This is a genomic window from Buchnera aphidicola (Aphis helianthi) (assembly GCF_005083845.1).
In the GTDB taxonomy this organism is placed as follows: domain Bacteria; phylum Pseudomonadota; class Gammaproteobacteria; order Enterobacterales; family Enterobacteriaceae; genus Buchnera; species Buchnera aphidicola_AW.
In genome coordinates, this window is record NZ_CP034894.1 from 519,044 (window position 1) to 634,211 (window position 115,168).

Sequence of the window (115,168 nt, forward strand, 5' to 3'; positions counted from 1 at the left end):
TAGTGATTTTTTAGGAATAAAACGATTTGACTATGGTAAAACAAACAAATCCAATCAAATTGGACAAGTAGTTGGATTAGCATGGACAGAAGTTGGTGGAGAGTTATTAACAATTGAAACAGCATGTGTTTCAGGCAAAGGAAAACTTACTTATACTGGTTCTTTAGGTGAGGTAATGCAAGAATCAATTCAAGCTGCAGTAACAGTAGTTCGATCTCAAGCTAAAAAATTGGGAATTAAAAAAGATTTTTACGAAAAACATGATATTCATGTACATGTTCCAGAAGGTGCTACTCCGAAAGATGGTCCGAGTGCAGGTATTGCAATGTGTACTGCTATAGTTTCTTCTTTAACAAAAAATCCAGTTAAATCTAATGTTGCTATGACAGGTGAAATTACATTACAAGGAAAAGTATTAACTATTGGAGGTTTAAAAGAAAAACTACTAGCAGCACATCGTGGAGGTATTAAAACAGTCTTAATCCCATATGAAAACCAATGTCATTTAGAAGAAATACCAAAGAATATTATTGATGGATTAATAATACATCCAGTTAAAAACATTGAAGAAGTATTAAAATTGGCATTAGAAAATATACCTTATGTATGATAATAAAATATATTTATATCAAAGTAAATTTGGCTGGCAAAAAGTTGTCAGCCTTTATAGTACAAATTAAAAAATTATAAAATTTCAATATAAAATTAAAAATATTTAGGATTTGTGTATTATGATTAAATTTTTTAATCTACGATTAAAACATATTGTAGTCAAATGTATTCTAGGAATAATTATTTTATCAATAATTTTTAGCACTCTAAATAATTACATTCATAAAGATACAACAAAATATATAGCACAAGTTAATGAAGAAAAGATTAGTATTGAAACATTTCAAAATATATTTAACATTGAACTAAACAAACAAAAAAAAATATTAGACAAAAATTTAAATATAATTAAAAATTATAAAAAATTTAAAAAAAATATATATGATTATGTATTATCTCAATTAATAAATAATATTTTATTAGAGCAATATACAAAAAATATAAAATTTGATTTAGATAATAGTGAAATTAAAAAAATAATATTCAACTCTAATATGTTTCAAGAAAATAATAAATTTAATAACGAAAAATATTTAAATTATTTAAAATCAGTTAATTTAACGAATTATGAATATATAGAGTTAATTAAAAAAAAATTAAATACAATAAGTTTAATTAATACTATTGCAGAAACAGATTTTATGTTAGATAGTGAAAAAAAACATATAATAAATTTATTATCTCAAAAAAGAATAATTAAAAAAACAATTTTTAAAATTAATTCTATAAAAAATCAAAACATAAATAATATAGAAATATTAAATTATTTTAATAAAAATAAAAATAAATTTTATAATCCAGAACAATTTAAAGTGAGCTATATTTACATCAAACCAAATGAATTAAATATAAAATGCAACGATCAAGAAGTTAAAAATTGGTATCAAAAAAACATAAATAAATACTCAACTCAAGAAAAAAGAAATTATAGTATTATTCAAATTAAAACTAAAAAAGAAGCTTTATTAATATTGTCAAAGTTAAGAAACGGGGAAGATTTTTCAAAAATAGCAAAACAAAATTCAATTGAACCAATTTCTTCTAAAAAAGGAGGAAATATTGGATGGATACCAACTAATTTAATACCTGAAGAAATAAAAAAATTAAATTTAGATCAAAATAATCAAATTTCTGATATTGTTCCATTCAACGGTGAATTTGTAATTGTTAAATTAAACAAAATTTTATTTAAAAAAATCAAAAAAATTTCTGAAGTATATAATATAATTAAATCTGAAATAAAACATAAAAAATCTTTAGATGAATATTATAGATTAAAAAATAAAATTTTATTTTTATCTAAAAAATATAAAAATCGATTTGATTTAATTGAAAAGAAATCTAATATTAGATTTGTAGAAACTCAATGGTTTGATAAAAATTCTATTCCTAAAATATTGCAAAATCCTACTTTAAAAAAAATGATCTTTAAACAAGGCTTATTAAATAAAGAACAGATAGTTAAATTAAATCCATGGTTAATTGAGTTAAAAAATAACCAATTATTTTTATTAACGATAAAAAATATTAAACTAAAAAAATTAAAAGAATTTAAAAATGTTAAAAATAATATTATAAACATTTTAAAAAACATTAAAGCAATTAAAGAAACAAAAGAAAAAACAAAAAAAATTTTATTTGAGTTAAATAATGGAAATAAAAAAATATTACTTAAAGAACATTTGCTATTTAATCATTCAGAAACACTATCTCGATATGATCACAATCCTATTGTATCTAAAATTTTTTCAATGCCATATAATATTCATGAAAAAAAAATTTACACTATGTATCAAGATAAAAACAAAAATTTTGTAATTGCATTTATATCAAAAATTTATAATGAAAAATTTTCAAAAAACGAAGAAAAAATGATTATTAAATATTTAGAGAAAAATAATATAGAAAAAATATTTAACTCTATTATTAAAAATCTTCATAAACATTCTAAAATTATATATAACGCAACAGAACAGATATAAATATATTTCAATATTTCTTTAAATAAAATATTTTTATATTTACATCATTTACAACATATATAAAAAATTATTCATAAAAATTAAATTTATCTTTTAATTTTTTCATATAATATGAAGGATTAGTTTTCCATTTATAAAATCCTTCATAACGAATAATACATGCTTGACATTGGCCACATCCATTACCTATAACACCTTTATAACAAGTTACTGTATGATTAAGAATAAATTTACTTGAGTTCCAATAATGCGATAAAGACCAGATTTCTGCTTTACTTAAATTCATTAAAGGAACTTTAAAACTAATTTGACAATCCATTCCGATTTGAATAACACGATTCATAGTTTCAATAAATTCATTTCTACAATCTGGATAACCAGAAAAATCAACTGTATTAACACCTAAAACAACAGAATCAATTTTATTATTAAAAGCATATATAGAAGATAAAGTTAAAAACAAAATATTACGACCAGGAACAAAAGTACTAGGTAAAAATGAGTGTAATGGATGATTATTACAAATAGAAATATTTTTATTTGTTAAACTACTTCGAGAAAGATTTTTTAAAAATTTAATATCTATAAATATATGTTTTTTTACTTTAAAATATTTTGAGATAAAACGAGAAGAATAAATTTCAGATTTATGTAATTGATCATAATCAAAGGTAATACAATAAATGTCTTTATACAAATTAGCATAATGTATTAAACAAGTTGTTGAGTCTTGTCCGCCGCTAAAAACTATTAGTACTTTTTTTTTCTTCTTATTCATAATTTTATTTTTTATATAACGATTTTTAAAAATATTATAATTAATATTATATATCAAGAATAAAAAAATATTTTTAATTTTAAAAAATAAAATTAATTAAAAAAATATATAATATTAAAATATATATTTTTAATATTTACATTTTAGGATTATTTTGTGAGATTGTTTAACCAATTAAAATGGTATTTTATACAAGAATGGAAACGATATTTAGGGTCTTTTATTTTATTAATAACTATAGCGTTTTTACAATTAATACCACCTAAGATAATCGGAATTTTAATAGACCTAATTATCAAAGAAAAAATGAATGGTATAAAAATATTACCATGGATTTCAATTATTTTTTTAATTGCAATTATTGTATATATATTAAGATATTTATGGAGAATTCTTTTGTTTGGGGCATCTTATAATCTTGCAACCGAATTACGAGTTAAATTTTATTCACATCTAAGTAAGCAAAGTCAAATATTTTTTTTAAAAAACAGAACTGGAGATTTAATTGCTAGAGCTACAAATGATGTTGATCGCATTGTATTCGCAGCAGGAGAAGGTGTTTTAACACTTATAGATTCATCTATTATGGGTTTATCTGTACTAATTGTAATGATTTCGCAAATTAGCTGGTTATTAACAATAATTTCTCTTATACCAATGCCTATTATGGGTATTTTAATCAAAAAATACGGAAAAGAACTACATGATAAATTTAGAAACGCACAACATTCATTTTCTTTATTAAATAATCAAACACAGGAAATATTAACTAGTATTCGAATGATTAGATCATTCGGGTTGGAAAATAATCAATTAAAAAAATTTAATAATATTGTTAATGAAGCTGGAAAAAAGAATATGGAAGTAGCTAAGATAGATGCTCGTTTTGATCCGGTAATTTATTTATCAGTAGCATTTTCTAACTTATTAGCAATCACTGTAGGTGGATATTTAGTATCAAATGAAATAATTACGATAGGTCAATTAACAAGTTTTATTATGTATTTAGGTTTAATGATTTGGCCAATGTTAGCATTAGCATGGATGTTTAATATAGTTGAAAGAGGCAGTGCAGCATGGGAAAGAATTTATTCAATTATTAATAAAAAACTATATATTAAAGATGGTGAAAAAATATCATCTAATACTGAAAAGTTAATAAATGTAAATATTAATACTTTTTTTTATCCCAAAAGAAATATTCCATCTTTAAAAGAAATTAATTTTACTCTTGTACCAGGTAAAACTTTAGGTATTTGCGGACCTACTGGTTCTGGAAAAAGTACTTTATTAAAATTACTACAAAGACAATTTGAAATTACTGACGGAAAAATAACTTATGATTCGATTTCATTATTAGAATTAAAAATCAATTATTGGAGAAGTAAAATTTCTGTCGTTAATCAAACTGCATTCTTATTTTCAGATAATATATATAATAATATTTCTTTAGGAAAGCCTAATGCATCTAAAAATGAAATTGAAACAGCAGCATATTTAGCAGATGTACATAAAGATATTATATGCTTACCTAAAGGATATCAAACACAAGTAGGTGAACGAGGTGTGATGTTATCTGGCGGACAAAAGCAACGTATTTGTATAGCTCGAGCATTGTTATTAAATGCAGAAATATTAATCTTAGATGATGCTTTATCTGCAGTAGATGGAAATACTGAAAATAATATTTTAAATAACTTAAAAAAATGGAAAACCAAAAGACATTCTTTAATTATTGTCGCTCATCGTTTATCTGGATTAATTAATTCAGATGAAATTATTGTTATTAAAAAAGGTATAATTATTCAAAAAGGAAGTCATAAAGAATTGATAAAAGAAAAAAATTGGTATCAATCTATGTATTACCACCAACAATCAAAAAAAATTGAGGATAATTTAAAATAGATGAGAAATTTATAATATGGATCATTTAATAGAATTTTGGCCAATTTTAAAACGTTTAATAAAATATGCGATACCTTGGAAAAAAAAAATTATATTAGCGTTTTGTTTACTTATAAGTGGCGCAACTTCAGAAGTTTTAGGGCCTATTTTAATTAGTTATTTTATTAATAACATTTTATCTAAACATAAATTTTATTTTCAATCAACACTAATTATTATAGCGATATTCATTATATTACAAATATTAGCAGTTTTTTTTAATTATTTTCAAAGTATTTATTTTAATAAAATAGCTGTACGAGTCATTAATAAATTACGCAATGATGTTATGAATTCAGCAATAAAACAACCTATTTATCAATTTGATTCACAACCTATTGGTCAAATAATTTCCAAAGTTACTAATGATACTGAAGTAATTAAAGAATTATATGATACTGTTGCACCCACTTTATTTAGAAGTATAACATTAATTATTATTATACTATTTGCTATGTTTACTCTTGAGTGGCACATGGCGATAATTGCAATTTTTATTATACCATTAGTAATTGTTATTATGTCAATTTATCAGTACTATAGTACTCCCTTACTTAGAAATGTTAGGTATTACTTAGCAAACATTAATAATAAATTTAATGAAACTATTAATGGAATGAATGTTATTCAACAATTTAGACAACAAAATAGATTTAAAAAAAGTATTCAAAATAGCAGTCAATTACATTACTTAGCACGTATGAGAATATTAAAATTAGATGGTTTTTTACTACGACCATTATTAAGTTTAATATCAGCATTAGTATTATGTAGTTTTATTTTTTCATTTAGTTATTTCAAAAATGAAGTATTTGAAGTCGGAATATTATATGCTTTTATTACATATCTTGGACGTCTTAATGAACCTTTAATTTCTATAACTATTCAACAATCTATATTACAACAAGCAATCGTAGCAGGAGAAAGAATATTCTCTCTTATAGATTCAAAAAAACAAGAATATGGAAGAAATAAAAAAAGATTTAAAACCGGAAAAATAAATATTAAAAATCTAAGCTTTAGTTATTCAGAAAATCAAAAGAATATACTTAATAATATTAATATAGATATTCCATCTAAAAGTTTTGTTGCATTTGTAGGTCATACAGGTAGCGGTAAAAGTACTTTAGCTAATTTATTAATGGGATACTATCCAATAAAACACGGAGAAATATATCTTGATGATAAACCTATTAATTCTATAAGCCATTGTGTTTTAAGAAAAAATATATTAATAGTACAACAAGATCCGATAATTTTAGCAGATACTTTTTTTTCTAATATTGCATTAGGAAGAAAAATATCAGAAGATGAAATATGGAAAATATTAAAAATTGTTAATCTTTTTTCTTTAGTAAAATCAATGCCAAAAGGTTTATATTCTATTTTAGGAGAAGAAGGAAATACTTTATCTGTTGGTCAAAAACAATTACTATCTATTGCTAGAATACTTGTAAAAAATCCGAAAATACTTATATTAGATGAAGCAACTGCCAATATTGATTCTGGAACCGAAAAATTAATTCAAAAAACTTTATCTTTTATAAAAAAAAATACCACATTAATTGTTATCGCACATAGATTGTCTACAATAGTTGATGCTGATCTTATTATAGTATTAGATAAAGGGAACATTGTAGAATTTGGAAAACATGAAAAATTACTAAAAATAAAAGGTTGTTATTCAAAAATGTATAATTTTCAATTATCTAAATATTAATATCAAAATATTTAATTTAGAAGATCCTGTTAGTTATAACAAAACACCTGCATTCATTGATGTAGCTGCTTCTTTCCAGATCTGACTCGTTTTTCAACTTAACAGTGTTGAGGACTAACAGAATCTTCTTTAATTTTATATAAAAAAATTGAATTTCATATTCTATACACTAAATATATAATTTACAACTAATATTGTAAAAATTTTTTATTTTTAAATGAAAATAATATTATAATAATATTTAAAAAAACATGAACTATCAAATATTAGCAAGAAAATATCGTCCTCAATCTTTTCAAGAAATTGTTGGTCAGAAATATATCATAACTGCTATATGCAATGCAATTGATATGGGGAAAATTCATCATGCATGGTTATTATCTGGAACTAGAGGAGTAGGTAAAACTACTATTGGTAGATTACTAGCTAAAAGCTTAAATTGTCATACAAAAATTACTTCTACACCTTGTAGAAAATGTATGACTTGCAAAGAAATAGAAAAAGGCACTTGTCTTGATTTTATTGAAATAGATGCAGCTTCAAGAACAAAAATAGAAGATATGAGAGAAATCTTAGATAATATTTATTATTCTCCAATTAAAAGTAGATTTAAAATATATTTAATTGACGAAGTACATATGCTTTCTCGACATAGTTTTAATGCACTTTTAAAAACTCTTGAAGAACCACCTAAACATATTAAATTTATTTTAGCAACAACAGATATAGAAAAAATACCTAAAACTATTATATCTCGTTGTTTATATTTTAAACTAAATATATTATCTGAAAAAAATATTTTTGATTATTTAACATTTGTTTTAAACAATGAAAATATTAATTTTGATGTAAATGCCTTAAAAACAATATCTGAATATGCTAAAGGTAGTATGCGAGATTCATTGAATTTATTAGAACATGCTATAAGTTTTAGTAAAAATAACATTAATTTAAAAAATATCAACAAAATATTAGGTATACCTAATAAAAAAAATATTTACTTGTTAACTAAATTTTTGCTAGATAAAGATTTTAACAAAATCATATTTTTATTAGATAAAATGAACAAGATTAATATAGAGTGGGAAAATATTTTAATCGAAATGTTACGTATGTTACATCATATTGCCATGATTAAGTTATATTCATTAGAATGGAGTAAAAATATTTCTGAAAATGACCAATACGATATAAAAAATATAGCATATAAAAAAAATAAAAAAGATATTCAAACATGTTATAAAATTTTGTTAAATGGAAGAAAAGAATTAGTTTTTTCACCGAATCATCAAATAGGTGTAAAAATGACTTTACTACGAGCGATTGAAGAAATAAAAAAATAAACGTTATAAAAAATAAGTAACAAATTTATTTTTTATTAAAATATTTTCAAAAATTTTAAAAGTGAGAAAATTATGTTTAGTAAAGGTGGTTTAGGAAATCTAATGAAACAAGCTCAACAAATGCAAGAAAAAATGGCACAAATACAAGAAGAAATGGCTAAAATGGAAGTTACAGGAGAAGCAGGAGCAGGATTAGTAAAAGTAACTATTAATGGATCTCATAACTGTAGACGTATAGAAATAGATCCAAGTTTATTAAAAGATGATGATAAAGATATGTTAGAAGATTTAGCAGCTGCGGCATTTAATGATGCAACTAGAAGAATATCTGAAGTCCAGAAGAAAAAAATGTCTGCTATATCTACTGGAATGCAATTACCTCCAGGATTTAATATGCCAATATAAACTTTAAAAATGTTAATTTTTTAAATAAATTTTTAAAAATATTTTATATGCTAATTTAATAAAGGATTATCTATGAATATACAAAAGAAAGAAACATATAGTTTTCAATCTGAAGTTAAACAACTGTTACATTTAATGATTCATTCTTTATATTCAAATAAAGAGATTTTTTTAAGAGAATTAATATCTAATGCATCAGACGCAATAGACAAACTGCGATTTGAGTCTATATCATCACCAAATTTATACAACAACAATAAACCGAAAATTCAAATTTCTATTAATAAATCACAAAGAACGCTGATTATTAATGATAATGGAATTGGAATGACACGAAAAGATATAATTGAAAATTTAGGAACCATTGCTAAATCAGGTACTAAATCATTTTTAAAATCTTTAGAAGATAAAAAAAACAATATTAAAAACGAATTAATTGGTGAATTTGGAGTTGGTTTTTATTCGTCTTTTATAGTTTCAGAAAAAGTATTAGTAAGAACAAAATTTGCTGGAAATCAATCTAATGAAGGAATATTATGGGAATCTTCAGGAGAAGGTGAATACAACATAACCAATGTTATAAAAAAAACACAAGGTACTGAAATTACATTATTTTTAAAAAAAGAAGAAGATGAATTTTTAGAAACATGGAAAATTAAAAATATAGTTAATAAATATTCAGATCATATTACTGTACCAGTCGAAATACAAATCTATGATGAAAAAAACAAAACATATTTTTGGGAACAAATAAATAAAGCTCAAGCATTATGGATCAGAAATAAATCTTCTATTAGTGATAAAGAATATCAAGAATTTTATAAATATCTTACTAATGATCAAAATAATCCTATTACTTGGAGCCATAATCATGTAGAAGGTACTCATGAATATATTAGTTTATTATATATTCCAGAAAAAGCAGCTTGGGACATTTGGAATAGAGATAATAAGCATGGTTTAAAATTATATGTAAAACGTGTTTATATTATGGATAACTCACAAGAATTTCTACCAAACTATCTTAGATTTATTAGAGGAATAATAGACTCAAGTAATTTACCTTTAAATGTTTCTAGAGAAATATTGCAAAATAACTCTATTACTCAAAATTTGAAAAAAGCATTAGTAAAAAGATCACTAAAAATGTTAGATAAGTTATCTAATAATGATAACGAAAAATATCAATCTTTTTGGAATCAGTTTGGATTAGTTTTAAAAGAAGGACCGGCAGAAGATAGTGAAAATTTAAATTTGATTGCTAATCTTTTACGATTTACATCAATGAAAAATAATAGTTCAGAACAGAAAATTTCATTGAAACAATATATATCTGATATGTGTGACAAACAAGAAAAGATATATTATATTACTGCTGATAGTTATATGTCTGCTAAAAATAGTCCTCATCTTGAATTATTTAACAAAAAAGGTATTGATGTTTTATTGTTATCAGATAGAATTGATGAATGGATGATGAATTATCTCGTTGAATTTGAAGGCAAGAAATTTCAATCTATTAGCAAAGAAGATTTATCCTTAAATAAACTTGTAGAAGAAAAAATAACCAACAAAGAAGAAACATCGAAAGAAATAGTGGATTTTTTAATCAAAGTTAAAAAAATACTTGGTGATAAAGTAAAATCTGTAAGATTAACAAATAGATTAACAGAAACTCCATGTATTGTATTAAGTGACTCAAATGAAATGAGCACACAAATGGCCAAACTTTTTACAGCTGCAGGACAACCTGTTCCAGAATTAAAATATATATTTGAAATTAACCCAAAACATGAATTAATTAAAAAAATATGTACAATGAGCAACGATGAAATATTTGAAGAATGGATTAAATTATTATTAGATCAAGCATTATTTGCTGAAAAAGGAAATTTAGATAATCCACATGAATTTATTGCTAGAATGAATAAATTATTTATACAATTATAAAAATATGATTACTACTTATTTATAGTAGTAATCTGAATCTTAAAACTATTTTAAAATAACATAAAAAATAATTATGCATATTATTTTATTAGGCGCACCAGGTACTGGCAAAGGCACTCAATCTAAATTTATTGTAAAAAAATACAATATTCCACAAATCTCTACAGGAGATATACTAAGAGAACATATTCAATTAAAAAATAAAATTGGAAAAAGAATATTTAATATTTTAAAAAATGGTGAATTAGTTTCAGATAATATTGTTTGTGATCTTGTTTATCAAAGAATACAAAAAAAAGATTGTATTCAAGGATTTTTATTAGATGGATTTCCTAGAACAATTAAACAAGCAAAATATATATCACATTTAGGAATTAAAATTAATTTTGTATTTGAATTTATTGTGCCAGACCAATTAATACTACAAAGAATATCAGGAAGAAGAATACATATACAATCAGGTAGAACATATCATATCCAATTCAATCCACCTCAAGAAGATGGAAAAGACGATATTACTAAAGAAAATCTTATTATTAGAGAAGATGATAAAATAAAAAGTATTCAAAATAGACTTGAAAACTACAAAAAAAATAATTCTATATTAACTAAATTTTATTTAAAAGAAGATAAATTAAAAAAATTAAAATTTTTTAAAATTAATGGAACAGAAAAACCAGATACTATTCAAAAAAAAATACAAATAATTCTAGAAGAAAATAAAAATTAATTTATTTTTGCGTTCTACAGGATTCGAACCTGTGACCTACGGCTTAGAAGGCCGTTGCTCTATCCATCTGAGCTAAGAACGCATTAAAAAATATAATATAAAATTTAACATTAAAATAATATATATGCAACTAAATTAATATTATGTTTAAAAAATTTATTAAATACTAAATAATTTTCAATTAAATTGCAAAATTAATCGAGTTAAATAATGTCAGCAATAATTATAGACGGTAAAAAAATAGCAAGAAGTTTAGAAATAAAAATTTTAAAAAAAATAAAAAAAAGAAAAAAACATGGAAAAAGAATCCCAGGATTAGCAGTAGTTTTAATAGGAAATAATTCTGCTTCTAAAATATATGTAAATAGAAAAATATTAGCTTGTAAACATGTTGGATTAATGTCTAAATATTGGAATTTTCCTAATACTGTTAGTGAAGAAAAAGTATTGCATCTTATTAATGAATTAAATAACGATATTAATATAGATGGTATTTTAATACAATTACCAATTCCTAAAAAAATAAATCATTTTAAGATTTTTACAAGTATTAGACCAGATAAAGACGTAGATGGATTTCATCCATATAATACTGGATTATTATGCCAAAGAAATCCTACTTTAAGAGCTTGTACTCCGAAAGGAATTATTACTATGCTAAATTATATGAAAATCAAAACACATGGGCTTAATGCAGTTGTAATAGGAGCTTCTAATATAGTAGGAAGACCCATGAGTATGGAATTATTGTTAGCAGGTTGTACAACAACTATTACACATAGATTCACTAAAAATTTAAAAAGTCACGTAAATAACGCTGATTTATTAGTTGTAGCTGTTGGAAAACCAAAATTTTTATCAGGAAATTGGATAAAAAAAGACACTATTGTTGTTGATGTAGGAATTAATCGATTACCAAATGGTTCCATAGTTGGAGATGTTGATTTTAAGTCGGCATATTTAAAAGCTTCTTATATCACTCCAGTACCAGGAGGAGTGGGACCTATGACTGTTGTGACATTACTCCAAAATACACTAGAAGCCTGCGAAAAATATCATGATATTTAATAAAAAAAGTAAAGTTTAAATCAATTATTTATTATATCGCCAAAATGTTTTATTAGGGGAATCTTCTAAAATAACATCTAATTTCATTATTTCTTCGCGTAATTTATCAGCTTCTTTCCACAATTTTAAACTTCTAGAAATGTTTCTTTTCTCAATTAACATTTCAATTTTTTTTACTTTTTCTTGACTAAAAAAAGATTTTTTTTGTAAAAAATCTTCAGGTTTTTCTAATAAAAAATTTAAACTACTAGCTAGTTTTTTTAACCTAAAAGCAAATAAATTAGATTTATATAAATCACAACTTTTTAAATAATTAATTTTTCGAGCTAATTTTATTAAAATAAAAAATGCTTCTGGTGTATTAAAATCATCATTTATAGCATTAAAAAACAACGATTCAAAATTTATACCTTCTGTGGAATTAGCAATAGGATGTGTATTATATAATGTATTATATAAATATTTTAATGATAATTCTGCTGCATGTAAATTTTTTTCAGAATAATAAATAGGATGTCGATAATGTGTAGATAAGAAAAAATAACGTAACACTTCAGATTGATATTGTAGTAAAATATCTTTTAAAAAATATGCATTACCTAAAGATTTAGACATTTTTTGATCATGTATTATCACCATTCCAGAATGCATCCAATAATTTATTTTAAAATTATTATTAAAACATCTTGATTGAGATATTTCATTTTCATGATGAGGAAATAATAAATCTGAACCACCTCCATGAATATCTATATAATTTTCAAATATAAAATTAGTAATAGCTGAGCATTCAATATGCCATCCAGGTCGACCTTTTCCCCAAGGTGATTCCCAAAAAAATCTATCTTTTTCTTTCGATTTTTTCCATAGTACAAAATCTAATGGATTTTTTTTATTTATATGTGAATTTATATATCTATTAGAAATTAATTTTTGTAAAGATTGACGAGATAAAGATCCATAAAATATATCACTATCTATCGAAAAAATTACATCACCTTGACTATTTATATATGCATTTTTATTTTCAATTAATTTTTCAATAATTTTAATTATATCGTGAATATGTTCTGTAACTCTTGGTTCTGAATCAGGAGCATCAATTCCTAAACGAAGAAAATCTTGATTCATTGCATCTATCATTTTGTTTGAAAAATATTTAATATCTACATTTTTTTCTAAAGATTTCAAAATAATTTTATCGTCAACATCTGTAATATTTCTAATATATTTTACTTGATACCCTAAAAATTTTAAATAACGTACAATCATATCAAAAACAACAAAAGTACGCGCATGACCGATATGACAAAAATCATAAACAGTAACACCACAAACATATAAATTAACTTTTTTATCTTTAGTAGATATAAACTTTTCTTTTTTTCCAGTCAATGTATTAAAAATTTTTAACATAATTTTCCTATAAAAAATTTTTAAAAAAAATAATATAAAATATATTATTTTCTATATTGTCAATATGATAAACTAATTATATTATTTATAATTTTAATATTTTAAAAAAATTTATAATAAATTAAGTTTTAAAATATATAAAAATATTGCAATATACATTAATTGTTAAAGTAATTATATATTCTGTTAATATAGAATATTTTATAAGATTCATTATAAAAGTAAATATTTTAAAAAAATAAAACCAGGATTAATTAATGAAGACAAAATTACGAGAAATGTTAAAATTCCCTTGTTTTTTTACTTATAAGATCATTGGTTTAGCACAACCTGAACTTATTGATCAGATAATAAAAGTCATTCAAATTCAGATTCCTGGAGATTACACACCTCAAGTTAAATCAAGTAACAGGGGAAACTATATTTCTATTTCAATTACAATATGTGCTAAAAATTTTAAACAAATTGAAAGACTATATCATGATATTAGTCAAATAAATATGGTAAGAATGGTTTTATAAAAATGTATTTTTCATATAGTACAGCTCGATAAAGAGCCGTACTAAAAAGAATATTTATTATTTTATATATATTTATTTTCATTTATAATACATGATAAATCAATATCCTATAAACTAATAACATTAGCAGCAGACGGTCCCTTTGCTCCCTCAGTAATCTCAAACTCGACACTTTGACCTTCTGATAAAGTTTTAAATCCATTACTTTGTATAGCTGAAAAGTGAACAAATACATCTTTACTTCCATCTTCTGGAGTAATGAAACCAAAACCTTTAGATTCATTAAACCACTTAACATTACCTTTAATCTTGGACATCTATATTACCTTCACATAAAAATATACTAAATTAAAAAACGAACTAAAATAATTATAAACGATTTTTATCAAAAAAAAATAAAAAATCAAAAATAATAGAAAATTTTTAATAGATTAACATGTAAATCTATTGTTAGCTAGAATGTAATGTATTAAAAAAGAATTTTAATATTTATTCTTATAAAAAATTAAATTATTTTTATAAAATATTAAATATTCTTATAATCATTTATTTTTAAAAAATATTTTTTTTTGAATATAAAAAAACCCGAAAAAATTTTTCGGGTTTTTTATTACCTGGAATTTACCTACTCTCGCACGGGGAGACCCCGTACTACCATTGGCGATGAAGCGTTTCACTTCTGAGTTCGGAATGGATTCAGGTGGTACCACTACACTATTTTTACCAGGTATTAATTTTATAATGCTATTATAATATATATATATATTAATACAACAATAAATTCAGTAAAACAAGCTTTCTATTAAATTTATTTAAAAACACCTCTGGTGTTGTAAGGTTAAGCCTCTCGGGTCATTAGTACTAGTTAGCTCAACATATTACTATGCTTACACACCTAGCCTATCAACGTTGTAGTCTTCAACGTCCCTTCAGTAAACATTTCTGTTTCAGGGAAGATTCATCTTGGGGCAAGTTTCGTGCTTATATGCGTTCAGCACTTATCTTTTCCGCATGTAGCTACCGGGCAATGCCATTGGCATGACAACCCGAATACCAGTGATGCGTCCACTTCGGTCCTCTCGTACTAGAAGCAGCCCCCCTCAATCTTCCAACGCCCACGGCAGATAGGGACCGAACTGTCTCACGACGTTCTAAACCCAGCTCGCGTACCACTTTAAATGGCGAACAGCCATACCCTTGGGACCTGCTTCAGCCCCAGGATGTGATGAGCCGACATCGAGGTGCCAAACACCGCCGTCGATATGAACTCTTGGGCGGTATCAGCCTGTTATCCCCGGAGTACCTTTTATCCGTTGAGCGATGGCCCTTCCATACAGAACCACCGGATCACTAAGACCTGCTTTCGCACCTGCTCGCATTATCATGCTCACAGTCAAACTGGCTTATGCCTTTGCACTAAACTCACGATGTCCGACCGTGATTAGCCAATCTTCGTACTCCTCCGTTACTCTTTGGGAGGAGACCGCCCCAGTCAAACTACCCACCAGACACTGTCTCTACACCGGATAACGGCGTTAGGTTAGAATACCAAATTTTAAAGGGTGGTATTTCAAGATTGGCTCCATCAAAACTAGCGTTTCAACTTCTCAGCCTCCCACCTATCCTACACATTAAAATTCAGAATTCAGTGTCAAGCTATAGTAAAGGTTCACGGGGTCTTTCCGTCTTGCCGCGGGTATACTGCATCTTCACAGCAATTTCAATTTCACTGAGTCCCAGGTGGAGACAGCCTGGCCATCATTACGCCATTCGTGCAGGTCGGAACTTACCCGACAAGGAATTTCGCTACCTTAGGACCGTTATAGTTACGGCCGCCGTTTACCGGGGCTTCAGTCCAGAGCTTCAAGTTACCTTTAACTCCTTCGATTAACCTTCCGGCACCGGGCAGGCGTCACACCGTATACTTCCACTTTCGTGTTTGCACAGTGCTGTGTTTTTAATAAACAGTTGCAGCCAGCTGGTATCTTCGACTAGCTTTAGCTCTAGGAGAAAATCCTTTCACTTAAACTAGCGTGCCTTCTCCCGAAGTTACGGCACTATTTTGCCTAGTTCCTTCACCTGGGTTCTCTCAAGCGCCTTAGTATTCTCTACCTAACCACCTGTGTCGGTTTTGGGTACGATTTAATTTTATCTGAAGCTTAGAGGCTTTTCTTGGAAGCGTGGTATTAGTTACTTCATCACCTTAGTGATTCGTCGTCATGCCTCAGATTAAAGATAGCCGGATTTGCCTAGCTATCATACCTACACACTTAAACCAGGATAACCGTCACCTGGATAACCTAACCTTCTTCGTCCCCCCTTCGCAATAAAACTAAGCACAGGAATATTAACCTGTTGTCCATCGACTACGCTTCTCAGCCTCGCCTTAGGTGTCGGCTTACCCTGCCCCGATTAACGTTGGACAGGAAACCTTGGTTTTTCGGCGAGCAGGTTTTTCACCTGCTTTATCGTTACTCATGTCAGCATTCGCACTTCTGATACCTCCAACATACTTTACAATATATCTTCAACGGCTTACAGAACGCTCCCCTACCCAGCAAAAAAAATTAATTTTAGCTGCCGCAGCTTCGGTGCATAGTTTGAGCCCCGTTACATCTTCCGCGCAGGCCGACTTGACCAGTGAGCTATTACGCTTTCTTTAAATGATGGCTGCTTCTAAGCCAACATCCTGGCTGTTTATGCCTTCCCACATCGTTTCCCACTTAACTATGACTTTGGGACCTTAGCTGGCGGTCTGGGTTGTTTCCCTTTCCACAACGAACGTTAGCACCCGCTGTGTGTCTCCCGTGATAGCATTCTACGGTATTCGGAGTTTGCATCGGATTGGTAAGCCGGGATGGCCCCCTAACCGAAACAGTGCTCTACCCCCGTAGATGAGTTCACGAGGCGCTACCTAAATAGCTTTCGGGGAGAACCAGCTATCTCCCGGTTTGATTGGCCTTTCACCCCTAGCCATAGGTCATCCGCTGATTTTTCAACATCAGTCGGTTCGGTCCTCCAGTTGGTTTTACCCAACCTTCAACCTGCCCGTGGCTAGATCACCGGGTTTCGGGTCTGTATCCTGCAACTAAACGCCTATTTAGGACTCGGTTTCCCTTCGGCTCCCCTATTCGGTTAACCTTGCTACAGAATACAAGTCGCTGACCCATTATACAAAAGGTACGCAGTTACATTTCATAATTCCAAATGCTCCCACTGCTTGTACGTACACGGTTTCAGGTTCTATTTCACTCCCCTAGCCGGGGTTCTTTTCGCCTTTCCCTTACGGTACTAGTTCACTATCGGTCAGTCAGGAGTATTTAGCCTTGGAGGATGGTCCCCCCATATTCAAACAGGATTTCTCGTGTCCCGCTCTACTTATCGAACCCACAATATAATCTATTTCGTGTACTGGGCTATCACCATGTATCGCTGAATTTTCCAAATCATTCCACTATAAAATATATTGATTTTAGTTCTGGGCTTTTCCCTTTTCGCTCGCCACTACTATGGGAATCTCGGTTGATTTCTTTTCCTCAAGGTACTTAGATGTTTCAGTTCCCTTGGTTTGCTTTATTAATCTATTTGATTTAATTAATAATGACACATAAATGTGTCGGGTTTCCCCATTCGGACACCGACGGTTATATCGCTTCATATCAGCTTACCGACGCTTTTCGCAGATTAGCACGTCCTTCATCGCCTCTGACTGCCAAGGCATTCACCATGTACGCTTATTTGCTTAACCTTACAACCCACAGGTGTTTTATAAAATAAAAATATGCTTGTTTTCCGAATTTTTAAAGAGCTTTATTTGTATGTATTTTTAACATTTTTTAAAGAATAACACAATAATTTAAATTAGTATATAATTAATTTTAAAAAATTATTTTTATTTCGTCCCCTAGGGGATTTGAACCCCTGTTGCCGCCGTGAAAGGGCGATGTCCTAACCTCTAGACGAAGGGGACTTGTGTAGAAATTTTTTTAAAAATTATTATATAAATAATACAGATCGAAAAAAAAGAGTCAAGTAATTTCTTTAAAATATCAATAAATATTTATTTATAAATTTTAAACGTTTTTAAAACTAATTTATATAAAAAATTAATTTTTACTTAATACATCAATAATATAATCTGTTTTTGGTAAAATACCATGCCATTCTAAAAAAGAATAAGCAGCTTGAAAGACTAACATTCCTATTCCGTCTGAAATGTGATTTGCACCTATTTTTATACACCAATCAAGAAAAGTCGTATTTTTAAAACTATAATTCATATCATAAAAAAAAGTATGAGAAGAAAATAAATGCAATGGAATAAAACTAGTATTATATTGAATATTTCTAGATATACCATTGATTACTAAATCAAAAGATTTATTTTTCATCATATTGTCTTTTTCAAAAATTTTAATGTTTCCGTATTGTTTAAATTGATTGACTAAATTTATAGATTTTAAAGTTGTTCTATTTAAAATATAAACTGAACATCCTAATGATAAAATTGATAAAAGAATACCTTGAACCGCACCTCCTGCTCCTAATATTAATACAGAAGAATTTTTTTTTATAAATTTTAGCCTATTAAGATCAGATAATAATCCGATACCATCAGTATTATCTCCTAAAATATATTTATTGTTTATTTTTTTTAGTGTATTTACAGACTTAGCAATTCGAGCTCTTTCACTTAATTTATCGGCAAAAAGATAAGCTTCTTTTTTAAAAGGAGATGTTATATTAGCACCTTGAATATTGTTTTTAAAAAAATCAGAAATCAATGAAGAAAATTGATCTAAAGGAATGTTAATAGCTTTATAAATATGTAAAATTTTTGTTTGTTCAGAAAATAAATTATGAATTTGAGGGGATTTACTATGATCAATAGGATTTCCAAACAAAGCATAATTAAAATTTTCATTTTGAGATTTACGCATAACGAATTAACTTTCCATTAATAATATTAATTATTTTAGAAGGATTTTTTTCTTCTCCTATATCACCATGTAATAATGGAAAATTTTTTCCAAAATTTTCTAGAACACTTTCTCTAGTACGACATGGAGACATATTTGTAAAATTAGCACTTGTTGATATTATTGGTTTTCCAAAAATAGTACACAATTTAATTATACTTAAATGATTACTAATACGTACTGCTATAGTATTAAATTTTCCAGTTAACCAATAAGGAACTGAAGAACTTGATGGAACTAAAAATGTAAAAGGTCCTGGCCAATGATTTAACATATTTTTTTTTTGTTGTACTGAAATTTGAGTTTCGTCAATATATTTTTTTATTTGATTAAAATGAGCAGCTACTAATATAAAACCTTTATCTACAGTTCTTTTTTTTAAATTTAATAAATTTTCAACAGCTATTTTACTATCAGGATTACATCCTAATCCAAACATAGATTCAGTAGGATATGCAATAATTTTTTTAAGATATAACTTTTGTATACAATATACTAACGAATCGAAATGAATATTTTTACTCATTGAAAAATTCTCATATAAAAAATATTATTTATATAAAAAAATTTAATGTATTATTTCTATCGAAAAATTAAATAGTAAATTTTCAAGTTTTTTATAAACCATCTCACAACCTGGTACATTAAATAAAACAATTAAAATAATCCATTTTAAATCTTCTAGATTTATCTCATTAATTTCTAAAGCCATAATTCTTTCAATAACCATTTCACGTGTATCTAAAGTTAATATTTCTAATTGCTCTAAAAAAAGTATAAAACCACGACAATCAGCATTTAACTTAAACAATTCTTCTTGATTGTAAATTCGTGTTGAAATTTGATTTGAAGTTAAACTAATAGATGAAAAATTATTTTTTTTGTAACAAGATAAATTTTTCAGCCAACGTAATGCATCATAAATATCTTTTTGTTGAAAACCTATATCTGATAAATCATTTGTAAGACTTTCATAATCAATAGATATTTCTGACTCACTATGAATATAATTTTCAAATAAATATATTAATATTTCAAACATTATATCCTCAATTATATATTGAAAAATTTAAACATTTAATAACATGTTTTACGTATTAATTTTCTATAAATATTTAAACTATATATAAAATTTTATAATATACTGAAAATTAGTAAATTAACTGAATAATAAATTTTTCTTATATAAGAATTAAAAAATATTTAAAATATTAAAAGTTAACTTTTAATTATAATAAAAGAGTTTATACTATAAAATTAAATAATTTTACAACTAATATAACTAAATATATGTCTGTTTTAAAAATATTACAATATCCAGATAAAAGATTAAGACTTATTGCAAAACCTATTAATATAATTACACAAGAAATACAAAAACTAGCTGATAATATGTTAGAAACTATGCATGTAAAAGAAGGAATTGGTTTGGCAGCCACACAGGTTAATATTCCATTGCAAATCATAGTTGTAAGCAAAAATAATATTAAACAAGAAAATTTAATACTTATTAATCCTGAAATTATAGATCAAAAAGGAAATATTAGTATTGAAGAAGGATGTTTATCTATTCCAGAATACCGTGCTTTTATACCACGTTCAGATTATATCAAGGTGAAAGCTATAAACTTATTTGGAAAAAAGATAGAAATAGAAGCAAAATCCATACTATCTATTTGCATACAACATGAAATCGATCATTTAAAAGGCAAACTATTTATAGATTACTTATCATCATTAAAACAAGAAAGAATTGAAAAAAAAATAAAAAAAACAAATAAAAAAAATAAGATATTTTAAAAGGATATAAATTAATTTGAAAAAACTAAAAATTATTTTTGCTGGAACATCACATTTTTCTGAAAAACATTTATCTGCTTTAATAAAATATCAATTCAATGTAAAAGCTATAATTACTCAACCAGATCGTCCATCTGGAAGAGGACAAAAAATAATTTTCTCGCCTGTAAAAAAAATAGCTATTAACAATAATATTCCTATTCTACAACCATTGAAATTAGATGATGAGCAATTTCAAAAAATAATATCAAATTTTTCTGCAGAAATCATGATAGTAGTTGCATACGGTCAAATAATACCAAAAAAAATATTATCTATGTTTCCAAAAGGATGCATTAATGTTCATGCTTCATTATTACCTAGATGGAGAGGAGCATCTCCAATTCAATCAGCAATTTTATTTGGAGATAAAAAAACAGGCGTAAGTATTATTAAAATGAATAATAAAGTTGATTCTGGAAATATAATACTCTCAAAAGAATGTAAAATATCTTCTCAAGAAACTTCGAAAACGTTATCTTTAAAACTTATTAAAATTGGAGTTGAAATATTACTAAAAGCATTATATCAAATAAAAAACAATATTGTTTTAGAAATACAACAAAATGAAAAATATGCAACTTTTTCAAAAAAAATTATCAAAACAGATGCTTTATTAAATTGGAATAAAAATGCTGATTTTTTAGAACGACTTATACGCGCTTTTAATCCATGGCCAATATGTTATTTTGTTATGAATCAAATATATGTTAAAGTATGGCAAGCAAAAGTCATAAACAATACTGTTTATAATAATTCAATAGGAGAAATTATTTCTATTGATATAAATGGAATTCAAATAACTACAAAAAATAAAATTTTGAACATTGAAAAAATACAATTACCTGGGAAAAATATTTTAAATATACAAGAAATAATAATTTCAAAAAAACATAATTTTAAACTTGGCAAAATATTATCATAAAATATTTTTATAATTTCATATTTAAAATAAGAACGAGCAAACGGTATATTTCCGTTTGCTTAAACATAATATAATAATGTTTATTTCATATTAATATCAATTTTTAATATTTAATTTTTTAACATTTTTAATCTTTTTAATATCATTCTCTTTTATATTAACTTTAACACGATCAACTAGTTCAATATAAGCCATAGGAGCTTTATCTCCAGATCGAAAACCACATTTTAAAATACGAGTATAACCACCACATCTATTAGAAAAAATAGGACCTAAATTTTTAAATAATTTAGCGACCACTTCATTATTTCTAATTCTTGAAAAGACTAATCTTCTACGAGCAACATTGTCTATTTTTGATAAAGTAATTATAGGCTCAACAATTCGACGAAGTTCTTTGGCTTTAGCTAATGTAGTTTTTATGATTTCATGAAGTAATAATGAACATGCCATATTTTTAAATATGGCATTACGATGACTACTATTACAATTTAATTGACGACCAATTTTACGATGTCTCATAATTTTACACCTTAATAAAAATCATTAATAATATATAAATTTACAAAATTTTTACATGATAAAAATTATTCTTCTAATATATTTAATGGAGGCCATTTTTCTAACTTCATTCCAAGAGATAAATTGCGAGAAGCCAATATATCTTTGATTTCAGTTAATGATTTTTTACCTAAATTAGGTGTTTTTAAAAGTTCAACTTCAGTTTTCTGTACTAAATCACCTATATAATGTATAGATTCTGCTTTAAGACAATTCGCAGATCTTACAGTTAATTCTAAATCATCTACAGGACGTAATAAAATAGGTTCAAACTCAGGTTTTTCTTCTTTTATTTCAGGTTCTTTAACATCTCTCAAATCAACAAATGCTTCTAATTGCTCTGATAAAATAGTAGCTGCACGTCTTATAGCTTCTTCAGGATCAATTGTTCCATTTGTTTTCATTTCAATAATTAATTTATCTAAATCTGTTCTTTGTTCAACTCGAGCAGCTTCAACATTATAAACAATGCGATTTATAGGACTATAACATGCATCTACTAATAAACAACCTATCGGTCTTAAATCATCTTCTATATGTACTCTAGAAGAAGCTGGAATATAACCTCTACCACGTTGTACTTTAATTCTCATTTGAATAGAAGCATTTTGATCTGTTAAATGACAAATAATATGATCTGGTTTTATAATTTCAACATCACTATCATGTATAATATCCGAAGCAGTAACACAGCAAACACCTGATTTTTTAAGAGAGATAAAAACTTCATCTTTTCCATATAACTTAATTGCTAATCCCTTTAAATTTAATAAAATTTCTAAAATATCTTCTTGAATTCCTTCTTTAGTACTATACTCATGAAGAACACCATCAATTTCTACTTCTGTTACAGCACAACCTGGCATAGAGGACAATAAAATCCTTCGTAATGCATTTCCCAGTGTATGACCAAAACCTCTTTCTAACGGCTCCAAGGTAACTTTAGTATGAGTTGGTGTGATTTGTTCAATATCAACTAAACGTGGTTTTAAAAATCCTATAATAGAACTCTGCATAATAAACCTCTATATCTAATAGTAAACTTATTACTTAGAATAAAGTTCGACAATCAAATGTTCGTTGATTTCTGCAGATAAATCTGAACGTTCAGGAAAACGTTTAAAAATTCCTTCCATTTTGATGAAATCTACTTCAATCCAAATTGGCTTTTCACGTTGTTCGGTAATTTCTAAAGCAGCTTTTATTCGAGATTGACTTTTTGACTTTTCTCTAATAGATATGCGATCATCAGGAGAAACTTGATATGAACCTATATTAACAATATGATTATTTACTTGAATAGATTTATGACTAATTAACTGTCTTGATTCAGCACGTGTACATCCAAATCCCATACGATATACTACGTTATCAAGTCTTCTTTCTAAAATTCGCAATAAATTTTCTCCAGTATTACCTTTTAAACGTGAAGCTTTTTTATAATATATTCTAAATTGTCGTTCTAAAACACCATAAAGACGACGAACTTTCTGTTTTTCACGAAGTTGAATTGCGTAATCAGACAATCTTGGTTTACGAATTCCATGTTGTCCAGGTGGGTGTTCTAATTTACATTTTGATTCTATTGAACGAAATCCAGATTTTAAAAATAGATCAGTTCCTTCACGTCGACTTAATTTTAATTTAGGACCTAAGTATTTTGCCATTTGATTCTCCAATAATTCCTAAAATTTAAACACGACGTTTTTTAGGAGGACGGCAACCATTATGAGGAATAGGTGTAACATCAGTAATATTTGTAATACGAAATCCAGCCGCGTTCAAAGCTCTAATAGTAGATTCTCTTCCTGGACCCGGACCTTTTACCATAACTTCTAAATTTTTTATACCATAATCTTTAACTATTTCTGCACAACGTTCAGCTGCAATTTGTGCTGCAAAAGGAGTTGACTTTCGAGAACCCCTAAAACCAGAACCTCCAGAAGTTGCCCAACCTAAAGAGTTACCTTGTCTATCAGTGATAGTAACAATAGTATTGTTAAATGAAGCATGAATATGCGCTATACCATCTGTTATTTGTTTTTTGACACGCTTACGTGTTCGAACAACTGAATTTTTCACCATCATTTAAATTACCTAAATTATTTTTTTATTACTTTTCTAGGACCTTTACAAGTACGAGCATTTGTTTTAGTTCTTTGACCACGAACAGGAAGACTTTTACGATGACGTACACCACGGTAACAATTAAGATCAATTAAACGTTTAATACTTAAAGTTTTTTCTCTTCTTAAATCACCTTCTACAATATATTTAGCAACATGTTCTCTTAATAATTCAATATCTGATTCTTTCAAATCTATAATTTTAACAGTTTCTGGAATATTTGCATGCATGCAAATTATTTTAGAACGTTTTTTTCCAATCCCATATATTGCTCTTAACGCAATTATAGTATGTTTGTTTTCGGGAATATTAATACCTGCAATACGAGCCATTTTACTTAATCCTTAAAATTTATTAAGATAGACCAAAATAATAAATTTATCAATATACATTAATATTGATAAAATTTAATAAAATACTTAATTTTGTTCTAATTTAACCTTGACGTTGTTTATGTTTAGGATCATTACTACAAATAACTCTTACTACATTATTACGTCGTATAATTTTACAACTTCGACAAAGTGTTTTAACAGAAGCTTTAACTTTCATGAAGAAAACCCTTAATTATTAATATAAAATTTTGTATTTAATTTAACTTAGCTTTTTTTAATATAGATTCATATTGACTAGACATGATTAAAGTTTGAATTTGAGCAATAAAATCCATAATAACTACAACTACAATTAATAACGACGTACCACCAAAATAAAATGGAACATTCATAGCACTTCTCATAAATTCTGGTATTAAACAAATAAATGTAATATATAAAGAACCAAATAATGTTAATCGAAGCATAATTTTATTAATATATTTTGCTGTTTGTTCACCTGGTCTAATACCAGAAATAAAAGCACCAGATTTTTTTAAATTATCTGCTGTTTCACGAGGATTAAAAACTAATCCAGTATAAAAAAAACAAAAGAAAATAATAGAAGTTATATACAAAATTAAATATAAAGGCTGATTGGGTTGAAAATAAAGTGAAATAGTTTTGAAAAAACTATATTTTTTATCGATTCCAAACCAAGAGATAATAGTAGCCGGAAACAAAACAATACTAGAAGCAAATATAGCAGGTATAACACCAGACATATTTACTTTCAATGGCAAATGAGTGCTTTGTGCTGAATAAATACGACGACCTTGTTGACGTTGAGCATAATGTACAATAATTTTTCTTTGACTACGTTCAATAAAAACAACTAAAAAAACAACTAAAAAAATTAATATTAAAATAGATAAAAATAGTAATAAATGCAAATGTCCTTGTCTAGTTTGTTCTATTGTATGTATAATAGCAGAAGGAAGTCCAGCTATTATACCTGTAAAAATTATAATAGAAATACCATTTCCAATACCGCATTCTGTAATTAACTCTCCTAACCACATTAAAAACATAGTACCAGTTACTAATATTAAAATAGCAGTAAAATAAAAATAAAAATCTGCATGAATTATAATAGGACGTATACTAGATATATTGGATAAACCTGTAACCACACCAACTGATTGAAAAAAAGCTAGTATTAAAGTAGCATATCTCGTGTATTGATTAATTTTATGACGACCAGTCTCTCCTTCTTTTTTTATTTCAGATAGAAACGGAACTACTAAAGTTAGTAACTGAATGATAATAGAAGCTGATATATATGGCATAATACCTAATGCAAAAATAGAAGCACGATTAAGAGCTCCACCGGAAAACATATTAAACATTTCAAATATCGTGCCTTTTTGATTGTTTAATATTCTAGATAAGATTGTAGTATCAATTCCAGGTATAGGAATAAAAGAACCAATACGAAAAATAATTAATGAAATTATTACAAAAATAACTCTATTCTTCAGTTCATTAATACTTTTTTGAGAATTTTTAAAATTCATTCCTAATGTATTCATCATTATTTACTAATTATCCTTCAACTTTACCGCCATAATTTTCAATTGCCAAACGAACACCTCGAGTCACACGTAAGCCACGCAATGTTAATGGTACTTTTAATTTTCCTGAAAGAATAACTTTTACATGTTGAATATTTTTATTAATAATATTTTGTTCTTTTAAAGTCTTTAAATCAATTATATGAGTTGATAATCTTGAGATTTCAGATAATCTTATTTCCGCAGTAATATTCTTTTTTCTAGATTTAAATCCAAATTTTGGCAGTCTTCTATATAAAGGCATTTGTCCGCCTTCAAAACCACGATTTATATTACCACCAGATCTAGATTTTTGACCTTTATGTCCTCTACCAGAGGTTTTTCCAAATCCAGATCCAATACCCCTACCTAATCGTTTCCTATTTTTTTTAGAACCACATGACGGAGATAAAGTATTTAAATACATAAATTATTCCTCTTGTATTTTTAAAATATATGATACTTTTTTAATCATACCTCGAATCGAAGCAGTATCTTGAAGAACGACAGTATGTCCAATATAACGCAAACCTAAACCAGATAGTGTTTTTTTATGTTTAGGAATTCTTCCTATTGAACTTTTAACTTGAGTAATTTTAATAGTTTTCATTGATTAAAATTTATCTTCCTAATATATACGCAATAGACTTATTTCGTTTAGCTGCTATCATTTCTGGAGATTTCATATGAATTAAACCATTTATAGTAGCTCGAACTACATTAATAGGATTAGTTGATCCATATGTTTTAGCTAATACATTATGTATACCAGCAACTTCTAAGACTGCTCGCATAGCACCCCCTGCAATAATTCCAGTACCATCTGAAGCTGGTTTCATGAAAATATTAGATCCCGTATGTGATCCCTTAAGAGCATGTTGTAAAGTTTTATTAACTAATGGTATATTAATCATATTACGTCTTGCTTTTTCCATTGCTTTTTGAATAGCTGCTGGAACTTCACGAGCTTTTCCATATCCAAAACCAACACGTCCATTGCCATTACCTACTACTGTTAAAGCTGTGAAAGAAAAAATACGGCCGCCTTTAACTGTTTTTGAAACACGGTTAACAGTAATGAGTTTTTCTTGTAATTCATTATTATTCTTTTTATCAACGTTAGCCATTCTATATTTCACCTTAAAACTTTAATCCAAAATTTCGAGCCGAATCTGCCAATATTTTTATACGACCATGATATTTAAAACCAGAACGATCTAATGAAACATTAGATATACCTTTTAATAAGGCTCTCTCAGCAATAATTTTACCGATAACTTCTGCTGCTTCTTTATTTCCAGTATATTTTAAATCGCATTTAATCTGATTTTCTAAAGTCGATGCATAAACTAAAACTTTTGATTCAGAAGATATTATTTGAGCATACATATGACGAGAAGTACGATGTACAACTAAACGAGTAACACCTAATGATTTCATTTTACAACGTGATTTTTTTAATCGACGCATACGAGAGTTTACTTTAGAATTTTTAAAAACAATCATTTTACTTTTTTTTAGCCTCTTTTACACGTACAATTTCATCTGAATATCTAATACCTTTTCCTTTATAAGGTTCCGGTTTACGATAAGATCTTAAATTAGCCGCCACTTGACCAACTAATTGTTTATCTACTCCCTTAATAATAATTTCTGTAGGAGATAAATATTCTACTTCAATATGAGGAGGCAAAGAATATAAAATAGGATGAGAATATCCTAGTGACATATTAATTGTATTATTTTGAGTAATTGAAACACGATAACCTACTCCAGAAAATTGTAACTTTTTACTAAATTTTTCTGAAACCCCTATAATCATGGAATAAACAAGAGCTCTTAATGTACCAGCATGCGCCCAACCATTAGAAAATCCCAAACGTGCTTTAAAAGTAATTATATTATTTAAATGTTTTACTTCAACTGCACTATGAATAGTACGCGAAAGACAACCATATTTCCCTTGAACAGATATTAATTGTGAATCTAATTTAATTTTAATATCTTTAGGAATAGAAATTGGACGTTTAGCAACACGAGACATTTTCCCTCCTTTAAGCTACGTAACATATAACTTCGCCACCAAGGCCAAGTTTACGGGCCATATGATCTGTCATGATACCACGAGAGGTAGAAATAATAGCTATTCCTAATCCAGCCATAACTTTTGGTAAATCATTCTTTTTTTTATATATTCTTAAACTTGGACGGCTTACTCGTTGAATTTTTTCTATTACAGATCTTCCTTTAAAATATTTTAAAATAACTTCTAATTCTAATTTATTTGTACCTGATATATTATAATTGTTAATATAACCTTCGTTTTTTAATAATTTTATTATAGAATTTTTTAATTTAGAAGCAGGTATTTTAACAGAATATTTATTAGCTGATTGACCATTTCTAATACGTGTTAACATATCAGCTACTGGATCTTGCATACTCATTTTTAAACTCCTAAAAAAATTACCAACTAGCTTTTTTTAAACCAGGGATTTCACCTTTCATAGCTGCCTCTCTCACTTTAATACGACTAAGACCAAACTTTCGCAAAAAAGCATGTGGGCGACCTGTTTGACGGCATCTATTTCTTTGTCGAGATGGACTAGAATCACGAGGAAAAACTTGTAACTTCAGTACAGCATCCCAACGCTCTTCTTCCGATAACTTAATATTATTAATAATACCTTTTAATGCCATACGTTGAACATAAAATTTATTAGCTAATTTTGTACGTTTTAGTTCACGTGCTTTCATGGATTGTTTAGCCATTATATAACCTTAAATTACATTAATTTATATTATTTACGAAAAGGAAAATTAAATTCAGATAATAATAAATAACCTTCATTATTTGATCTTGCAGTTGTAGTAATAGTTATATCTAAACCACGAACACGATCAATTTTATCATAATCAATTTCAGGAAAAATAATTTGTTCTCGTATTCCTAAACTATAATTTCCTTGACCATCAAAAGAATTAATTGATAAACCTCTAAAATCTCTAATACGAGGAATGGCAATACTAATTAAACGCTCAAAAAAATCCCATTTTCTTTTACCACGTAATGTTACTTTACAACCAATAGGATACCCTTTTCGGATTTTAAAACCAGCTACAGATTTTCTTGCTTTAGTAATTATTGGTTTTTGTCCAGATATTGCAGTTAAGTCTAATACAGCATTATCTAAAACTTTTTTGTCAGAAGCCGCAGATCCTACACCCATATTTAAAACAATCTTATCAATTCTAGGTACTTGCATAGTAGAACTATAATTTAATGCTATCATAAGTTTTTTAACTACTTTACTCTTATAATAACTATATAATTTACTCATTAATTACTCCAAAATATCGTAACTATTTTTTAATTACTTTTCCATTTGATTTAAAAAAACGAACTTTTTTACCTTCTTTAAACTTAAAACCAACACGATCTGATTTTTTAGATTCCGGGTTAAAAATAGCAATATTTGAAATGTGTATAGGAGCTTCTTTTTCAAGAATACCACCATTTTTATTTTGAGAAGGATTAGGTTTTTGATGTTTTTTAACTAAATTTAAACCTTGAATAATTACTTTATTAGGAGATAAAATACTTTTGATAGTACCTTTTTTTCCTTTTTCTTTACCTGTTAAAATAATAACTTCATCATTTTGATGTAACTTTAATGCCATTTTATATTCCTTTAATTTTAACTATAAAACTTCAGGAGCTAATGAAATAATTTTCATAAATTTTTCGTTTCTTAATTCTCGAGTGACAGGACCAAAAATTCGTGTACCTATAGGTTGTTCATTATTATTTAAAATAACACAAGCATTATTATCAAAACGAATAGTAGAACCGTCAGATCTTCTAACTCCTTTTTTTGTTCTAACAACTACAGCTTTTAATACTTCCCCTTTTTTTACCTTTCCTCTAGGTATTGCTTCTTTTACTGTAATTTTAATTACATCACCGATTCTAGCATAGCGACGACGAGAACCACCTAATACTTTGATACACATGGCTGAGCGCGCACCAGAATTATCGGCTACATTTAAAATAGTTTGTTCTTGAATCATGTTTTATTATTCCAAACAAAATAATATTATTTAATATTTGTTAAATAGAAATAATGGGTTATCTAATAGAAAACATGAACAGACCTAAGTTTGATCATGTTTTAACATGTTTTTTAAAAAACAGATTTTTCAACAATACGAACTAAAACCCAAGATTTAGTTTTAGAAATTGGTCTAGATTCTCGAATTTCAATTAAATCACCTGTAGAACATTCATTTTTTTCGTCATGAATATGAAGTTTTGTAGTTTTTTTAACAAATTTTTTATAAATTGTATGTTTAACAAAACGTTCAATTGAAACAACAGCTGATTTATGCATTTTATTGCTTATAACACGACCTTGTAAAGTACGAATTTTTTCCATTATTTAAAACGCTCTTTTTCAGTTAATATCGTTTTTAATTGTGCAATATTTCGTTTAACTTTTCGTAATAAATGTGATTGTTTTAATTTACCGGATGCACATTGCATGCGCAGATTAAATTTTTCCCTTAATAATTCTAGAAGCTCTCTATTAAGTTCTTGGAAATTTTTTTTACGAAATTTTAATAATTCTTTCATTTAAACCACCATTTTAGTTACAAAGGTAGTCTTAATAGGTAATTTTGATGCGGCTAATCTAAATGCTATACGAGACTCTTCTTCAGAAACTCCATCTAACTCATAAAGAATCTTGCCAGGTTGTACTAAAGCAACCCAATATTCAACATTACCTTTACCTTTCCCCATTCTAACTTCTAATGGTTTTTGTGTTATAGGTTTATCTGGGAAAATACGTATCCAAATTTTACCTTGTCTTTTAATACAACGTGTTATAGCTCTTCGAGCAGATTCAATTTGACGAGCTGTAATGCGCCCTCTATCAACAGCTTTTAATCCAAAAGTACCAAAATCAACATTAGTACTAATTGCAAGCCCACGATTTCGACCTTTGTGCATTTTACGAAATTTAGTACGTTTTGGTTGCAACATTAGAAAATTCTCCTACTTTCGATTTTTACGATGTTGCTTTTTCGATTGAATAGATGGTTTTTGTTCTAATTTTTCAATAGCTGACATACCACCTAGTATTTCACCTTTAAAAATCCAAACTTTTACACCTATTACACCATATGTTGTATGAGCTTCTGAAATACTATAATCAATATTTGCACGCAGAGTATGTAGTGGTACTCTTCCTTCTCTATACCATTCTCTACGAGCTATTTCAGCACCACCTAATCTACCACTAACTTCTACTTTAATACCTTTTGCTCCCTGTCTCATTGCATTTTGAACAGATCTTTTCATAGCTCTTCTAAACATAACTCTTCGTTCTAATTGAGAAGTAATGCTTTCTGAAACTAATTTCGCATCTAATTCAGGTTTTCTAACTTCAGAAATATTTATCTGAGCTGGTACACCAGTTATTTTTGCAACAACAACTCTTAATTTTTCAACATCCTCGCCTTTTTTACCTATTACAATACCTGGTCTAGCCGTATAGATAGTAACACGAATACTTTTAGCAGGTCTTTCAATGATAATACGGGATACTGAAGCTTTTATTAATTCTTTCATTAAAAATTGACGAACTTTGTAATCACTATCTAAATGATCTGCAAACTCTTTAGTATTCGAAAACCATACAGAGTTCCATTTTTTGATTATACCCAATCGCATACCATTAGGATGGACTTTTTGACCCATTACTCATTCTCCAACAAATTAACAATCAGCAACAATCACAGTAATATGACTAGTACGTTTTAAAATACGATCTGCTCGTCCTTTAGCACGAGGCATCATTCTTTTCATTGTAGAACCTTCATCAACAAATATATTTTTAATTCTTAATTTATCTATATCAACACCATCATTGTGTTCTGCATTTGCTATAGCTGATTCTAATACTTTTTTAACTAAAATTGCTGCTTTTTTATTATTAAAATTTAATATGTTTAATGCTTTTGGTACTTTTTTACCACGAATTAAATCTGCTATTAATCGAATTTTTTGAGCAGAAGATCGAGCTTTTCGATATTGAGCTAAAGTTTCCATTTATCCCTCTTTTTTCTAACGTTTTTTTACTTTTTTATCTGCAGTATGTCCTCTATAGGTACGAGTCAAAGAAAATTCGCCTAATTTATGTCCAACCATTTCTTCAGTAATAAAAATTGGAATATGATTGCGACCATTATGAACAGATATTGTCAAACCAACCATATTTGGAAATACTGTTGAACGTCTAGACCAAGTTTTTAAAGGTTTTTTATCATTTAATTTTACAGCTTTTTCTACTTTTTTTAACAAACTAACATCAATAAAAGGACCTTTTTTCAAGGAACGTGGCATAAAATGATTCTCTAAAGTTATTTATGACGATGACGTAAAATAAATTTCTCAGTACGTTTATTTTTCCGGGTTTTTTTGCCCTTTGTTTGAACGCCCCAAGGAGTTACTGGATGCTTTCCAAAATTTCTTCCTTCACCTCCACCATGAGGGTGATCTACTGGATTCATAGCAGTGCCTCGAACAGTTGGTCGAATTCCAATCCATCTCGAAGCACCTGCTTTACCTAAAACTTTTAACATATGTTCAGCATTTCCAACTTCACCAATTGTACCTCGACAATTAGACTCAGTTTTTCTCATTTCACCAGATCGTAATCGTAAAGTTGCATAATCTTTATCACGTGCTACTAGTTGAACGTAACTTCCTGCAGATCGTGCAATTTGACCTCCTTTTCCTGGTTTCATTTCTACATTATGGATAAGTGAACCAATAGGAATATTTTTAATCGGCAAAGTGTTACCTATCTTAATAGGAACGTTTAGTCCTGATATAATAATATCACCTATTTTTAAACCTTTAGGAGCTAAAATATAACTTCGTGTTCCATCTTTATATAATATTAAAGCAATATGAGAAGAACGATTTGGATCATATTCAAATCTTTCTATGACAGCATCTATATTATCTTTATTTCTTTTAAAATCTATAATACGATATGCTCGTTTATGTCCTCCTCCAATATGTCGAGTCGTAATTCTTCCATTGTTATTACGTCCTCCAGTTTTGCTTTTTTTTGCAATAAGTGAAGAATATGGACTCCCCTTATACAAACTCTTATTGACAACTTTAATAACATGACGTCGACCGGGGGATGTCGGCTTACATTTAACAATTGCCATTTTTATTTCCTCTGACTACTCTATGTTACCCATAAAATCTAAATTTTGACCTTTTTTAACTGTAACGTATGCTTTTTTCCAATTGCTTCGGAAAACAATACGATTAGATTGACGCTTTTTTTTTCCTTTAATACATACTGTTTTTACACTATCTACTTGTATATTAAATAATTTTTGTATCGCAAATTTAATTTCATATTTAGTAGAGCTTTTTAAAACTTTAAAAACAACAGTATTAAACTTTTCCATCAGTATAGATGATTTCTCGGACACATGTGGAGAGAGTAGTATTTGTAACAAACGCTCTTCAGAAATCATGAAAGTATTTCCTCTATTTTTTTTAAAGCTTCAACAGTAATTAAAATATTCTCGAAAGCAATTAAACTAACTGGATCTATAGAATATACATCTTTTACATCAACTGAATATAAATTTCTCGAAGCAAGAAATAAATTATTATCTAACTTATTAGTTATAATAAGAACATTTTTCAGATTTATTTTATTTAATTTTTCAACTAATAGTTTTGTTTTAGGTAAAATTAATGAAAAATCTTTAAAAATAATTAATCTTTTTTGGCGTATTAATTCAGAAAAAATACTTTTTAACGCGCCACGATACATTTTCTTATTAATTTTTTGAGAATGTTCTTGCGGTTTTGCAGCGAACGTGATTCCTCCAGAACGCCAAATAGGGCTTCTAAAAGAACCTGCTCGAGCACGTCCGGTTCCTTTTTGACGCCATGGTTTTCTACCTGAACCAGAAACATCAGCACGACTTTTTTGTGCTCTCGTACCTTGACGAGTAGACGCTGAATAAGCAACAACCACTTGATGAATTAGAGCTTCATTAAAATCTCGAGCAAAAATAATTTCAGAAACACTAAGAAGGTTCTGCACGTCTTTAACTACTAATTCCATGCTTAATTCCTTATTCCTCAAATCTTAATAGCTGGTTTAACAATAAGATCACTACCTGTAGGTCCTGGGACAGAACCCTTTACTAAAAGTAAATTATGATTTTCATCAATACGTATTACATTTAAATTTTGTACTGTAACGCGTTTATTTCCTAATTGTCCTGCCATTTTTTTTCCTTTAAATACTCTACCAGGAGTTTGATTTTGACCAATAGATCCTGGAACTCTATGAGATAAAGAGTTTCCATGTGTGGCATCTTGAGTACGAAAATTCCAGCGTTTGACAGTACCAGAAAAACCTTTTCCTTTAGAAATACCTGTAATATCTACTTTTTTAATATTATTAAAAATATTAATTTTAAGACTTTGACCTAATTGAAAGTTTTCGTTAATATTTATTTTAAATTCCCATAAATTACGACCAGGAACTACACCTGCTTTTAAAAAATGACCTGATTGTGGTTTTTTAAGTCTATTTATTTTTTTTACACCTGTTGTAATTTGAATAGCAAGATATCCATCAGTTTTTATATCTTTTATTTGTGTTATTCGATTTTCTTTTAACTCAATTACAGTAACAGGAAGTGAGTTTCCTTCCTTAGTAAAAATACGAGTCATACCAAGTTTTTTACCAATTAAACCAATCATTTTAAAAACCTTATATTTCTATCTAATTAACCTAAACTGATTTGAACATCTACACCAGCAGCAAGATCAAGTCGCATTAGTGCGTCAACAGTTTTTTCAGTAGGCTCTACTATATCGATTAATCGTTTATGAGTACGAATTTCATATTGATCACGTGCATCTTTATTTACATGTGGAGAAATTAAAATAGTAAAACGTTCTTTACGAGTAGGAAGTGGAATAGGACCACGAACTTGTGCACCAGTTCTTTTTGCGGTTTCAACGATTTCTGTAGTTGATTGATCAATTAATCTATGATCAAATGCTTTTAAACGAATACGAATTCTTTGGTTCTGCATTATACCAGAACTCCAATTTTATTAAAAAATAAAAATTTTACCCTCTCTCTATTTTTAGAGATTAGATGTATAATAACTTCTATATAACCCCTATATTAGGAGTATTTTAAAATATTTAAAGTATAAAATATTTTTAATCTTATAAAATTACTTTATTTAAAACAAATTAACCTACAATATAAATTACAATACCAAGAAAAGAGCATTGTATACTCTTTTCTTAATAAATTCAACTAAGTATAGTATAAAATATTAGAATATAAAATATTAAACTAATACTTTAGAGACTACTCCAGCGCCAACAGTTCTACCGCCTTCGCGTATCGCAAATCGTAATCCGTCTGCCATAGCAATAGGATGAATTAAAGTAACAATCATTTTTATATTATCTCCTGGCATTACCATTTCTACACCTTCAGGTAATTCAATAGATCCTGTCACATCAGTAGTTCGAAAATAAAACTGAGGACGATATCCTTTAAAAAATGGAGTATGTCGACCGCCTTCTTCTTTTGATAAAACATATACTTCAGACTCAAATGTTGTATGGGGATGAATACTACCAGGTTTTGCTAAAACTTGACCTCTTTCAATTTCATCACGTTTTGTACCTCGAAGTAAAACACCTACGTTTTCTCCAGCACGACCTTCATCTAATAATTTCCTAAACATTTCAACACCAGTGCAAGTAGTTTTAGTTGTTTTTTTAATACCAACAATTTCCACTTCTTCACCAACTTTAATAATTCCTTTTTCAACTCGACCAGTAACAACTGTACCTCTTCCTGATATCGAAAAAACATCTTCTATAGGCAATAAAAAAGGTTGATCAATTGCTCTTTTTGGTTCAGGAATATAACTGTCTAAAAATTTAGATAATTCTAATATTTTAGATTCCCACTCAGGATCACCTTCTAATGCTTTTAATGCGGATCCACGAACAATAGGAGTATCATCGCCTGGAAAGTCATATTGAGTTAATAAATCACGAACTTCCATTTCTACTAGTTCTAATAACTCTTCGTCGTCCACCATATCACATTTATTTAAAAATACAACAATATAGGGAACACCAACTTGTCTACCAAGCAAAATATGTTCACGTGTTTGAGGCATTGGCCCATCGGTAGCTGCAACCACTAAAATGGCTCCATCCATTTGAGCAGCTCCAGTAATCATATTTTTAATGTAATCTGCATGGCCAGGACAATCAACATGTGCATAATGTCTTAAGTCCGTATCATATTCTACATGAGAAGTATTTATCGTAATACCTCTTGCTTTTTCTTCTGGAGCATTATCTATTTGATCAAAAGCACGAGCAGAACCGCCATATTTTTTTGATAATACAGTAGTAATAGCTGCTGTTAATGTTGTTTTACCATGATCTACATGACCAATAGTTCCTACATTAATATGAGGCTTTAAACGTTGAAACTTTTCTTTTGACATTATTTCATCCTTTATAGTTTTAATTATCTAGATATTTTATAAATAATTATTTATTTTTTTTTTGAATAATAAGATCGGAAACGCTAGACGGTGCTTCTACATATTTTAAAAACTCCATAGAATAAGAAGCTCTGCCTTGAGTTTGAGATCGTAAATCAGTAGCATAACCAAACATTTCAGATAAAGGAACACAAGCCTGGATAATTTTTCCTATAGATAAATCTTTCATACCGTCAATGATACCCCTACGACGATTTAAATCACCAATAACATCACCCATATAGTCATCTGGTGTTTCTACTTCAACTTTCATAATAGGTTCCAATAAAATTGGTCTTGCTTGTTTAAAACCATTTTTAAATGCTAAAGAAGCTGCAATCTTAAATGCCAATTCTGAAGAATCAACATCATGATAAGAACCAAAATAAAGACGAACTCCTATATCTACCACTGGATATCCTGCTAAAGGTCCATATTTTAGTTGCTCTTGAATACCTTTATCAATTGCTGAAATATATTCATTAGGTATTACACCACCTTTAATATCATTAATAAATGAGTATCCAATACCTCCCGGTTCTAATGGAAATAGTTCAATGACAACATGACCATACTGTCCTCTACCACCAGACTGTTTAATATGTTTCCCTTCAATATCAGTAACTTTATTTAAAATAGTTTCACGATATGCTACTTGTGGTTTTCCAATATTAGCATCAACGCTAAATTCTCGTTTCATTCGATCGACAATAATTTCTAAATGCAACTCACCCATACCAGAAATAATTGTTTGATTAGATTCTTGATCAGTATGAACTCTAAAAGAAGGATCTTCTTTAGCTAATCTACTTAATGCTAAACCCATTTTTTCTTGATCAGCTTTTGTTTTAGGTTCTACTGAAATAGATATTACTGGTTCTGGAAATTCCATGCGTTCTAATATAATAGGTTGATTTAAATCGCATAATGTATCTCCAGTCGTGACATCTTTTAAACCAATAGCTGCCGCTATATCACCTGCATATACTTCTTTAATTTCTTCTCTTTTATTTGCATGCATTTGCACAATTCTTCCAAATCTTTCACGTTGAGATTTGACAGAATTAAAAACAGTATCTCCTGACTTTACTATTCCAGAATATACTCGGAAAAATGTTAAATTTCCTACGAATGGATCAGTCGCAATTTTAAATGCTAAAGCTGAAAATGGAGCATTATCATCTGAAGATCTCAAAGCTGGGATATTCGTTCGGATATTTTCAATACCTTTTATATCTTGAATATCATTAGGAGCAGGCAGATATTCAACTATTGCATCTAATAATGCTTGTACTCCCTTATTTTTAAAGGCAGAACCACAAGTAATAAGCGTAATTTCATTATTTAAAGAACGTTTTCTTAATTCTGATTTTATTTCTTTTTCAGATAATTCTATTCCATTTAAATATTTTTCCATAAGACTTTCATTAGATTCAACAGCTGATTCAATTAAATTTTGACGCCATTTTTCAGATAATTCAATCATATCTGAAGGAATATCTTTATAATTGAAAGTAATACCCTGGTCAAAATCTTGCCATTCAATTGCTTTCATTTTAATTAAATCTATTACACCTGTAAAATATTCTTCCGAGCCAATAGGTAATTGTAAAGGTACAGGATTCCCTCCTAATCGTGTTTTAATTTGTTTTACAGATTTTAAAAAATTTGCACCCATACGATCCATTTTGTTTATAAAAGCTATACGAGGTACGTTATACTTATTAGCTTGTCTCCATACAGTTTCAGATTGAGGTTGAACACCACCAACTGCACAGTAAACCATTACTGCACCATCTAATACACGCATAGAACGTTCTACTTCTATAGTGAAATCTACGTGCCCAGGAGTATCAATAATATTAATTCTATGAGATTTAAATTGTTTACCCATACCACTCCAAAAAGCTGTGGTAGCAGCAGATGTAATCGTAATACCTCTTTCTTGTTCTTGCTCCATCCAGTCCATTGTAGCTGCTCCGTCATGTACTTCACCAATTTTATGATTGATTCCAGTATAAAAAAGAATTCTTTCCGTAGTAGTAGTTTTACCAGCATCTATGTGAGCACTAATTCCAATGTTTCGATATCGAGAAATAGGTGTTGTACGAGACATAATAAATTTTTACTTTTAGTTTTTTGAAAGTGATTATTATCAAGTAAAATTAAAATACTTGCTAAAATATAAATTTTAAAAAATTTTTAAAACATTACCAACGATAGTGAGCAAATGCTTTATTTGCTTCAGCCATACGATGAACTTCTTCCCTTTTTTTAACAGAAGCTCCTTTATTATCAAGTGCATCATATAATTCATGTGATAAACGCAAAGCCATAGATTTATCTGATCTTTTACGTGCTGAATCTATAATCCACCTCATAGCTAATGCATTTCGACGTATTGGACGTACTTCAACAGGAACTTGATATGTAGATCCACCAACACGACGTGATTTAACTTCTACAGTAGGACGAACATTTTCCAAAGCAATTTCAAATGCTTCTAATTCTTTTTTTTCTGTTCGTTTTGATAGATTTTTAAGAGCTGTATAAACAATTACTTCAGCAATAGATTTTTTTCCATCTACCATTAAAATATTAATAAATTTAGCTAACAATTCTGAAGAAAATTTTGGATCCGGTAGAATTTTACGAGTAGTAATAATACGACGACGTGGCATAAAAACTCCTTAATGTTTATATAATTCATGATATCAAGCAATTAAACTTTTACTTTTTTTACGCCATATTTAGATCGGCTTTTTTTTCGATCTTTAACACCAGCACAGTCTAAAGAACCCCTAATAACATGATATCGAACCCCCGGTAAATCTTTAACTCTTCCACCACGTATTAAGATTACAGAATGCTCTTGTAAATTATGACCTTCTCCACCTATATATGCTGTTACCTCAAATCCATTAGTTAACCTGACTCGACATACCTTACGTAATGCTGAGTTAGGTTTTTTAGGAGTAGTTGTATAAACACGAGTACATACTCCTCTTTTTTGAGGGCTATTCGATAAAGCAGGTACATTAGTTTTAATTGCTTTTCGTAAACGAGGTTTTCGAACCAATTGATTAACTGTGGCCATATAATTTCCTATTTATAATTAATTTTGTGATTAATTTCAATATAATAAAATTGAAATTATATTATAATGTAGAATTTTAAGACTGGATATATAAATCAAAGTAACTAAGTATATTTTACCAAGTCATCTGTGTTTTATTTTTAAGTGTTAATGAAACGAAATGAATATAACTAATTAATATAAAATTAGTAGATATATTATTTATAATGCCTCGAGCATAAACGTCTTCTTTTATTACATATAAGTTTGCTGATGAAAAAATAATAACATCTAAAAAAACACTATTAGTCAAAGCAATTAAAACACCATCTTGTAAAGCTAAAAAATCATCTTTTTTTCTTAGCATGCTGGTAAGAAGAGACATATTAGTTTTATAAGGAGATTGTATTAAAGTATGTAACATAAAAAAATTTACCTTAAAAATTAATAATTACATCATGATCATCTAATTTTAAACGTAAAAAATATGAATTTAATATATTTACTTGTAATACAAATTTAGTATTAAAGTTTAAACCTCTTTCAAATAAAGATAGTTTACAACAATAAAAATTTTTAATATCATATAAAGATAATATAGAAAACAACGAAGTATAATTGCGAGTTAAAATTTTTTCTGATTTATGAGTTTTAAATAATTGAAAAACACCATCTCCAATAAAAAATAAACTAATTTTTTTTAAAATAGCAGAAGTTCCTAAAACAGCATCTAATCCTTCTTTTCCGAAAGTTGTGCCATGTGGGCAACTAGAAAAAACAAAAGCAATTTTTTTCATAAAATTATTATATTTAATTAAAATTGTATTAAACGATCCGAAATGTTTATAGCATTACCTAATTCTAATAATCCGCTGAATTGAAAAAAAGATGCTAAATTTCCTTGTTTAAATCTAGATATAGTATTATCTTCTACTACACCTCTTCTTAAAGCAGCGCTTGTACATACATGTAATGGAACATGATGTCTTTGGTGCAATTTTTGCCAACCTTGAATTAAATTAAATTCATCAACAGGCGCTTCATTGATAATATTAGCATTAAGAACACCATCACAATAAAAAAAAACACTATTTAATATATGATTCATTTTTATTAATGATTTACAGAATAAAAAAGCTGTACTTGCATTTTGTGTTCCATAAGCAGCACCTGTAACTAAAACTGTATAATTCATTGTTTATCTTTAATCTTTAATATTTTAATTTCTATTCATATTTTAATCGTTTTTTACATCAACTAATTCTATATCAAAAATTAAGGTAGAATTTCCTGGAATTCCATTTAATCCGGTATTTCCATATCCTAATGAAGGAGGTATAACTAATTTAATTTTTCCATTTTTTTTGATATATTTTAATCCTTCTTGCCATCCTAATATTACATCTTTTAACATAAATGTGACAGGTTTTCCTCTAATGTATGAATTATCAAATTCTATTCCATTAATTAAAGATCCCTTATAGTGTACAGTGATTTCTGTATTTTCTGTAATTTTTTCACCTTTGCCTGGTTTTTCTATAAGATACATTAGACCACTTTCAGTTTGACGTACACCTTTAATTTTAGAAAATTCTTTCATATACAATTGTCCTTGAATCAAATTTTCTTTTTCATCTTTTTTAATTTGAATTTTAGTTGCATTTTTAAGTTTTTTTTCTAATTTTTCAAGAATTTCAGAAATTTCTTGATTAGATAGCTGTAAATTATTTGAAATTGCATCTTGTATACCTAATAAAAGACTATATTTATCTAATTTAATTCCTAATTTTTTTTGTTTTTCAAAAGATTGATTAACATAATTACCTAAAGATACTCCTAGTGCATACCCTATTTTTTCAGTTTCACTTTTAAAAATTTTTTTATTTTTTGAATCTGATTGCATTGGAAGAGTGGGCTGCGTTTCTGCATATAAAATGGGCATATAAAATAATAAAAATAACAACATAATTCTTTTTATTCGGAAAAAAATCATTTATTACTCCATTCAATAAATTTCTGTTCGTTATAAATTTTATATTAAATAATCTTTCTTAAAATGAAATTATTTTATATAATATATTCTTAAAATGAAAAATAAAAAATTTTACAAATAAGAATAAAAATGAAAAAAAAATTCTTTAAAAATATTGAAAATGACAATAAAAAAATTAATATTCAAGAAAAGTATATTAATGAGCTTAAAAATAAAATTTCATTAAATCAAATAGAAATAAAAAATATTCAAGAAACTATAAAAAACTTATCAAAAAAAATAAATGATATAAAATTATATATTGATCGATTATTAAAAGTACGACAACCTCCGCATTATTAATCACCATATTAACTTTTATATTACTTTTAAAAAAATATTTTTATAAAGTTTTTTTTAAAGCACAATAAAAACGATTCATACCTTCAACAATGTCAGATTCAGTAATAATTAATGAAGGAGCCATTCTAATTACATTATTTCCTGCAGTTAAAAAAATTACTCCTTCTAAAAACGAAGCATGTAAAATATCATTAATTTTTTTAATAAATTTTGATTCTACTACAATACCAATAAGTAAACCCATTCCTCGTATTTCTGTAAATAATTGAAAACGTTTATTAATAATATTTAATTCGAATATAATTCTTTTCAATTTTTTTTTAATACCAGATAAAACATCTTTTGTATTAATAATATCAATTGTTGCTTCAGCAACAGCGCAAGCTAGAGGATTACCTCCATATGTTGTTCCATGAATGCCAGGTGTAATTACAGATTTAATCTTAGTCGTTGTTAACATCGCGCTAATTGGAAAACCGCCGCCTAAAGATTTAGCAATTGTTAAGATATCAGGTTTTACTTCATAATGTTCGTATGCAAATAATTTCCCAGTTCTACCTATACCTGTTTGAACTTCATCGAAAATTAATAATGCATTATATTTATCACATAATATCCGAAGCTCTTTCACAAAAGATTTTGAAGCTGGAACAATTCCACCCTCACCTTGAATTAATTCTAGAACTATTGCACAAGTATTTTGATCAATTATATTTCTTACAGTTTCAATTTTATTAAATTCAGCATGTTGAATTCCTAAGGGTTTAGGTCCAAAAAAATCAGAATATTTTGATTGTCCACCAACAGATACTGTAAAAAATGTTCTACCATGAAATGAATTATAAAAAGAAATAATTTTATTTTTTTTTAAATGATACTTTTTAGTAGCATAATAACGTGATAATTTAAATGCTGCTTCGTTTGCTTCAGCTCCTGAATTCGCAAAAAAAACATAAGACGCAAAACTTGATAAAACTAATTTTTCAGCTAATCTTAAGGCCGGTTCATTTGTAAAAATATTACTAGTATGCCATATTTTTTTACTTTGATAATTTAAAACTTGATTTAATATAGGATGACAGTGACCTAATGATGTAACTGCAATTCCACCAGAAAAATCAATATATTCTTTTCCTTTTTGATCCCAAACACGACTACCTTGACCTTTTACTGGGATAAAATAAGAAGGATTATAAAAAGGTAAAATTAAATTATTAAAACTATTTCTTGTAACCAATGTATTTTTTAATATCATTAAATTTCCTAAAATATATATTTACTAAATTAATCAATTTTCCAAAAAAAAATTAAAAACTATATTTTTAAAGTATTTACAAATTTGAAAAAAATGAAAATTTATTAAATAATAAAATTAAAATATACATTATATTTTATTAAATTTAAACTTATTTTATTAATAAATAATAACTGAACAACTTCTTTATATATCTAGTTTTAAAAAACATTTGCAATATTTAAAATCTTGATACAGTTATATTTCTAATAAATAATATATTAAAATATAAAATAATTTTTAATACTTTAAAAATTTTGGATTTTATAAAAAACAGGTGAAAAAAGTGAAAAACATTAACCAAATAGGACTTACATGGATTAGTTTTTTTTCATACGCTTTCACAGGTGCATTAATAGTTGTTACTGGAATGATAATGGGAGATATTGCTAATTATTTTAATTTATCTATATCTCAAATGAGTAATATTTTTACTTGTTTAAATGCAGGTATATTAATATCAATTTTATTGAATTCTTGGCTTATTAATATTATTTCATTAAAAAAACAATTAATATACGGATTCATACTTTCAATAATTTCTATTTTAGGAATAATTTTTTCTAAAAATATACTATTATTTTCTATTAATATTTTTATACTAGGATTAGTAAGTGGAATTACTATGTCAATTGGTACTTTTATTATTACTACATTATATTCTGGATCTAAAAGAGGATCACAACTATTACTAACTGATTCTTTTTTTAGTATGTCTGGAATGATATTTCCTATTATTACAGCATATTTATTAGAAAGTAAATTTTTATGGTATTGGATATATGTATGCATAGGTATTATTTATCTAATAATTTTTATTTTATCAATTAACTTAGACTTTCCAGAATCAATAGATACATTAAATCATACAACTGAAGTTAAAAAATGGAATTTTAATATAATTTTATTATCTATATCTGCATTGCTATATATTTTAGGCCAGTTAAGTTTTATTTCTTGGGTACCTCAATACGCAACAGAAATAATAAATATTGACATAAAAAAAACAGGAAATTTAGTAAGCGAGTTTTGGATGGCATATATGATTGGTATGTGGTGTTTTAGTTTTATAATAAAATTTTTTAATTTAAAAAGTGTATTTATTTTTTTAACTGGAATTTCTTCAATACTTATGTACGTCTATATACATAATTCTAATTATTTAATCATGAAATATATTATTATTAGTTTAGGATTTTTTTCGAGTGCTATCTATACAATAATTATAACTTTAGCTTCTTTGCAAACTAAAAAACCATCTGCAAAATTAATAAATATAATTCTATTTTTTGGAACTATTGGAACATTGTTAACATTTATCGTTACTAGTCCTATCGTAGAAAAAAAAGGACTTTATGCAACTTTAATATGCTCTAATATACTATATGGAATAGTATTTTTTCTATCTTTAGTTATTTTAATAAACAGTAAAAATAAAATCTATTCTAAAAAATGAAAATTTTTCTATAACCAAAAAAATAATATTTATGTAATAAATAAACTAGAACTTAATCATTTCTGGTTTATTTATCTTATTAATTCAATAAAAATTAAGTTATTCCTATAACAGAGTAAACTTTTTGCAAAGTTTCTTGAGATTTTAAACGAGCTTTAATTGCTCCGTTTTGAATAATTTTTTGTAAAAAAATCTCATCATTACGGTAACTAATATAAGATCTTTGTAACTTAAATAAAAATTTCGATATACTATCAGAAACAATATTTTTAAATTCACTATATAAAACTCCATTTAACTCTTTTTCTAAAATATTAATTTCTTTATTAGTTATAGCAGAAAGAATTTCTAATAAATTTGAAATTCCTAATTTTTTATTACTATCATAATATATTTTTGGAGGATTTTCTGAATCTGTTACACAATTTTTTATTTTTAAAAAAATAGAAGAAATATCTTCTAATAGAAAAATAACATTATTTCTATTAATGTCAGATTTAGACATTTTTTTTGTAGGATCTAACAAAGACATAATCTTCGAACCATTTTGACTAATAATTGGTTTTGGTATAGCAAAAATATTACCATATAATAAATTAAAACGATTAGCTATATTACACGTTAATTCTAAATGTTGCTTTTGATCTTTTCCTACTGGAACAAAATTAGTCTGATATAATAAAATATCTGAAGCCATTAAAATAGGATAATTAAATAAGCCAATATTACTATTTTTAATACGATTTTGATTTCTTTTAATTTTAAATTGTGTCATTCTAGATAATTCGCTAAATTGACTAAAACAACTTAAAATCCAATTTAGTTGACTATGTTGATAAACTTGTGATTGAATAAAAATAGTACTCTTATTAGGATCAACACCACAAGCTAAATATAACGCTAAGGTATCTAATATTTCATTTTTTATATTTTTTTTTTATTAATTGTAGTTAAAGCATGTAAATCTGCAATACAATATAAACATTCATATTGATCTTGCATATTTGACCAATGACGCATGGTACCAATATAATTTCCAATAGTTAATTGACCAGACGGTTGTATTGCACTAAACAATATTGGTTTAGAATTAATTAGCATAAATTCAAGATCCTAAATAAAAACGCATTAATGAATTGACTTAAAATAAGAAAATTTTAATTCTTGACGAATACTTTTAATAATTTTATGATAGTCGGAATAATCAAAAATTCCAGAACCAATTACAAAAACATTTGCTCCAGAAAAAGCTATTTCAGAAATATTTTCTAACTTTACTCCTCCATCTACTTCTAAAAAAATATCTAATGAATTTAAATCAATTAGTTTGCGAACTTCACGCAATTTATGAAATGTAGACGGTAAAAATGATTGATTTCCAAACCCAGGATTTACTGCCATTAATAAAATTAAATCTAATTTGTCTATTATATAATCTAAAAAATTAAGAGAAGTAGATGGATTAAATGCTAAACCAGCTTTACATCCATGATCTTTAATTAAACTTAATGTGCGATCAATATGATCAGTTGACTCTGGATGAAACGTAATAAAATTAGCGCCTGCTTGAGCAAATTGAGGAATTAAATTATCTACAGGTTTTGTCATTAAATGAACATCAATAGGAACATTAATATTATAATTTCTAAGTGATTTTAAAATCATAGGACCCATTGTCAAATTAGGAACATAATGATTATCCATAACATCAAAATGAATCCAATCACTACCTGCATCAACTACTTTTTTCACATCTTTTCCTAAACGTGAAAAATCAGCAGATAAAATTGATGGAGCTAATAAAAATTTTTTCATATTAATTTCCTTTTTATAGACAATTAATAAAAGCTTAAATTTTAAAATACAAAATATATCTAAGGATAATGTTAAAACTTTTTATTTACTTATTTTTACATATATTAAAAGTTATTTATTTATAGTTTTAAAAATATATTTCAATTTAACTAATACTTAAAATTAATTAAACAAACATTATTCAAAAAAAATGATTACTTTTTAAGAAAAAATTTTATTTAACCTCGATAAATTATTTAAAAATATTTTATAATATAAGGTTTTATTGAGAATCTTTGATAGCACTTAAAATAATATTTTTATCTATTCCAGAAAAAACTTTTGCTTTTCCTATAGAAATAGGAAGAACTAATCTCATTTCTCCTGATACCACTTTTTTATCACGCATCATATATGGTAAATATGAAACTGCAGACATATTTTTTGGTCCCTTTGTAGGTAATCCAACTTTTTTTAGTAAAGAAATTATTCTGTTATAATCTAATTTTTTTAAATGTCCAAGCAACTCTGAAGTACGCGATGCCATAACCATACCCACTGATATTGCTTCGCCATGCAACCAGCTACCATATCCAGCATGTGCTTCAATAGCATGACCATATGTATGACCAAAATTTAATAATGCTCTAAAATTTTTTTCTCGTTCATCAAGAGAAATAATTTTAGATTTTAATTCACAACATTTCTTAATACAAAAGCACATAGAGTTATGATCTAATAATAATATTTTTTCGATGTTTTCTTCTAACCAATTAAAAAATATTTCATCAAAAATAATAGCATATTTAATAATTTCAGATATTCCTGAAATTAATTCATTATGTGGTAATGTTTTTAAAAAATTAATATCTATAATAACTGAAGATGGCTGCCAAAAAGAGCCCACCATATTTTTACCTAATAAGTGATTTACTCCTGTTTTACCTCCAACAGAAGCATCTACTTGTGCTAAAAGAGTAGTGGGGATTTGGATGAAACGAACTCCTCTTTGATAAATAGATGCTGAGAAACCAGTTAAATCACCTACTACACCTCCACCTAATGCAATTAGTGTAGTATCCCTAGAATGTTTTTTTTCAAGCAATGCAGAAATAACCATTTCTATTTCATTTAATGTTTTAAATTGTTCACCATCTGAAATAATTACTTGATCTACTTTTATCCCAGATTTTCTCAATTGAAAAAATACTTTATCTTTTAACAAATTAGCTAATGTTTTATTTGTTACTAACATAGCTTGATTTCCTGGTTTTAAAGGAAAAAAAATATTATCTTCTTCAATAATGCCAGAACCAATAGTAATCGGATAACTACGTTCTCCTAAAATAACTTTTAATTGTTCCATAATTATTATACTCTAATAATGTATTATAAATATTTATTAATACTATAATTTTTCTAATAAACGAATTATATTATTTGCAACAGATTTAGCACTTTGAATATCAGTTTGAATTTTAAAATCGGCTATTTCTTCATATAGTGGATTTCTTTCTAAAGCTAAATTTTCTAAAATAGTTTTATTGGATACATTTGTTTGTAGTAATGGTCTTTTTTTATCTCTTTTTGTTCGTGATAACTGTTTTTCAATAGTTGTTTCTAAGTATACAACAATACCTCGAGCAGATAATATATTTCTATTTTCCTTAAATTGTATTGATCCTCCACCGGTCGCAAGAACAATTCCTTGTTTTTGTGTAATTTCATTAATAACTTTAACTTCTCTTTCTCGAAAACCATTTTCACCTTCAACGTCAAATACCCAGCTTATGTTAGCTCCAGTACGTCTTTCGATTTCTTCATCGGAATCAAAAAATTCCATATTAAGTTGTTGCGACAATTGACGACCAATAGTACTTTTACCAGCACCCATAGGTCCAATTAAAAAGATATTTCGTTTTTCTGTCATATTTTTATTACTAAAATAATTTATTAAACATATTAATGTTAATAAGATATAAAACGTTAAAAATAGAATAATTAAATTTAAATTATATTACTCTTTAATTTTTTAAATAAAAAATATTTAATAAATATTCTAAATTTAAACACCTAGAACATTTGCAAAAAAAATTAAAATCTTCTTAGATATTTCATAAATTAATTTAATCCTTATATTTAATTAAGTATTTTAAAAAAAAATTATATTTAAATAATTTTAATATAATTTACAACTAAAAAGTATATTCTATCAGAGTAAAGATTATTTTTTCTATATTTCTTTATAATTTTATAACAAATATTTTTATACATTTGACAAATTAAAAACTTGACGTAATTTATTTTTTCAGATTAAATATAACAAATATTTTTTAAGTTTTTTAAAGGTGAGGTGTCCGAGAGGCTTAAGGAACACGCCTGGAAAGCGTGTATATGGAAACGTATCAAGGGTTCGAATCCCTTTCTCACCAAAAAAATAATTAAATTAATAAAGCAGTTTCTAAAGATAAAAGAATCATATTATCAAAACTAGATTCTCTATCTTTTGATGAAACAGATTCTTTTTTTAAAATATGATCAGAAACTGTGCAAATAGATAATGCTTGTGCTTTAAATTCAGCTGCAACAGAATATATTCCTGCTGTCTCCATATCTATTCCTACAATATTATAATGTTTTAAAATATTTAACATATCTTGATCAGTATAAAATGAATCAGTAGTAAAAAAATTTCCAATATGAAGTTTAAAGTTCATTTTTTTTGCAGCTAAGAACACATTATAAGTAATATTAAAATCTGCAATAGCTGCATAATCATGATTATGAAATCGTATTCTATTAAATTTTGAATCTGTAGAAGCACCTAATCCAATAACAATATCACGTAATTTTATATCATCTCGTATAGCACCACAAGTTCCTATACGAATAATTTTTTTGATATTGTACTCTGTTATTAACTCTCTTACATAAAGAGCAGCAGAAGGTATTCCTATTCCATGACTCATAACAGAAATTTTTTTATTTTTATAATATCCTGTATAAGCTAACATTAATCGTGTTTTATTAATTTGTTTAAAATCATTTAAATAATTTTCAGCAATATATTTTGCTCGGATAGGATCTCCAGGCATTAAAATAATATCTGAAAAGTCACTTTTTTTACTATTAATATGAAAAGTAGACACTTATTTTTTCCTTATTTTGAAAACGAATATTTTTAAAACATATGTTTACCATATTTCATTTCTGATAATGCAAAATATTTTGAAATTGTTTGGCCTATGTCAGCAAAGGTTTTCCGATGACCTAAAAAATTTATTTTTTTACCAGGAGAATACATTAGTATAGGAATATTTTCTCTAGTATGATCTGTTCCTATCCATGTGGGATCGCATCCATGATCTGCAGTAATAATAAGTAAATCTTTTTCTTTAACTAAATTAATCATATTTAATAACTGACTATCAAAAAACTCTAAACCCTTTGCATATCCAGCAACATCACGACGATGCCCCCAAATAGAATCAAAATCAACAAAATTAGTAAATATAATAGTATTATTTTTAGCACATTTCATTTCATTTATAGTTGTATTACATAATTCTTCTAATCCAAAGGATTTTATACTTTTACTAATACCTATACCTGCATAAATATCTGAAACTTTTCCTATTGCAATGACTTTGCCTTGCTTCTCAAGTATTAATTTTTCCATAACAGTCATAGAAGGAGGTTTGATAGATAAATCTAATCTATTTCCTGTTCTTTCGAAATTAAATTTATTAGTTCCAATAAACGGACGAGCAATAACTCGTGCTATTTTATATTTATTCTTATTTAATAAAGTACGAATAACTTGACATAATTTATAGAGATTAGATAAACCAAATATATCTTCATGACACGCTATTTGAACAACAGAATCTGATGATGTATATAAAATTGGTTTTCCTGTTTTTATATGTTTTTCGCCTAATCTTTTAATTATTTCTGTTCCCGATGCATGACAGTTACCAAGAAAACCAGGTAATTCAAAATGTTTTATAATTTCATTTATTAAAATATTTGGAAATGTATTATTAACTTTTTTGAAATAATACCAATTATCTAAAACTGGAACTCCTGCTATTTCCCAATGCCCAGAAGTAGTATCTTTCCCTGAAGAAATTTCACTAGCAAAACCATAACTAGCAATAATTTCAGATTGGTTTATCAAATCATGATAACCTAATGGATATTTTCCTGTTGAAGCTTTATACGCTTGTACTATCCCTAATTTTTTTAAATTAGGTATCTTTAAACAACCCTCTCGTTCTTTATTAGCTTCTCCTAAAAAACATTTCTCCACTATATGCCCGAATGTATCAGCACCATAATCGTTAAATTTACTAGCATCAATACTTGATCCTATTCCAAAAGAATCTAAAACCATCAAAAAAACACGTTTCATTTTTTTAAATACCTAAAAAATAAATTAAAATATATTTATATTTACTGCTCTCTTATTTGATTGAAATTAATATCAATATATCTGGATATGATAATATTTAAGTTTGCTCTATTAGGTGCTAAATATGTTAAATTATTAAAATTGTCTAATGCTAAATGAGATTTGTTGTCATTTACAAATATATCAATACTTTTTTTATTATCTGATGTAATCCATCTAGCCATTGTAATATTAACTTTCTCATATATTGCATCTATTTTATACTCAATTTTTAATCTTTGAATTACTATATCAAATTGTAGTATACCAATGGCCCCTAAAATTAAATGATTATTATTAAAAGGATAAAAAACCTGTATTGCACCTTCTTCTGATAATTGCATTAAACCTTTTTTTAACTGCTTTTGTTGCAATGGATTTTTTAAAAAAATCCGACGAAATATTTCTGGAGCAAAACTAGGAATACCAATAAAATTAATTTCTTCGCCTTCTGTAAAAGAATCTCCAATTTTGATTGTTCCATGATTATGTATACCAATCACATCTCCAGGATATGCTACTTTTATAGAGAATCTATCTCCTGCTATAAAATAAAAAGCATCAGAAATAATAATATTTTTTTTTATTCTTACATGCCTTAATTTAATTCCTTTTCTATATGTACCAGATACAATTCTAATAAAAGCTATACGATCATGATGTTTTAAATCCATATTCGCCTGAATTTTAAATACAAAACCTGTGAAATATTTTTCTTCAGGTTGTATTTTTCGTATATTGCTTTTACGATATATAGGTGCAGGGGCCCACTTTATTAAACCTTCTAATATATGATCAATACCAAAATTAGTTAATGCACTACCAAAAAAAACAGGTGTAACAATACTTTTTAAAAAATCTTTTTTATTAAATTTTGAATATACATGACTAATTAATTTTAATTCTTCATAAACTTGTACAGTTAAATCTGAACTAATATATTTCTCTAATAAATATTTTTCTGAATAACTAAAATTCGTTTTGAAAATATTAGATTGTTTTAATTTATTATATAAATAAATTAATTTTTCATCTAGATGAAAAACACCTTTAAAATTTCTTCCACAGCTAATAGGCCAAGTTATAGGAATACAGGATAGTTTTAACTCTTTTTCAATTTGATCTAAAATTTCTATTGGTTCAAGACTATCTCGATCTAATTTATTGATAAATGTAATAATAGGAGTATTATGTAATCGACTTACATCCATTAATTTTTTTGTTCGCTCTTCTATTCCCTTTGCAGCATCAATAACTAATAAACAACAATCTACTGCCGTAAGAATACGATATGTATCTTCTGAAAAATCCTGGTGACCAGGAGTATCTAATAAATTAATTAAAATATTCTTATAATTAAATTGCATAACAGATGTTGTAATAGAAATTCCACGATCTTTCTCGATTTTCATCCAATCTGATTTAGCATATTTTCCACTTCCTCTAGCTTTTACTGTGCCAGAACTATGAAGTACTTTCCCTAAAAGTAACATTTTTTCTGTAATAGTTGTTTTACCAGCATCAGGATGGGAAATAATAGCAAAAGTACGTCTTTTTTTTATTTCTAATTGATGATTTAAATTACACATATATACTCTATTAAAATAATTTATTTTTATAAAATTTCATATAAAAGTTTGTATGAAAGATAATTTATTTATTAATTAAAATTATTAAATTTAGTTTCATTTTTAAAAATATTTTTTAAATAAATAAATGGGTGTAAATTAAATTATATGTAATAATAAAAATATTTATAATTAAATTGTAAATAAACAAAGAGTTACTTTAATGAAAAAAAAAACATCTATATTGCATATACAGGTGGAACTATTGGAATGCAAAAATCAAATAATGGATATATTCCCGTTGCAGGTTACTTGCAAAAACAATTAATTAAAATGCCAGAATTTCATAATCCAGAAATTCCAAATTTTATTATTAAAGAATACAGTCCGCTCATTGATTCTGCTAACATGAACCCAATAGAATGGCAAAAAATTGCGGATGATATTAAAAAAAATTATTATAATTATGACGGATTTGTTATTCTTCATGGAACAGATACTATGGCGTATACTGCTTCAGCATTATCTTTTATCTTAGAAAATTTAGAAAAACCAATCATTATAACTGGATCTCAAGTTCCTATATCAGAAATACAATCGGATGGACGACAAAACTTATTAAATTCGTTACTAATAATTGTAAATTATCCTATTAATGAAGTAACTTTATTTTTTAATTATAAATTATATAGAGGTAACAGAGTTACTAAATCAAATGCTAATGGTTTTAATGCATTTTCATCTCCTAATATAGATCCTTTATTAGAAGTAGGAATTAATATTCGTCATAATAAAAGTATTTTTTTTAAAAAACATAAAAAGTTGAAGGTATATAAAATTAAAGCACAACCTATTAGTATTATTACTATATATCCAGGGATATCTAGTGCAATTTTAAAAAATTTTTTATTACATCCAGTAAAAGCATTGATTTTACGTACATATGGAATTGGAAATGCACCTCAAAATAAAGATTTTTTAAAAGAGTTATATATAGCTAATAAAAAAAACATTATTATAATCAATCTAACACAATGTGCATCTGGGAATGTTAATATGAACGGATATGCCACGGGCAATTCACTAAAAAAATCTGGAGTGATTAGTGGTTATGATTTAACAATCGAAGCTGCTTTAACTAAATTGCATTTTTTACTAAGCCAAAACATTTCAATAAAAAATATTCGTATTGAAATGCAAAATAATTTAAGAGGTGAACTGACAAATTATTCGCATATTTTATAAAAATTTAAAATTATTTTAATAAAAAGAATGATGACCATGCAAATGATGAGTTTGATCAATTACTTTTTTTATTTCAGGAAAAAAAGATAGTATTTTTTTTTCAATCATTTCCTTTAAAGTAACTCCTATCATTGAGCAGCCATTACATCCTCCTGTAAATTCTATAACAGCTATACCACTGTCAGAAATATTTATTAAATTTACTTTTCCACCGTGTAATGATAACTGAGGGTTAATTTCTACATTTAAAAAATTTTTTATTTTTTCTTGTAAAGACAATTGTGTATTTAAAATATTCTTTGTTGCATATGGAGCTTTAAAAGTAAGTTGTGAATTTAATTTATCAACTATAAGATCAATTTCAGAATTTTTTAAAAAACACATAATGGATTTGTTAATATAAATATAAAAATTATTATACTTTAATTTAACATCAGATTCTTCTATTTCATCTATAGCACAATAAGCTACTCTACATTCTGCATTTGACATACCTGGATTAATAATAAACACTCGGATTTGAGTTCCTACTGGTTCTTTAGATAAAAGTGACAAAAAATAATTTTGAGCTGCATTAGAAATTTTAATCATAGTAATTAATTTAATATTTTTATTGATTTTACTTGTTAGTTTTATATAATAATTTTACTAATTAATTAGTTTAAATACAAGATAATTGTAGTTTAATTTTTTAAAAATTTATAGCCATTTAACATGAAAAACTTTACTTGGGAAACTAGAGGAACTGGAAATATTAATCTTGTTATATTAAATGGATGGGGTGTTAACACAAAAATATGGTTTTTTATCGTTCAAAAACTCAGTATTTATTTTAAATTACATTTAATTGATTTGCCTGGAATAGGCATTAATAATAATTTGAATCCTATTAAAATTCAAAAAATAGTTGAAATACTAAATTATTATATGCCTAATAATTCTATTTATTTAGGATGGTCACTTGGAGGGTTAATTGTAACTAATTTTGCTTTATTATATCCTGAAAAAACTTTAGGACTTATTAATGTAGCCTCTTCTCCTTATTTTATAAAACAAAAAAACTGGCCAGGAATAGAAAAAAAGAAAATCTGTTATATATATCGTGATTTATTAAAAAAATATAATGAAACAATAAATAATTTTTTATCTTTACAAATATCAAAAGAAAAACAATATTTCGAAGATTTAGAGATATTAAAAAAAATATTATTTCAGCAAAATAATCAACCAAACCAGAAAACATTAAAAACAGGATTAGAAATACTTTTATCAGTTGATTTAAGATCTAAAATATCTATGATTAAAGTTCCATTTTTACGTATATATGGTTCTTTAGATCATTTAGTACCTAAAAAAATTTCAAATTTAATTGATTTAATATGTCCTAATAGCCATTCTATTATCATAGAAAATGCAGGACACATACCGTTTATTTCACATAAAGATAAATTTTGTTCTATTTTATTAAAATATTTTTTAAAAAAAATATAAAATTATTTTTAAATGTATCGGCCCCAAAAAATGGGGCTAAAATAAAAAATATTAAACTTATTTTAAAATGGAATTTCATCATCAAAATCCATTTCTTCAGAATCTATGTCTTCTTTTTTTAGTTTATATTTTTCTTTGTTTTTAGATGTAGCAATAGTTTCTATTTTTTTTGTTTTTAAAATAGTGTTGTTTTCACTTGCAGAAAGATTATGAGAATTAGAATTTCGATTTCCTAGCATTTGCATTGTTCCACCGATATTTACTATTACTTCTGTTGTATATCGTTCAAAACCATTTTGGTCTTGCCACTTTCTTGTTTGAAGTGATCCTTCAATATATATTTGAGAGCCTTTTCGCAAATATTCTCCAGCTATTTCTGCTAATTTTCCAAATAAAACTACTCTATGCCATTCCGTTTTTTCTTTATTTTCACCTGTATTTTTATCTTTCCAATTTTCTGAAGTTGCAAGCGTCATATTTACTACTGCATTACCATTTGGCATGTATCGTACTTCTGGATCTTGACCTAAATGACCAATTAAAATTACTTTATTTACACCTCTACTTGCCATAATAAAAACTCCATTTCTAAACTAATTAATATAAATATATTTTTAAATAGAATTTTTAATTATTCAAAATAAGTAATAAACATTTAATTTATTATATTAATATTTAATTTGTAATTAAATAAAGAAGATATATATAAATTAAAAATTTATATATTAAGATTAATTTTTTCGGTGTTAAATTATATAAATTAAAATTATTTATTTACTTTTATTAAATTCACTTATTATTTAATAATAAAATTATTACATATTTTTAAAAATATATTTAAAATATTTATTCTAATTCTATCTTAAATAAGAAAAAAACTTATACAAGTTTTTTTAATAAAAAAAAATAAAATTTTATATATTTAAAAAAATCTAAATATTTATAAACACATAAAATATGATAAAATTATTTAAATAAAAAAATTTAGTATTCAATTAATAATACTTTGTAATTGTAATACTTTGTAATATAAATGAATTTTATATTACTATATTAAATTAATATTTATTTTTAAATTTATTTAAAAAAATAAATTTTAATATTATTCATATTTAAAAAAAATATTCCCCTAGAAATATATTCCCATTATGTTATCAGTAACAGTGTAACTTAAAAATAATTTCATTATAAAGAATATATAAAATATATATCTTCTAAAAAATAAATAAAAATTATAAAAATAGTATTTAAAATAATTAAAAAGATACAAAGTAAATTTATTAGCAAATAGTTTATTATTCTAATATTAGAATATAATTTCAAAGTGATTTACTAAATAATGGTATATGTAACATATATGGGTAAAAATAAATTATATTTAAATCAAATTAATAGATTAAAAATTCCTCCACATTCGATAGAAGCAGAACAATCAGTACTAGGTGGTTTAATGTTAGATAATGAACAATGGGATACTGTTTCAGAACATGTAGTTGCTGATGATTTTTTTAGTAAACCACATCGTTTAATATTTCAAGAAATGCAACAATTATTAAATTCAGGGCATCCAATTGACTTAATTACATTATCTGAATCTTTAGAACAAAAAGGAAAACTAGAAAGTGTTGGTAGATTTTCTTATTTAGCTGAGTTATCAAAAAATACTCCTAGTACAGCAAACATAATTGCTTATGCTGACATAGTAAGAGAACGTGCAATTGTAAGAGAAATGATATTAGTTGCTAATAAAATAGCAAATGCAGGGTATGACACACAAGGAAGAAAAAGTGAAGAACTTTTAGATTATGCTGAATCCAGTGTTTTTAAAATAGCAGAAAAACGTTTTAAAAAAGATTCAGGACCTAAAAATATTGAACAAATACTTGATGAAACGATTAATAATATTGAAAAATTATTTTTATCTCCTAATGACGGAGTAACAGGAATTAACACAGGATATCAAGATTTAAACAAAAAAACATCAGGCTTACAACGTTCTGAATTAATTATTATTGCAGCACGACCTTCTATGGGAAAAACAACTTTCGCAATGAATTTATGTGAAAATGCTGCTATGTTATATGATAAACCAGTTTTAATTTTTAGTTTAGAAATGCCTGGGGAACAAATTATGATGCGTATGTTAGCGTCTTTATCTAGAGTTAATCAAGCTCGAATTAGAACGGGAAAACTAAACGATGAAGATTGGTCTAGAATGTCAGGTACAATAAATGTTTTACTTAAAAAAAAGAATATTTATATAGATGATTCTTCAGCTCTAACACCCAGTGAAGTTCGCTCTAGAGCACGTCGTATTTATCGTGAAAATAATGGTTTAACTTTAATTATGGTAGATTATTTACAATTAATGAGAGTTCCAGCACTTTCAGATAATCGAACTCTTGAAATTGCCGAAATTTCAAGAACATTAAAAGCACTTGCAAAAGAACTACAAGTACCAGTAATTGCGTTATCACAATTAAATCGTTCTTTAGAACAAAGATCAGATAAAAGACCGGTAAATTCAGATTTACGAGAATCTGGTTCTTTAGAACAAGATGCAGATTTAATTATGTTTATATATCGCGATGAAATATATCATGAAAATAGTGATTTTAAAGGAATAGCCGAAATTATCATTGGAAAACAGAGAAATGGACCAATTGGTACAATAAGTTTAACTTTTAATGGGCACTGGTCTAGATTTGATAATTATTGTAATCCTAAATATGATTAACCTGATAAGTACAGATTATTTTTTTTAAAAAAATAAAATATCTTGATGAAAATTTTTACACTATATAAAACTATAATTTTTTATAAACATTAATTTAATATAAAACTCAAATATATGAATAAAAAAAAGATATTAAAAATCGGAATAGTAATGGATCCAATTCAAAATATTAAAATTAAGAAAGACTCAAGTTTTGCTATTTTACTTGAAGCACAAAAAAGAAATCATCAAATCTATTATATGGAAATGAATGATCTATATTTAAAAAAAGGTCATGCATATGCAAAAACACGTTTTATAAGAATACAAAAAGAAATAAATAATTATTTCACTTTTACTCAAGAACAAAATATTTCATTAAACGAATTAGATGTTATATTAATGCGTAAAGACCCACCATTTAATATGGAATTTATATATGCGACATATATTCTTGAACGTGCAGAAAAATCAGGTGTATTAGTTATTAACAAACCAAAAAGTTTAAGAGATTGCAATGAAAAAATATTTGCTTCAATATTTGAAAAATTTATACCGGATACATTAGTTACTAGAAATATATCTCAAATACATGATTTTTGGAAAAAAAATCAAGATATAATTATTAAACCTTTAGATAATATGGGAGGATCAAGTATTTTCCGAATTAAAGAAAATGATGTAAATTTTTTAGTTATTTCAGAAACAATGACTAATTACGAAAAAAAATATTGTATGGTGCAAACTTATTTGCCATCAGTAAAATATGGTGATAAAAGAATATTAATGATCAATGGAAAAGCAATACCATGGTGTGTAGCAAGAATTCCTAAAAAAGGAGAAACAAGAGCTAATATAGCAGCTGGAGGAACAGCTGAAATCAAAAAACTTGATAAAAAAGATTGGGAAATAGCAAATTATTTATCTCCTGTTTTAAAAGAAAAAGGACTTATTTTTGTTGGATTAGATGTTATAGGTGATAAATTAACAGAAATAAATATTACTAGTCCGACATGTATTTGTGAAATTGAACTAAGCACAAATATTTCTATTAGTAGTATGTTAATAGATTATATTGAAGATAAAATATATTTATAGAGATGATAAAATAATGGTAATTGCATTTGATTTTGGAATTAAAAACATTGGAGTGGCTGTAGGAGAAAAAATCCTTAAAAAAGGGAAAGCTTTAAGTAAATTAACCGCATATAATGGACATCCAAATTGGAATGATATTAAATGTTTATTAAATATATGGAAACCTAACTATATAGTTGTCGGACTACCATTAAACATGGATGGTACAAGACAAAAAATAACAAAAAAAGCAGAAAAATTTGCTAATTTATTAAAATATAAATTTAACACTTCTGTGCAGTTACACGACGAACGTTTAAGCACAAAAGAAGCTAGATCTTTAATATTTAATCAACATGGTTTTAAAGCATTAAAAAAAGATAAAATCCATTCTACTGCAGCTGTTGTTATATTAGAAAGCTGGTTTAATCAAACTTATTGTAATTAATTAGATATAATTAAAAAATATGAAAAATATCGAAGAAAATATAAAAATTCTTAAAAAAAAAATACAAAATTTATTAAAAAATAATAATACTTTTTTAAAAAAAATCAAAATTGTTGCAGCAAGCAAAAACCAATCATCTCAAAAAATTCAAATGGCTTTATTATCTGGAATACATGAATTTGGAGAAAACTATGTTCAAGAAGGTATTAATAAAATTCGACAACTAAAACAATATAATAATATTATTTGGCATTTTATAGGAAAATTACAATCGAAAAAAACTAAATTAGTTGCTCAAAATTTTGATTGGTGTCAAACTATTGATCGAGAAAAAATCGCATTTTTATTAAATCAAAATAGAACAAATACACAATGTCCAATGAATGTTTTAATACAAATTAATATTTCTAAAGAAAAAAATAAAAATGGTATTGATATAAAACAATATCAAAAATTAGCAAAAGTTGTTTCTGAAATGCCTAATCTTAATTTTCGTGGGATTATGGCTATGCCTAAAAAAGAAAAAACATCAATAAAATATTCTGATTATGAAAATATCCATAATATATTTAATATTTTAAAAGATAAATATAAATCAGTTGATACATTATCATTAGGTACAAGTTTTGATATTACAACAGCGCTAATGTATAATAGTAATATGATTAGAATTGGAAGAGATATATTTGATTGTTAAATTATCTTAAAAATATGATTTTTTTAAAATATAAAACATTATGATAAAATTGCCCCCAATTAGTTTATACGTTCATATTCCGTGGTGTATAAAAAAATGTGGATATTGTGATTTTTATTCATATGTCAGTAAAAAAAATATTCCAGAATTAGAATACGTTAAAAATTTACTAAAAGATTTAGAAAAAGATTTAAAATTAATACATAAAAGAAAAATAAGTAGTGTTTTTATCGGTGGAGGAACACCTAGTTTATTAAATAGTGAATCTATTAAAAATTTAATAAAAGGAATAAAAAAAAGAACAAAACTTTCTAAATTTTCTGAAATTACTATAGAATCTAATCCAAAGTTAATAGAATATAAACGTTTTAGAAATTATAAAAAATCAGGAATTAATCGATTTTCTTTAGGCGTTCAAACATTTAATTCTCGTTTATTAAAAGTAATAGAACGTACATATGATAGAAAAGAAGCTATTAGAGCAATAAAAGAAATTAAGAAAATTAATAATAATTTTAATCTAGATATTATGTATGGATTGCCAGGTCAATCATTAAAAAATGTTTTATCAGATTTGAAATACGCTGTTAAATACAATCCAACACATATATCATGGTATCAATTAACAATAGAACCCAATACTTCTTTTTATGTAAAAAATTTAAATTTACCTCATGAAAATATTATATTTAAAATGTTTAATCAAGGCGAAAAATTTTTAAAAAAGTCAGGTTATATAAAATATGAAATATCTTCATATATGAAATTAAACTATACATGTCAACATAACCTTAATTATTGGAATTTTGGAGATTATATTGGCATCGGATGTGGTGCTCATGGTAAAATAACTAAAACAAATGGAGAAATTATTAGAACTATTAAAAATAAAAATATTAATGATTTTATAAACGGCAAATATATAGATATCAAAAAATTAATTTTAGATCAAGATAAACCTTTTGAATATTTTATGAATGCTTTTAGATTATATAAACCTATCTACAAAAAACATTTTCAAGAGCGTACTAATATCAGTATTAATGATATAAAAAAAAATATTAAAAAAGCATTGCAAAAAAAATATATAATAGAAAAATCAGATTCTTGGGAAACAACAACAAAAGGAAAAATGTTTCTTAATTCATTACTAAAAATTTTTTTAAATTAACAATATTTAAAATTGAGACTGAAACATCAAATTAAAAATTTTATTTCCTAATACATATGCTTTCTTTTCAAATCTTGTTTTTACATGAGATATAGAATCTTCAACAAAAGTATTTGTCTGAGATAAATTTAAATATTCATTAATGTTTTTAATTATATTTAATATGTAATAAGCATATTCTTTTGAATCCGTTACAATATGCAAAATACCGCCAAAAATTAATTTTTTTAAAATTTTTTTTAAAAAAACATATTGTATCATTCTTCTTTTATGATGTCTTTTTTTAGGCCATGGATCAGGAAAAAAAATTTGTATTTTTGATAGTGTATGATTTGAAATCATATTTTCAATTACTTCAACTGCATTGTAATGAATAACTTTTATGTTTTCTAAATTAGCTACATAAGCAAGACGCAAGCATGAACCTATTCCTGGTGGATACACCTCTACACCTAAAAAATTTCTGTTATAAGAATTAATTGCTGTTTGTACTAAAGAATTTCCTGATCCAAAACCAATATCCAAAATAACAGGATAATTATATTTAAAAACTGATGAAAAGTTTAAAGGTGTTAATTGATAATCAATACCAAAAAAAGGCCAATATTCTTTAATTGATTTAAACTGTGATTTAGTTATACGACCTTTTCGAGATACAAAACTTTGATTTTCCCTCAAAAATATCCCGTTTTTGTATTTAGGTGTTATAATATTATTTTTCATATTTTAGTAAATTATTCATTATAAAATATTTGATATATATTTATTAATTAAAAGATTTATATTTTAACGTTTTTTTAAATAAAAATATATCTATATTATTTTTTTAACTAACAAATAGTTTTATAATAAAATGACATTTTATGTTTTTTCTCAATTAATTCTTAATTGGTATCATTTAAATGGGAGAAAAAATCTTCCTTGGCAAAAAAATAAAACATTATATAAAGTTTGGATATCTGAAATAATGTTACAACAAACTCAAGTAAAAACTGTTATTCCATATTTTAAAAAATTTATATTAAAATTTCCTAATTTAAATTATTTAAATAATGGTAATTTAAATGATATTTTATACTTATGGAGTGGTCTTGGATATTATAAAAGAGCTAAAAATATTTACGAAACTGCTAAAATTATAAAAACTAAATTTAGTGGGAAATTTCCAAAAAATATTTTAGATTTAGTTAAATTACCCGGCATTGGAAAATCTACTGCAGGAGCTATTTTATCTTTTACATTAAATTATTTTCATTCTATTTTAGACGGTAATATAAAAAGAATTTTAATACGATATTATGGAATTATTGGATGTGAACACAATACTAAAACTGAAAAAAAACTATGGAATTTAATAGAAACTATAACTCCAATTCATAATACTGGTAGTTTTAATCAAGGAATAATTGATATAGGTGCATTAATATGTAAACCAAAATTACCTAAATGTAATATCTGTCCATTAAATATCACATGTATTGCACATAAAGAAAAAGAATGGATCAAATATTCTTTAAAAAAAAATCAAAAGGTTAAAGTAATAAAAGATTATTGGTTTATAATAATTCGTTTTGAAAATAAAATTTGGATGCAAAAAAACACTACAAAAAATATTTGGAATAATTTATTTTGTTTTCCAAATTTCGAAAAAAAAAATCAATCTATAGAATGGCTCAAAACAAATAAAATCAACATTAAAAAATATAAAAAACTTAATTCAATTAATCATGATTTTAGTCATTTTAAAATAAAAGCTCATTCAATTTTAATAGAATTATTTTTTAAACAAAATTTTTTCGATATTAAGGATAAAGGTGTTTGGTATAATTTAGAAAAACCTCAAAAAATAGGATTACCTAAATTAGTAGAAAAAATATTAAAATTATTAATATAAATCTTTAATAGGAAAAATTAAAACTAATGTATCGTAAAATTTTTTGCATATTTTTACAAAGAGAATCCGAAGGTCATGCATTTCCACCATATCCAGGAGAATTAGGGAAAAAAATATATAATAACATTTCAAAAAAAGCTTGGAAAAAATGGACAATAGAACAAACTAAATTAATAAATGAAGAAAAACTAAATATGATTAAAGAAAAAGATAGAAAAAAATTAGAAAAATATATGAAATTATTTTTATTTAAAAAAACTATTTTAAAATAATAATATATTAACAAAATTGGAATTTAATTTAACTTTACATATTATATTTTACTAAAAAGTGCTTATATTCGATTCTGGTATAGGTGGAATTTCTATATTAGAAAACATTAAAAAAAATATTCCTAATATAAATTATATATATTTACTAGATAATGAAGGATTTCCTTATGGAGAAAAAAAAGAATCTTTTATTATACAAAGATGTATTAAAATAATTAATACCATTATTAAAATTTATCCAATTAAAATAGTTATTGTTGCTTGTAATACCGCAAGTACTATATCTTTATCTATATTAAAAAAAATTTTTAATATTCCTATTATTGGAGTTTTACCTTTATTAGATCAAGCAATCAAAAAAACTAAAAATAATAAAATTGGTCTTATTGCTACTACAGCAACGATAAATAGCTCATATATCAAAAATATTATGTCTGAATGTATCTATGCTAAAAGTATAAAAGTCATAGCTACAAATGAATTAGCAAAACTTGCTGAAAAAAAAATTAGAAAACTATCAATTTCTAATATAAAACTAAAAAATATCTTTAATTCCTGGATAATGCTTTCAGTAAAACCTGATACGATATATCTTGGATGCACTCATTTTTCATTTTTAAAAGACGAAATTCAAAATATTTTTTATCAACCCATTACTTTTTTAGACTCTCATATAACAGTTACTAAAATAGTTAAACAGTATTTTTTAAATAATCAAACCAATCAAATTATAAAAAAAAATGTTTTTTTATATTCAGAATATAATCAAGAGATTAATAAATTATTATGGTTTTTAAAAAAATATCAGTTTAATACTATTAAAAAAATTAATTTAAATTAATTTTTTGGTAAAATAAAGTTTTATATTTTTGAAAGATATATTTTAACAATTTATTTAATAAATGTACTTTTTCTATATCGCAAGAAAATTGTTCTAAAAGATTTTCAATTTTATTTATATACTCTTTTAAAATAGATCGATGAAAAATTTTAAAGCAATGATTTAACCAAACTTTTTTTTCATTAGTATTTAATATAAAAATAAAATTTCGAGCTTTATATCGAAAAAAAAGTTCTTTTAAACGAGAATCTTTAAAATTTAATTTAATATCTTTTAAATTAATTGGTTGAGTGTTACTAATTTTTTTAATTAATTGCTTATCACGTAAATCAAAAAAACTATTGTAAATTTGTAAATCTACATTCGCATATTCTTGAAAAATATTATTTTGAGAAATAATATTTTTTATATAATTTTTTATAAAATAATTTGATTTAATTAAATTTATTTTTATATCAGTATAAAAATCTTTTAACTTTAATCTTTTAGCATCTTCTATTTGAATTAACTGAATAGGAACTAATATAGGACAACGATTTAAATATACTAGTACTACCCCTAAATTAAATAAAGTTTTCATACTAATATCTTGATAATTATTTTTTTTAAAATAACTAATCAATTTTTTGATATCTTGAAATAAATCTATTGCAACTAATATATTATTATTATATTGATCGAAAAATAAAGGTAATATAAAACTCATATTATTACGAATAGAACCAAAACAACTAGAAACGTAAAGAATAGGTTGAAAATTTTCTAAATTAATTAACTTATATAATTCATTCTTTTTTCGGTATTTAAAAAAAAAGCTAAACAATTTTGGTTGTTGTTTTTTTATTAATTTTGCAAGTTTAATAGTAGCATAAACGTCAGACGTTGCATCATGTGCATTATTATGTAATATATTGTTTTCTTCAGTTAGATTAGATAACTTAAAAATAGGTAAACCAATATCATTTTTAGGCCATTTAATACCATTGGGTCTTAAAAGGTAACATACTCGTATGATATTTAATAAATCCCAACGTGAGTTATTATTTTTCCAGCTCCATTCATATGGATCTAAAAAATTACGATAAAATATATTTCTTGTGATTTCATCATCAAAATTAATATTGTTATAACCTACTATACAAGTATTAGGATAAGTTAAAATATTATAGATTTTTCTAGAAAATTCATATTCATTAGTACCATTTTTAAGTGTATATTGTGGAGTAAGTTTAGTTATTAAAATAGAATAGGGTTCTGGTAAATAATCGTCTGGTGGGAAACAATAAAAACATTCTGGTTCTTTAATAATATTCAAATCTTTATCTGTTCTAATAGATGCAAATTGAGCTGGTTTATCTAATGATGTGTGTGTTCCAAAGGTTTCATAATCATAAAATAAAAAAGTAAATTGGTTTTTTTGAAAAAAAGACTTATTATATTTATTCATTATATAATCTTAATAATTTAAATAATTAAATTTTTAATATGTTTCTTTTCAATCTTAAAATATAAAGCATATATTAAGAAAACTAAAAAATGATATTATTACTTTAAAAAAAGTAAACCAAAAAAAAATAGATTATATATGAATTAAAAAGACATTAAAAAATAATTTTATAATAAAATATTTGTTATTTGTTAGAATAAATGACTATATTGAAAAAATTATGAAGAAAGAAATTAAATAAAATTAATATTAAATATCAATATTATATGAAATTTTTCTCCCCTGACTGGGCTCGAACCAGTGACATACGGATTAACAGTCCGCCGTTCTACCAACTGAACTACAGAGGAATATTCATATTTATATCAAAAATTTATATATCTGTCAAATATATATATAAAATTAAAAATTAACTAAAAAATTTTAAAAGAAGTCTAGATTATTCGAAGAAATTCATTTATAGTACAAGATATAAAAATATTAAGGCCCTTTAGCTCAGTGGTTAGAGCAGGCGACTCATAATCGCTTGGTCGCTGGTTCAAATCCAGCAAGGGCCACAAAAATAAAAAATATCACTTAAATTTTCACCATTAATTAGGATTGGATTTGATGGAATGGAAAAAAGAATTTATTGAATTTCTTTTAAAAAAAAAGTTTTAAATTTCGGAGAATTTATACTGAAATCTGGACGAAAAAGTCCTTATTTTTTTAATTCAGGATTATTATCTACAGGTCAAGATACTTATAAAATTGGATCGTTTTATGCACGCGCGATAATGAATTTAAATATTAAATTCGATATACTTTTTGGGCCTGCATATAAAGGTATACCCATTGTAGTATCTACTTCCATTGCATTAAAAAATCAATATAATTTAAATATTCCATATTCTTTTAATCGAAAAGAAGAAAAAAAATATGGAGAAAAGGGACAATTAATAGGTGAAAATATAAAAAATAAAAAAATTATTATTTTAGATGATGTTGTTACATCAGGAACTTCTATAAATAATTCAATTAATATAATTGAAAAAGAAAATTCTAAAATATCTTCAATTTTTGTACTACTTGATCGAAAAGAAAAAACAGCAAATAACTTGCATAAATTAAATATTTTAAAAAAACAAAAAAATCATAGAATTAATTCTATTATTACAATAAATGATTTAATTATCTATATTTCCAAACAAAGAAAATTCAAAAAATATGCTTCTAAATTAATAGACTACCATATGGAATATGGTATTTTTTAAAAAAATTTAATATTTACACGCCAGAATGACCAAATCCATTTTCACAACGAATAGTTTTATTAAATTTTTTCACTATATAAAACTCTGGACGAATAATTGGAACAAATACTATTTGAGCAACTCTATCATTTGGGTTAATATAAAAATCTTTTGTACTTCTATTCCAAAGAGAAACCATCAATTCACCCTGATAATCCGAATCAATCAAACCTACTAAATTACCTAAAACAATACCATTTTTATGACCTAATCCAGATCGAGGTAGAATTAAAGCAGTAATATAAGGATTTTCAATGTATATTGAAATTCCAGTAGGAATTAACATAACATCTTTAGCAGGTAAAATAATTTGTTTATTTATACATGCTTTAAGATCTAAAGCAGAAGAACCGGAAGTAGCATAATTAGGTAAAAAATTATCATCTTTTTTAATTTTAGAATGTAAAATTTTAATTTGAATTTTATTTGTATTCATAATCATTTATAATTTATTAAATATTTTAAAATTATGATAAAACTAAAAAATCTGGGTTTATTAAAGATAATTGAGAAAATAAAGAATAATTTAAATTTTTTCTTTCATTATATGTTATTACTTTACCTCCTGCAGCTGTAACAATTGCATGCCCGGCTGCAGTATCCCAAATATATGTCTTCCCAAATCTCGGATAAAATTGTGCCTTACCTTCTGCTACATAACAAAATTTTAAAGATGAACCTAATTTTTCAATCGTGTACTTTTTTATTGTATTTAATAAATTATATACTTTTTTATTTGAATGTGATCGACTAATAACAAATTTTGGTATACTAGAATAAGCTATAGAAATTTTATTTTTGTACCCTTTTTCATTAATTTTCCAAGCTTGTTGTTTATCAGCGCAATATAAAAGATTAAAATAAGGAGCATATATAACGCCTAAAATAGGAATACCATATTTAATTAAACTAATATTAACTGTAAATTCACCATTTTTTTTTAAAAACTCTTTAGTTCCATCTAATGGATCAACTAACCAATAAATGTTCCAATTTTTATCATATTTGATATTATTTGAGTCTTCTTCGGATAATATAGGAATATTAGGAAAAAGATGAACTAGTCCATTTTTAATAATTGTATTGGCAATTTTATCTGCATTAGTTACAGGACTTTGATCAGATTTATAAGAAATATTTATTAATTTATCAGAATAATATACTTCCATGAGAGCAGATCCTGCATTTCGTGCTAATTCACAAATTTCTGTTAACATTTAACACCATTTTAAAATAAATTATTTTTTTTCAATTACATTAACTATAAAATATTCGATTATTTCACTATGTGGTTGAAAAATAACTTGATGCTCTCCTATATGACGTAGTACACCGTTAGGTAATTTTATTTCTTTTTTATTAATTTTTATACCTATTTTAGATAATTCTTTAATAATATCTCTAATACCTACAGAACCAAATATTTTATTTTCTTTTCCAACTTTTGAAGGAATGGTTATAAATTTTACTTGTTTTAATTTTTCAGCACGAGATTTAGCAATGAGTAATTTACTAATGTTTTCTTCTTTTAATTTCACTTGCTGAGCTTTAAAAGATTCAATATTTTTTTGATTAGCTAAAATAGCTTTTCCTTGAGGAATTAAATAATTTCTAGCATAACCTGATTTAACTTTTACAATTTTACCAGAATCACCTAGTTTATTAACTTTTAATAAAAGAATTACTTCCATTATTGATTCGTCTCTTTTTAATTTAAAAATATCATTCGCCTAGTATTAGCGATGTTGGTCAGTGTATGGAAGCAAAGCAAGATATCTTGCTTTTTTAATAGCTCTTGATAGCTGACGTTGATATTTAGCTCGAGTTCCAGTAATACGACTTGGAACAATTTTACCATTTTCTGTAATATAATTTTTTAACATAGAAATATCTTTATAGTCTATTTCTTGAATACCTTCTGCTGTAAAACGACAAAATTTTCGACGACGAAAATAACGTGCCATATAAAATATCCTTTAAAATTAAAATAAAATAATTTTAAAATTTATGTATATTTTTAAAAAATTATATTGAAATATTTTAAATATACACAAATTACTGTTATATAATTATTTCTTTTCTTTTTTCTCTTCTTTTAATTTAATTATAGGAGATGCTTCATTAATTGCTTTTTTAACTAAAATAATCATATTTCTAATAATTGCTACATTAAAACGAAAATCTGTTTCTAACAAATTAATAACTTTAGGATAAGTTTCTATATTCATAAGAACATAATGTGCTTTATGTAATTTATTGATCGAATATGATAGTTGTCTTCTACCCCAATCTTCTAAACGATGTATAATACCTACATTATCTAAAACAATTTTTTTATATTTTTCGATTATTATACTAATTTTATCACTATAATCAGGATGAACCATAAAAATTATTTCATAATGACGCATAAGACGCTCCTTTTGGATTTTTTAGTTTCCTAGATAATAAAAATAATAGCTATTCCGAGGAAACAAGGAACATAGAATTATAGCTATTTTAAATATATGGTATTTTAATTTAATCAAAAAATCAATTAAATTTAGTTTGATTAAAAATATAAAAAATAAAAATTAATTTTATTAAGGATATAAAGATAATTCTATTTTTCTTTGATGTAAATTAACAGATACTACTTTTACTTTTAAAGTATCACCAAGACGAAAAATATTTTTAGTAGATTTTCCAATAAATTTTAATCGAACAGGATCAAAATAATAATAGTCATCATGCAAACTATCTATACGAACTAATCCATCTATAAAATATTTATTTAAACGAACGAAAAAACCAAACGAAACGACATTTGAAACTACACCAGTAAATATATTACCAATTTTTTTTTCCATAAAATCACATTTTAACCAATCCATGACATCTCTATTAGCTTCATCTGCACGTCTTTCAGTCATAGAACAATGTATTCCGATGTTTTTTATATCATTAATATGATATAAATTACACTTAAAAGATTTATTTTTTTTAAAATCTTTTTTATAATTATTTAATTCAAATAATATATTTTTAATTACTCGATGTAATAAAAGATCAGGATATCTTCTAATAGGAGAGGTAAAATGAACATAACTAGATAGAGACAAACCAAAATGTCCTCGATTTTCTGGAGAATATACAGCCTGCTTCATAGATCTTAATAATATAGTTTGAATCATTTCATAATCTGGACGATTTTTAATTTTCTTTAATAAATTAGAATAATTAACAGATTCTGGAACTTCACCCCCTGATAAAGATAAACCTAGCTCTTTTAAAGTCATTCGAAAATTTTTAACACTATCTTCAGTAGGACGATCATGATTTCGAAATAAAATTGGATATTGATATTTTTTTATAAATCTAGCCGAAGCTATATTTGCTAAAATCATACATGATTCGATAAATTTATGTGCATCATTTCTAATATGTTTATAAATATGTTTAATCTTAAAATTAGAATCTAAAATAAATTTAGTTTCAAGATTTTCAAAATAAATACCTTTTTTAGAAATATTATATTTTTTGAACACTTTTTGTAATAATAATAGATTTTTAATATACTTTAACAATTTATTGTATTTTGTACAAAGTTTAATATCACCATTCCAAATTTTAAATATTTCATCGTATGTAAAACGACCCTTCGAACATATAACTGCTTCATAATGTTTATATTTAATCAACTCGCCTTGATTTGATAAACTCATTTCACATATTACACATAAACGTTCTACATAGGGATTTAAAGAACATAAATCTATAGATATTTTTTCTGGCAGCATAGGTACTACTAATGAAGGGAAATATACGGAGTTACCTCTTTTTATAGCTTCTTTATCTAAAGGAGAATCGGATTTAATATAATAACTAACATCTGAAATAGCCACCCATAAATCCCACCCTTCTTCATTATTTTTTTTTTTACAAAATATAGCATCATCAAAATCGCAAGCATCTTTTTCATCAATGGTGAAAAATGGGATATGTCTTAAATCTATACGATTTTTTAACTCTTTTTGATCAATTTTATCATTTATTTCATATATTTGATTTTTTACTTCTTTAGGCCACAAATAAGGGATAGAATGTGTTCGTATAGCAATATCTATAGCGAGAGTCGTCCTCATTTCTTTTCCACCAAGAATCTCTACTATTATTCCTTTAATTTTATTTTTCTTCTTTAAAAAATTTTTATTTAATTTAACAACAACTATAGATCCTATAGCAAGTTTTTTTGTTAAAGTTGATGAAAAAACAAATATTTTAAAATTAAATCGATTATCATCTGGAATAACAAATTTTATCTTTTTTTCAACATAATATCGACCGACAATTAAAACATTATTTGGTTTTAATACTTTTAATACTTTTGCTGAATTTCTTCCTTTTTTTTCAGATTTTATAACACGTGCTAAAATAATATCACCATGAATACATAGTTTCATTTGTTTAATAGAAAGCCAAAGATCTTCTTTTAATGTTTCAGTTCTAAGAAAACCATAACCATCTCTATGACCTATTACTTTTCCTGTAACTATATTAAGATTTTCTGAAATAATATAATAACGATTACATGTATATATAATTTGATTATCTCGTTCCATTGCTTTTAATCTAAAATGTAATGCTTTTTTATCTTCTTGATTATTAATACTAAATTTATTTTCTATTTTTTTTTGATTTATTAAATTTTTATGTTCTTTTAAAAAAGATAAAATAGATTCTCGACTTGGAATACGATTTATATATTTTTTATAATCGTTTTTTTGGTAGGTATCTACTACCATATTTACTTCTCCAATAGCATTATTTAATTAAAAATATTTATTAAATATTTTTATATTTAACACTTAATTTAAAATTATAAAAAAATATTTTTTATTAAAATAGTATCATTTCGATCTGGACCTGTAGAAATTATATGCACCGGAACCTTTGCAATTTTTTCAATACATTTTATATAATGCCTTGCAGCATTAGGTAAGTCTTCTATGTTCTGCACACCTGAAGTATTTTCCATCCAACCTGGATACGTTTCATATATTGGTTTTATATTTGTTAAATTAAAAAAAGATAAACTAGAATAAATTTTTAACGTATTTATGTCTTGATAAGCTGTACAAATTTTAATTTCTTTTAAACCATCTAAAACATCTAATTTTGTTATACATAATGCAGACAAAGAGTTTAATTTAACAGAGTAACGTAAAGCCACACCATCTAGCCAACCAGTACGTCTTTTCCTACCAGTAGTAGATCCGAATTCGTTTCCTTTTTTAGTAAGATAATCATCTATACTATTAAAAACCTCGGTAGGAAATGGACCATTACCTACTCGCGTAGAATAAGATTTCGTTACTCCTAAAATATAATTTAAATTTTTTGGACCAACTCCTGTTCCTGTAATAACTCCACCTATAGTACTATTAGAGGATGTAACATAAGGATATGTTCCATGATCAATATCTAATAAACTTCCCTGAGCACCTTCAAAAATAATAGTTTTTTGATTTTTAATTGCATTATGTAGCATAATAGTAGTATCTGCTATCATATCATCAATGATATTTTTAGCTTTTAATAAATCTTTTAAAATAACTTTATAATTAAATGGTTCATGTTTATAAATATATACTAATTGATCATTATAATAATTAACTATTTTTTTTAATTTTATAGATAATTGTTTTTCGTTTTTTAAATCGCCTATTCGTAAAGAACGACGCGCAATTTTATCTTCATAAGCTGGTCCAATACCTCTTCCTGTTGTACCAATAGCATTAATTCCTAGTTTTTTTTCACGTGCTACATCCATTGCAATATGAAACGGTAAAATTAAAGCAGCAGACTGAGAAATAAAAAGACGTTTGTTAATAATAAAACTATTTTTTTTAAGCATTTCTATTTCTTTTATTAATTCAGAAATAGAAATAACAACTCCATTAGAAATTATCCCAATAACATTTGTATGTAATAAACCTGATGGAATTAAATGAAGAATAATTTTTTTTGTATTTACTACTAAGGTATGACCTGCGTTATGCCCTCCATGATATCTTACTACATAAGAACTTTTTTTAGATAAATAATCAACTATCTTACCTTTACCTTCATCACCCCATTGAGTACCTAATATTACAATATTTTTTTTCATTTATCTTACATACCTATTTTTTAAAATATTTTTAATTTGTAATAATTTGATTCATATATTGAAAAAATTTATTATTAGAACTAATTAGCATAATATTATCTTTATTTTTAAAACTATTTTCATAAGCATGTAAACTTCGCACAAAAAAATAAAAAGAAGAATCTTGTTGAAAGTTATCTGAAAATAATTTAGCTACTTCAGCTTCTCCTTGTCCTTTTAATATTAATGCTTGTTTTCTTGCTTTTGCTAATATCATTGATACTTTATAGTCAGCCATTGCACGTAATTTTTCTGCTTTTTCTTGTCCTTGAGAACGTTGACTTCTAGCAACTGCTTCTCGTTCTGCTCGCATTCGATTATATATAGCTTCAGAGACTTCAGCAGGTAAATTAATTTGCTTAATACGAACATCTACTATTTCAATTCCCAAGGCATTCATACTATTAACATTAATTTCAGATAAATTTGTTGAATTTACTGTTCCTTTATTTAAAGATTTCAATACATCTATTGTTAATCTTCCTCTAGAATCAGTTACAATTTCTTTTACATTTAAACATCCTATTTCAGAACGTAATCGATCACTAAATTTTCTTTTTAATAACACTTCAGCTTGAAAAATATCACCATTTCCCGTAGCTAAATAATAACGACTAAAATCACTAATACGCCATTTTATATAAGAATCAACAATAAGATCTTTTTTTTCTTTTGTAACAAAACGATCTGCTTGATTATCCATCGTATGAATACGAGCATCTAACATTTTAACAGTTTCTAAAAACGGAATTTTAAAATGCAATCCAGGCTCATAAACTAAAGTTTTTTGATTATTATTTCTTAAAACTTTGCCGAATTGTAAAACAATGCCACGTTCTCCTTCTTTAACAATAAATAATGATGAAGAAATAAAAAAAAGAAAAATACTTGATAAACAAATTAATAATTTATTCATATATTCATTTTCTCTCTAGATTTTTAATATCATTTCGTATTGAATTTATACGTCTTTGTTTAAAAAAATTATTAGGAGATAATGAAGATAAATAATTAATCTCTCGATTTTTTTTTAAAAAATTAGACTCATTTTTTATTGGTTTATTTAAACTTAATAAAGAATTCTTATTTTTTTGTATACTATTAATAAAATTATTTAAGGACAAAAATAACATTGAATTATTATTTTTATCAATAAATACTTTTTTAGTATGACTTAATAATCGCTCCATAGATTCTATGTAAATTCTTTTGAGAGTAATTTCTTTTGCTTTTTTATACTCTGGTAAAATTTTTAAAAATCGAACAACTTCTCCTTCCGCTTCTAAAATTATACGAGAAGAATATGCTTTAGCTTCTTCTAAAATACGTTGAGCTTTTCCATTCGCTTTAGGTTGAACTTCATTTGCATATGCCTCGGCTTCACGTACATATTGTTCTCGATTTTCACGAGCTGCAATTGCGTCATCAAAAGCCGCTTTTACTTCCTCAGGTGGTCTAGCTGTTTGAAAATTAACATCTAAAATAGTTATTCCCATATTGTATGGTTTAATAGTTTCTTCAATTTCTTTCTGAGTATCATGCCTAACAAGAGTTCTTCCTTCCGTTAATATACGATCCATAGTAGAACGACCAATCACCCCACGTAAAGCACTGTCAGTTGCCTGCCTTAAGCTATCATCAGGATATGCAACAGAAAAAAGATAACTAGAGGGATCAGTAATTTTATATTGTACATTCATTTCTACACGTACTACATTTTCATCAGAAGTTAACATTACGCCTGAAGTTGCTAGTTCTCGGACTGTTTCTACATTAACAGGTTCCACATCACTAATAAAAACTGGCCTCCAATTTAATCCTGGTTCAACTAAATGACTAAATTTACCAAAATTAGTAACTACTCCACGTTCAGCTTCTTTAATAGTATAAAATCCACTAGCACACCAGATAAAAAAAATTATAAAAATAATGATTAAAAAAGGATGAATTTTTTTATTTAATGCATTTGAAGAATTAGCTGTATTTTGAATTATATTATTAATATTATGTAAAAACTTTTTAAAATCTATTGGAATATTTTTTTCTTTACTTTTTCGTTCTTTTTTATCAGAATAATCTTTTTTTGAACCATTCTTTTTCCCCCAAGGATCTAATTCTGGTTCACGATTATTTTTTTTATCCCAGGCCATTTGATGCCTCATTTATTAGTTTTAATACCATCATATACTTTTAAAAAAAATTTAAAATAATATATCTTATATTATATGAAAACTATATTTTTTTACAATTTTTTAAAAATTAATTAATACAAAATATTTGAATAATATAAAGAATAAAATTTTATTTTATTGAAAATATAATATTTTATATAATTTAAAAATTAAATGTTAAATTTATGTTTTGTTTTAAGAATATCTAACATTTCTTTTAAAATAATACTTGGAGTAGAACTAATTAACGAATAAACATTACTCCATTTTTTCAACCATGTTAATTGATGTTTAGCTAATTTTCTTGTTGCAAAAATAATTTTTGATACCATTTCTTCATAATTAATTTGATTTTCAAGATATTCCCACATTTGTCGGTATCCTATACATCGTATAGATGGTAATTGCTTATTTAAATCTCCTCTAAAAAATAAATTTTCTACTTCTTTTTGAAAACCTAACGTTAACATTTTTTTTACACGGAATTCAATTTTATTGTATAACCATTCTTTACTTTGAGGTAAAATAGAAAATTGAATAATATTATATGGTAATTCAATAAATGTATTATTTTTAAAAGATGTTAATGTTTTTCCAGAAATATAAAATACTTCTAATGCTCTTAATAATCTTTGAAAATCATTTTTATGAATACTACTGGCAGATAATGGGTCTATTAAATTTAATTTTTCATGTAAAAAAAATTTATTATATTTGACTTTATCTAATAAATATTTTCGAATTTCATAATTAGAAGGAGGTAAATTAGATAAACCATGTAATAATACATGGTAATAAAACATTGTACCCCCAACAAGTAATGGTATTTTTCCTAACTTTAAAATGCTTTTAATTTCTTTATAAGCATCTTTTCTAAATTCAGCAGCCGAATAAGTTTCACTAGGATCTTTAATATTTAATAAACGATGAGGATGGATTTTTAAATCTAAATGGTTTGGTTTATCTGTACCAATATCCATATCACGATAAATTAAAGCTGAATCTACGCTAATTATTTCTATCGGTAAATATTTTCTAAGATATATAGCAATTTTACTTTTTCCACATCCAGTAGGACCTATTAAAAAAAAAATAATTGGTTTTTTTGATTGAAAAAATTTTATATTTTTAGTGTACATAACGCTTCATTAATATTTATTTTGTATAATAACTGTGAAGGAGGTTTTTTAAATACAAACGGGCAAAAATATTCCATTTCTAATAATAATAGAACTCCATCTAAATAATTCCAAGGTTTTTTTTGTATTAATATATTATCATTAAACCATTTTAAAATTTTTTTAATATTTAATATATCCTTTAAAAAAATAAACGAAAAAAAATCTAACATTAATAAATTAATATCTTGCGTTTTTAAAATACAAGGTATTTTGTTAAAGTTAATATATTTTTCTGATAAAATAAAGGAAAATCCAAACTTATAAAGTATTGATTGATTGTTAAATAAAATTTTATATTGTATCGGATTAATAATAATTTGAAAATTAACTATATAAGATTCAGGTGTAATATTATTTTTAATGTAGTATTCTAATTTGTATTGGTCAATAATTTTTCTTGCTACAGGAAATGAAATTAATACAAAATCGTTGAGATAATAAATTAAACCATAATATTTTTTGATAATTATTAATAATTTTAAAGAACAAAAAAATTGATTTTTTAAAAATTTTCTTGAATAAACATTAATCAGATTATTATTAATCATACTTTTTAAAAAAATATTTTTTTGTTTTTCTAAAAATTTTTTTCTAATTAACTGAACATAAAACATATCAAAATCTTTAATAAAATATTCATCATTGTTTTGTGGAAGAAAATTATATGTAAACGATTTAATTTGATTCTTTGTTAAAATACTTAAAATAGTATTATATATAAGAGAATAAATTTCATTAGGTTTATTAAACCTAACTTGACTTTTAGTAGGATGAATATTAACATCTATTTCATAAGTAGGAATATAAATATATAAAATAAATGATCGATTAATCTTAACTCCTGTTAATTTATAATAAGCATTTAAAATCGCCCTATTTACTATGCTACTAAAAATAAATCGATTATTAATATAACAATATTGAATATTTTTTAAAGAATTTAAAAAATATGAAGGACGTACTATCCATCCAAACAATTTAACATCACCAATGTTTTTTTTAACTGTTAATAAAGAATTAACATCAAGTTTTTCAAAAATTTGATTGAGTCGAAAAATTCTTTCATCAAAATTTTTTATTTTATTATAAAAAATAACTAATTCTTTATCTTTTTTAAATAAAATGTTTAATTCAAAATGAGATAAAGCTACTTTTTTAATAACATCATAAATTTTTAAAAATTCTGAATTTTTGTTTTTTAAAAATTTCAGACGAATAGGTATATTATAAAATAAATTTTCTACTATAATAGTAGTGCCAACAGGATGTGCTATAGGGTTTAATATAGTTTTTTGGTTAAATCCTTCAGAATATATTTTCCATCCAATATTATTATATTTACGACAAGAAACTAATGTTATTCTTGAAACTGATCTAATACTTGATAATGCTTCTCCACGAAATCCAAATGTATTAATCGTAGTTAAATCAGAAACAGAAGAAATTTTACTTGTAGCATGAGGCGAAAGTGCAAGTAATAGTTCATCTTTGTGAATTCCAAAACCATCATCTTTAATAGTAATTGATTTAAAACCATTTTGTTCGATATTAATAATAATATTTTTAGATTTTGCATCAATACTATTTTCTAAGAGTTCTTTAACAACAGAAGCAGGTCTTTCAATTATTTCTCCAGCTGTAATTTGACTAGATACACTAATTGGTAATATACGAATAGGCATTTTACCTTATTCTCTAATTTATTTAAGAAAAAACATTTAAAAAAAGTAAAATTAATTATATATTTTTTAGAAAAATTTTTTTTTAATTGAAATATATTCAAAAACAATCAAGTTCATTTCATGACTATCTAATGGTAAATTAGAGATTTGAAATAATGCTTCTTTTATTCCTAATATTTTTATTAAATTAAAAATTTTTATAGATTCTAAATCATTTTTATTTTTATAACATAAAGCTGCTGCAATACCTTTTATTAAATTATGATATGAAAAACTATATTTTTTCGCTATTAATAAAGGTTTTATTAAACGTTCGTTTTCAGCTAATTTTTGCAATGGATTTCGTGCAATACGTTCAACTTTATCTAATAAAAGGGGATTTTGAAAACGATGTAAAATTTGAGTAATATAAGAAAAATGATTTTTTTTGTTGAAACTATATTTTTTAATTAATGTTAATCCGCTTTCTTCCATTGCGCCTTGCACAATATTTTTTATATCATTATCTTTGATACTTTCATAGATAGTTTTATACTTCTTTATCCAACCTAAATAAGCTGTTATAGCATGTCCTGTATTTAATGTAAAAATTTTTCTATCTATAAAAGATTTTAAATTATTACTTATTGTCATATCAACAATTTTAGGGATAGTTCCTTTAAATTGTTTTTTATCTACGATCCATTCTCTAAAATTTTCAGCAGTCAAAGATAAGTTATTTTTTTCAAAAGAAAATATTGATGGAATAATAGTATCAATACTGCAATCTATAAATCCAATATAATTATTAAAATACTCATGGTATTTAATAGGAATTATTTTTAAAACAATTCCTTTTAAATAAGAACTTGCTTGAACTTTATTTTCGCAAGCAATAACATTTAATAGATTTGTAGATTTTAATTTTATCTTTAATATAATTCCTTGTGCTAAAATTAATGCTATTTTATCTAGGGAAAGAGCTCCAATTGCAGTTGTGATTAAATCAACATTAGATACAATATTTAAAATATCAGGATTATTTAATTGAATTGCACGAAAATTATTTATATTAAAAATTTTTTCATATTTATATCCTACTAATTTTACTTTGTATTTTTTATGATAATTTAAAGAATCTATTATATTTTGATTTATATCAGTAAAAGTAAGATCAAAACCAGATTGTAATATTGCTCTTCCAATAAAACCACGACCAATATTTCCAGCACCAAAATGTAAAACTTTCATATAAAATCCTAATTAAATTTTTAAATGTTTAAATATAATAAAACCTCTTTTATATTTTTTGTTTTAGATAGTTTATCAATGATTTTTTTATCATCTAATGCATTTGTAATTTTACTAACCACCATAACATGTTCATTATTTTTAGCAGCAATTCCAATTACAAGATAAGCAATATCATCAATATTATCTCCAAAACGTACACCTTTAGGAAATTGACAGAAAATTATTCCAGTTTTTAAAATAGTATCTTTTGCTTGTATAGTACCATGTGGTAACGCAATGTTTTCACCTAACCACGTAGACGTAATTTTTTCTCGTTCTAACATTGAATCAATGTAATCAATTTTAACGTAACCTTGTTCTACTAAATATTTTCCAACAATTTTGATCGCTTGCTCTTTATTATCAGCAAATTGATTAAGAAAAATATTTTTTTCACTTAATTGAAATAACTTTTCTAGTTCATTTGATTTATTAAAATTATTTATTTTAGTTATATTTTCTGTATTATAAAAGTTTTTATTTTGAATTAATTTATTTACTAAAAATTCATAGAAACCATGATCAAGAAAATTAGTTAAAGATATATGTTTGGCATTAGGAGCGTATTCTTTAGCACGAGGAGTTAAATTTTTATGTGTTATTACAATATCAACATTTTTAGGTATAGAATGAATAGAAACATTAAATACAGATATATTTATTAAATTTTTTTTTCTTATTTGTTTTCGAAGAATACTAGCACCTATCGCACTAGATCCCATACCCGCATCACATGCTACTACAATAGTATTGATATTTTCAAAAAAATCATCTGATTTATTATTGTTATAATTTAATAAATTATCATTAATTGCACTATTATTGGGGTGAATAGACTTTACATTTTTATTATTAACAAATTTTAATAATATAATAGCTGTTAAAAAAGAAATAATAAAAGAAGAAAAAATAGAAAAAATATTAATGAAATATAAATCTTTTTTTGTCATTGCTAGAATAGATATAATAGATCCTGGTGAAACCGCTCCAATTAAACCACCTTGAAAAAAAACAAGCATGAAAATACCAGTCATACTTCCTAAAATAAGCGAGAATATTAATTTTGGATTAATTAAAACGTAAGGAAAATAAACTTCATGAACTCCTCCTAAAAATTGAATAATTGAAGCTCCTCCTGCTGATTTATAATAGTTTCCTTGTCCGAAAAAAAAACATGCAAGCAATACACCTAATCCTGGTCCGGGATTAGATTCTATTAAAAAAAATATAGAACTGTTGTTTACTAAAATATCTTGAAGACCTAATGGAGACAAAATTCCATGATTAATTGTATTATTTAAAAAAAATATTTTAGCAGGTTCAATTATAATAGCTATGAGTGGTAATAAATTATAATGTACAATAATTTTTAATAAATAACCTATAAAATTTGAAATAAATTCAATACAAGGTCCAATAAATAAAAATGAAATAATCGTTAAAAATATTCCAATTATTGCAATAGAAAAATTATTAACTAACATTTCAAAACCATATTTTATTTTATCTTTTACTAGATCATCAAAACTTTTAATAGTCCAACCACCTAATGTTCCAGAAACCATCGCTCCTAATAACATAGGTATTTTAGTACTTGCAATCATACCAACAGTAGTAATACTTCCAATAATACCACCTCTTTCTCCACCAATTAATCGTCCTCCAGTATATCCAATAAGAATTGGTAAAAGATAAAATATCATAGGTGAAATTAATTCTGCTAAAACTTTATTTGGTTGCCATCCTAGAGGTGTAAAAAATGCACTCATAATACCCCAAGCAATAAAAACACTTATATTGGGCATCATTATATTACTTAAAAATTGACCAAAATTTTGTATTTTTGATTTAATTAATTTAAACATATTCATTGCTCATATACTGAAAAATATATTAATTACAAATAATAAAATATTACTTAGTATTTAATATTAAATCTAATATTTATTATTTAATATTAATTTATAACTAAAAAAATTGATTAAAATTTTATTTATAAAAAGAATTATAAAAACTTATTAAACCTTGTGTAGACGAATCGAAATTTTTATCATTTTCTATATCAAAAAAATTTTTGTAAATATTTTTAGCTAATTTTTTTCCTAATTCTACACCCCATTGATCAAAACTAAAAATATTTAATAAATGACCTTGTACAAATATTTTATGTTCATATAAAGCAATCAAAACACCTAAATTATAGGGTGTAATTTTTTGTATTAAAATAGAATTAGTAGGTTGATTTCCTACACAGTGTGTAAATAAAAAATTTCTATTGATTTCATTTGTAATATTTTTTATATTTTCTTCAAAAAAAGTAAATTTTTTTACAAAAGATATTTCTGAACTTCCAAAAGCAAGTGCTTGAGTCTGCGCAAGAAAATTAGATATTAATTTTATATGATGATTTCTTAAATTATTATGCGAAATAATAGGAACAATAAAATCACTTGGAATTAATTTAGTGCCTTGATGCATTAATTGGAAGAATGCATGTTGACCATTAGTTCCTGGTTCTCCCCAAATAATAGGTCCTGTTTGATAAGATATTTTTTGACCTCTTTTATCTATTGATTTACCATTAGATTCCATATTAGATTGCTGAAAATAAGCTGAAAACCGATGCATATATTGATCATATGGAAATATTGCCTCTGTTTCTGAACCAAAAAAATTAGTATACCAAATACTAATAAGAGCTAATATTATTGGTATGTTTGTTTCATATTCTGAATTATAAAAGTGATTATCCATAGCATGGGCGCCATTTAAAAATTTTTCAAAATTCTTAAATCCGATAGATAAAATAATAGATAATCCTACTGAAGACCATAATGAAAAACGACCACCGACCCAATTCCAAAATTCAAAAATATTTTTAATATTAATACCAAAATTTAAAGCATTTTTTATGTTAGCGGATAAAGCAAAAAAATGTTTATCAAGAGTAGAAATTTCTTTGGAATTTTTTAAAAACCATATTTTTGCACTATTGGCATTTGTTATTGTTTCTTCTGTAGTAAAAGTTTTGGAAGCTATTAAAAAAATTGTTGTCTCAGGATTAATTTTTTTAAAAACTTCAGAAAGATGAGTACCATCTATGTTTGAAACGTAATGTATATTTAAATGGTTTTTATATGGACGTAATGCTTCTGTAACCATATACGGACCTAAATCAGAACCTCCGATACCTATATTAACTACATCTGAAATAGATTTTCCAGTATAACCTTTCCATTGTCCACTAATTACTAATTCTGAAAAAATTTTCATTTTTTTTAAAACATAATTTACCTTTAACATAACATTACAGTTATTTACAAAAATTGGAGAATTTTGTCTGTTTCGTAAAGCAATATGCAGTACAGAACGATTTTCTGTTTCATTTATTTTTTCTCCAGAAAACATTGATCTGATAGCTTTTTTTACGTTCAGTTCCTTAGCTAAATCTAATAAATATTTTAAAGTATTTTGAGTAATTCGATTTTTTGAAAAATCAACTAATATTTTATTTTCAAAACAAATAGAAAACTTTTTAAATCTATTAGAATCTAATAAAAAAAGATCTCTTAAATGTACATTTTTTACTATATCAAAATGATTTTTTAAAACATTCCAAGATCTTGTTTGGATAAGATTAATATTTTTCACTTAAATAATCTCTTAAATAATTTATAAATATTTAATTATTATACTATAATGTTTAAAGTGTCCAATATCTATTAATAACAAAAAATTATTAAAATATTTTAAAAATAAAAAATTGTTATCTAATAAAAAAATAGTCATTAAAAAAAACTTATGAAATTTAATAATAAAAATCTAATTTGGATTGATTTAGAAATGACAGGACTAAATCCTACAATTCATCGAATTATTGAAATAGCTACTTTAATTACAGATGCAAAACTAAATATTATTTCAAAAGGACCAGTTATTGCTATTAATCAACAAGAAAAGCATATGTTATTAATGAATGAGTGGAATAAAACAACTCATAAAAAAAATGGATTAATCGAAAGAGTAAAAAAAAGCTCTTATAATGAATCTAAAGCTGAATCTAAAACTATATTTTTTTTAAAACAATGGGTTCCTCTAAAAACATCACCAATGTGTGGTAATAGTATTTATCAAGATCGAAAATTTTTACATCAGTACATGCCAGATTTAGAAAATTATTTTCATTATCGCTGCATTGATGTTAGTACTATTAAAGAATTGGTATCTCTTTGGTATCCTAAAATAAAAGGGTTTAAAAAAAAAAAATCATACTGCATTAGAAGATATAACAGAATCAATAATGGAATTACGTTTTTATAAAAAAATATTTTTTAATATCTAATTAAATTAAAAATTTTATAAAAATAAATAATAAATATTAAGTAAAAAAAGTTTTTTAAAGTAAAGCTTGATTAATAAGTTTTATCTATATAAAATATATAAAATATTTTAAAAAATAGTTTAAACTTTGCGGGAATAGCTCAGCTGGTAGAGCACAACCTTGCCAAGGTTGGGGTCGCGAGTTCGAATCTCGTTTCCCGCTCCAAAAATTAAAAATAAATATTTGCTAAAAAATTAAGGAAAATTTATGATTTTTTATTGTTCTTATAAATGGATAATATTAGCTTGTTTATTAGTTAGTTTTCAAGGTAAATTTAAGAAAAATATTGAAAAAAATGTTATTCATAAAACAATATTTGAAAAAAAAATAAAAAATTATCAAAAAAAAAATAATTTTTTTTTCATAAATTTAAAAAAAATACAATAAAAAAAACAAAAAAAATTACTATATTAATAGATGCAGGGCATGGCGGACAAGATCCAGGATCAATTGGACATAACGGACTAAAAGAAAAAGAAGTAACATTAAAAATTGCTATTAATCTAAAAAAATTATTAAATAATAATAAAATGTTTCATGCAGTTTTAACGCGTAACAATGATTCTTATCTGTCTTTAAAAAAAAGAAAAAACTTGTTAAAAAATCAAAAAACAAGTCTATTACTTTCGATTCATGTAGATTCTTCAAGACAACAATATGTATCAGGAATATCAATCTGGATTGTTTCAAGTAATCGAATGTATCGTGAAATTAACAATTTCATAAGTGACAAAACAGAAAAAATCTATTTTTCTAAAAATATTGAAGATATCTTTAAAAACAATAAAAATGATATGTATTTAAAAAAAACTATTCTCGATTTGCAATTTAACAATTTTCAAACTATGGAAATAAACTTATCAAGTTATATATTTCAAGAATTTAAAAAAATTGTAAAAATTAATAAAAAACGACCAAATTATGCTAGCTTAGGAATATTAAGTTCTATAAATACACCTTCTATTTTAATTGAAACTGGATTTATTACAAATTTCGAAGAAGAAAAAAAATTACGAACAATTTCCTATCAAAAAAAAATTGCTAATGCTATTTATATTGCATTAAAAAATTATTTCCAAAACAAATCTATATCTAATGTTTTAAAAAACATTGAATAAGAATAATTAGATTAATTTTTATGTTAAATATATTTTAAGCATCAAAATATTATTTAGATGCTTAAAATTAAAAATTATTATTTAAAATATAAAATAAAAAAAATAATTTTATATCGTTTCTGTTTTAGTCATTTTAAAACGTTTTTTAAATCTTTCAACACGTCCTCCAGTATCAATAATTCTTTGTTTTCCAGTATAAAATGGATGACATTTTGCACATATATCTAGATTTAGATTATGATTAACAGTTGAAAAAATTTCAATTTTATTTCCACATGAACAAGTAGCTATTATCTGAGAATAATAAGGATGTATTTTTTTTTTCATAGAAATTTCCTACATTTATTAAAATATTTATTCTATTATACGACTATTAGTTATTAACTATTATGTTTTTTTAAAAATAAAAAATAAAAATATGTATAAAAATCAAAATAAAATTAATTCGATGTATTTTAAAAAAAAGAAAAAAAAAAAAATTAAATTTAATAAATATAATTTATTTATTATCTTAATAGTAATAATTATTTTTTTGATTTTTTTTAAAATATTTTCAAAAAATACAAATCAAAAAGTACTTATTCAAAAAAAAGAAAATGAAAATATATTACCTGCTGAACCAAAAGAAAGATGGAAATACATTAAAAAATTAGAAAATTTATAAAAATAAATACTTTTAAAAAAAAAATATTCAAAGAAATATATTGTTTTAATCGATTAATTATACATAATAAAAAAATTTATATATAAATTTTTATATATTTCAAAATAAAAACGTTATTTTTAAGAGGTTTTTCTTGTGACCACAATACTTAGTGTAAGATTAAAAAATAAAGTAGTAATTGGAGGTGATGGACAAGCAACTTTAGGCAATACTATCATGAAAAGTAATGTCAAAAAAATTAGAACTCTTTATCACGAACAAGTAATTGCTGGTTTTGCAGGAGGAACTGCAGATGCCTTTACTTTATTTGATATGTTTGAAAAAAAACTATCTATATATCAAGGTCAATTACAACGATCAGCTATAGAATTAGCAAAAGATTGGAGATCTGATAAAATGCTTAGAAAATTAGAGGCTCTATTAGCGGTTGCTGATAAAGAGACTTCATTAATTATTACTGGAAATGGAGATGTAATACAACCTGAAGATGATTTAATTGCAATTGGATCAGGAGGATCTTATGCTCAATCAGCTGCTCGAGCATTAATAGAAAATACTAATCTTAGTGCTAAAAAAATCGTAGAGAAATCACTCAATATTGCTGCAAATATTTGTATATACACAAATCATATTTTCACTATAAAAGAACTACTTTCAGAAAAGTAAGGATTATTTATATGTCTGAAATGACTCCTCCTCAAATTGTTGCTGAACTTGATAAATTCATTGTTGGTCAAGAAAAAGCAAAAAAAGCGGTATCTATTGCATTAAGAAATCGTTGGCGTAGAATGCAATTAAATAACGAACTAAGACAAGAAATTACACCGAAAAATATTTTAATGATTGGTCCAACTGGGGTAGGAAAAACAGAAATTGCTAGAAGATTAGCAAAATTAGCTCATTCTCCATTTATTAAAGTAGAAGCAACTAAGTTTACTGAAGTAGGATATGTAGGGAAAGAAGTAGATTCAATTATTCGAGATTTAACAGATGCCGCTATAAAAATGATTCGAATAAAAAATATAGAAAAAAATAAAATTAGAGTTGAAGAAATTGTTGAAGAAAGAATACTAGATGTTTTAGTTCCAAGGCCTAAAAATAATTGGACAGAAAATGAAAAAAATAAAAGTCTTTCAAATACTCTACAAGTATTTCGTAAAAAATTAAGAGAAGGTGTCCTTGATGATAAAGAAATTGAAATTAACTTATTAGCTACTACTATGGGTGTAGAAATTATGGCCCCTCCTGGGATGGAAGAACTAACAAGTCAATTACAATCTTTATTTCAAAATTTAGGTGGACATAAAAAAAATACAAGAAGATTAAAAATTAAAGACGCAATTTTATTATTAAAAGAAGAAGAAGCTGCAAAATTAGTTAATCCAGAAGATATTAAAAAAGAAGCAATTAATGCAGTCGAACAACATGGAATAGTATTTATAGATGAAATTGATAAAATATGCAAACGAAGTGACGCATCTGGTCCGGACATTTCAAGAGAAGGTGTACAAAGAGATTTACTTCCATTAATTGAAGGTTGTACCGTATCTACAAAATATGGTATGGTAAAAACAGATCATATTTTATTTATCACATCTGGCGCTTTTCAAACTTCTACACCTTCCGATTTAATACCTGAATTACAAGGCCGACTTCCAATAAAAGTAGAATTGCAAGCATTGACAATAAACGATTTTGAAAAAATACTTACTGAACCTACTGCATCAATTACAACACAATATAAAGCACTTATGGAAACAGAAGGGGTTTATATACATTTTACAAAAGAAGGTATTAGGAATATTGCAGAAGCTGCATGGAAGGTAAATGAATCTATGGAAAATATAGGAGCAAGGAGATTGCATACAATATTAGAAAAATTAATGGAAGATATTTCGTTTAATGCTAGCAGTAATAGTGGCAGTAAAATTGAAATAAATTCAGATTATGTTGGGAAACATTTAGATCAGTTAATATCTAATGAAGATCTTAGTCGTTTTATTTTGTAAAATAATAAAAATATTTATCCATTAAAATATAATCTAAATGGATGAATATTTTTTATTTGTAAATTACTATTGAAAAAAAAAAATAAGATCATATATAATTTAAGAAACTTTTTTAAGCTTTAAAAATATTATTTAAATTAAAAATTAAAATATATTTTATAAACAAAAAGGAGTTTTTTATGTCCTATCGTTCATTTTCTTTTTTACCAAATATTAATCACAATAGCGCTTTTTCAAATAGATTTAATCAAATTGATAAAATTTTTAGTACTTTAACAGGAGAAAAACCAATATCAGATACACCACCATATAATTTAATTGAGACTAATGAGAAAAAATATAAATTAATATTAAGTATACCTGGATATAAAGAGAAAGAGTTAGATATATCTGTTCATAATAATCAACTCGTAATTCAAGGGAAAAAAGAAAAAAAACATCAAAATAATGAAAAAATAAATAAATATTTAAATAAAGATATAATTTTTAATGATTTTTCTTTAAGTTTTAATTTTGATCATAAAATACAAGTAAGCAAAGCAAATTTATCTTTAGGTTTATTAGAATTAATTTTTGAATATCAAATTCCAGATAAAGAAAAACCTAAAAAAATATTTATTAATATTCCTAATAATACACAAATTGAAAATAAATAAAATATAAGTAATGTTTAAACAAAGTCTTTTAATAATCATTGTGCTTATTCTAACATAAGTACAATGATTATTTAAATAATTTTAAACAATATAGGAACATTCAATGAATCCATGGATTAATGCTGAAGTTTTACAAATAAAAAAATGGACAAAAAATTTATTTAGTATTTTTTTAAATGCAGATATATCGAATTTTCAAGCAGGACAATTTACAAAACTAGCATTATATGAAAATAATTCAACTAAAAAAATTCAAAGAGCATATTCTTTTGTTAATGCTCCTAGTAACAAAAATTTAGAAATTTATATTGTTCGTGTTTTAAACGGAAAATTAAGTAATTTATTATATAATTTAAAAATTGGAGATAATATATTTATTAAAAAAAATTCATTTGGATTTTTTATCTTAAAAGAAATACCTGATTGTGAAACATTATGGATGTTTGCTACTGGAACTGCAATTGGTCCTTATTGTTCTATTTTACAAGAAGGAAAAGATATAGAAAAATTTAAAAATATTGTTTTAGTACATGCTGTAAGATACAAAAACGAATTAATTTATCTTCCATTAATGAAAAAATTATATATAAAATATCATGGAAAATTAAAAATTCAAACTATAGTAAGTAGAGAAAAAGATAATGATTCTTTATCAGGTAGAATTCCCTTTTTATTGGCACACAATATAATAGAAAAAAAAATCGGATTAAATATTAACAATCAAAACTCACATATTATGTTATGTGGAAATCCACTTATGGTTAAAGATACATATTTATTTTTAAATAAACACAAAGGTATGAATAAACATTTAAGAAAAAAAAATGGACATATTACTATAGAAAATTATTGGTAATTTTTTTTTAACAACGATCAAATGCAAACGAAAGTACTTCATTAATATTTTTTTTCTCTAATGCAATCATTATTAAACGATCTATACCTATTGCAACTCCTGAACTAGAGGGTAAACCATGATGTATTGCATTTAAAAAATTATTATCTATTTTTTGTATCGGTAGATTCATTTTATATCTTATTTTATTGTTATTAATCAAACGTTTTTTGTTTTCCGAATAATCTGTTAATTCATAAAAACCATTTCCTAATTCAATTCCTTTAAAAAATATTTCAAATCTTTCTGCAATACGATTATCTTTATTATTTAAAGCAGCAAGAGATGCTTGTTCAACAGGAAAATGATATATAAATATAGGTCTTTTTTTTCCCAAAATAGGCTCTATGATCAGAGTAAATAATATTTCTATTAATGTATTTAAATTATTTTCAGAATATGTTAAATGTTCTAAATCAAACTTTTTTGAAATTTTATATAGCTCAGAAAGATTCGTAGAAAATGGATCTATATTTAAATGTTTTATAAATATTTTTTGATAAGAAATTTTATCTGATTTTTCACATTTTAATATTTTTTGAAAAAAAAAATCTATTTGATTAATAAATTTCTTCATAGAGTATGAAATTTGGTACCATTCAAGCATAGTAAATTCTGGATTATGATATTTACCGTATTCTTTATTTCTAAAACTATGACATATTTGATATATTGGTCCACTTTTAGCTGCTAGTAAACGTTTCATATGGTATTCTGGACTTGTTATTAACCATAATTTTAATGCATTTAAATTGCTTTCTGAAGAAAAATAATTAGTTTCAAAAGGAGTTAAATTTATATCTGTAACTGTTGATTTAGATAAAAAAGGAGTTTCTACTTCCAAAATTTTTTTTTCTAAAAAAAATAAACGAATATTAGCAATAATTTCAGCTCTTTTAATTAAATCTTTAATAGAAGCACTTGGCCTCCAACTTTGTTGCATATAATTTCCTTTTAACATTTATATGAAAATAAAGTTTAATATTTTAATTTTATTACAGTTAAATAAAATTATCTATAAATAAAAAATAATAAAAATGAAAAAAACAGCAATATATCCAGGTACATTTGATCCAATTACATATGGACATTTAGACATTATAACTCGTGCAACAAAAATTTTTGACAATATAATTATTGCTATTTCCTCTGACAATATAAATAAAAAAACTATTTTTAGTCTAAAAGAACGTATTCAATTAGCTAAATTAGCTACGTTACATCTTAATAACATAAAAAAAATAATTGGTTTTAATGATTTACTAGCTAATTTGGCAAAAAAAGAAAATACTAATATTTTAATTAGAGGGGTACGTACAATATTTGATTTTGATTATGAAATTAAATTAGCCGCTATAAATAAACAGATATATCCTGAATTAGATAGTATATTTTTACTTTCATCTAAAGATGTTTCATTTATATCATCATCTTTTGTAAAAGAAATCGCAAAATATAAAGGAAATGTAAAACCATATCTTCCTAAAGAAATACATTTTGCTTTTTTAAAAAAAATTAAAAAAATATCAAATAAATAGTATTTTGTTAATATAATTTAAAAAAAAATAATAGGGTTAGATAACCCTATTATTTTTTTAAAAATAGATATGTTTTTTAAAATATTAATGAATAACATATGAATGTTTTATTATTGGTGCTTTTCTATATGAAAAAATAACATTTGTTTCTATTCCATAAGAATGATGTCTTCTTATATTATTTGCATCTATAGAATAAAAATCAGATAAATTAGTAATAATGATTCTAATACTACCATCTTCTAGATGAGTGATCTCATAAAAATTTTTTGCTCGTACAATTCGAGCATTATTTAATTCTGGATGTTCAGCCATTAGTTTTAAATAAGATGGTCTTAATAAAGATGGGTTTGCATATTGAGAAATGAATTTTTGCTCGATATCATTAGTAATTAATTCTTTAAATCTTTGAAGCATCTTCTCTTTAGTTGAAGATGGAATTAAACGTCCATCAATTACGAAAACAGAAGAGTTAAAATCTATCATAAAATATTTATTTAAATCTTTAGGGACCTCTAGTTTTTCATACATCGGTGAATAAGAAGAGATTGTTGTAGTATCATTTTCCTCGGAAGACGATTCTTCTTTTTTATCAAATATTGTCCAAATATCTTTATTTTTTTCAAAGTCATAATGAGAGTTTTTGATAGTTTTGTTTATTTTATCTTGAAAATTTTTATTTAACTTGATATTTCTTAATTTTAGTTTGAAATCGAAACTATCATCAAAATCATTTGGATGCCGCTGATCAATTTTTTGTGATATTGGAGTTTCATAGTTTAAATCAGGAAAAGAACTTTCATATTCAGGGTGTTTAGGATTATGATTCAGTTTGTTAATTATTTTTAATCTTCCTTGTTCTCTTATTTTTTTAATAAGAGCATGTATCAATAATTTTGAAGATTCAATTGTCTTTTTTAACTTTTCAACATATTTAACTAAACTATCAATCTTATCATTTACCTTTCTTGTTGACTCATCCATTGAAGATCCAACAATAAAATTATAACCTGCATCAAAAATCTTTTTAAATGTAGTTCCATTTAATAAATTTATAGCTTCATCTTTGATGATTATATAAGTTGTATATATTGCTTCTTTAAGCTGATTAATTATATTATTGGCAATTTCTTTAAAATTTATACTATCAATTGTATCGTTAATAAAATTAAGTAAAGTATTTAAAGTGTTAGGGATAAATTCTAGGATAGTTTGAATCGTGGTTTTATAAGAGGATTCAGAATCAGTTTTTTTTTCACAGAGTTTTCAGGGTTTAATTCATCTAAATCGCCGATTTCACCGGTTTCTTTAATTTTTTGTTCTATTTTTTGTAAATCATTTAAGTATTTTTCATGTAATTTTTCTAACTCAACTAAATCTAAATCATTTTGAGGAAAATCGATTGTAATTTTAGTACTTTTATGTGTAGTATTTTTAGTACCGTGTGTATTTTTATTGTTTCTAGGATTATTAATTGGGTCTTCAATACGTGAAATTATTTCATTATTATCAAAAGGCTTTATTTTAGTCTTGAATTTTTCATTTTGTTCAAAAGATATTGGATTTAATTTATCAACTAGATTAATATTAGATGACATAATTTTATTTCCTTTTTTTTTAACTAACTTCTTTAAATAAAAATATTTTTGTTAAAAATTTGACAAAAAATATTTTTAAAGCAGTTTCAACTAAATTTTTAGTAGTTTTATTTTTTACTTTTTAAAACAACATTGTTAAAATTAGTATTTAAAAATAATTTTTAAGTTGCTAGTTGCTTAAGAGATGTAAAAAATAAAATGCTCTTATTTCGTATATTTTAAATCTATTTTTAGAAAAGTCAATTATTAATAACAAAAAAATACAAATATTATGAATATATATTTAATTACAAGAAATATTAATACAAGAATACAGAAAATAATTAATGATTATAATATAAAACATGATGAAAATGCTTCTTTAGCATTAATAATAAATAATAATACATTAGAATTATATAATCGTCTAGAATCTCGGAAAAAAATTATTAAAGTTGATTTTTTATCTAATCAAAATAATTATAGATGTTCAAATTTTAAAAAAAAAAATGAAGCTCTTTATAAAGCATTAGGAATTAAAAAAAATTATTTTCCCTATGTTGTAGATGCTACAGCTGGATTTGGTAAAGACGCATTTTTAATTTCTTTTTGGGGTTGCTATGTAGTTATGATTGAACGTCATCCAATAATTGCTGCCTTATTGAAAGATGGTTTACAAAGAGCATATGAAAATAAAAATATTGGAAATTGGTTAAAAAAAAGATTACATTTAATGTTTTCCGATAGTTGTAAAATTCTTAATACATCAATGTTAAAACCAGATATTATTTATTTGGATCCAATGTATCCTACAAATAAAAAAAAAGCATTGCCTAAAAAAAATATACAATTTTTACGAAATATTATTCAAAATAATGATAATTGTGAAAATTTATTAAATGTTTCTAGAAAATTTGCAAAAAAAAGAATTATTGTTAAAAGACCTTCTTATGCAAAACCTTTATCTAATGAAAAAGTTGAATTTTCAATAAATAATAAAAATAATCGTTTTGATATATATTTACCCTTTAAATAAAATAGGAGTACGATTAATTTAATCTGTACTCCTATTAAAAAATTAATATTAATATTTTTATATTAAAAATAATGCTATCCAATATAAGAAACTAGAAAGTAAAATTGAAACAGGTAAAGTTAATATCCAGGCAAGAATAATATTTTTTATAGTACTTTTTTGAATTTGATCACCATCAGCTAACATTGAGCCTGCTACTGACGATGATAGAATATGTGTTGTAGAAACAGGAATACCTGTATAACTAGCTATCCCAATAGAAACAGAAGCAGTTATTTGTGCTGACATAGCTTGTGCATATGTCATTCTTTTTTTTCCTATTTTTTCACCAATAGTTACAACTATACGTTTCCAACCAAACATTGTACCTATAGACAAAGCAAGAGCAATAATCAATATTATCCAAATTGGTGCATATTCAACAGTTATAAGTATGTTTTTTTTAATCTTATATAAAAAAATCTTTTCATTATTTGAAATATTCGAATTAGTTATTTGATCAATATTTTCAGAAATATAAAGTAAAAAATGACGTAATTGAAATCTCTGTTGTATATTTAATATATTATAATCATAAACATGATTTAATAAATTTTGAGTATCTTTAATATTTTTTATTATATTAATATAATTAAAATATAATTTATTGTTTTTATATTTTTTTTTAATTATTTGAAAATAGTCGTTTGAATAATATTTATCTAAATCATTAATTGCATTTTTTGTATAAATAATTTCTTTTTTCGAAGCATTTAAATTGACTAAAAAATTTACTGGTGCAATACTGACCAATACAAGCATAATTAATCCAATTCCCTTTTGACCATCATTTGCTCCATGAGCATAACTTACTCCAATAGACGACAAAATCAATGCTATTTTTATTGAAATAGGTGGGTTTTTTTTTCCATCATTTTGTTTGCGTTCTAATGGAGTCATATGAATTTTATTAAATTTTTTATATTTATTTGAAATATATCTTAATAAAAATATTAAACTTCCAGAAATAATTAATCCTATGATAGGAGATAAAACTAAAGATACGAAAATATTTAAAATTTTAGGAATATTTAATGCATTAACTAAAGATGATCCTGTAGTAAGTGCATTAGTTAAACCAATTCCTATAATTGCTCCAATAAGAGAATGAGAACTAGATGCAGGTAAACAAAAATACCAGGTAGATAAATTCCATAAAATAGCAGCAAGTAAAATAGAAAAAACCATTGCAAGTGCTTGCTTTGAACTTCCATTTAATAAAAGATCATTTGGCAGTAAATGAATAATAGCATACGCTACTGTTAAACCCCCAAATAAAACACCTAAAAAATTAAATATACCAGACATGATTACAGCAAGATTAGAAGACATTGCTCTAGTATAAATTAAAGTTGAAACAGCATTAGCTGTATCATGAAAACCATTAATAGCTTCATAACATAAAACAAAAAACAAAGCCAAAAAAATAAATAAACTATGATTCAAGTCAGAATAAGAAAATAAATATAGCATAATATTTTAGCCATTTTGATGAATTGAACTAAGCTTATTATCCTTGAGAAACTATCTTTTAGGAAAGTAAAATATAATAAATTTTTATAAAAAATATTTTATCTAATTAAGTTTTTTTAACTTTAGAGATAAAAATATTCCACAAATTAAAACAATTATCATAAATATTGAAATTCCTAACCATTTTGAATAAAACCAAAAATAACCACTGAATGTTCCAAATATACTTGAACCTAAATAATAAAAAAATAAATATAAAGAAGTAGCTTGAACTTTAGCAAATTTAGCATATGCGCTAACCCAACTACTAGCAATTGAATGGGAAGCAAAAAATCCTCCTGAAAAAATGATTAGTCCTAAAATAATAGTTGTAATTTGATTAAATTGTGTAATTAACAAACCTACAATCATTAATAATAGTGATATTACTAATATTTTTCCCTTGTTATATTTATTAATTAAAATCCCAGCTTTAGGAGAACTATAAACTCCCGTTAAATAAATAATAGATAATAAACCTATACTTGATGGGGTAAATAAAAATGGTTTTAATATTAATCGATATCCAATATAATTAAAAATAGTAACAAAACTTCCCATTAATAAAAAACCTAACATAAAAAGATTAAATAATATTGGATTTTTTAAATGTGAATAAAAATTACTTAAAAATTTTTTATAATTAATAGAAATTGGATAAAAGTTTTTTGAAGATGGTAAAAAATATAAAAAAAGAAAAGATGATATTAAAGAAAAAACACCAATAATAAATAATGAAACATTCCAAGAAAAATATTCAGCTATCATACTACTTAAAATCCTACCAGAACATCCACCTATAGTATTTCCGCTAATATATAGTCCAATACATAATGATAGTGAATTAGAATGTACTTCTTCAACTATATATGTAATAGTAATTGCAACAACTCCACTTAAAGATAATCCTATTAAAGCACGAATAAAAATTATCATATTCCAATGATCTATAGTAGAACAAATAATTGTTAAAACTGATGCTATTAATAAAGATATAGACATAATTAGTTTTCGGCCAATTATATCTGATAAAACTCCAGTAAACAATGCACCGATAGCCATCATTGCAGTTGTAGCTGATAAAGACAAACTACTTTCTGTGGCAGTTAAACAAAATTGTTTAGAAAATATTGGTAAAATTGCTTGAACGCAATATAAAATCGAAAAACTAGAAAATCCTCCTAAGAAAAGAGATAAAACAATTTGATTAAATTTTTTTGTATTTTTTTTAATATACATTTTCTGTTTAGTAATATTTTTATTGTTCAAAACTCTAAAAAACTCCTATAATTTCAATTTTATATATATATAAAACCTTCGTAAATATAGTTCGCTGGTCCTATCATGTATAGAGATTTTCCAAAACCTTTCCATTTAATTGATAAATTTCCACCTAATAATTCAACTTTAACATTATTAGCAAGAAGATTTTTTGCAATACCTATTGCAACGGCAGCACATGCGCCGCTTCCACAGGATTGAGTTTCTCCTTCATTACGTTCATAAACTCTTAATTTAATATGATTTTTATTTAAAATTTGCATAAATCCTATATTTATTCCACAAGGAAAAATAGATTTTTTTTCTATTATTTTACTAATATTTTTTACAGGTGCATGCTTGATAGATTCCACTTGAATAACACAGTGAGGATTACCAATAGAAACTAAACTACATAATAAATTATTATTAATAATTTTTACTGAAAAATTATGATTTTTTAAATATTCTAAACTTTTTATTGAACTTAATTGAAAATCAGGTTCATTCATATTTACTTCAATTATATCTTGAGAAATAAAATTAATAATTATATTTTTTTTATTAGTACTAAGATGAATTTGCTTTTTATTAGTTAAACCTTTTAATACAAGAAATAATCCAACACATCGAGCACCATTTCCACATTGTTCTACTTCATTTCCATTTGAATTAAAAATACGATAATGAAAATCATATTTAGAATTATATGATTTTTCAATTAACAATAATTGATCGAATCCTATTCCAGTATTTCGATTTGATAATTCTTTTATTTTTAATGAAGGTAGAACAAAATCTTGTGTAATTGATTCAATAACCATAAAATCATTGCCTAAACCATGCATTTTAGAAAAATTGATTTTATTTTTTTTATAAGCATTTAAATACATTAGAATTCCAATATTTGTTAGTTTTTTATAGAAAATTTTTTAAAAATTAAATAATATTATATAAATCTTATTTTTTTTTAAAAATTAATTAAATAAATTTTAGGAAGCGTTAATGAAAACTAAAATAATTTCTAATCAAATAAACAATTATTATAAATTAATAGATGAATTATTTTTTAAGATTGAAGATAATTTAAATTTATATATTAATAAAATTGATTTTGATTATGAAATACAAAATTATGTAATGACTATTACCTTTTCAAATAAAAGTTTGATTATAATTAATAAACAAGAATTTTTGCAACAAGTTTGGTTGGCTACAAAATTAAATGCATATCATTTTAGCTATAATATAGATAAGTGGATTTGTAATCGAAGTAATAAAAATTTTTGGAAAATATTTCAAAAATCTTTTTCCATACAATCTAATACAAATATAACATTTTATAATATTTAAAATATTTTTAATAGATTGTATAAATATCATTTTTATATTTTCACTAATTACATAATTTTATTATGAGTACATAGTAATTTCTATATAAAACATTTTTATTTTAATATGAACAGTAATATGCAAAAAAAAATATTAAGAATTGCTACTAGAAAAAGTCCTTTAGCTTTAGAACAGACTAAATACGTTGAAAAAAAAATATTATCTTTATATCCAAATGTCAATATACAATTAGTACCTATAGTTACACATGGAGATAATATTTTAAATAAATCGCTTTCTAAAATTGGAGGAAAGGGACTTTTTATAAAAGAATTAGAATTTGCTCTTCTTGATAATCGAGCAGATATTGCAATACATTCAATGAAAGATTTACCTGTTCATATTACTAAAGAATTGTGTTTAGCTAGTATTTGTAAAAGAGGAAATCCATTAGATTCATTAGTTTCTAATTATTATAAATCTATCAATCAACTACCTAAAGGAGCAATAGTTGGAACATCGAGTTTAAGAAGGCAATGTCAATTAATAACTTATCGCCCTGATTTAGTAGTTTCTCCTTTAAGAGGTAATATCGAAACAAGAATAGCAAAATTAGATCAAGGTAAATATGATGCAATAATTTTAGCAACTGAAGGACTAAATAGATTAAATTTAAAAAATCGGATTTCTCAAATTATACCAGCCGAATTATCACTTCCTTCATGTGGTCAAGGAGCAATTGGAATACAATCTAGATTACATGACAAAAAAATGCTATTTTTTTTATCACGTTTAAATCATTTTAATACTTATATTGAAATTAATGCAGAACGTGCATTTTGTAAAAATTTGGAAGCTGGATGTCAAATTCCAATTGGAAGTTATGCAATTCTTAAAAAAAATAAAATTTGGCTTAGAGGATTAATTGGCTCTCCTGATGGTAGTATTATATTAAAAGGAGAACGAATAGGATGGTATAATACTGCAGAAGAAATGGCGTTTTCTTTAGCTAATGAATTACTTGAAAATGGTGCACGTAAAATTCTTGATGACATTTATGCTTAATATAATTAAATTAAAATGAAAATATTAGTAATGAGACCTTCTCCTGAAGGTGAAAAATTAGCAAAGATACTAAATTATATAGGAATTTCATCTTGGCATTTTTCTTTATTTAATTTTTTACCTAGTACAAGTCCAATTAGTTTATCAAAAAAAATTTATGAACTATATACATCAGATGTTATCCTTATTTTTTCTAAAAAATCTATCTATTATACAAATTTATACTTAATTAACAATAACTTAAATTGGCCTATTAGTCCAGATTATTATGCTATTGGTAAAGGTACTGCTCTTTTTCTTAAAAAATATATTAAAAAAAAATTTTAGTACCAGAGAACAAAGAAAATAGTGAAGCTCTATTAGAACTAATATATAAAAAAGATCTTAATAAATCTAAAATAATTTTGTTAAAGGGAGAAAATGGTAGAAAATTAGTAGAAACAAGTTTAATAAAAAATAATTATAATATATCTATTATTGAATGCTATAAAAAAGTTTTTAAAATAATAAATAATCATGTAGAAATAAAAAAGTGGCGTTCTTATAAAATTAATACATTAGTAGTAACTAGTGGTGAACTTTTGAAAAGATTAAACGAAATAGTTGACATTTCAAATAAACAAGAATGGTTATTTAAATGCAAAATATTTGTTGTAGGAAATCGTTTAAGTAGAATAGCCCAAAAAATAGGATGGAGGGATATTATTATATCGAATTATGCTAATAACAAAAATTTATTAAATATTATTAAAAAATATAATTAAGTTCTATTTCGGCGAAAGAGGATTTGAACCTCTGACCTACTGGTCCCAAACCAGTTGCGCTACCAAGCTGCGCTATTCGCCGTTTTTAAATTTTGGGGTGGCTAATGGGACTTGAACCCATGACCACTGGAATCACAATCCAGCACTCTACCAACTGAGCTATAGCCACCAAATAAAAATATAATTATTTTATATTAAATGCGCTCGACAGGATTTGAACCTGATACCCCTATCTTCGGAAGATAGTGCTCTATCCAAATGAGCTACGAGCGCATTTATAAAATATAAATTAAATTTTATGACTAATCATTGTTATTGTCCAGCTTTTTTTGTAAAAATTTCAAGATTAAAAAATTATTTTTTTTAAATTAAATTATATTGATTTATAATTTATAATTATTAAATAAAAAATATTTAAGAACGTTTCATCATATCAAAAAATTCGTCATTAGTTTTAGTCATAGATAATTTATTTAACAAAAATTCCATTGCATCTATTTCACTCATAGGGTGAATAATTTTTCTTAATATCCACATTTTTTGAAGTTCATCTGGTAAGGTTAATAACTCTTCTTTTCTTGTTCCAGATCTGTTGTAATCAATCGCTGGAAAAACACGTTTTTCTGCTATTTTTCTAGATAATGGTAATTCCATATTTCCTGTACCTTTAAATTCTTCATAAATTACTTCATCCATTTTTGAACCAGTATCAACTAATGCAGTTGCAATAATTGTTAAACTACCACCTTCTTCTACATTACGAGCAGCTCCAAAAAATCGTTTAGGTCGATGTAGTGCATTTGCATCAACTCCTCCTGTTAATACCTTACCTGAAGCTGGAACAACAGTATTATAAGCACGTGCCAAACGTGTAATAGAATCAAGTAATATAATAACATCTTTTCTGTGTTCGACTAATCGTTTTGCTTTTTCAATTACCATTTCTGCTACTTGTACATGTCTTGATGCTGGTTCGTCGAAAGTAGAAGCAACAACTTCCCCTTTAACTAATCTTTGCATTTCAGTAACTTCTTCTGGTCTTTCGTCAATTAATAAAACCATTAAAACACAATCTGGATGATTATAAGCTATACTTTGTGCAATATTCTGTAATAATATAGTTTTTCCTGCTTTTGGAGGTGCTACAATTAAACCTCTTTGACCTCTTCCTATAGGTGAAGCTAAATCTAATACTCTTGCAGTTAAATCTTCTGTTGAACCATTTCCTCTTTCCATTCTTAGACGAGAATTAGCGTGTAAGGGTGTTAAATTTTCAAATAAAATTTTACTTCTTGCATTTTCAGGTTTATCATAATTAACTTCATTAACTTTTAATAAAGCAAAATATCTTTCACCTTCTTTAGGTGGTCTTATTTTTCCAGAGATAGTATCACCAGTTCTTAAGTTAAACCTACGAATTTGACTAGGTGATACATATATATCATCAGGACCAGCTAAATAAGAGCTATCAGCAGAACGAAGAAATCCAAATCCATCTTGTAATATCTCTAAAACTCCGTCTCCAAATATATCTTCTCCACTTTTTGCATGTTGTTTAAGGATGGCAAAAATAATATCTTGTTTACGCATACGCGCTAAATTTTCCAACCCCATTTTTTCACCAAGAATAATTAATTCGGAAACTGGCATATTTTTAAGTGCGGTAAGATTCATAATGGTGGGTTCTTAGTAAAATCGGGGTAAATCTTGAAATGATAATTTTGACATAATGTATATTTTTATTAAAAAATTTTTATAAAATTTAATTATTAAATTAAAAATTAGTAAATTTATTTAATATTCTCATCTAAAAATGTTTGGAGTTGTAATTTAGAAATCGCTCCAATTTTAGTTGCGAGAACCTGACTATTATGAAATAATAATAATGCAGGAATACCTCGAATAGAATACATAGGTGCTGTTTTTGGACTTTTTTCGATATTCAGTTTTCCAATTTGAATTTTATTAACATATTCATTTGCTATTTCTTCTAAAATAGGTGCTAACATTTTACATGGATTACACCATTCAGCCCAAAAGTCAACTAATATAAAACCTGTTTTTTTTAATACTTTTTCTTCAAAGTTTTGATCAGTCAATTCAATGATATTATTCATTTTTTATTTACTCCATAAAAAAATTTAAAAACTTTAATTTTTTATAAATGTTATTTATAATATTATCATTTTTAAAAATTGATTTAAACTAAAATTATAGAATTTTTGTGTTTTAATATATTCTAAAAAAATTATTTTTTTATTTTTATTATTTGTTTTAGATCATTTATTTTTTTTATATTATATTGTATATTATTTGCAGAATTAGTTAAAAGAATATTTTGATCCCAATGTAAATCTTCTTTAGGCAATTCATATAAAAATCTACTCGGTACTGTATATAATTTTTGACCATATTTTATTCTTGTTTGACAGTATGTTAAAAATAGTTGTTTTTTTGCCCGAGTCATTCCTACATAAGCTAATCTACGTTCTTCTTCTATGTTATTTTCAGTAATGCTTTTGATATTTGGTAAAATACCTTCACTCATACCAATAATAAAAACAGAAGAAAATTCTAATCCTTTAGATGAATGTAATGTCATTAATTGTACTTGATTAGCATCTTTAGGTTTTTTTGTATTGTTAATTATATCACGAAGTGTCATTTTTGTAATAATTTCTAGTAAATTCATAGGTTTTTCAAAATTATTTCCTTTTAATAAACTTTTTATCCAATTAGATAACATATAAATATTATTCACACTGTTTTTTATCTTATCAGATTCTTTTAAATTTTTAGACAACCATGATTCATATTGAATATCATTAATAATTACATCTAAAATACAAGAGGGTTTAGAAAAAGATAACAAAGTGATTTCATTAATCCAAGTAATAAATTTTGTTATTTTATTGACTGTTGAAACTCTTAAAATTTTTTTTATTTCTGGATCACTACTAATTTGAAAAAAACTTGTATTTTTTTTAATAGCAAGTTCTTCTATTTTATTAAGTGTAGTGATTCCTATGCGACGACATGGAGTATTTAATACTCTTATAAATGCATAATTATCATTATGATTAATAATTAATCGTAGATAACTTAATAAATCTTTAATTTCAGGACGTGAAAAAAATGATGAATTATTAGAAATGTTATAAGGAATATTTCGTTTTAAAAAAATTTTTTCAAGAATTTGAGATTGATAATTACCTCGATATAATATAGCGTAATCTTTATATTGTATTTTACCTTTAGTACATTGACAAATTATTTTTTGTGCTATTTTTTCTGCTTCACTTTCTTCATTTTTAGCAATTATAATTTTAATTTTATTTCCATATTTTAATTTAGAAAATAATTTTTTTTTAAAATAGTTTGGATTACATGAAATCAGTTTATTTGCAACATTTAGTATTCTTCCATAAGAACGATAATTTTGTTCCATTTTAATAATTTTTAAATTAGGAAAATCTTTTTGTAACAAAAAAATATTTTGAGTTGTAGCACCTCTCCATGAATATATTGATTGGTCATCATCTCCTACTAAAGTAAAATTAGAATTTTTATTAGTTAGCGTTTTTATTAATTCGTATTGACTAGTACTAGTATCTTGATATTCATCGATCAATAAATATGTAATTTTTTTTTGCCAACGATTTTTTATAATTTGATTTTTTTTAAATAATAATGTGGGTATGCAAATCAAATCATCAAAATCTAATGTATTTGATTCACGTAAATAAATAGTATATTTTTTATAAAAATATGCAAAATCTTTTTCTTCATTAGATTTAACTAATAATTGTACATCTTCAGGTGTATAAAATTTATTTTTCCAATAAGAAATCATAAAAATTAAATGTTTTAATAATTTTGTATCATTTTTAATTTTTTTATTAGTAATTTTTTTTAATAATGCAATTTGATCTTTTTCATCGAATAAAGAAAAATTAGAATTTAATTCTAAAAAATCAATTTCTTTTTTAATAATTTTTAATCCAAATGAATGAAACGTTGAAATAATCATTTGTTGTATTTGAAATATACTTAAATATTCTAAAAGACGTAGTTTTATTTCATGAGCAGCTTTATTGGTAAAAGTTAAAGCAATAATATTATTAGGTTGATATTGACAATATTTGATTAAATAAATAATTTTATTAATAATTACTTTTGTTTTTCCTGAACCAGCCCCTGCTAGTATTAAACAGGGACCATTAACAAATTCTACAGCATTTTTTTGAATGTAATTAAGAGGCATAATAAATAATCAAATAGTAATTAAATTAATTGAATAAAGGTTTTTTTAAATTTTTTTAAACAGATTAAATATATATTATTGAGCTACTGAAATGGTTTTCATTTCTTTCATATAGTTTCTTAACTTGTACCCAATAATTTCAATTGGATGATTTCTTATTTTTTCGTTAATTTTATATAATTCAATATTATCTATTGGTGTTTTAGGTAATGATAATCCTAAATCATATTTATCAAGATTCATTATAAAATTTTTTAAAATAGGATAAGCCGAATCAGAAAAAAGATAACTACCATATTCAGCTGTATCTGAAATAACCATATTCATTTCATATAATTTTTTTCTTGCAATTGTATTAGCAATTAATGGTAATTCATGTAAAGACTCATAATAAGCTGATTCACTTTTAATACCTGATTTTAACATCGTTTCAAAAGCTAATTCAATTCCTGATTTTAATATTGCAACCATTAATGTGCCATGATCATAATATTCTTGTTCACATATTTTTTTTAAATAAATAGGAGATTTTTCAAAAGATTTTTCTTTTATATTGCTACGCCAGTTTAATAATTTTATGTCATTATTATCCCAATCTTTTATCATTTCATTAGAAAATTCACCTGAAATAATATCGTCCATATGCTTCTGAAATAATGGTGTTAACATTATTTTTAATTTTTCAGATAATTTAAAAGCTCTTATTTTAGATTGATTTGAAAGTCGGTCCATCATTAATGTAATACCTCCATGTTTTAATGATTCAGTTATCGTTTCCCATCCATATTGTATTAATTTTCCAGAATAGCTAGGATCATTTTGATCTTTAATTAATTTTTCATAACATATTAATGATGCTGTTTGTAACATTCCACATAAAATTGTTTGTTCTCCCATTAAATCAGATTTGACTTCTGCTATAAATGAAGATTCTAAAACTCCAGCACGATGACCGCCTATTGAAAATGCCCATGCTTTAGCAATATCTAAACCATTTTTTTTTGGATCATTATCAGAATGAACAGCAATCAATGTTGGTACTCCAAAACCTCGGTTAAATTCTTCTCTAACTTCTGTGCCTGGACATTTTGGTGCAACCATAATAACTGTTATATCTTTTCTTATTTTTTCAGCACATTCTACAATATTAAAACCATGTGAATATCCTAAACATGAATAAGGTTTCATTAATTTTTGAACTTCTTGAATTACATTTTTATGTTGTTTATCAGGTGTTAAATTAATAACTAAATCAGCGTATGGAATTAAATTTTCGTAACTATTTACTTTAAAGTTATGATTTTTAGCATTACACCAAGATTTATTTTTTTTTAAAATACTTGTCTTTTTAAGTGCAAAAGCAATATCTAATCCAGAATCCCTCATATTTAAACCTTGGTTTAAACCTTGTGATCCGCATCCTATAATAACAATTTTTTTATTTTTTAAAATATTATTTTCATTATTAAATTCTTTTCTTTTCATAAAACGACATTTTTTAATTTCTTTAATTTTTTGACGAAAACATAGTTTATTAAAATAGTTCATGTTAGTATTTCCAACTATAAAATTAATTTATTATTAAATATTTTAAAGATTGAATAATTTGTTTTTATCTCTTATTGCACCAGTATCTGAACTAGTTGCACAAGAAGCATAAAATTTTAATGCTAAAGAAATTTTTCTTTTCCGATTTAACGGTTTAAAAGCTTTTTTGCCTTTTAATTTTTCTTTTATCATTCGATTTTTCAGTTCTTGTTCAGTAACATTTAAATGAATTTTCTTTTGGTGAATATTAATTTGAATATTATCTCCATTTTGAACTAATGCTATAATTCCTTGATTTGCAGCTTCAGGTGAAACATGTCCTATTGATAATCCTGATGTACCTCCAGAAAATCGACCATCAGTAATTAATGCACATTCTTTATCTAAGTTCATAGATTTTAAATATGTTGTAGGATATAACATTTCTTGCATTCCAGGTCCTCCCTTCGGACCTTCGTATCGAATTACTATAACATCGCCAGGGATAATTTTTCCTTCTAATATTGATTTAACTGCTTCTTCTTGACTTTCGTATACCTTTGCTATTCCAGAAAAAATATAATTTTCTTTATTTATACTAGCAGTCTTTATTATACAGCCATTTTTCGCTAAATTTCCATATAAAACAGATAAACCACCTTCTTTACTATAAGCATTGTCACAAGATCGAATACATCCTGTACTTCTGTTTTTATCTAATTTATTCCATCTAAAATTTTGAGAAAACGGTTTTACTGTTCGAACACCTCCAGGTCCTGCATGAAACATTTTTATTATATTGCTTTTTTTAGTACATAAGATATCATAATCGTTTAATGTTTTTTCTAAAGTTAATCCTAATATATTTATAGTTTTATTATTTAATAAATTATAACGATTTAGTTCTCCTAATATACCCATCACACCACCGGCTCGGTGTACATCTTCTACATGATATAATTTTGTACTTGGAGCAACTTTACAAATATGTGGAGTTTTTTTTGAAAGATAATCAATGTTAGACATCTTAAAATTAATATCTCCTTCATTTGCAGCAGCTAATAAATGCAATATAGTGTTTGTAGATCCACCCATTGCAATATCTAACGTCATTGCATTTTTAAAAGATTCTTTATTTGCAATATTTCTAGGTAAAAATTGTTCGTTATTATTTTCATAATATTTTTTTGTGATTTTTACTATTGTTTTAGCTGCTTGTTTAAATAATCTTTTTCGGTCAACATGAGTAGCTAGTAATGTTCCATTTCCTGGCAAGGCTAAACCAATTGCTTCCATTAAGCAATTCATAGAATTAGCAGTAAACATACCTGAACAAGATCCACAGGTAGGACATGACGATAATTCTATATTTTTAATAAATTCATCTGAATTTTTAGTATTTCCTCCATGAATAATTGAATCAACTAAATCAATTTTTTCTATTTTTTGTTTTATTTTTATTTTTCCTGCTTCCATTGGCCCCCCTGAAATAAAAACAGAAGGTATATTTAAACGCATTGCAGCCATAAACATTGCAGGTGTAATTTTATCGCAATTCGAAACACATATCATTGCATCTACACAATGAGCGTTAATTACATACTCTATAGAATCTGCAATTAGTTCACGAGAGGGAAGGGAATATAACATTCCCGAATGTCCCATGGCAATTCCATCATCTATTGCAATAGTATTAAATTCTTTAGGAACACCACCTGATTTAAATATTTCTTTTGAAATTATTTTACCTACTTCTTGTAAATGAATATGACCTGGTACAAATTGAGAAAATGAATTAACTATTGCAATAATTGGTTTTTTAAAATCTTCATCTGTCATGCCTGTAGCACGCCATAAAGATCTAGCTCCAGACATATTTCTTCCTTGAGTGGTTGTAAAAGAACGATATTTAGGCATGTTTTAGATTACCTCATAAAATATTATTTTTTAAGATAATTTTTGAAATATATATATTTTATATATTAAAATATAAGAATAATATTTTATACAATTAATTGATTTTAAAGGAAATTATTTTATAATCTGATGAGTGAAATTTGGCAGGGGTGGAAGGATTCGAACCTACAACTTTCGGTTTTGGAGACCGATGCTCTACCAATTGAACTACACCCCTTAATGATGTTTAAATCTTTAAAAAAAATAATTATATTCTTAATTAATAAAAAAGTCTAGTTTGTATTTTATAAAAATTCTATCTTAAAAGTATATTTATTTTTAGATCTAAATTTTTGTTAAAATGATAGAATATTAATTTTATTATAGAAAGGTAAGTAATTCTATGAAAACTCCAATTTATTTAGATTATGCAGCTACTACTCCAGTAGATTTTCAAGTTGCTAAAAAAATGATGAATTATCTAACAATAGATGGAATATTTGGAAATCCAGCTTCTCGGTCGCATAAATTCGGTTGGGAAGCAGAAGAAATAGTTGATATTGCTCGAAATCAAATATCTGATTTAATTGGAGCGGATTCACGTGAAATCATATTTACTTCTGGTGCAACCGAATCAAATAATTTAGCTATTAAGGGTATTGCTTTATTTCATAAAAAAAAAGGGAATCATATTATTACAAGTAAAACTGAACATAAATCAGTATTAGATGCTTGTAGATATTTAGAAAGTCAAGGTTTTTCTATAACTTATTTAACTCCTAAAAATAATGGAATTATTGATTTAAACGATTTAAAAAAACACATAAAGAAAAATACTATACTTGTTTCTATAATGCATGTAAATAATGAAACTGGAATTATACAAGACATTAATAGTATTTCTGAAATTTGTAAATCTCGTGATATTTTTTTTCATGTAGATGCTACTCAAAGCATAGGTAAGATAGATATTAATATAAAGAATTCATTTGTAGATTTAATGTCTTTTTCAGCGCATAAATTATATGGACCAAAGGGTATTGGAGGGTTATATATTCGTCGTAAACCTCGTGTTCGTTTATTAGCATCTTTACATGGTGGGGGGCATGAAAGAGGTATGAGAGCTGGAACTTTACCGGTACATCAAATTGTTGGAATGGGAGAAGCATTTGAATTAGCACGAAAAAAAATAAAAGATGATTTTATTCATTTAAATAATTTAAGAAATGATTTATGGAATGGAATTAAAAACATTGAAGAAGTATATTTGAATAGTGATTTAAAACAGGGAGCACCTCATATTTTAAATGTTAGTTTTAATTATGTTGAAGGTGAATCATTAATTATGTCACTTAAAGATTTAGCAATTTCTTCGGGTTCAGCATGTACTTCATCTAGTTTAGAACCTTCTTATGTATTAAGAGCATTAGGAATAAAAGATGAATTAGCACATAGTTCTATTCGTTTTTCTATTGGTAGATTTACAACAAAAGAAGAAATTCAACATACAATCAAATTAGTTCATAAATCTATTTTTAAACTTCGGGAACTGTCACCATTATGGGAAATGTTTAAATCAGGAGTTGATTTAAATAGTATAGAATGGGATCATAGTTAAAGCAATAAAATCTAAATAAAAAGGTTGTTAAAATGGCATATAGTAAAAAAGTTATGGATCATTATGAAAATCCTCGTAACGTTGGTTCATTTTCTAATTTAGATATTAATGTTGGTAGTGGATTAGTTGGAGCACCTGCTTGTGGTGATGTAATGAAATTACAAATCAAAGTTAATTCAAAAGGTATTATTGAAGATGCTTGTTTTAAAACATATGGTTGCGGTTCTGCAATCGCTTCTAGTTCACTCGTAACAGAATGGATAAAAGGAAAATCAATTAAAGAAGCAGAATCCATTAAAAATACAAGTATTGTAGAAGAATTAGAATTGCCTCCAGTAAAAATTCATTGTTCTATTTTAGCAGAAGATGCTATTAAAGCTGCTATTGCAGATTATAAAAATAAAAAAAATAGAGAATAATATTTCTTCTTTAATAATTTAATGTTGAAATATTTTCTTTTCAACATTAAATTTTGATTAAATATTTTTCAAACAGTGTAATTTAGGTGATTTATGGATTATTTTACATTATTTATGTTGCCCAAAAAATTTAGAATAAATAAAGAATTATTAAATAATAATTTTTATAAATTACAATTACAATTTCATCCTGATTTATTTATAAACGATTGTGAATCTAAAAAAAAATGGATTCTAGAAAAATCTATCAATATCAATAAGGGATATAAAACTTTAAAAAGTTCATTGAATCGATCTATATACTTATTGTTATTACATGGTATTGAAATAAATCAAAAAAAACTATTATCTGACAATCAATTTTCTTTAAAAAAATATTTTTTTTTATATGAAGAATTAGAAAGTTTAAAAATAAATAATAATTACAATATAATTCATCTTAACGATTTTTCTAAGAAAATAGAAAATGAAATAGAAAATTGCAAAAATATAATTGATTGTGAATTTAATAATAAAAATTGGAATCAAATTATTAATACAATATCTCAACTGTTGTTTTTAAAAAAAATTAAAAAAAACTTAAAAACATAACAATTTTTTACTTAAATTAAATAAATTAGGATGTTTTTAATATGATTTTTTTAAAAGAAAAATTTAATAAAAAATTAGTTTTAGGTATAGATTTTGGTACTACTTATTCTCTTGTATCTACGATAAAAGAAAATCGCGCTATACTATTACATGATGATAAAAAACGTTATTTATTACCATCTATTGTACATTATACAAAAAATAATGTTTTAGTTGGTTGGGAAGCTGAAAATAAAATACTGCAAGATCCAACTAATACAATTTGTTCAGTAAAACGTTTAATTGGTCGTTCTATTGATTTTATTAAAAAAGAATTTCCAATTTTGCCTTATATTATTGAATCAAGTAAAACTCAAGATATTTTGTTTTATACTAAATCAGGAAAAATTTCTTCTATTGAAGTTGTTAGTGAAATATTAAAAAATTTAAAAAAAAGAGCTTATTTTTTATATAATATTAATATGGATGCAACAGTTATAACTGTACCAGCATATTTTAATAATATTCAACGATCTTTAATAAAAAAAGCTTCTATTATTTCAGGAATTAATTTAATTAGATTATTGAATGAACCTACATCTGCTGCTATAGCATATGGTTTAGAGATAAATAAACAGGGTATTATTGTTGTATATGATCTTGGAGGTGGTACTTTTGATGTTTCTATATTAAAATTAAATAAAGGATTATTTGAAGTATTAGCTACAAGTGGTGATTCTAATTTAGGTGGTGATGATTTTGATGTTCTTTTAGCAAATTATATTTATAAAAAAGCAAACTTATCATATCATAAATACAATGATTCCTTTCAATCGTTATTATTATCAGTCGCAAAAGAAACAAAAATAAAATTAACCTATTATGAAATAGTAGAAGTTAATATTTTGAATTGGAAAGGAGTTATTACTCGAAATGAATTTAATAAAATTATTACACATTTAGTTAAAAAAACTTTATTAATTTGTATGAAAATTTTACAGGAGATAGATTTAAAAATAGAAAATATTAAAGAAATTATTATGGTAGGTGGATCAACTCGAGTACCATTGGTATATCAAGAAGTGAAAAATTTTTTTTCAATTAATCCTTTGATTTCAATTAATCCAGATCAAGTAGTTGCAATTGGAGCTGCATTACAATGTAATATGCTTATTCAAAATACTATTAAAAATAGAACAATATTACTCGATGTCATACCACTTTCATTAGGAATTGAAGTAATGGGTGGTTTTGTTGAAAAAATTATTCCGCGTAATAGTCATATACCTATTTCAAAAACAAAAGAATTTACAACTTCAAGAGATAATCAAACAGGTATTGTTATCCATGTACTACAAGGTGAAAGAGAACTTGTAAAACATTGTATTTCACTTTCTCGTTTTGTTTTAAAAGACATTCCGCCTAAAAAAGCAGGGATAGTTCGGATTTTAGTTACATTTCAAATTGATACTGATGGCTTAATTAGTGTTAAAGCATTTGAAAAGAATAGTAATAAAGAAAAAATCATTCAAATTGATAATTCTTTGTTAGAATATCAAAATATTTCTAAACTTGTGAATGATAATAATAATGATGTTAAAAATGATTATTATTTTAGAGTTAAGGAAGAAAAAAAAATTGAATCTAAAAATATTTTAAATTTATTAAATAATGCTTTAAAACAAGATTCACATTTAGTTAGTATAAAAGAATTAAAGAAAATTAGATTAAATCAAATAGAATTAGAAAAATCAATTAACGAAGATGATTTTTATTCTATTAAATTAAATTTAAAAAAATTAGATGAAGTAACTAAAAATTTTTTTTCATTGCGTTTAAAAAATTCAATTAAAAATTCTTTAAATTATAAGATAGATGAGATTAAATAATGCCTAAAATTGTTTTTTTACCTCATAAATTTATTTTACCAAAAGGTGCTGTTTGTAAATGTCAAAAGGGTGAAACTATTCTAAATGTTGCATTGCTTAATAATATTAAATTAGAACATGCATGTGAAAAATCATGTGCATGTAGTACTTGTCATTGTATTATACGAAAAGGTTTTTTTTCTCTTTCAGGATGGTCTGAAAAAGAAGAAGATGTATTAGATAAAGCATGGGGGCTTGAATCTACTAGTCGATTAAGTTGTCAAGCAATTATTGGAGATGTCGATATAGAAGTAGAAATTCCTTTATATAATGCAAACCATGTTTCTGAGAATTAACTTATTATATTTAAATATATGGATTTATTGTTTCTTTAAATTTAATTGTAATTGGTACTCCGTTTATTTGAAGAGCTTGATAAAAAAAATTTTTTAAATATTTTTTGTACGTTAATGATAAATATCTTGTTTGATTTCCATGTATAATAATTCGAATTGGATAAGAGCTTCCTAAATGTACATATTTTAATTTTATTCGACGTCCATTTATAATTGGAGGTTGATGTTTTTTTACTGCTTCTTGCATAATTTGCATAAGTTTTGAGGTGTTTATTTGTTTTTTATCAGATTGGTTAAAATTATTAACGAATTTAAATATTTCAAATATTCCTTCACTATTCAGTGCTGATACAAAATGTATTTTAAAAACAAAAGAGTTTTTTAACTGATATTTGATTAGTTTTTTAAATTTATTTTTTTCTGAAAAACTTAATAAATCCCATTTATTAATTATTACAATTAGCGGTTTTCCGCATTTTTCAATAATATTTATTAATAATAAATTTTGGTTACATATTTCATTTTGTTCGTTCTTTGCATCTATAATTAATAATGTTATGTCTGTCTTATTAACGGTTTCTAAAGTTTTAATTACAGATATTTGTTCTATTTTATTTTTTTTTCTTTGCTTTTTTGATATTCCTGCAGTATCAATTAAAATGTAATTTTTATTATTATATTGAATAGGTACAGATATAGTATCTAATGTTGTACCGGGTATATTAGAAGTAATAATTCTATTTTGCATTACAAGTGCGTTAATTAATGTTGATTTTCCGACATTGGGTTTACCTATACATGCAATTTTCATTGATTTTTTTTCTATTTCTAATTTTTTTGGTATTATATTTTTTTTAAATTTTAATTGCATCCAAGGAATTAGGTATTTATTAATAAAATAATTAATTCCTTGGTTATGACTTGCAGAAATTTTTATGATTTTTTTTATTCCTAAGGAATAAAAATCGTTTATTTTTTCATCTTCTTTTATTCCATCTATTTTATTAATCACTAAAAATGTTTCTTTTTGATATTTTCTAATTTTTTTTAAAATTTCATATTCTTGTGGTAAAATTCCTTCTCGAGCATTAACCATAAATAAGATTAAATCAGCTTCTTGAATTGCGATTAATGTTTGTTTATAAGCTTGTGTTTTTATTATTTTTGATTCGAAATCAAAACCTGAAGTATCTGTTAAAATAAATTTTTTATTTTTTTCTAAATAACAAAAATCATAGTTCCTATCTCGCGTAAGACCTGAGATATTCGAAACTAGTGCATTTCTTTTTTTAGTCAATATATTAAATAAAGTAGATTTTCCTACATTAGTACGACCAATTAAAACAATAATAGGTAACATTTCAGTTTAAACTCTTTTATTTTAAATATAAAAAGATATATTTTTTGGTTTTTAATTTGTTTGTATTTCGTTTATTTTCATATTAATAATTTCTTTTGATGTTTTAGAGTCTTCAAAATGTTTGCTTTTTTTCCATGCATTTATAGCCTCTTTTGTATTTTTATTTTTTATAAAAATATCTCCTTTTATATTTTCTACAATATTTTTCCAAGAATCATCTTTAATTTCTTGGATAATTTCTATTGCATCTTTTTCTTTATTTTGTTCTATTTTTATTTTTGCCATTCTTATTCTTAAAATATTTTTTAAATTTTCTTCTTTTGTATATTCTAAGCTAGTTTTTAATTGTATGAATGCTTTTTCTAAATTATTTTTTAAAATATATTGTTTTGCTAATGATAAAGAAATTAAAGTTCCGTAAATATTTTTATTGTCTATTATAAATTTTTCTATGTTAATAAAATTTAAATTCTTTTTTGCATTTATCTCTTTTATAATTTCTTCATATTTCGGTTTATTTAAACTTTTTATTGTATTTTTTGGTTTTATTACAAAAAATAATATAATAAAAATAAAAACTAAGAAAAATATTATTAAAAAAACCTTTTTTTTAGAGACACTTAGTTTTTTAATTTTATGATTTTGCATTAAATGCATTTTATTATCCTTCTATGTTAAACGCAGAAAAAGTTTTTATTAAATAAACATTATAAGTTTAATCTTTTTTAAAATAAAAAGATATTTTTAAAATTTTTCTATAATGAATGCAATACTAATTGTTTAAAAATATTTTTTTTTTGTATTTTTTTAGAAATAAATCAATTTTTATAAAGTTATTCTCATAAAAAACACTAATTGTACACAGTTAATTAATACAAGAAGTTCTTTTATTATCAATGCTACAGATAACTTA

At 25.0% G+C, this 115,168-nt stretch carries 123 protein-coding genes, 10 tRNA genes, 2 rRNA genes, 1 other RNA gene and 3 pseudogenes (1 of these 139 only partly in view); 47 read left to right on the forward strand and 92 right to left on the reverse strand.

The window, feature by feature from the left end; all coding sequences use genetic code 11:
• Positions 1-610 carry the 3' end of an endopeptidase La gene (gene lon / locus D9V62_RS02425; protein ID WP_158340212.1) on the forward strand. 1,724 nt of this gene lie to the left of the window's left edge, so 610 of the gene's 2,334 nt are visible here — the last part of the coding sequence; its start codon lies off the left edge, out of view; it ends in the stop codon at positions 608-610.
• Positions 611-731: 121 nt separating this feature from the next.
• Positions 732-2,594, forward strand: coding sequence for a SurA N-terminal domain-containing protein (locus tag D9V62_RS02430; RefSeq protein WP_158340213.1), 1,863 nt, complete (start codon positions 732-734; stop codon positions 2,592-2,594).
• Between the two features lie 67 nt (positions 2,595-2,661).
• Here the strand turns inward: D9V62_RS02430 and queC are convergent, their stop codons facing one another.
• Positions 2,662-3,372: a 7-cyano-7-deazaguanine synthase QueC gene (queC, locus tag D9V62_RS02435; RefSeq protein ID WP_158340214.1), complete on the reverse strand. Its 711-nt coding sequence runs from the start codon at positions 3,370-3,372 to the stop codon at positions 2,662-2,664.
• 156 nt (positions 3,373-3,528) lie between these two features.
• On the opposite strand from queC, the gene D9V62_RS02440 reads away from it, so the two are divergent.
• The gene (locus D9V62_RS02440) at positions 3,529-5,277 is read left to right on the forward strand and encodes a SmdA family multidrug ABC transporter permease/ATP-binding protein (RefSeq protein WP_158340215.1); all 1,749 of its coding nucleotides are present in this window, start codon (positions 3,529-3,531) and stop codon (positions 5,275-5,277) included.
• A 16-nt stretch (positions 5,278-5,293) separates the two neighbouring features.
• Complete coding sequence (locus tag D9V62_RS02445; RefSeq protein ID WP_158340216.1) at positions 5,294-7,036, forward strand: SmdB family multidrug efflux ABC transporter permease/ATP-binding protein; 1,743 nt, start codon at positions 5,294-5,296, stop codon at positions 7,034-7,036.
• Positions 7,037-7,060: 24 nt separating this feature from the next.
• Here the strand turns inward: D9V62_RS02445 and ffs are convergent.
• Positions 7,061-7,156, reverse strand: an RNA gene (gene ffs, locus D9V62_RS02450) — signal recognition particle sRNA small type.
• Between the two features lie 131 nt (positions 7,157-7,287).
• On the opposite strand from ffs, the gene dnaX reads away from it, so the two are divergent.
• The 4 genes from dnaX to adk all read left to right on the forward strand — a co-directional run bounded on the left by dnaX (position 7,288) and on the right by adk (position 11,464).
• On the forward strand, positions 7,288-8,379 hold the full coding sequence (gene dnaX / locus D9V62_RS02455) for a DNA polymerase III subunit gamma/tau (RefSeq protein ID WP_158340217.1): 1,092 nt from the start codon (positions 7,288-7,290) through the stop codon (positions 8,377-8,379).
• A gap of 72 nt (positions 8,380-8,451) precedes the next feature.
• Positions 8,452-8,784 (forward strand): YbaB/EbfC family nucleoid-associated protein, encoded by a 333-nt coding sequence (locus D9V62_RS02460; RefSeq protein WP_158340218.1) that lies wholly within the window; start codon positions 8,452-8,454, stop codon positions 8,782-8,784.
• Between the two features lie 72 nt (positions 8,785-8,856).
• Positions 8,857-10,734, forward strand: coding sequence for a molecular chaperone HtpG (htpG, locus tag D9V62_RS02465; protein ID WP_158340219.1), 1,878 nt, complete (start codon positions 8,857-8,859; stop codon positions 10,732-10,734).
• A 73-nt stretch (positions 10,735-10,807) separates the two neighbouring features.
• Positions 10,808-11,464, forward strand: a complete 657-nt coding sequence (adk, locus tag D9V62_RS02470; protein WP_158340220.1) for an adenylate kinase — start codon at positions 10,808-10,810, stop codon at positions 11,462-11,464.
• A gap of 8 nt (positions 11,465-11,472) precedes the next feature.
• On the opposite strand, the gene D9V62_RS02475 is transcribed toward adk, so the two are convergent.
• Positions 11,473-11,546 (reverse strand) — tRNA-Arg (locus tag D9V62_RS02475).
• Positions 11,547-11,674: 128 nt separating this feature from the next.
• Here D9V62_RS02475 and folD point away from each other — a divergent pair.
• Positions 11,675-12,532 (forward strand): bifunctional methylenetetrahydrofolate dehydrogenase/methenyltetrahydrofolate cyclohydrolase FolD, encoded by an 858-nt coding sequence (gene folD, locus D9V62_RS02480; protein WP_158340221.1) that lies wholly within the window; start codon positions 11,675-11,677, stop codon positions 12,530-12,532.
• 24 nt (positions 12,533-12,556) lie between these two features.
• Here folD and cysS read toward each other — a convergent pair whose 3' ends face one another.
• A complete protein-coding gene (cysS, locus tag D9V62_RS02485; protein ID WP_158340222.1) occupies positions 12,557-13,948 on the reverse strand; it encodes a cysteine--tRNA ligase in 1,392 nt (463 codons plus the stop codon).
• A 257-nt stretch (positions 13,949-14,205) separates the two neighbouring features.
• Here cysS and ybeD point away from each other — a divergent pair, with 257 nt between their 5' ends.
• Positions 14,206-14,469: a DUF493 family protein YbeD gene (ybeD, locus tag D9V62_RS02490; RefSeq protein WP_158340223.1), complete on the forward strand. Its 264-nt coding sequence runs from the start codon at positions 14,206-14,208 to the stop codon at positions 14,467-14,469.
• Between the two features lie 107 nt (positions 14,470-14,576).
• Here ybeD and cspE read toward each other — a convergent pair whose 3' ends face one another.
• The 7 genes from cspE to D9V62_RS02525 form a co-directional block, all read right to left on the reverse strand.
• Positions 14,577-14,786, reverse strand: a complete 210-nt coding sequence (cspE, locus tag D9V62_RS02495) for a transcription antiterminator/RNA stability regulator CspE (RefSeq protein ID WP_011091543.1) — start codon at positions 14,784-14,786, stop codon at positions 14,577-14,579.
• A 295-nt stretch (positions 14,787-15,081) separates the two neighbouring features.
• Positions 15,082-15,197, reverse strand: a 5S ribosomal RNA gene (rrf, locus tag D9V62_RS02500).
• Positions 15,198-15,303: 106 nt separating this feature from the next.
• Positions 15,304-18,217 (reverse strand): 23S ribosomal RNA (locus D9V62_RS02505).
• Positions 18,218-18,367: 150 nt separating this feature from the next.
• A tRNA-Glu gene (locus D9V62_RS02510) sits at positions 18,368-18,439 on the reverse strand.
• A gap of 136 nt (positions 18,440-18,575) precedes the next feature.
• Complete coding sequence (gene aroE, locus D9V62_RS02515; RefSeq protein ID WP_158340224.1) at positions 18,576-19,409, reverse strand: shikimate dehydrogenase; 834 nt, start codon at positions 19,407-19,409, stop codon at positions 18,576-18,578.
• On the reverse strand, positions 19,402-19,974 hold the full coding sequence (locus D9V62_RS02520; RefSeq protein ID WP_158340225.1) for a Sua5/YciO/YrdC/YwlC family protein: 573 nt from the start codon (positions 19,972-19,974) through the stop codon (positions 19,402-19,404). The genes aroE and D9V62_RS02520 overlap by 8 nt, the downstream gene beginning before the upstream one ends.
• A gap of 42 nt (positions 19,975-20,016) precedes the next feature.
• Complete coding sequence (locus D9V62_RS02525) at positions 20,017-20,490, reverse strand: DUF494 family protein (RefSeq protein ID WP_158340226.1); 474 nt, start codon at positions 20,488-20,490, stop codon at positions 20,017-20,019.
• A 248-nt stretch (positions 20,491-20,738) separates the two neighbouring features.
• On the opposite strand from D9V62_RS02525, the gene def reads away from it, so the two are divergent.
• Positions 20,739-21,248, forward strand: coding sequence for a peptide deformylase (gene def, locus D9V62_RS02530; protein ID WP_158340227.1), 510 nt, complete (start codon positions 20,739-20,741; stop codon positions 21,246-21,248).
• A 16-nt stretch (positions 21,249-21,264) separates the two neighbouring features.
• Positions 21,265-22,212, forward strand: a complete 948-nt coding sequence (gene fmt, locus D9V62_RS02535) for a methionyl-tRNA formyltransferase (RefSeq protein ID WP_158340228.1) — start codon at positions 21,265-21,267, stop codon at positions 22,210-22,212.
• Between the two features lie 96 nt (positions 22,213-22,308).
• Here fmt and rplQ read toward each other — a convergent pair whose 3' ends face one another.
• From rplQ to fkpA, 36 genes are all read right to left on the reverse strand, one after another.
• On the reverse strand, positions 22,309-22,734 hold the full coding sequence (gene rplQ / locus D9V62_RS02540; RefSeq protein ID WP_158340229.1) for a 50S ribosomal protein L17: 426 nt from the start codon (positions 22,732-22,734) through the stop codon (positions 22,309-22,311).
• Between the two features lie 65 nt (positions 22,735-22,799).
• A complete protein-coding gene (locus tag D9V62_RS02545) occupies positions 22,800-23,789 on the reverse strand; it encodes a DNA-directed RNA polymerase subunit alpha (protein ID WP_158340230.1) in 990 nt (329 codons plus the stop codon).
• A 30-nt stretch (positions 23,790-23,819) separates the two neighbouring features.
• Entirely contained in the window at positions 23,820-24,440 is a 621-nt protein-coding gene (gene rpsD, locus D9V62_RS02550; protein WP_158340231.1) for a 30S ribosomal protein S4, read from the reverse strand.
• 25 nt (positions 24,441-24,465) lie between these two features.
• A complete protein-coding gene (gene rpsK / locus D9V62_RS02555; RefSeq protein ID WP_410051784.1) occupies positions 24,466-24,858 on the reverse strand; it encodes a 30S ribosomal protein S11 in 393 nt (130 codons plus the stop codon).
• Between the two features lie 17 nt (positions 24,859-24,875).
• A complete protein-coding gene (rpsM, locus tag D9V62_RS02560; RefSeq protein ID WP_158340232.1) occupies positions 24,876-25,232 on the reverse strand; it encodes a 30S ribosomal protein S13 in 357 nt (118 codons plus the stop codon).
• A 103-nt stretch (positions 25,233-25,335) separates the two neighbouring features.
• Complete coding sequence (gene rpmJ, locus D9V62_RS02565; RefSeq protein ID WP_158340233.1) at positions 25,336-25,452, reverse strand: 50S ribosomal protein L36; 117 nt, start codon at positions 25,450-25,452, stop codon at positions 25,336-25,338.
• A gap of 37 nt (positions 25,453-25,489) precedes the next feature.
• Positions 25,490-26,809, reverse strand: a complete 1,320-nt coding sequence (gene secY / locus D9V62_RS02570; protein WP_158340234.1) for a preprotein translocase subunit SecY — start codon at positions 26,807-26,809, stop codon at positions 25,490-25,492.
• A gap of 10 nt (positions 26,810-26,819) precedes the next feature.
• Entirely contained in the window at positions 26,820-27,254 is a 435-nt protein-coding gene (gene rplO, locus D9V62_RS02575; RefSeq protein WP_158340235.1) for a 50S ribosomal protein L15, read from the reverse strand.
• A gap of 3 nt (positions 27,255-27,257) precedes the next feature.
• Entirely contained in the window at positions 27,258-27,437 is a 180-nt protein-coding gene (gene rpmD, locus D9V62_RS02580) for a 50S ribosomal protein L30 (RefSeq protein ID WP_158340236.1), read from the reverse strand.
• Positions 27,438-27,447: 10 nt separating this feature from the next.
• Complete coding sequence (gene rpsE / locus D9V62_RS02585) at positions 27,448-27,954, reverse strand: 30S ribosomal protein S5 (RefSeq protein WP_158340237.1); 507 nt, start codon at positions 27,952-27,954, stop codon at positions 27,448-27,450.
• 13 nt (positions 27,955-27,967) lie between these two features.
• Positions 27,968-28,333 (reverse strand): 50S ribosomal protein L18, encoded by a 366-nt coding sequence (gene rplR / locus D9V62_RS02590; protein WP_158340238.1) that lies wholly within the window; start codon positions 28,331-28,333, stop codon positions 27,968-27,970.
• Position 28,334: 1 nt separating this feature from the next.
• Entirely contained in the window at positions 28,335-28,871 is a 537-nt protein-coding gene (gene rplF, locus D9V62_RS02595) for a 50S ribosomal protein L6 (RefSeq protein WP_158340239.1), read from the reverse strand.
• Between the two features lie 10 nt (positions 28,872-28,881).
• Entirely contained in the window at positions 28,882-29,274 is a 393-nt protein-coding gene (rpsH, locus tag D9V62_RS02600; protein WP_158340240.1) for a 30S ribosomal protein S8, read from the reverse strand.
• Between the two features lie 19 nt (positions 29,275-29,293).
• Positions 29,294-29,599 carry a 30S ribosomal protein S14 gene (gene rpsN / locus D9V62_RS02605; RefSeq protein WP_158340241.1) on the reverse strand — a complete coding sequence of 102 codons (306 nt, stop codon included), beginning with the start codon at positions 29,597-29,599 and terminating at the stop codon, positions 29,294-29,296.
• Between the two features lie 29 nt (positions 29,600-29,628).
• A complete protein-coding gene (rplE, locus tag D9V62_RS02610) occupies positions 29,629-30,168 on the reverse strand; it encodes a 50S ribosomal protein L5 (RefSeq protein ID WP_158340242.1) in 540 nt (179 codons plus the stop codon).
• Between the two features lie 22 nt (positions 30,169-30,190).
• Positions 30,191-30,508: a 50S ribosomal protein L24 gene (gene rplX / locus D9V62_RS02615; RefSeq protein ID WP_158340243.1), complete on the reverse strand. Its 318-nt coding sequence runs from the start codon at positions 30,506-30,508 to the stop codon at positions 30,191-30,193.
• 21 nt (positions 30,509-30,529) lie between these two features.
• Positions 30,530-30,898 carry a 50S ribosomal protein L14 gene (gene rplN / locus D9V62_RS02620; protein WP_158340244.1) on the reverse strand — a complete coding sequence of 123 codons (369 nt, stop codon included), beginning with the start codon at positions 30,896-30,898 and terminating at the stop codon, positions 30,530-30,532.
• A 113-nt stretch (positions 30,899-31,011) separates the two neighbouring features.
• Positions 31,012-31,266 (reverse strand): 30S ribosomal protein S17, encoded by a 255-nt coding sequence (rpsQ, locus tag D9V62_RS02625; protein WP_261979522.1) that lies wholly within the window; start codon positions 31,264-31,266, stop codon positions 31,012-31,014.
• Positions 31,263-31,460: a 50S ribosomal protein L29 gene (gene rpmC / locus D9V62_RS02630; protein WP_158340246.1), complete on the reverse strand. Its 198-nt coding sequence runs from the start codon at positions 31,458-31,460 to the stop codon at positions 31,263-31,265. Before rpmC ends, rpsQ begins: the two co-directional genes overlap by 4 nt.
• Positions 31,461-31,871, reverse strand: coding sequence for a 50S ribosomal protein L16 (gene rplP / locus D9V62_RS02635; protein ID WP_158340247.1), 411 nt, complete (start codon positions 31,869-31,871; stop codon positions 31,461-31,463).
• Positions 31,872-31,883: 12 nt separating this feature from the next.
• The gene (rpsC, locus tag D9V62_RS02640) at positions 31,884-32,588 is read right to left on the reverse strand and encodes a 30S ribosomal protein S3 (protein WP_158340248.1); all 705 of its coding nucleotides are present in this window, start codon (positions 32,586-32,588) and stop codon (positions 31,884-31,886) included.
• Positions 32,589-32,606: 18 nt separating this feature from the next.
• Positions 32,607-32,939, reverse strand: coding sequence for a 50S ribosomal protein L22 (gene rplV / locus D9V62_RS02645; RefSeq protein WP_158340249.1), 333 nt, complete (start codon positions 32,937-32,939; stop codon positions 32,607-32,609).
• Between the two features lie 15 nt (positions 32,940-32,954).
• Positions 32,955-33,233, reverse strand: a complete 279-nt coding sequence (rpsS, locus tag D9V62_RS02650; RefSeq protein WP_158340250.1) for a 30S ribosomal protein S19 — start codon at positions 33,231-33,233, stop codon at positions 32,955-32,957.
• A 17-nt stretch (positions 33,234-33,250) separates the two neighbouring features.
• Positions 33,251-34,072 carry a 50S ribosomal protein L2 gene (rplB, locus tag D9V62_RS02655; RefSeq protein WP_158340251.1) on the reverse strand — a complete coding sequence of 274 codons (822 nt, stop codon included), beginning with the start codon at positions 34,070-34,072 and terminating at the stop codon, positions 33,251-33,253.
• 15 nt (positions 34,073-34,087) lie between these two features.
• Positions 34,088-34,390, reverse strand: a complete 303-nt coding sequence (rplW, locus tag D9V62_RS02660; RefSeq protein ID WP_158340252.1) for a 50S ribosomal protein L23 — start codon at positions 34,388-34,390, stop codon at positions 34,088-34,090.
• Positions 34,387-34,992: a 50S ribosomal protein L4 gene (rplD, locus tag D9V62_RS02665; protein ID WP_158340253.1), complete on the reverse strand. Its 606-nt coding sequence runs from the start codon at positions 34,990-34,992 to the stop codon at positions 34,387-34,389. Before rplD ends, rplW begins: the two co-directional genes overlap by 4 nt.
• Before the next feature lie 17 nt (positions 34,993-35,009).
• Complete coding sequence (rplC, locus tag D9V62_RS02670) at positions 35,010-35,639, reverse strand: 50S ribosomal protein L3 (RefSeq protein ID WP_158340254.1); 630 nt, start codon at positions 35,637-35,639, stop codon at positions 35,010-35,012.
• A 26-nt stretch (positions 35,640-35,665) separates the two neighbouring features.
• A complete protein-coding gene (rpsJ, locus tag D9V62_RS02675) occupies positions 35,666-35,977 on the reverse strand; it encodes a 30S ribosomal protein S10 (RefSeq protein ID WP_053940444.1) in 312 nt (103 codons plus the stop codon).
• 267 nt (positions 35,978-36,244) lie between these two features.
• Positions 36,245-37,429: an elongation factor Tu gene (tuf, locus tag D9V62_RS02680; protein ID WP_158340255.1), complete on the reverse strand. Its 1,185-nt coding sequence runs from the start codon at positions 37,427-37,429 to the stop codon at positions 36,245-36,247.
• Between the two features lie 46 nt (positions 37,430-37,475).
• Positions 37,476-39,584, reverse strand: coding sequence for an elongation factor G (gene fusA, locus D9V62_RS02685; RefSeq protein ID WP_158340256.1), 2,109 nt, complete (start codon positions 39,582-39,584; stop codon positions 37,476-37,478).
• Between the two features lie 94 nt (positions 39,585-39,678).
• Positions 39,679-40,149 (reverse strand): 30S ribosomal protein S7, encoded by a 471-nt coding sequence (gene rpsG / locus D9V62_RS02690; RefSeq protein WP_158340257.1) that lies wholly within the window; start codon positions 40,147-40,149, stop codon positions 39,679-39,681.
• A gap of 41 nt (positions 40,150-40,190) precedes the next feature.
• On the reverse strand, positions 40,191-40,565 hold the full coding sequence (gene rpsL / locus D9V62_RS02695) for a 30S ribosomal protein S12 (protein WP_158340258.1): 375 nt from the start codon (positions 40,563-40,565) through the stop codon (positions 40,191-40,193).
• Positions 40,566-40,680: 115 nt separating this feature from the next.
• Complete coding sequence (gene tusB / locus D9V62_RS02700; protein ID WP_158340259.1) at positions 40,681-40,968, reverse strand: sulfurtransferase complex subunit TusB; 288 nt, start codon at positions 40,966-40,968, stop codon at positions 40,681-40,683.
• A gap of 13 nt (positions 40,969-40,981) precedes the next feature.
• Positions 40,982-41,341, reverse strand: coding sequence for a sulfurtransferase complex subunit TusC (gene tusC, locus D9V62_RS02705; protein ID WP_158340260.1), 360 nt, complete (start codon positions 41,339-41,341; stop codon positions 40,982-40,984).
• 17 nt (positions 41,342-41,358) lie between these two features.
• On the reverse strand, positions 41,359-41,739 hold the full coding sequence (gene tusD / locus D9V62_RS02710) for a sulfurtransferase complex subunit TusD (protein WP_158340261.1): 381 nt from the start codon (positions 41,737-41,739) through the stop codon (positions 41,359-41,361).
• A gap of 42 nt (positions 41,740-41,781) precedes the next feature.
• Positions 41,782-42,537: an FKBP-type peptidyl-prolyl cis-trans isomerase gene (fkpA, locus tag D9V62_RS02715; protein WP_158340262.1), complete on the reverse strand. Its 756-nt coding sequence runs from the start codon at positions 42,535-42,537 to the stop codon at positions 41,782-41,784.
• Positions 42,538-42,666: 129 nt separating this feature from the next.
• Here fkpA and D9V62_RS02720 point away from each other — a divergent pair, with 129 nt between their 5' ends.
• On the forward strand, positions 42,667-42,879 hold the full coding sequence (locus tag D9V62_RS02720; RefSeq protein ID WP_158340263.1) for a hypothetical protein: 213 nt from the start codon (positions 42,667-42,669) through the stop codon (positions 42,877-42,879).
• 40 nt (positions 42,880-42,919) lie between these two features.
• On the opposite strand, the gene D9V62_RS02725 is transcribed toward D9V62_RS02720, so the two are convergent.
• Entirely contained in the window at positions 42,920-44,134 is a 1,215-nt protein-coding gene (locus tag D9V62_RS02725; protein ID WP_158340264.1) for an aspartate aminotransferase family protein, read from the reverse strand.
• Positions 44,135-44,459: 325 nt separating this feature from the next.
• Between D9V62_RS02725 and tsgA the strand changes: the two genes are divergently transcribed.
• On the forward strand, positions 44,460-45,629 hold the full coding sequence (tsgA, locus tag D9V62_RS02730; RefSeq protein WP_158340265.1) for an MFS transporter TsgA: 1,170 nt from the start codon (positions 44,460-44,462) through the stop codon (positions 45,627-45,629).
• A gap of 94 nt (positions 45,630-45,723) precedes the next feature.
• On the opposite strand, the pseudogene trpS reads toward tsgA, so the two are convergent.
• The 4 genes and pseudogenes from trpS to aroK all read right to left on the reverse strand — a co-directional run bounded on the left by trpS (position 45,724) and on the right by aroK (position 49,353).
• Positions 45,724-46,730: pseudogene (trpS, locus tag D9V62_RS02735) on the reverse strand (tryptophan--tRNA ligase).
• A 27-nt stretch (positions 46,731-46,757) separates the two neighbouring features.
• Complete coding sequence (rpe, locus tag D9V62_RS02740) at positions 46,758-47,444, reverse strand: ribulose-phosphate 3-epimerase (protein WP_158340266.1); 687 nt, start codon at positions 47,442-47,444, stop codon at positions 46,758-46,760.
• A gap of 262 nt (positions 47,445-47,706) precedes the next feature.
• Entirely contained in the window at positions 47,707-48,789 is a 1,083-nt protein-coding gene (gene aroB / locus D9V62_RS02745) for a 3-dehydroquinate synthase (protein ID WP_187312791.1), read from the reverse strand.
• A 42-nt stretch (positions 48,790-48,831) separates the two neighbouring features.
• On the reverse strand, positions 48,832-49,353 hold the full coding sequence (gene aroK / locus D9V62_RS02750) for a shikimate kinase AroK (protein WP_158340268.1): 522 nt from the start codon (positions 49,351-49,353) through the stop codon (positions 48,832-48,834).
• Between the two features lie 417 nt (positions 49,354-49,770).
• Between aroK and D9V62_RS02755 the strand changes: the two genes are divergently transcribed.
• A tRNA-Ser gene (locus D9V62_RS02755) sits at positions 49,771-49,855 on the forward strand.
• Between the two features lie 9 nt (positions 49,856-49,864).
• Here the strand turns inward: D9V62_RS02755 and deoD are convergent.
• Genes deoD through D9V62_RS02770 form a run of 3 tightly spaced genes read right to left on the reverse strand, consistent with a single transcriptional unit; the run spans position 49,865 to position 53,465 of the window.
• Positions 49,865-50,572: a purine-nucleoside phosphorylase gene (deoD, locus tag D9V62_RS02760; RefSeq protein WP_158340269.1), complete on the reverse strand. Its 708-nt coding sequence runs from the start codon at positions 50,570-50,572 to the stop codon at positions 49,865-49,867.
• A 32-nt stretch (positions 50,573-50,604) separates the two neighbouring features.
• Entirely contained in the window at positions 50,605-51,837 is a 1,233-nt protein-coding gene (locus D9V62_RS02765; protein WP_158340270.1) for a phosphopentomutase, read from the reverse strand.
• A 41-nt stretch (positions 51,838-51,878) separates the two neighbouring features.
• Entirely contained in the window at positions 51,879-53,465 is a 1,587-nt protein-coding gene (locus D9V62_RS02770) for a peptide chain release factor 3 (RefSeq protein ID WP_158340271.1), read from the reverse strand.
• A gap of 216 nt (positions 53,466-53,681) precedes the next feature.
• Here D9V62_RS02770 and ansA point away from each other — a divergent pair, with 216 nt between their 5' ends.
• A complete protein-coding gene (gene ansA, locus D9V62_RS02775) occupies positions 53,682-54,689 on the forward strand; it encodes an asparaginase (protein WP_261979523.1) in 1,008 nt (335 codons plus the stop codon).
• A gap of 15 nt (positions 54,690-54,704) precedes the next feature.
• Here the strand turns inward: ansA and D9V62_RS02780 are convergent, their stop codons facing one another.
• On the reverse strand, positions 54,705-55,280 hold the full coding sequence (locus tag D9V62_RS02780; protein ID WP_158340273.1) for an NfuA family Fe-S biogenesis protein: 576 nt from the start codon (positions 55,278-55,280) through the stop codon (positions 54,705-54,707).
• A 123-nt stretch (positions 55,281-55,403) separates the two neighbouring features.
• On the opposite strand from D9V62_RS02780, the gene bioH reads away from it, so the two are divergent.
• Positions 55,404-56,180: a pimeloyl-ACP methyl ester esterase BioH gene (gene bioH, locus D9V62_RS02785; protein ID WP_158340274.1), complete on the forward strand. Its 777-nt coding sequence runs from the start codon at positions 55,404-55,406 to the stop codon at positions 56,178-56,180.
• Between the two features lie 62 nt (positions 56,181-56,242).
• Here bioH and ssb read toward each other — a convergent pair whose 3' ends face one another.
• Positions 56,243-56,752: a single-stranded DNA-binding protein gene (gene ssb, locus D9V62_RS02790; protein ID WP_158340275.1), complete on the reverse strand. Its 510-nt coding sequence runs from the start codon at positions 56,750-56,752 to the stop codon at positions 56,243-56,245.
• A 767-nt stretch (positions 56,753-57,519) separates the two neighbouring features.
• Here ssb and dnaB point away from each other — a divergent pair.
• From dnaB to hemW, 5 genes are all read left to right on the forward strand, one after another.
• Positions 57,520-58,917, forward strand: coding sequence for a replicative DNA helicase (dnaB, locus tag D9V62_RS02795; RefSeq protein ID WP_158340276.1), 1,398 nt, complete (start codon positions 57,520-57,522; stop codon positions 58,915-58,917).
• 114 nt (positions 58,918-59,031) lie between these two features.
• Positions 59,032-59,994 carry a glutathione synthase gene (gene gshB / locus D9V62_RS02800; protein WP_158340277.1) on the forward strand — a complete coding sequence of 321 codons (963 nt, stop codon included), beginning with the start codon at positions 59,032-59,034 and terminating at the stop codon, positions 59,992-59,994.
• Between the two features lie 10 nt (positions 59,995-60,004).
• A complete protein-coding gene (ruvX, locus tag D9V62_RS02805; RefSeq protein ID WP_158340349.1) occupies positions 60,005-60,421 on the forward strand; it encodes a Holliday junction resolvase RuvX in 417 nt (138 codons plus the stop codon).
• A gap of 19 nt (positions 60,422-60,440) precedes the next feature.
• The gene (locus D9V62_RS02810) at positions 60,441-61,118 is read left to right on the forward strand and encodes a YggS family pyridoxal phosphate-dependent enzyme (protein ID WP_158340278.1); all 678 of its coding nucleotides are present in this window, start codon (positions 60,441-60,443) and stop codon (positions 61,116-61,118) included.
• Between the two features lie 40 nt (positions 61,119-61,158).
• Positions 61,159-62,289, forward strand: a complete 1,131-nt coding sequence (hemW, locus tag D9V62_RS02815) for a radical SAM family heme chaperone HemW (RefSeq protein WP_158340279.1) — start codon at positions 61,159-61,161, stop codon at positions 62,287-62,289.
• Positions 62,290-62,295: 6 nt separating this feature from the next.
• Here hemW and trmB read toward each other — a convergent pair whose 3' ends face one another.
• Complete coding sequence (gene trmB / locus D9V62_RS02820; RefSeq protein ID WP_158340280.1) at positions 62,296-63,012, reverse strand: tRNA (guanosine(46)-N7)-methyltransferase TrmB; 717 nt, start codon at positions 63,010-63,012, stop codon at positions 62,296-62,298.
• A 130-nt stretch (positions 63,013-63,142) separates the two neighbouring features.
• Here trmB and mutY point away from each other — a divergent pair, with 130 nt between their 5' ends.
• The 3 genes from mutY to murI are packed head-to-tail and all read left to right on the forward strand — an operon-like array spanning position 63,143 to position 65,296.
• A complete protein-coding gene (gene mutY / locus D9V62_RS02825) occupies positions 63,143-64,183 on the forward strand; it encodes an A/G-specific adenine glycosylase (RefSeq protein WP_158340281.1) in 1,041 nt (346 codons plus the stop codon).
• A gap of 26 nt (positions 64,184-64,209) precedes the next feature.
• A complete protein-coding gene (locus D9V62_RS02830) occupies positions 64,210-64,455 on the forward strand; it encodes an oxidative damage protection protein (RefSeq protein ID WP_158340282.1) in 246 nt (81 codons plus the stop codon).
• Between the two features lie 58 nt (positions 64,456-64,513).
• Entirely contained in the window at positions 64,514-65,296 is a 783-nt protein-coding gene (gene murI, locus D9V62_RS02835) for a glutamate racemase (RefSeq protein ID WP_158340283.1), read from the forward strand.
• Here murI and sbcB read toward each other — a convergent pair.
• A complete protein-coding gene (sbcB, locus tag D9V62_RS02840) occupies positions 65,283-66,743 on the reverse strand; it encodes an exodeoxyribonuclease I (RefSeq protein ID WP_158340284.1) in 1,461 nt (486 codons plus the stop codon). The two genes, murI and sbcB, sit on opposite strands and share 14 nt — an antisense overlap.
• A gap of 277 nt (positions 66,744-67,020) precedes the next feature.
• A tRNA-Asn gene (locus D9V62_RS02845) sits at positions 67,021-67,093 on the reverse strand.
• A 134-nt stretch (positions 67,094-67,227) separates the two neighbouring features.
• Between D9V62_RS02845 and D9V62_RS02850 the strand changes: the two genes are divergently transcribed.
• Together D9V62_RS02850 and pyrE are read left to right on the forward strand one after the other, a co-directional pair.
• A tRNA-Ile gene (locus tag D9V62_RS02850) sits at positions 67,228-67,300 on the forward strand.
• Positions 67,301-67,352: 52 nt separating this feature from the next.
• Positions 67,353-67,996: pseudogene (gene pyrE / locus D9V62_RS02855) on the forward strand (orotate phosphoribosyltransferase).
• Between the two features lie 13 nt (positions 67,997-68,009).
• Here pyrE and dut read toward each other — a convergent pair.
• From dut to pgi, 14 genes are all read right to left on the reverse strand, one after another.
• The gene (dut, locus tag D9V62_RS02860) at positions 68,010-68,471 is read right to left on the reverse strand and encodes a dUTP diphosphatase (RefSeq protein ID WP_158340285.1); all 462 of its coding nucleotides are present in this window, start codon (positions 68,469-68,471) and stop codon (positions 68,010-68,012) included.
• 31 nt (positions 68,472-68,502) lie between these two features.
• Positions 68,503-69,252: a 3'(2'),5'-bisphosphate nucleotidase CysQ gene (cysQ, locus tag D9V62_RS02865; RefSeq protein ID WP_158340286.1), complete on the reverse strand. Its 750-nt coding sequence runs from the start codon at positions 69,250-69,252 to the stop codon at positions 68,503-68,505.
• A 21-nt stretch (positions 69,253-69,273) separates the two neighbouring features.
• Positions 69,274-69,726 carry a 50S ribosomal protein L9 gene (gene rplI / locus D9V62_RS02870; RefSeq protein ID WP_158340287.1) on the reverse strand — a complete coding sequence of 151 codons (453 nt, stop codon included), beginning with the start codon at positions 69,724-69,726 and terminating at the stop codon, positions 69,274-69,276.
• A 45-nt stretch (positions 69,727-69,771) separates the two neighbouring features.
• Complete coding sequence (rpsR, locus tag D9V62_RS02875; protein WP_158340288.1) at positions 69,772-69,999, reverse strand: 30S ribosomal protein S18; 228 nt, start codon at positions 69,997-69,999, stop codon at positions 69,772-69,774.
• A 105-nt stretch (positions 70,000-70,104) separates the two neighbouring features.
• On the reverse strand, positions 70,105-70,446 hold the full coding sequence (gene rpsF / locus D9V62_RS02880; protein ID WP_158340289.1) for a 30S ribosomal protein S6: 342 nt from the start codon (positions 70,444-70,446) through the stop codon (positions 70,105-70,107).
• 171 nt (positions 70,447-70,617) lie between these two features.
• Positions 70,618-72,819, reverse strand: a complete 2,202-nt coding sequence (gene rnr / locus D9V62_RS02885) for a ribonuclease R (RefSeq protein WP_158340290.1) — start codon at positions 72,817-72,819, stop codon at positions 70,618-70,620.
• 74 nt (positions 72,820-72,893) lie between these two features.
• Complete coding sequence (locus D9V62_RS02890) at positions 72,894-74,186, reverse strand: adenylosuccinate synthase (protein WP_158340291.1); 1,293 nt, start codon at positions 74,184-74,186, stop codon at positions 72,894-72,896.
• Positions 74,187-74,217: 31 nt separating this feature from the next.
• A complete protein-coding gene (hflC, locus tag D9V62_RS02895; protein WP_158340292.1) occupies positions 74,218-75,141 on the reverse strand; it encodes a protease modulator HflC in 924 nt (307 codons plus the stop codon).
• 4 nt (positions 75,142-75,145) lie between these two features.
• Positions 75,146-76,375 carry an FtsH protease activity modulator HflK gene (hflK, locus tag D9V62_RS02900; RefSeq protein WP_158340293.1) on the reverse strand — a complete coding sequence of 410 codons (1,230 nt, stop codon included), beginning with the start codon at positions 76,373-76,375 and terminating at the stop codon, positions 75,146-75,148.
• Between the two features lie 191 nt (positions 76,376-76,566).
• A complete protein-coding gene (miaA, locus tag D9V62_RS02905) occupies positions 76,567-77,478 on the reverse strand; it encodes a tRNA (adenosine(37)-N6)-dimethylallyltransferase MiaA (RefSeq protein WP_222836982.1) in 912 nt (303 codons plus the stop codon).
• Positions 77,479-77,516: 38 nt separating this feature from the next.
• Entirely contained in the window at positions 77,517-79,259 is a 1,743-nt protein-coding gene (gene mutL, locus D9V62_RS02910) for a DNA mismatch repair endonuclease MutL (RefSeq protein WP_158340295.1), read from the reverse strand.
• Positions 79,260-79,325: 66 nt separating this feature from the next.
• The gene (locus tag D9V62_RS02915) at positions 79,326-80,489 is read right to left on the reverse strand and encodes a mannitol-1-phosphate 5-dehydrogenase (protein WP_158340296.1); all 1,164 of its coding nucleotides are present in this window, start codon (positions 80,487-80,489) and stop codon (positions 79,326-79,328) included.
• Positions 80,490-80,509: 20 nt separating this feature from the next.
• On the reverse strand, positions 80,510-82,402 hold the full coding sequence (locus D9V62_RS02920) for a PTS mannitol transporter subunit IICBA (protein WP_410051782.1): 1,893 nt from the start codon (positions 82,400-82,402) through the stop codon (positions 80,510-80,512).
• A gap of 118 nt (positions 82,403-82,520) precedes the next feature.
• On the reverse strand, positions 82,521-84,182 hold the full coding sequence (pgi, locus tag D9V62_RS02925) for a glucose-6-phosphate isomerase (protein WP_158340298.1): 1,662 nt from the start codon (positions 84,180-84,182) through the stop codon (positions 82,521-82,523).
• 150 nt (positions 84,183-84,332) lie between these two features.
• On the opposite strand from pgi, the pseudogene orn reads away from it, so the two are divergent.
• The 4 genes and pseudogenes from orn to D9V62_RS02945 all read left to right on the forward strand — a co-directional run bounded on the left by orn (position 84,333) and on the right by D9V62_RS02945 (position 86,030).
• Positions 84,333-84,873 (forward strand): annotated as a pseudogene (gene orn / locus D9V62_RS02930) (oligoribonuclease).
• Between the two features lie 128 nt (positions 84,874-85,001).
• A tRNA-Gly gene (locus D9V62_RS02935) sits at positions 85,002-85,077 on the forward strand.
• Between the two features lie 42 nt (positions 85,078-85,119).
• Positions 85,120-85,299, forward strand: a complete 180-nt coding sequence (locus tag D9V62_RS02940; protein ID WP_158340299.1) for a hypothetical protein — start codon at positions 85,120-85,122, stop codon at positions 85,297-85,299.
• A complete protein-coding gene (locus D9V62_RS02945) occupies positions 85,296-86,030 on the forward strand; it encodes an N-acetylmuramoyl-L-alanine amidase (protein WP_261979524.1) in 735 nt (244 codons plus the stop codon). Before D9V62_RS02940 ends, D9V62_RS02945 begins: the two co-directional genes overlap by 4 nt.
• A gap of 108 nt (positions 86,031-86,138) precedes the next feature.
• Here the strand turns inward: D9V62_RS02945 and rpmE are convergent, their stop codons facing one another.
• Complete coding sequence (gene rpmE, locus D9V62_RS02950) at positions 86,139-86,357, reverse strand: 50S ribosomal protein L31 (protein ID WP_158340301.1); 219 nt, start codon at positions 86,355-86,357, stop codon at positions 86,139-86,141.
• A 91-nt stretch (positions 86,358-86,448) separates the two neighbouring features.
• Between rpmE and D9V62_RS02955 the strand changes: the two genes are divergently transcribed.
• The 5 genes from D9V62_RS02955 (at position 86,449) to D9V62_RS02975 (ending at position 90,215) form a co-directional block, all read left to right on the forward strand.
• Positions 86,449-86,694, forward strand: coding sequence for a hypothetical protein (locus D9V62_RS02955; RefSeq protein ID WP_158340302.1), 246 nt, complete (start codon positions 86,449-86,451; stop codon positions 86,692-86,694).
• A 135-nt stretch (positions 86,695-86,829) separates the two neighbouring features.
• A complete protein-coding gene (gene hslV / locus D9V62_RS02960; protein ID WP_158340303.1) occupies positions 86,830-87,360 on the forward strand; it encodes an ATP-dependent protease subunit HslV in 531 nt (176 codons plus the stop codon).
• Positions 87,361-87,371: 11 nt separating this feature from the next.
• Positions 87,372-88,703, forward strand: coding sequence for an HslU--HslV peptidase ATPase subunit (gene hslU / locus D9V62_RS02965; protein WP_158340304.1), 1,332 nt, complete (start codon positions 87,372-87,374; stop codon positions 88,701-88,703).
• 179 nt (positions 88,704-88,882) lie between these two features.
• Complete coding sequence (locus tag D9V62_RS02970) at positions 88,883-89,359, forward strand: Hsp20 family protein (RefSeq protein ID WP_158340305.1); 477 nt, start codon at positions 88,883-88,885, stop codon at positions 89,357-89,359.
• A gap of 103 nt (positions 89,360-89,462) precedes the next feature.
• On the forward strand, positions 89,463-90,215 hold the full coding sequence (locus tag D9V62_RS02975; protein WP_158340306.1) for an FAD-binding oxidoreductase: 753 nt from the start codon (positions 89,463-89,465) through the stop codon (positions 90,213-90,215).
• Between the two features lie 7 nt (positions 90,216-90,222).
• Here D9V62_RS02975 and epmA read toward each other — a convergent pair whose 3' ends face one another.
• Positions 90,223-91,197, reverse strand: a complete 975-nt coding sequence (gene epmA, locus D9V62_RS02980; RefSeq protein WP_158340307.1) for an elongation factor P--(R)-beta-lysine ligase — start codon at positions 91,195-91,197, stop codon at positions 90,223-90,225.
• 94 nt (positions 91,198-91,291) lie between these two features.
• Between epmA and coaD the strand changes: the two genes are divergently transcribed.
• Complete coding sequence (gene coaD / locus D9V62_RS02985; protein WP_158340308.1) at positions 91,292-91,792, forward strand: pantetheine-phosphate adenylyltransferase; 501 nt, start codon at positions 91,292-91,294, stop codon at positions 91,790-91,792.
• An 84-nt stretch (positions 91,793-91,876) separates the two neighbouring features.
• Here coaD and D9V62_RS02990 read toward each other — a convergent pair whose 3' ends face one another.
• Both D9V62_RS02990 and D9V62_RS02995 read right to left on the reverse strand, forming a co-directional pair.
• Positions 91,877-92,776 carry a hypothetical protein gene (locus D9V62_RS02990; RefSeq protein WP_158340309.1) on the reverse strand — a complete coding sequence of 300 codons (900 nt, stop codon included), beginning with the start codon at positions 92,774-92,776 and terminating at the stop codon, positions 91,877-91,879.
• A gap of 218 nt (positions 92,777-92,994) precedes the next feature.
• Complete coding sequence (locus tag D9V62_RS02995; protein WP_158340310.1) at positions 92,995-93,390, reverse strand: hypothetical protein; 396 nt, start codon at positions 93,388-93,390, stop codon at positions 92,995-92,997.
• Positions 93,391-93,661: 271 nt separating this feature from the next.
• Here D9V62_RS02995 and D9V62_RS03000 point away from each other — a divergent pair, with 271 nt between their 5' ends.
• On the forward strand, positions 93,662-94,405 hold the full coding sequence (locus D9V62_RS03000) for a class I SAM-dependent methyltransferase (RefSeq protein WP_158340311.1): 744 nt from the start codon (positions 93,662-93,664) through the stop codon (positions 94,403-94,405).
• A gap of 57 nt (positions 94,406-94,462) precedes the next feature.
• On the opposite strand, the gene D9V62_RS03005 is transcribed toward D9V62_RS03000, so the two are convergent.
• The 3 genes from D9V62_RS03005 to dapF form a co-directional block, all read right to left on the reverse strand.
• A complete protein-coding gene (locus D9V62_RS03005; protein ID WP_158340312.1) occupies positions 94,463-95,917 on the reverse strand; it encodes an inorganic phosphate transporter in 1,455 nt (484 codons plus the stop codon).
• 102 nt (positions 95,918-96,019) lie between these two features.
• Positions 96,020-97,195, reverse strand: coding sequence for an MFS transporter (locus D9V62_RS03010; RefSeq protein WP_158340350.1), 1,176 nt, complete (start codon positions 97,193-97,195; stop codon positions 96,020-96,022).
• Positions 97,196-97,254: 59 nt separating this feature from the next.
• On the reverse strand, positions 97,255-98,079 hold the full coding sequence (gene dapF, locus D9V62_RS03015) for a diaminopimelate epimerase (RefSeq protein WP_187312802.1): 825 nt from the start codon (positions 98,077-98,079) through the stop codon (positions 97,255-97,257).
• A 142-nt stretch (positions 98,080-98,221) separates the two neighbouring features.
• Between dapF and cyaY the strand changes: the two genes are divergently transcribed.
• The 4 genes from cyaY (at position 98,222) to D9V62_RS03035 (ending at position 100,377) form a co-directional block, all read left to right on the forward strand.
• Complete coding sequence (cyaY, locus tag D9V62_RS03020) at positions 98,222-98,569, forward strand: iron donor protein CyaY (RefSeq protein ID WP_158340314.1); 348 nt, start codon at positions 98,222-98,224, stop codon at positions 98,567-98,569.
• A gap of 117 nt (positions 98,570-98,686) precedes the next feature.
• Complete coding sequence (gene hemC / locus D9V62_RS03025) at positions 98,687-99,613, forward strand: hydroxymethylbilane synthase (protein WP_158340315.1); 927 nt, start codon at positions 98,687-98,689, stop codon at positions 99,611-99,613.
• 15 nt (positions 99,614-99,628) lie between these two features.
• Complete coding sequence (locus D9V62_RS03030) at positions 99,629-99,940, forward strand: uroporphyrinogen-III synthase (RefSeq protein WP_158340316.1); 312 nt, start codon at positions 99,629-99,631, stop codon at positions 99,938-99,940.
• 41 nt (positions 99,941-99,981) lie between these two features.
• The gene (locus D9V62_RS03035; protein ID WP_261979525.1) at positions 99,982-100,377 is read left to right on the forward strand and encodes a uroporphyrinogen-III synthase; all 396 of its coding nucleotides are present in this window, start codon (positions 99,982-99,984) and stop codon (positions 100,375-100,377) included.
• A gap of 8 nt (positions 100,378-100,385) precedes the next feature.
• Here D9V62_RS03035 and D9V62_RS03040 read toward each other — a convergent pair.
• The 9 genes from D9V62_RS03040 to D9V62_RS03080 form a co-directional block, all read right to left on the reverse strand.
• Positions 100,386-100,459, reverse strand: a tRNA-Pro gene (locus tag D9V62_RS03040).
• A gap of 11 nt (positions 100,460-100,470) precedes the next feature.
• Positions 100,471-100,546: transfer RNA gene (locus D9V62_RS03045), tRNA-His, on the reverse strand.
• Positions 100,547-100,576: 30 nt separating this feature from the next.
• Positions 100,577-100,650: transfer RNA gene (locus D9V62_RS03050), tRNA-Arg, on the reverse strand.
• Positions 100,651-100,791: 141 nt separating this feature from the next.
• Positions 100,792-102,051 (reverse strand): transcription termination factor Rho, encoded by a 1,260-nt coding sequence (rho, locus tag D9V62_RS03055; RefSeq protein ID WP_158340318.1) that lies wholly within the window; start codon positions 102,049-102,051, stop codon positions 100,792-100,794.
• A gap of 116 nt (positions 102,052-102,167) precedes the next feature.
• Complete coding sequence (gene trxA, locus D9V62_RS03060) at positions 102,168-102,494, reverse strand: thioredoxin TrxA (RefSeq protein ID WP_158340319.1); 327 nt, start codon at positions 102,492-102,494, stop codon at positions 102,168-102,170.
• A gap of 131 nt (positions 102,495-102,625) precedes the next feature.
• Positions 102,626-104,641, reverse strand: a complete 2,016-nt coding sequence (rep, locus tag D9V62_RS03065; protein ID WP_158340320.1) for a DNA helicase Rep — start codon at positions 104,639-104,641, stop codon at positions 102,626-102,628.
• 75 nt (positions 104,642-104,716) lie between these two features.
• The gene (gene ilvC, locus D9V62_RS03070) at positions 104,717-106,189 is read right to left on the reverse strand and encodes a ketol-acid reductoisomerase (protein ID WP_158340321.1); all 1,473 of its coding nucleotides are present in this window, start codon (positions 106,187-106,189) and stop codon (positions 104,717-104,719) included.
• Positions 106,190-106,231: 42 nt separating this feature from the next.
• Entirely contained in the window at positions 106,232-108,085 is a 1,854-nt protein-coding gene (gene ilvD / locus D9V62_RS03075) for a dihydroxy-acid dehydratase (RefSeq protein ID WP_158340322.1), read from the reverse strand.
• 141 nt (positions 108,086-108,226) lie between these two features.
• Positions 108,227-108,302: transfer RNA gene (locus D9V62_RS03080), tRNA-Trp, on the reverse strand.
• Between the two features lie 165 nt (positions 108,303-108,467).
• Between D9V62_RS03080 and D9V62_RS03085 the strand changes: the two genes are divergently transcribed.
• From D9V62_RS03085 to fdx, 5 genes are all read left to right on the forward strand, one after another.
• The gene (locus D9V62_RS03085; protein ID WP_158340323.1) at positions 108,468-109,682 is read left to right on the forward strand and encodes an IscS subfamily cysteine desulfurase; all 1,215 of its coding nucleotides are present in this window, start codon (positions 108,468-108,470) and stop codon (positions 109,680-109,682) included.
• A gap of 32 nt (positions 109,683-109,714) precedes the next feature.
• Positions 109,715-110,101: a Fe-S cluster assembly scaffold IscU gene (gene iscU / locus D9V62_RS03090; protein ID WP_158340324.1), complete on the forward strand. Its 387-nt coding sequence runs from the start codon at positions 109,715-109,717 to the stop codon at positions 110,099-110,101.
• A gap of 93 nt (positions 110,102-110,194) precedes the next feature.
• Positions 110,195-110,692, forward strand: coding sequence for a Fe-S protein assembly co-chaperone HscB (gene hscB, locus D9V62_RS03095; RefSeq protein WP_158340325.1), 498 nt, complete (start codon positions 110,195-110,197; stop codon positions 110,690-110,692).
• Between the two features lie 41 nt (positions 110,693-110,733).
• A complete protein-coding gene (gene hscA / locus D9V62_RS03100) occupies positions 110,734-112,560 on the forward strand; it encodes a Fe-S protein assembly chaperone HscA (protein WP_158340326.1) in 1,827 nt (608 codons plus the stop codon).
• Positions 112,560-112,895 carry an ISC system 2Fe-2S type ferredoxin gene (gene fdx / locus D9V62_RS03105; protein ID WP_158340327.1) on the forward strand — a complete coding sequence of 112 codons (336 nt, stop codon included), beginning with the start codon at positions 112,560-112,562 and terminating at the stop codon, positions 112,893-112,895. The genes hscA and fdx overlap by 1 nt, the downstream gene beginning before the upstream one ends.
• 10 nt (positions 112,896-112,905) lie before the next feature.
• On the opposite strand, the gene der is transcribed toward fdx, so the two are convergent.
• Entirely contained in the window at positions 112,906-114,255 is a 1,350-nt protein-coding gene (gene der / locus D9V62_RS03110) for a ribosome biogenesis GTPase Der (RefSeq protein ID WP_158340328.1), read from the reverse strand.
• A gap of 51 nt (positions 114,256-114,306) precedes the next feature.
• Positions 114,307-114,912, reverse strand: coding sequence for a YfgM family protein (locus D9V62_RS03115; protein WP_158340329.1), 606 nt, complete (start codon positions 114,910-114,912; stop codon positions 114,307-114,309).
• Between the last annotated feature and the right edge of the window lie 256 nt (positions 114,913-115,168).

Excerpts from the sequence above, each read along its gene's own strand:
- D9V62_RS02430 (WP_158340213.1), top strand. The coding sequence starts at position 732 with ATGATTAAATTTTTTAATCTACGATTAAAACATATTGTAGTCAAATGT.
- queC (WP_158340214.1), bottom strand. The coding sequence starts at position 3,372 with ATGAATAAGAAGAAAAAAAAAGTACTAATAGTTTTTAGCGGCGGACAA.
- D9V62_RS02445 (WP_158340216.1), top strand. The coding sequence starts at position 5,294 with ATGGATCATTTAATAGAATTTTGGCCAATTTTAAAACGTTTAATAAAA.
- dnaX (WP_158340217.1), top strand. The coding sequence starts at position 7,288 with ATGAACTATCAAATATTAGCAAGAAAATATCGTCCTCAATCTTTTCAA.
- D9V62_RS02460 (WP_158340218.1), top strand. The coding sequence starts at position 8,452 with ATGTTTAGTAAAGGTGGTTTAGGAAATCTAATGAAACAAGCTCAACAA.
- htpG (WP_158340219.1), top strand. The coding sequence starts at position 8,857 with ATGAATATACAAAAGAAAGAAACATATAGTTTTCAATCTGAAGTTAAA.
- adk (WP_158340220.1), top strand. The coding sequence starts at position 10,808 with ATGCATATTATTTTATTAGGCGCACCAGGTACTGGCAAAGGCACTCAA.
- folD (WP_158340221.1), top strand. The coding sequence starts at position 11,675 with ATGTCAGCAATAATTATAGACGGTAAAAAAATAGCAAGAAGTTTAGAA.
- cysS (WP_158340222.1), bottom strand. The coding sequence starts at position 13,948 with ATGTTAAAAATTTTTAATACATTGACTGGAAAAAAAGAAAAGTTTATA.
- ybeD (WP_158340223.1), top strand. The coding sequence starts at position 14,206 with ATGAAGACAAAATTACGAGAAATGTTAAAATTCCCTTGTTTTTTTACT.
- cspE (WP_011091543.1), bottom strand. The coding sequence starts at position 14,786 with ATGTCCAAGATTAAAGGTAATGTTAAGTGGTTTAATGAATCTAAAGGT.
- aroE (WP_158340224.1), bottom strand. The coding sequence starts at position 19,409 with ATGCGTAAATCTCAAAATGAAAATTTTAATTATGCTTTGTTTGGAAAT.
- D9V62_RS02520 (WP_158340225.1), bottom strand. The coding sequence starts at position 19,974 with ATGAGTAAAAATATTCATTTCGATTCGTTAGTATATTGTATACAAAAG.
- D9V62_RS02525 (WP_158340226.1), bottom strand. The coding sequence starts at position 20,490 with ATGTTTGAAATATTAATATATTTATTTGAAAATTATATTCATAGTGAG.
- def (WP_158340227.1), top strand. The coding sequence starts at position 20,739 with ATGTCTGTTTTAAAAATATTACAATATCCAGATAAAAGATTAAGACTT.
- rplQ (WP_158340229.1), bottom strand. The coding sequence starts at position 22,734 with ATGAGACATCGTAAAATTGGTCGTCAATTAAATTGTAATAGTAGTCAT.
- D9V62_RS02545 (WP_158340230.1), bottom strand. The coding sequence starts at position 23,789 with ATGCAGAGTTCTATTATAGGATTTTTAAAACCACGTTTAGTTGATATT.
- rpsD (WP_158340231.1), bottom strand. The coding sequence starts at position 24,440 with ATGGCAAAATACTTAGGTCCTAAATTAAAATTAAGTCGACGTGAAGGA.
- rpsK (WP_410051784.1), bottom strand. The coding sequence starts at position 24,858 with ATGGTGAAAAATTCAGTTGTTCGAACACGTAAGCGTGTCAAAAAACAA.
- rpsM (WP_158340232.1), bottom strand. The coding sequence starts at position 25,232 with ATGGCTCGTATTGCAGGTATTAATATTCCCGAAAACAAACATACTATA.
- rpmJ (WP_158340233.1), bottom strand. The coding sequence starts at position 25,452 with ATGAAAGTTAAAGCTTCTGTTAAAACACTTTGTCGAAGTTGTAAAATT.
- secY (WP_158340234.1), bottom strand. The coding sequence starts at position 26,809 with ATGATGAATACATTAGGAATGAATTTTAAAAATTCTCAAAAAAGTATT.
- rplO (WP_158340235.1), bottom strand. The coding sequence starts at position 27,254 with ATGTATTTAAATACTTTATCTCCGTCATGTGGTTCTAAAAAAAATAGG.
- rpmD (WP_158340236.1), bottom strand. The coding sequence starts at position 27,437 with ATGAAAACTATTAAAATTACTCAAGTTAAAAGTTCAATAGGAAGAATT.
- rpsE (WP_158340237.1), bottom strand. The coding sequence starts at position 27,954 with ATGGCTAACGTTGATAAAAAGAATAATAATGAATTACAAGAAAAACTC.
- rplR (WP_158340238.1), bottom strand. The coding sequence starts at position 28,333 with ATGATTGTTTTTAAAAATTCTAAAGTAAACTCTCGTATGCGTCGATTA.
- rplF (WP_158340239.1), bottom strand. The coding sequence starts at position 28,871 with ATGTCTCGTGTTGCTAAACGTCCAATTTCTATTCCTAAAGATATTAAA.
- rpsH (WP_158340240.1), bottom strand. The coding sequence starts at position 29,274 with ATGAGTATGCAAGATCCAGTAGCTGATATGTTAACACGTATTAGAAAT.
- rpsN (WP_158340241.1), bottom strand. The coding sequence starts at position 29,599 with ATGGCTAAACAATCCATGAAAGCACGTGAACTAAAACGTACAAAATTA.
- rplE (WP_158340242.1), bottom strand. The coding sequence starts at position 30,168 with ATGAGTAAATTATATAGTTATTATAAGAGTAAAGTAGTTAAAAAACTT.
- rplX (WP_158340243.1), bottom strand. The coding sequence starts at position 30,508 with ATGGCATTAAAGTTACATCAAAATGATGAAGTTATTATTTTAACAGGT.
- rplN (WP_158340244.1), bottom strand. The coding sequence starts at position 30,898 with ATGATTCAAGAACAAACTATTTTAAATGTAGCCGATAATTCTGGTGCG.
- rpmC (WP_158340246.1), bottom strand. The coding sequence starts at position 31,460 with ATGAAAGAATTATTAAAATTTCGTAAAAAAAATTTCCAAGAACTTAAT.
- rplP (WP_158340247.1), bottom strand. The coding sequence starts at position 31,871 with ATGTTGCAACCAAAACGTACTAAATTTCGTAAAATGCACAAAGGTCGA.
- rpsC (WP_158340248.1), bottom strand. The coding sequence starts at position 32,588 with ATGGGTCAAAAAGTCCATCCTAATGGTATGCGATTGGGTATAATCAAA.
- rplV (WP_158340249.1), bottom strand. The coding sequence starts at position 32,939 with ATGGAAACTTTAGCTCAATATCGAAAAGCTCGATCTTCTGCTCAAAAA.
- rpsS (WP_158340250.1), bottom strand. The coding sequence starts at position 33,233 with ATGCCACGTTCCTTGAAAAAAGGTCCTTTTATTGATGTTAGTTTGTTA.
- rplB (WP_158340251.1), bottom strand. The coding sequence starts at position 34,072 with ATGGCAATTGTTAAATGTAAGCCGACATCCCCCGGTCGACGTCATGTT.
- rplW (WP_158340252.1), bottom strand. The coding sequence starts at position 34,390 with ATGATTTCTGAAGAGCGTTTGTTACAAATACTACTCTCTCCACATGTG.
- rplD (WP_158340253.1), bottom strand. The coding sequence starts at position 34,992 with ATGGAATTAGTAGTTAAAGACGTGCAGAACCTTCTTAGTGTTTCTGAA.
- rplC (WP_158340254.1), bottom strand. The coding sequence starts at position 35,639 with ATGATTGGTTTAATTGGTAAAAAACTTGGTATGACTCGTATTTTTACT.
- rpsJ (WP_053940444.1), bottom strand. The coding sequence starts at position 35,977 with ATGCAGAACCAAAGAATTCGTATTCGTTTAAAAGCATTTGATCATAGA.
- tuf (WP_158340255.1), bottom strand. The coding sequence starts at position 37,429 with ATGTCAAAAGAAAAGTTTCAACGTTTAAAGCCTCATATTAATGTAGGA.
- fusA (WP_158340256.1), bottom strand. The coding sequence starts at position 39,584 with ATGTCTCGTACAACACCTATTTCTCGATATCGAAACATTGGAATTAGT.
- rpsG (WP_158340257.1), bottom strand. The coding sequence starts at position 40,149 with ATGCCACGTCGTCGTATTATTACTACTCGTAAAATTCTACCGGATCCA.
- rpsL (WP_158340258.1), bottom strand. The coding sequence starts at position 40,565 with ATGGCCACAGTTAATCAATTGGTTCGAAAACCTCGTTTACGAAAAGCA.
- tusB (WP_158340259.1), bottom strand. The coding sequence starts at position 40,968 with ATGTTACATACTTTAATACAATCTCCTTATAAAACTAATATGTCTCTT.
- tusC (WP_158340260.1), bottom strand. The coding sequence starts at position 41,341 with ATGAAAAAAATTGCTTTTGTTTTTTCTAGTTGCCCACATGGCACAACT.
- tusD (WP_158340261.1), bottom strand. The coding sequence starts at position 41,739 with ATGAATTATACAGTTTTAGTTACAGGTGCTGCTTATGGAACACAAAAT.
- fkpA (WP_158340262.1), bottom strand. The coding sequence starts at position 42,537 with ATGATTTTTTTCCGAATAAAAAGAATTATGTTGTTATTTTTATTATTT.
- D9V62_RS02720 (WP_158340263.1), top strand. The coding sequence starts at position 42,667 with ATGAAAAAAAAATTCTTTAAAAATATTGAAAATGACAATAAAAAAATT.
- D9V62_RS02725 (WP_158340264.1), bottom strand. The coding sequence starts at position 44,134 with ATGATATTAAAAAATACATTGGTTACAAGAAATAGTTTTAATAATTTA.
- rpe (WP_158340266.1), bottom strand. The coding sequence starts at position 47,444 with ATGAAAAAATTTTTATTAGCTCCATCAATTTTATCTGCTGATTTTTCA.
- aroB (WP_187312791.1), bottom strand. The coding sequence starts at position 48,789 with ATGGAACAATTAAAAGTTATTTTAGGAGAACGTAGTTATCCGATTACT.
- aroK (WP_158340268.1), bottom strand. The coding sequence starts at position 49,353 with ATGACAGAAAAACGAAATATCTTTTTAATTGGACCTATGGGTGCTGGT.
- D9V62_RS02765 (WP_158340270.1), bottom strand. The coding sequence starts at position 51,837 with ATGAAACGTGTTTTTTTGATGGTTTTAGATTCTTTTGGAATAGGATCA.
- D9V62_RS02770 (WP_158340271.1), bottom strand. The coding sequence starts at position 53,465 with ATGTGTAATTTAAATCATCAATTAGAAATAAAAAAAAGACGTACTTTT.
- D9V62_RS02780 (WP_158340273.1), bottom strand. The coding sequence starts at position 55,280 with ATGATTAAAATTTCTAATGCAGCTCAAAATTATTTTTTGTCACTTTTA.
- bioH (WP_158340274.1), top strand. The coding sequence starts at position 55,404 with ATGAAAAACTTTACTTGGGAAACTAGAGGAACTGGAAATATTAATCTT.
- ssb (WP_158340275.1), bottom strand. The coding sequence starts at position 56,752 with ATGGCAAGTAGAGGTGTAAATAAAGTAATTTTAATTGGTCATTTAGGT.
- dnaB (WP_158340276.1), top strand. The coding sequence starts at position 57,520 with ATGGTATATGTAACATATATGGGTAAAAATAAATTATATTTAAATCAA.
- gshB (WP_158340277.1), top strand. The coding sequence starts at position 59,032 with ATGAATAAAAAAAAGATATTAAAAATCGGAATAGTAATGGATCCAATT.
- D9V62_RS02810 (WP_158340278.1), top strand. The coding sequence starts at position 60,441 with ATGAAAAATATCGAAGAAAATATAAAAATTCTTAAAAAAAAAATACAA.
- hemW (WP_158340279.1), top strand. The coding sequence starts at position 61,159 with ATGATAAAATTGCCCCCAATTAGTTTATACGTTCATATTCCGTGGTGT.
- trmB (WP_158340280.1), bottom strand. The coding sequence starts at position 63,012 with ATGAAAAATAATATTATAACACCTAAATACAAAAACGGGATATTTTTG.
- mutY (WP_158340281.1), top strand. The coding sequence starts at position 63,143 with ATGACATTTTATGTTTTTTCTCAATTAATTCTTAATTGGTATCATTTA.
- D9V62_RS02830 (WP_158340282.1), top strand. The coding sequence starts at position 64,210 with ATGTATCGTAAAATTTTTTGCATATTTTTACAAAGAGAATCCGAAGGT.
- sbcB (WP_158340284.1), bottom strand. The coding sequence starts at position 66,743 with ATGAATAAATATAATAAGTCTTTTTTTCAAAAAAACCAATTTACTTTT.
- dut (WP_158340285.1), bottom strand. The coding sequence starts at position 68,471 with ATGAATACAAATAAAATTCAAATTAAAATTTTACATTCTAAAATTAAA.
- cysQ (WP_158340286.1), bottom strand. The coding sequence starts at position 69,252 with ATGTTAACAGAAATTTGTGAATTAGCACGAAATGCAGGATCTGCTCTC.
- rplI (WP_158340287.1), bottom strand. The coding sequence starts at position 69,726 with ATGGAAGTAATTCTTTTATTAAAAGTTAATAAACTAGGTGATTCTGGT.
- rpsR (WP_158340288.1), bottom strand. The coding sequence starts at position 69,999 with ATGGCACGTTATTTTCGTCGTCGAAAATTTTGTCGTTTTACAGCAGAA.
- rpsF (WP_158340289.1), bottom strand. The coding sequence starts at position 70,446 with ATGCGTCATTATGAAATAATTTTTATGGTTCATCCTGATTATAGTGAT.
- rnr (WP_158340290.1), bottom strand. The coding sequence starts at position 72,819 with ATGGTAGTAGATACCTACCAAAAAAACGATTATAAAAAATATATAAAT.
- D9V62_RS02890 (WP_158340291.1), bottom strand. The coding sequence starts at position 74,186 with ATGAAAAAAAATATTGTAATATTAGGTACTCAATGGGGTGATGAAGGT.
- hflC (WP_158340292.1), bottom strand. The coding sequence starts at position 75,141 with ATGAATAAATTATTAATTTGTTTATCAAGTATTTTTCTTTTTTTTATT.
- hflK (WP_158340293.1), bottom strand. The coding sequence starts at position 76,375 with ATGGCCTGGGATAAAAAAAATAATCGTGAACCAGAATTAGATCCTTGG.
- mutL (WP_158340295.1), bottom strand. The coding sequence starts at position 79,259 with ATGCCTATTCGTATATTACCAATTAGTGTATCTAGTCAAATTACAGCT.
- D9V62_RS02915 (WP_158340296.1), bottom strand. The coding sequence starts at position 80,489 with ATGAAAGTTTTACATTTTGGTGCTGGAAATATTGGTCGTGGTTTTATT.
- D9V62_RS02920 (WP_410051782.1), bottom strand. The coding sequence starts at position 82,402 with ATGAATATGTTTAAATTAATTAAATCAAAAATACAAAATTTTGGTCAA.
- D9V62_RS02940 (WP_158340299.1), top strand. The coding sequence starts at position 85,120 with ATGATTTTTTATTGTTCTTATAAATGGATAATATTAGCTTGTTTATTA.
- rpmE (WP_158340301.1), bottom strand. The coding sequence starts at position 86,357 with ATGAAAAAAAAAATACATCCTTATTATTCTCAGATAATAGCTACTTGT.
- D9V62_RS02955 (WP_158340302.1), top strand. The coding sequence starts at position 86,449 with ATGTATAAAAATCAAAATAAAATTAATTCGATGTATTTTAAAAAAAAG.
- hslU (WP_158340304.1), top strand. The coding sequence starts at position 87,372 with ATGTCTGAAATGACTCCTCCTCAAATTGTTGCTGAACTTGATAAATTC.
- D9V62_RS02970 (WP_158340305.1), top strand. The coding sequence starts at position 88,883 with ATGTCCTATCGTTCATTTTCTTTTTTACCAAATATTAATCACAATAGC.
- D9V62_RS02975 (WP_158340306.1), top strand. The coding sequence starts at position 89,463 with ATGAATCCATGGATTAATGCTGAAGTTTTACAAATAAAAAAATGGACA.
- epmA (WP_158340307.1), bottom strand. The coding sequence starts at position 91,197 with ATGCAACAAAGTTGGAGGCCAAGTGCTTCTATTAAAGATTTAATTAAA.
- coaD (WP_158340308.1), top strand. The coding sequence starts at position 91,292 with ATGAAAAAAACAGCAATATATCCAGGTACATTTGATCCAATTACATAT.
- D9V62_RS02990 (WP_158340309.1), bottom strand. The coding sequence starts at position 92,776 with ATGGATGAGTCAACAAGAAAGGTAAATGATAAGATTGATAGTTTAGTT.
- D9V62_RS02995 (WP_158340310.1), bottom strand. The coding sequence starts at position 93,390 with ATGTCATCTAATATTAATCTAGTTGATAAATTAAATCCAATATCTTTT.
- D9V62_RS03000 (WP_158340311.1), top strand. The coding sequence starts at position 93,662 with ATGAATATATATTTAATTACAAGAAATATTAATACAAGAATACAGAAA.
- D9V62_RS03005 (WP_158340312.1), bottom strand. The coding sequence starts at position 95,917 with ATGCTATATTTATTTTCTTATTCTGACTTGAATCATAGTTTATTTATT.
- D9V62_RS03010 (WP_158340350.1), bottom strand. The coding sequence starts at position 97,195 with ATGTATATTAAAAAAAATACAAAAAAATTTAATCAAATTGTTTTATCT.
- cyaY (WP_158340314.1), top strand. The coding sequence starts at position 98,222 with ATGAAAACTAAAATAATTTCTAATCAAATAAACAATTATTATAAATTA.
- hemC (WP_158340315.1), top strand. The coding sequence starts at position 98,687 with ATGCAAAAAAAAATATTAAGAATTGCTACTAGAAAAAGTCCTTTAGCT.
- D9V62_RS03030 (WP_158340316.1), top strand. The coding sequence starts at position 99,629 with ATGAAAATATTAGTAATGAGACCTTCTCCTGAAGGTGAAAAATTAGCA.
- rho (WP_158340318.1), bottom strand. The coding sequence starts at position 102,051 with ATGAATCTTACCGCACTTAAAAATATGCCAGTTTCCGAATTAATTATT.
- trxA (WP_158340319.1), bottom strand. The coding sequence starts at position 102,494 with ATGAATAATATCATTGAATTGACTGATCAAAACTTTGAAGAAAAAGTA.
- rep (WP_158340320.1), bottom strand. The coding sequence starts at position 104,641 with ATGCCTCTTAATTACATTCAAAAAAATGCTGTAGAATTTGTTAATGGT.
- ilvC (WP_158340321.1), bottom strand. The coding sequence starts at position 106,189 with ATGAACTATTTTAATAAACTATGTTTTCGTCAAAAAATTAAAGAAATT.
- ilvD (WP_158340322.1), bottom strand. The coding sequence starts at position 108,085 with ATGCCTAAATATCGTTCTTTTACAACCACTCAAGGAAGAAATATGTCT.
- D9V62_RS03085 (WP_158340323.1), top strand. The coding sequence starts at position 108,468 with ATGAAAACTCCAATTTATTTAGATTATGCAGCTACTACTCCAGTAGAT.
- iscU (WP_158340324.1), top strand. The coding sequence starts at position 109,715 with ATGGCATATAGTAAAAAAGTTATGGATCATTATGAAAATCCTCGTAAC.
- hscB (WP_158340325.1), top strand. The coding sequence starts at position 110,195 with ATGGATTATTTTACATTATTTATGTTGCCCAAAAAATTTAGAATAAAT.
- hscA (WP_158340326.1), top strand. The coding sequence starts at position 110,734 with ATGATTTTTTTAAAAGAAAAATTTAATAAAAAATTAGTTTTAGGTATA.
- fdx (WP_158340327.1), top strand. The coding sequence starts at position 112,560 with ATGCCTAAAATTGTTTTTTTACCTCATAAATTTATTTTACCAAAAGGT.
- der (WP_158340328.1), bottom strand. The coding sequence starts at position 114,255 with ATGTTACCTATTATTGTTTTAATTGGTCGTACTAATGTAGGAAAATCT.
- D9V62_RS03115 (WP_158340329.1), bottom strand. The coding sequence starts at position 114,912 with ATGCATTTAATGCAAAATCATAAAATTAAAAAACTAAGTGTCTCTAAA.